Source organism: Lewinella sp. 4G2, from assembly GCF_001625015.1.
In the GTDB taxonomy this organism is placed as follows: domain Bacteria; phylum Bacteroidota; class Bacteroidia; order Chitinophagales; family Saprospiraceae; genus Neolewinella.
Genome location: NZ_LVWJ02000014.1, coordinates 2,652,887 through 2,768,229 on the forward strand (window position 1 = coordinate 2,652,887; position 115,343 = coordinate 2,768,229).

Below are 115,343 nucleotides of genomic sequence, written 5' to 3' on the forward strand. Positions count from 1 at the left end.
CATTGGGCAGTTTTGGAAGGACGCTTCAATTGGTAGGGAAATCGATAAACTGAGCCCGGAAACTCGACTCAATAAGGGTGAGCGCTATCAATTGGATAACGTCAAAGCAGAGCGCGACCGCTGGCAAAATAAATTACGAGAAGAAGGCTATTACTTTTTACGTGCTTCTGATTTTGTGTTTTTAGCGGATACCGTTGCCGGCACCCACGAGGTCGATATGTTGGTAAAATTGAAGGACGACGTGCCGCCAGAACACTTGGTTCGCCAAAGGATAAGCCAAATAAATGTATTTCCAAACGCAGAAAGCCAGGATAGTGCCTCGGTGTATGGGCCCGGTGATACTACGCGCACCGGAGGTTTACACATCATCTGCGAAAAGTGCCCGCTCCGACCGGAAATTATGGACGAAGCCTTCCAGCAAAAGGAAGGCGATTATTACAGCCCCATTGCGCATTCAGTAACGTTACAAAGGCTCGCTGCCTATAAGACGTTTCGGTACATTGCCATGGAATATAATAAAGTGCCCGGCTCGGATAGTTTGCTCGTGCTGAATGCCTACATGGAACCTCGTCTACGGCGGAGATTTGAAGGTGAAGTTGGCTTAAGCTATAACAGCGCCGATTATTTCGGGCCTAGTCTGAAAGCAGCCTACGTAAATCGGAATCTACTTCGGGGGGCGGAGTTATTTAGGTTGGAAGGCGACTATACCCTGGCGCAATTCCTCGGCAATGCCACGGAAACGAGAGTCCCGCGATCGAGCATATTCGGTCTCTCGGCGAGCTTAAACGTACCCCGACTATGGCTTCCCAAACGGCGAAAATTAATTCCGCGCGTCACTACGAGTAGCTCAGTGATTGAAATTGGTGGTAAAGTAGAAAGTCTCAATATGACGCTGGCTCGCTTCAGCGATGAAATTATAGCGAACGACCTCAGCGAACTTTCCGAAATTCTTGAGGATGATGAGGACGCCACCGAACGGCTATCTCTGGCTCAAATCCGTCTACAGTTCGGTTATACGTGGAGTCGGCGGACGAATAAAAGCCACGCATTAAATCCTTTGAGTGTCCGCTTCCAAAATCCAGTGGTAAGTACTGAGCAAGTGCTGGACCTCGCTCGCCTAAGTAACCTTTCCCCGGATTTATCCGGAACAAATGGTAACAGCCGCTTTGACCGGATGCTGGTATATTCACCGAATTATACGTTGACGCTAGATACCCGCAAGGATGGGAGCGGTATGCACGAAATATATCTGAATCAATTCGTGTCTATGAACGTGAATAATGTCTTCCCCGTCGGGGCGGGAGCGAATTTGCGCGAGCGGGAAACGAGTTATTATCCGCTTTTACAGAGCGACTTCAGGTATTACTTGACCTTAACCGAGCAATTACAAATAGCCACGCGGCTCCATGGCGGTATTGCTTTTCCTTTATTTAGCGAACGGGTAATTGTGCCTTATTTCGATTTATTCAGCATCGGTGGGCCCAATAGTCTGCGGGGCTTTGCGCCGCGGCAAATAGGGCCTGGAAATACAATTCCACAGCGAAATAATTTACTCACATTTGGTGGCTTCGGTAATCTCTTAGCGGAGGCTAGCCTTGAATTTCGTTATAAAGTCAATAATGTCGTAGAACTCGCATTATTCACCGACGTCGGTAATGTTTGGACCTACAAGTCAGAATTAGAACCACTACCTACTGACTTCGATCCTCGCGCATTTTCTGGCCAATTGGCGGCGGATGCAGGAATCGGTTTTCGATTTGACCTTCAGTTCCTGATCATGCGGATCGATCTCGCTCAGCCCTTCCAGACACCTTACGGTGAGGAAGAATTGAAATTACTGGATATTCCAAACGAGACGGCGCGGCCCGCGCCCGAAAACAATCTGCGGTTGGTAATTGCCTTTGGCTACCCTTTTTAGCCTACCCCAACAGCCGTTCCTTCTGCAACTGATACTCTCTCGGCGTCAGAATCCCCGCATCGTGCAATTCGCGCAACCGGCTGATCTGATCCAGTAGGTCGCCATTTACGTCAATCCCATTCCTATCCTTTTTCGGCGCTGCCGCAGGTGCCGGGGGGATGGGATTTGAATTAGCCTCATGGGGTGGGGGAGGCGTCGGCGCCGTAGTGCTACTTTGTACGGAAGGGCCAGTCGCAGAGGATGCGGATGGGTTTGCGCTCACGCCACGCGCAGCAGTACTGGTGGTGTTCCCGGTGACGAGCCGTTGCTGCCGGTAGTTGTTCTGCCGGAATTCCTGGAATGCCGGTAAGCGCCGCATCGCACCTAGTGCAGGGTGTTTCTCGATTCGTTCCGGTTTGGGCAACCCAAGCGTCACGCTGATCTCCAGGTGGCGCATCGCATCCGGGTAGCGACCAAGCTGAGCGTAGGAACAAGCCAGGTTGAAGTGACTGCCCGGATCAGCGTAGTCGGCACCAATGGCTTCCGCAAATGCTTCTAGCGCCAGATCGTAATCCGCGCTCTTGTAGTAGCGGATCCCTTCTGCTTTGAGTTCCGTTCCGCTGGCTCGGCCGGTATAACCGCCACCGGATTTCGAAGAATAGTCGTCACCGACGTATTCCTTGTTGAATTTAGCGTCCCACTTAGCCTGGGGCATGGCCATCCAGACTACGCCCGTGATTACGGGAATGATGGCTGCGACTGGCCATACGAAACCTAGCAACTCTTCAGGGGCGCCACTGACAGAAGCGAACAGGGCAAAGAAGAATAAGGCACACTGCAACACCCCTAGCTTTTTGTTACCCACGTAGAAGTGGTGGGTCCCAAAAATGCCTAGTAAAATGGCTAGAATGCCCGCAACGTGTTTTTTAAGCATGGAAGAACGTGTGGAAGGGTAACGGATGAAGCACCTAAAGTAATGCTAACGCGCCACGAAAATAGTCGTTCAACCACTGTATCCATGATTGATTAACTAAAGATTGAGGAGTCCTCGCCCTGGGTAGGCAATCCGGCAGAGGGCACTACTGAGGCCAGACTTCACTCACCCAATGAGTTAACCGGAAGTAAGGTCAGCAGCACTAAATTCAGTAGGCCGGAATCCGGACAGTGTAGGATGGGATTCGGACTGCCACTGGCGAAATTGGGTTCTTTATCGAGTAAGCCAAAACATCATGCAAACACTTTTACCCAGTAGCAGGCAAGCGGGTACCCCGAACCTTGCTTTCCTGTTTTTATTGGTCTTCTCCCTGCTGTCAGTAGGTCTGCAAGCCCAAACACTAGTGACGGGCTCAGTAGCTGATGAGGACGGGTTTTCCCTCATTGGCGTGAGTGTATATCCCGAAGGTACCGTCTCCAGTGGCACCGTGACTGACCTCGACGGCAAGTTTAGCCTCACAGTCCCAGCCGGGGAAGAATACCTGATCTTCAGCTATACGGGCTACTCCAAGCAACGGGTAGCCATTAACAACCGGACGAAGCTCAAGATCCTCATGAAGGAGAACGCCGCCCAGCTCCAGGAGGTAGTCGTTATTGCCTACGGAGAAGCCAAAGCCGAAGACGTGATCGGTGCCGTTGACCAAGTCACGGCTAAAGAAATTGAAAATCTCCAGGTCAACAGCTTCGACCAGGCACTGGCCGGGCAGACCGCTGGACTGCAAGTGCGGACTGGCTCCGGACGGCCTGACGGCGGTGCCGAGATCCTGCTGCGTGGCGTCAGTTCTACGGGAGATAACGCTCCACTCCTGGTACTCGATGGCGTCCCCTTCGGCAATTACAACGTGCAGCAGAACAACCTGCTCAGCCTCATCAATCCCAACGACATTGAAAGTATCTCGGTCATTCGCGATGCTTCGGGTAAGGCTCTCTACGGAAGCCGGGCGGCGAACGGACTCATCCTCATCACCACCAAGCGTGGCCGGACTGGTAAGCCGACGATCAACTTCAACCTGACGAGCGCTTACCAGACCATCCCCGAATACGAAAAGCCGAACAACCTCAACGCTACCGAACTCGCCCAATTCCTGGGTGATCGCCAGCGCGATATCGGCGTCGCTGAAGAGGACATCGACGAGCGCTTTCTCAACCCCGAGCGCTACGGGGAGGGCACCGATTGGTACGATCTGCTCACTAGGACTGGCCAACGGCAGAATGCGGACATCTCCATCCGTGGGGGCACCGATAAGGCGCGCTATTCCCTCGCCTTTGGCTACGTAAGGAACCAGGGCGTCATTAAGGAAACGGACTTCAACCGCTATACCATGCGAGCCACCATTGATGCGGACATCACTGATTGGCTAAGCATCGGCGGCATTTTCGCCCCGAGCCAGACCATCAGTAACGTGGCGGGGACGGACCCCGGCACCGGGCAGTTTCAGGCCTACCACGCCATGCAAATCGCGCGTTGGGCGGACCCGACGGCGCCGGCATACGACGACAACGGAGAGTTGACCCGGAGTACGCTCGGTAGTCTGCTGCCCTTCTACCAATCTAATCCACTTTTCCTGCTGGAAAACCAGCAGCGGACAGAAAACAACCGCCGGGTACAGACCCAGTTTACGGTGAAGGCCGACATTATTCCTGGGCTCAGCATCAAGAATACGACCGCGGCAAACGTAATCATGCAGCGCGGCCGCCGCTTCCGTTCCAGCGATATCCTGCAGGGAGCTACTTTGACGCCCAACCTAACACCTAACGATCCGCAAGCGCTGTCCTCCGCTTCGGTTGGCCGCAGTGAGAACTTGCGATTGTACAACGAAACGATGCTGAACTTCAATAAGAAGTTTGGCGACCACAGCGTGGATGCCCTCGCCGGTTACATTACGGAATACACCCAGGAGATCTTCCTGAACGCTGGCGGTAGCCGGGTGGTCAATGAGGATTTTGACATCTTTAATAGTGGTAACATCGCCCGCTTTAATCCGAATGATCCAACTGAAACGCGGATATTCTTCAGTGCTGGCGAGAGTGAGTCGGAACAAGCACTGATCAGCCACGTAAGCCGCGTCCAGTACAACTATAAATCCAAGTATTACGCTACGGCCAACTTACGCCGTGATGCGAGTAGCCGTTTTGGCCCGGGCCTTAGGGCAGCATACTTTCCCGCCGGTGCCCTTGCCTGGCGGGCATCCAACGAGCCCTGGTTCCCTAAGGGTATCTTCTCCAACCTGCGCTTTGAGCTATCCGTTGGTGAAACGGGGAATAACCGGATTGGTAACTACCAGTTCCAAGGTAACGTCGGCCGCGCCAACTACGTGCTAGGCAACGTGCAAGCGGATGGCTTCACCATCACCTCACTACCTAACCCCCTGCTGAAATGGGAAACCCAACGGCAAATTGACTTAGGTGTAGAAATGGGTTTTTTGCAGGACCGGTACAAGCTGGAAGTCACTTTCTACGAGGGTAACACCATCGATCTGCTGTTCTCCCAACGCCTGCCGATCTACTCCGGCTTTGGGAATATCATCTCCAACAACGGCGACATCCTTAATCGGGGTGTTGAGTTTCAGCTGAGTGCAAAACCGGTGGTGAAGGACGACTTCGTTTGGACGGTCAACGCTAATTTGAGTGTTAACCGCACTACCGTTGGTCGCCTCGGGGAGGACAATACTCCCATCATTCTGACAACGGCAGGTAACGGTACGCAAGTAAGCCGCACCTTCGGCAATGGCCCGGTGGGTAATTACTACGGTCTCAATCTGCTTGGCCTGTATACCCAGGAGATGCTGGACGATCCCAGCGTACCCCGCTACAACAACGCAGTGGTCGGTTCACCATTTTATGAAGACGGTGATGGGGACGGGCGCTTAGAAATTGCCGAAGATTACGTTGACCTCGGTAATCCCTTTCCCGACTTCAACTACGGCTTCAACTCTTTCATCACCTACAAAGACCTGGGCGTTCGCATCGTCGGTTACGGCGAGCAGGGTAGTTTGATCTACGATCTCAGCCGCGAGATTGAACTGAATACGGACGGGGTATTCAACGTTCGCGACGAGGTGTTCGACCGCTTCCGCCCGGGCGATACGGACTTCAGCGTGCGTGCACCCATCATCACCCAGAACGGGGAACCTTCCCGTCGTTACCGGACGCCAACGAGTGCCGGGGTGTACAATGGCTCCTTCTTCCGGATCAGCAACATCACGCTTTCCTACAAGCTCAATCGCCTGTTCAATAACATCGATGCTATTCGAGGCGCCACGGCGAGTTTTGCCATTCAAAACGTATTCGTGATCAGCCCCTTCTACGGTAACCCTGAGGCGGGCCGTAACTCCGGTGCTTTCGAGCGCAACATCAATTACAATACCTACCCATCCGTACGGTCCTTCACCTTCGGCCTAAACGTCAACCTCTAATGAGTAAGCAACCTATCCTACGTATCGGTGCCGTACTCTTACTGGCACTCTCCCTTTTTACTTGTAACGAAGAGGAGTTCCTGGACCGCGTCCCCAATGGCCGTTTTACTCCGGAAAGCTTCTACCTGAACGGGGAGCAGATCAATGACGCTACTACTACGCTCTATCCGTTGATGCGAAGCATGGCGAGTGGAGCTTTGAATGACTACGGTGACTATCGCTCAGATAACACCACCTTCGAGTTTAATTCTAATGACCGAGGCCGCGAGGGTTTTGAGCGAGTGGACTACTTCTTATTGCAGTCCGGCGACGGTTACCACAATCAATTTTACAATCCTCCCTACACCGGTATTGGCCGAGCCAACTACATCCTGGAAGCCGTTGATGACGTACCGTTTATTGACGAGAGCCGCCGGGCAACGGCAAAAGCCGAAGCCCTCTTCTTCCGGGGTTACTTTCACTTCTTGTTGATCCAGCATTTTGGCGACGTGATCTCTAGCACCGAGGTTGTGGACGGAGACGGTAGCGGCCTCGCCGCAGCGCGCCGGGAACCACTCGAGGACGTTTACCAGAATGTAGTATTGCCCGACCTACGGGCAGCCATCGAAGGCCTCCCGGAGAGGTGGGATAATAACAACCTCGGCCGGGTCGATAAGGCCACCGCGCAAATGGCGCTGGCTACTACCCACTTTCACTTCCGGGATTACGCCTCCGCCCTTCCCCTGCTGGATAGCATTGTGGAGAGTGGCAATTACCAGTTGATGGATAATTTCCGGGATGTGTTCTTTACCGAGCAGATCGAGAACACGGAAGTGATCTGGGCCGCGCAACACAGCGCCGCGGTAGATCAGGGCTCCACCTGGATGTTTGACTGGGTCGCTCAGTCCGGTACCGACATCTCAATGGGCCGGCAGCGCGCCGGAGCTGGCTTCAATATTCCCACTTGCTCCTTACTGGATGCTTTCGAGGAAGGTGACCTGCGCCGTGATGCCACCCTGGGGATTTACGATTCAGACCCGGACGACCCCGAAAACGAAACCGTACCCTACAGCACCAAATTTCTCACGATCCCCTTCCCCGAGCAGGGGGGTACGGACGTTGATTACCCCATCTTCCGTTACGCCGACGTACTGCTCATGCAGGCCGAAGCACTGGTGGAAACCCAGGGCGGTTTACCCAATCAGGCATTGACCAACGTTAACCTGATTCGCGCCCGCGCTGGTCTGGATCTATTCTTCCCGGGCAATCCCAATCCGGATCTGGACATCAGGACGCCCGAACAACTGCGCGCCGCCATCCGGCAGGAACGCCGGGTAGAGTTGGCCTACGAAGGAAAACGATCCTACGACCTGCGCCGCTACGGCACCTTCGTGGAAACGATGCGGGCCCACGGGGAAATCCAAAAAATGAAGCAACCCTTCGTGGCTGACGTGAACGGCGCCTACGAAAATATTCGGGAGCTGCTCGCCATTCCCAACGGACAAATTCTCCTTTACGGTTACCGCCAGAACGAAGGCTGGTAATTTCCGTTAGGCTCAACGACACAAACCCTTTAGCACATTCGCTCAATAACTCAATTACAAGTTTATATCATGCAAAGACTATTACCAGTATTATTACTCGCCCTCTGCTCCTGGCAATACGCAGGTGCGCAGTCGATCGAAAACTTTGATTACCCCGCGGGCAGTATGCTCGAGAACCTTGATGGAGGTACCAACTGGTCCAGTGATTGGCTGGTCCGCAAGGGAAACGATCAATCGGCTACCTCGGCGGACCCCATCGCGGTAGGTAGTTTAACTACCTCCTCCGCCGGGCGCCTGGACATCACTCACGCCGGTGCCGGCGGTATTCGCGCCGTCCGCCAACTACCCAACGCCATCACCGACGATGGCAGCACCTACTACATGTCCTGGTACATGAATACCAGCTACGAGGATCCCGAAATGAATGGCTCCGTAGCGCAGGTGATGATCACCAATACCGTTGCGCTGGGCGCCGGAGGACCAGCCGGCCAACGCGTCCGGATGGGTAAGATCTTCGGTACGGAGCGATTTGGCATTGACGGCATCAACGCCGGTGGGAACACTTTCATTGATGGCACCGACACTCGCGAACCCATGTTCGTGGTCGCTAAGATCTCTTTCTCCGGAGACGCGGAGGTGGACCCCGTCCGCATCTACATCAACCCCAGCCCCGACGCAGTAGCGCTGGACGACGATGATGCCAACGCCGTTATTAACGCTAACCTGAATGCTGGCTTTGACGGGTTCGGGTTTAAGGTAGAAGGTGGCGCCGCTCTCGAGGCTAGCTTCGACGACTTCCGTTTCGGCCGCTTCCTCAATGGTGACGATCCCTCCATGGCAGTATTTCCGCTGGAAACTTTCAACGACTACGACAACGGTGCTTCCCTTGATGGCGGCACTGGCGGTGAGGGCTGGGATGGCCCGTGGCAAGTGTTCGGCGAGCAGGGTAACACCATCATTCGTGATGCCGGCCTCCTAAACAATGAGCTCGCCGCTGGTACATCCGGGAACAGCGCCCGCACCGTCGGTACGGGAATGACGCAGCAGGTGATTCGTTACCTCGAGTCTCCGCTGGATACGACGGATAACGCCAGCTTCTGGTTCTCCACCCACCTTTCTCTTTCCGGTAACATTGCCGGAAGTGTTGGCAACATCATCTTGATCGACTCGACCTTCGGCGATAATCAGAACCGAGTGATCCTCGGTAAGCAGTTCGGTAGCCGTAACTTCTTCGCTACCGGCGTCGGTGCGGGTAATACCCAGACCGGCGTTCAGTTTGAAGACGGCTCCGCCCGCTTTGCCGTCGGCCACATGACCCGTGAAAATGGGCAGTGGCTACTCGACCTCTTCGTCGATCCCAACCCCGCTGACGGAGAACCCGCCGAGGAAACGGCCAACATTCAGAACAAAGCGTACAACGCAGGTAACTTCAATGCCGTATCCATCCGCGTTGCTGGTGGTGGCAGTGACCTCAACTGGGACGTAGACGATATCTACTTCGGAGAAACCTTCGAGGACGTCATTCCCGGTGATTTGGTACCCATTACCGAAGCGCCTCCCGGAGCAACGGAATCCTTTGATTACACCATCGGTGGCAGCCTCGAAGGTGGCGCTGGCGGTGAAGGCTTCACCGGCCCCTGGGTCACGGTAACTGCCGATGGCGACGCAACAGAAATCGTAGCGGAAGGCATCCAGAGCCTGCCCCGCCTCAAAGAAACGGTCGGCCCATCCGTTAAGATGAATGCCTACCAACGCCTCATGCGCCCACTTGAAGGCACCTACGGCGATACCGGCCGAGAATTTTGGCTTGGCTGGTGGATGGACGTCGACATGCCTGGCGCCAACGTCGTGCAGTTTGTCCTTGCGGACACCACCGTATTTGCTACGGGCACTGGTGGCGAGGTCGTACAGATCGGTAACAAGTTTGGTGGCGGCACCCTCGGTATCGTACCCGGTGGCAACATCGCCGACGCTACGGCTGAGGACGGTCACTTCTTCGTCGCCCACGTCATCACCAACGGTACGGCGGATCCCGATCAGGTGATCGTTTGGGTAGACCCCGACCTTGAAACGATCCCTAGCGCCGACACGGCTGACGTCATGACCATGACTGACCTGAGCAATTGGAACGGCATTGGCCTCAAGTTTGGCGGTAACCCAGATCAGCCGACGACGGCTCGCTTTGACGAGATCCGCGTTGCATCCTCCTTCGCTGAGGTGGTACCTACTACTACCGACATTGCTCCCCCGAGCCGGGTACTAGCCGCAGTAGACGTATTCGACTACGACGCTGGCATCGAACTCAACGGCGCTGAAGGCGGTGACGGCTGGGGAGGTCCCTGGATGGCTCAATCCGGCGTAACGCTCGTCGCCGCTGGAAATACCCTCAGTGACCGGACTTGCCCCGAAGGCAACCAAGCCAGCATCACCCAGATGGGAGCTGGTGCGGAAAATCCAACCGTCATCACCCGCGAGCTCTTCAACCCTTACGGTGTGACCGGCGAAGGCAGCACATTCTACGCCAGCGCGGTTATTGATATTACGCAGAAGGACATCGGTAACAACGCTCTCTTCAACGTGATCAACACTTCCGGAACGCCAATCATTAGCGTTGGTGGAACGCGCGGCCTCGATGCCCTCGCTGCCATCCGCAACAATGATGCAGCCAACGGCCGCCAGACTACTAACAGTATCGATGCTGCTGGTGCGAAGTGGATCGTAATTCGCATGGACGTGGACGTACCCGCTGGTACTTCCGACATTTTGGTCTGGGTGGATCCCCCGGCGGATGCCCTGCCGAACGATGACAATGCAGTCTTTTCATTCGATGCAGTGGATATCGGCGGCGGCATTGACGGTATCTCCCTCAGCGCCCTTGGTTTTCAGAACAGCACCTTCACGGCGGATGACATCCGCGTAGGTAGCAGCTACCGCGACGTTAGCTGTCAGTTCGGCTCTGACGATCCGAATCTCATCGCCTACGAACCCTTCAATTACGATGTTGGCACCGCACTGGAAGGTGCGGGCGGTATCAACGCATTCTGGGACGGTACCTGGGAGCCCATCATGGCTCAGCCCAATAACACCGCCAACATTATCGCTGGTAGCGTAGCTTACGAAGGCATCGAAACCAACGGTAATCAGGTTCAGTTTGACTTCAATACTGACCTTGAGCAACTCGACTACCGCCGTGAACTCGCCTTCCCGCTGGAAAGCGATTCGAGAACTTACTGGTTGACGTGGTTCCAGAACACCGTCGTACCCGACGCTACGGACAACATCGGTAACATCGCCCTCGTCAACACCGAAGAAGCTGCCCGCAACGGCCGCCGCCTGGCCTTCGGCCGGATGTTCGGTGAAGGCACGTTGGGCTCAGTCGCTATCCCAAACAACAACGTTCGCAGAACAGAGACACCTGATGCTGGCCTGAACTGGATCGTCGTCAAGATCGTCACCACCGGTGATGAGTCTCCCGTCGATACCGTAACGATGTGGATCAACCCACCGGTAGGCCCCGAGCCCGATACCTTCTCCACCGGCTTCGCCCAGTTCTACGGCACGCCGTTGCTGAAGACTGGCATTGACGTGATTGAGTTACGGGCTAATGGTTCCGGTGCGAATCAGTCTCCTTACATCACTGGCTTCGATGAGTTCCGCATCGCTACCGCTTGGGGTAGTGCCCGCCTGACGAATACCGTCAACGTAGCTGCGAACGATCCCTTCCAGCTATCGGCTTACCCTAATCCGACCTCGAGCGAAATCACGATCGAGTACGAATTGGAGCGCCCCGGCCGCGTGGCCGTCGAACTGTACAGCATGACTGGCCAGCTCGTCAGCAAATTGGCGGAGGGTAATCGCTCCGGCGGCGAGCAGCGTACGACGCTCAACCTGGCGGCGAATTCCTCCATCACCAACGGTATTTATCTCCTCCGGGTCACCCACGAAGGGAAGAGTACCACCCGCAAGATCATGATTCAACGGTAACCAATCCGTCCCATCCTCTTTTGCCGTGCCGGCCGTAGCGTAATGCTGCGGCCGGCATTTTTTGTGGGTGAGCGTCAGCGAATCCTTTCTAGTTCTTTGAACTTACTCTTCGTTTTTAATGACCGTCCCAGACGTGTCCGAAATCCAATACGCTTTAACTTGCCCCCATGTCCGAACTAATTACCTGCGGCAGCGCCCGCGAGATCCTGAACGCACAACGATTTGATTACGGCGACGAAATTTTGGCGCTGACGCAGGTGCTGGGTAAAGTGTTGGCCGAGCCCATCGTTGCGGATAGGGACCAACCCCCGTTTGATCGGGTGGCGATGGACGGAATTGCCATCCACTACCCGGCTTACGCCGCCGGCCAGCGATTCTTCGGACGGGAAGGCGTACAGGCAGCCGGGCAACCCGCGAAGCCACTCTTTGGTGTGAACCGTTGCATTGAGGTCATGACCGGGGCGGCCCTGCCCGGTGGCTGTACTACGGTGATTCGTTACGAAGACCTCGAGGAAGAAGGTGGTGGGTTCCACGCGCCGGAAGGCATTAAGGATAACCAGAACATTCACCCTCGGGGTAAGGATGCTCAGGCCGGCGAAGAACTGGCCCCCGCGGGTAGATTGATTGGCGTGCCTGAGATCGGGATGCTCGCCAGTTGTGGTTACGCCAAAGTGCGCGTGCGTACCATCCCCCGAATAGCCGTGATCACGACCGGCGACGAATTGGTCCCACCCGGCGAAAAGCCCGCTGAGCACCAGATCCGGATGTCGAACCTCTACCAGCTGAATGAATTGCTGGGTAAAAATGGTTTCACTGTGGCCTCGGGCATGCACGTCATTGACGATCCTTCCGCCCTCCATGAAATCTTAGGTCAATGTATTGAAGAACATGACGTCATAATTCTGACGGGTGGCGTTAGTAAGGGCAAGTTCGACTACGTGCCGGATGTACTGAGTGAACTTGGAATTGAGCGGCTTTTCCACGGTGTGGCCCAACGACCGGGAAAACCGCTTTGGATTGGAAGAAATGCCGATACAATGGTGTTTGGACTGCCCGGGAACCCTCAGTCTAGTCTCTCCTGTTGCCTGGCTTACGTGCTGCCGTTCCTACATCGTCAGATCGGCCTTGAAGCCAATAAACAGTTCGCTAAGCTAGCCAGAGACGTTGCCTTCAAGCCTGACTTGACGCTGTTCGCTTACGTTGCGGTAAGCTCCGACGCGCAAACCGGCGAGCTACTGGCTACTCCAGTTAAGCACGCTGGTTCGGGTGATGCCAGTAGTCTGCTGCGAGGAAATGCTTTTATGGAATTGCCGCAGGGACAGTCGGTATACCGAGCCGGAGAGGTGTACGAAGTCCGCTACCTTTAAACTATGAAACACCACAAACACCCACCCATCAAGCGCCCCGTTTTGGGTAAGTACGGAAGAGTAGAATTTTCCTTAGTTGGTACTAATTGCGCTACCATTGATGGCCTAATGGAAAGGTGGCAACGGGAATACGGATCGACCATCAATACGCTGGTAGTGACCGGCGACCACGGCCAGCAGCCGGAGTACTTCACCGTACAGCCCGGCGCGAAGAAAATGATGAACGGGGTAGGGTGGAATGAGTACGATGATAAGTTGTACGGTAGCCTCCACGATCTGGTACTCGTTAATGGCAATCACTACCCGGCTGATCGGCAGATCGTCTTCATTGATCCGAAAAAAGCCGGCACATTAGCGCGGCGACGGGAACAATTGACGAACGTCGCCGCGGTAATCCTTTGTCAGGAGGCAACGGATCTCCCCCAGTGGTTGAGCGATGTCATTGTTGCCGAGACTCCCGTCTGGAATCTGGCAGACGCGGAAGGACACTTATTTAAGCTATTTGAAAGTAGCGCGCAAGCCGCTCAAGCTCCGCTAAAAGCCTTGATATTAACCGGAGGCAAGAGTACCAGAATGGGCGAGGACAAGGCTGGGCTGATCTACCGCAACGGACAATCAGAGGCGGACAGGTTAGCGCAGTTGTGTGAAGAGCGCGGTCTTGAGACTTACTTCAGCGTAAGCGAACCGAGTGGACTGGATAACGAACTGCCGGATCGCTTCGTCGGGCTGGGCCCACTTGGCGCCATTGCAACGGCCTTTCTTTATAACCCGGATGCCGCCTGGCTGGTCCTGGCCTGTGATCTTCCTTTGGTTGATGGACCGGTAATTGATCAATTGATGAATACCCGTGACTCGAGCCAATTAGCTACAGCAATCAGAGGAGGTTCAAAACCATTCCCTGAACCGCTGATCGCCATTTACGAACCACGGGCCTACGCCCGACTGCTGCAATTTCTGAGCATCGGCTACGCCTGCCCCCGCAAGGTGCTCATCAATAGTGATGTCGCCGAAGTAGTGCTGGAGGACGAGACTCCGCTTACGAACGCTAATACGCCCAATGAGCGCCGAGCGGTGCTGGAACGACTAAGTAAGTAGTGCTCTAGAGTTGTGTCCGCGAAACGATGGATCTACCCAACGTCACCTCATCAGCATACTCCAACTCCCCACCAAAGGAAACTCCACGGGCAATGCTACTCACTGCGATGTCAACCGATTCTAATTGTCGGTTGATGTAAAAGATGGTCGTATCCCCTTCAATCGTAGGGCTGATGGCCATAATGATCTCTTTAGCGTCTGGCTCCCGGGCCCGCTGAATTAACGTATCGATGTTGAGATCACTGGGCCCAACCCCTTCGATGGGCGCAATTACCCCACCGAGCACATGGTAAAGCCCCCGATACTGCTGCGTTTCTTCGATGGCCATTACGTCACGGATACTCTCCACCACGCAGATCATGGACCGGTCGCGTCGCTGATCCCGACAGATGGAGCAAACGTGCTGGTCCGAGAGGTTACCACACACCGTACAGTGCTGAATGTTGACCCGCATGGTCGCAATCGCCCGGGAGAAGTCAGTACTATCTTCCGGTGGGCGCTGCACCAGATGAAGGACCAACCGCAACGCCGTTTTCTTACCAATGCCGGGCAGGGATGCGAAAGCATTGACGGCATCTTCGATGAGTTTGGAAGAGAATTGCATGGTGGTAAGTTGGATCGTAAGAACAGGAGAAAAGTAAACAACTCAAGACTAAAAAAGTCGAGTAAATTCAAGGGTATTCTCAAATTAAATGCTGCTTTAATCTGCCGGATTTTAGTGCGTGTGGACGGGTATTTACGCCAATCATTCCACATTTCTGCCTTATCCGGGAACCACGGGCGGCAAGTTTGTTTATTACCTAAATAAAGGGCAAATTTGCCCCCCGAAACCACGAAGCAAAACCCCGCCCACCTCCGGGCCGAAAAGTACCAAACACATGGCAGAAATTATCCGCATGCCCCGCATGAGCGACACGATGGAAGAAGGCAACATTGTCGACTGGCTCGTAGAAGAAGGCGAGGCCGTAGAACCCGGACAGACCCTGGCCGAAGTCGAAACCGACAAAGCCACCATGGAATTGGATTCTTACTTTGAAGGTGTACTTCTCCACATCGCCGTGAAGGAAGGTGCCGTTCCCATCGACGGAATCATCGCCGTGATCGGTGAGGAGGGAGAAGACTGGAAAGCCGCCATCGAAAGCGCCGGCGATGCCGGTGGGTCGGGAGGCTCCGAAAAGAAAGAAGAAGCGAAGGAAGAGAAGGCGGAGACATCCGCACCCGCCGCCACGAGTGGCTCCGCTTCCGGCGGAAGCGACGACCGCGTCAAGGCCAGCCCGCTTGCTAAAGCCATGGCGAAGGACGCTGGTATCGACCTGTCCACCATCTCCGGAAGCGGAGAGAATGGTCGTATCGTAAAGCGTGACGTTGAGGAAGCCACTTCCTCCAAGCCCGCTCCAGCACCGGCTCCGGCACCCGTGCAGGCAGCCCCAACCGGTTCCGCCGCACCCGCTGCTGCGGCGCCTACACCGGCGGCTAACGTTCCTTCCTTTGCATTTAACGCTGGAGGCGACAACTTCGTGGATACGCCCGTCAGCCAGATGCGGAAGGCCGTTTCTCGTTTGGTCACGAACAGCAAATTCACCGCGCCCCACTTCTACGTAACCGTAGAGATTGCGATGGACAAAGCCTGGGAGTTCCGCAAAAAGATCAACGAAGTAGCACCGGTGAAAATTAGCTTCAACGACCTCGTCGTGAAGGCGTGTGCTACTAATCTACTTAAGCACCCCGTCATCAACTCCAGCTGGCGGGAAGATGCCATTCGGGAAAATAAGGATGTCCACATCTCCGTCGCCGTCGCCATTCCCGATGGCCTCATGATGCCAGTTGTGCGCTACGCCAATATGAAGTCCCTTAGCCAGGTGAATGTAGAGGTGAAGGAACTCGTCGGTCTCGCGAAAGCCCGAAAGCTGGGCAACGACCAGATGACTGGCTCCACCTTCTCTATCTCTAACCTGGGTATGTTCGGCATTGAAGAGTTTACCGCTATCCTCAACCCACCGAACGCCGCCATCATGGCCGTTGGTGGTATCCAGGACAAAGCCGTGGTCCGCGACGGACAGGTCGTCCCCGGTAAAGTCATGAAAGTGACCCTCAGCTGTGACCACCGCGTGGTGGACGGTGCCTCCGCCGCCGCCTTTCTGAACGACGTAAAGGCCAGCCTCGAAAACCCCATCCGCTTGATGGTCTGAGTCTACCCTCAGCTTGATTGATGGACGGGAGTAAGTCCAATCAAAAATCCCCTGACCAATGATCTGGTCAGGGGATTTTTTGTGCCCGTACGGAATGAAGCGGAAACCCGCCAGACATAGCACGCTGACGGCCCACTTCGTATCCTTACTGAATGATCACCTTTCGCACGGCGGCGCCTACGCCATCCGTCACCCGGAGGAAGTACATACCGGAGGGGACATCATTTGCCATTAGCCGGAGGGAACGTTCTCCCGCAGCAGAGCGGCCGGAGAACAGTTGCTGAATCGTCCGCCCGTTCAGGTCAACCAACTCCACGGTAAGGTGGCTCGGTTGTGCCAGGCTGAAGGATATGGCCATTTCACCGGCCGTTGGGTTCGGGCTGACCTCCAGCTTAAGGCGGGCGATCGATTGATCATTCACCGAGGTTTCCAGTTCCTGACCTCCGGGGGTAATCTCCCGATCGAGGAAAAGGTGGTACTCACCGGGAGCCAGGGTAATGCTGGTGGAGGGGCCGCTGGCCGCTACAAATGCATCCTTACCGTAGTCGTACCAATCGCCGGCACTGGGGAACACATTATTCACCGTAACCTCGGTTACGCCAAAGTTACCTAGGAGGACCACCTCGCCGTCGTTACCCCTTAGATTGGCGCTCTTCACGTCGCCGCGGAAGTTGCTGGTCACGATTTCCCCGTGGAAGAAGTCGAAATTGTTCCGCAGGTAATTGAGGTCAGCAATCCAATTGTAAACGTCCTGGCGGTCGGGCTCTTCGCGGTACTCCCATAGGATGGGTTTGTTGTCGAGTTTACAGTCTTCGCTGTCCTGGCCATTGGGGCATTCCCTGAGGCCAAAGTCGTAGCCCAGTTCGCCGAATTGCCACAGCATCTTCGGGCCGGGGAGGGTGTAGAAGAAGGTACTCGCTAGTTCGATGCGGTCGAGGCCGGTAGCCAGCTCGCGTACGTCATAGTCGCCCATCCGGTTGCCGAAGCGCTCGTTCTTGGTCTGCATCCGTTCTTCGTCGTGAGACTCCATGTAGCCCACCAGGTTGAGGCCGCTAAAACCGCGGTTACGGGCCAGGACGGAACCGAGGTCACTTTTCCCGCCTTCATTATAGCCCATTGAGCCTTCCAGGTAATTGTTGTGGGTGCCGGCGCCGGCCCAGAAGTACATGCTGTTGCCGTACTGGCCGAGTTCTTCCTCTTCGCGCTGAGCGGCGAAGTGCTCCATGATCATGATAGCCTGCGGGTCGACGTCCCAAACGTGGTCGGCGTAATCTTTAAGGATAGCGATGCGGCCGGGGTCGTAGGCTGCCCACGCGTCGAAGCTGGTTGTTTCGCGCTGAGTGAACCCTTTGGATAGATCCCACCGGAATCCGTCCAGACGAAATTCCCGCAGCCAGTACTCAGTGGTCACTTTTACGTATTCCTTCGTTAGCGGGCTTTCGTGGTTGAAGTCACTACCGAACGAGAGCGGGTCCTTTGGCGTCACGTTGAAGTAAGGGTTGTCCGCGGCGGGGCGGTTCATGCTCGGGTCCCACCACATCCGCTCGAAGGGGTTTTGGCCGAAGGCGTGGTTGTACACGATGTCGGCGACCACCGCAATGCCGCGTTGGTGGCAGGCATCCACGAAAGCTTTAAGGTCTTCAGGGCTACCGTAGTACTTATCCAGCGCACCGTGGAAACTTGGGTTGTAGCCCCAACTCAGGTTGCCTTCAAATTCATTGATGGGCATCAGTTCGATGACGTTGATACCCAGGCGCTCAAGGTAGTCCAGCGTATCCGTGAGGCTGGTATAGCTGTGGTCTTCCAGGAAATCGCGGATAAGGATCTCGTAGACCACCATGCGGTCCGGATCGGGGCGCTCATAGTCGGCGCTGCTCTGCCACTCGTAATCAGGGCGCTGCCGCCGGTGCCAGGTAAGGATCCCGGACGTCGCCGCCGTGGGGTAGGGAGGGATACCGGCAAAGGTCTCCTCACTGATGAAGGGATCATTGAATGGGTCCAGAATCAATTTACTGAAGGGGTCCGGTTGAAGGATATCGCCGTCAATCAGGAATTGGTACAACAGGTCACCTTCCTCGGGAAGATCGTCTAATTCCACCCAGAACGTGCCACCGTCAATGGACTTGGTCATCCGCGTCGTTGCCGTCGGGGCAAAATTGTTGAAGTTGTGCTGGATGAATACATCGTTCTTGCCAGGAGCGCGCAGCAGGATCATGATGCTACCGTCATCCATTGTGGTAAGACCGGGCTGGAGGCCAGCGGGTGGGTCCGCCACGGTTTGGTCACCCAGTACGAAGGTGACGTAATCGGTAGCGGTATCGCCTTGATAGGTCGTCTCCAAACGGAAAGTGTAAACGTCCAGGCCAGCGGGGATCATAGCGTTGATGTCAAAGCTTGGTTCCGTAGAGATACCCAGGGAGCTGGAGGTGCCGTCGATGAAAACCTGGTGGCGCGCTTCAATGAAGGAGGTGCCCTTAAGGTTAACGATGTCTCCACCTTGCGCACTTACGAGAGCAGAAGACGGTTCGGTAAACATCGTTTCCAAACGCGCCGTAACGGTGAATTCATCCTCCTGAACCTGCCCGTCTGAAGTCGTAGCCACAAAGCGAATGGTATGGTCTCCAGCGGAAGTGAGGATGACGTCGGTACTGAGGGAAGTTCCCGTCGTAGTCTGGACCAGCATCCCGTTATCAAAGACTTCGAGGGTTGCCGCCACGGTGGAACCTAGCTGTACGGGGAGCGGTTTGCCAAGGGCCCACAACTGCTGCTCAGGGTCACCCGTAGCCGTGATACCGAGGACATTACCTCCCTGACTGACGTCGACAAAGATGTCCTGATTGCCGGAGGCCTTCCCCTCCATGCTACCGTCCGCGTTGCGGAAGACGAGGGAGATCTGCTCGATGGCTTCACTAGACGGGACGCCGTAATACTCCCGGATGGTCGGAGAGTAGGTGTAGGTATACTTATTGGGCTCACCGGCGACGGGCGTCATCCGCCAATCTGGATTAGCGACTCCCCACTCGGTGGCCACGTAACGCCAACCTTCCCCCGCATCGGTGATGACCCCGGTATGAACGTAGACGTCACAGTTGCAGTCGGCCAGGCCACCGGTACCCTGAGTTGCATCGAAGGTGATGGTGACGGATTGGTCGTCCGTCGGCGCTGCCGGGTCAGTCGTAACAATTTGTGCCCCAAGGGGAAGGGTGCACAGGAAACAGAAGAGAAGTAAGAGTTTTTGCATGATGGGTTATTGTAATTAGGTGGATCGCCACTCAACGATTTTCAGTCCGGCAGTCATTGAGTGAGCATGAATGGTAAATATAAGGTAGGCCAATGGCTGTCCATAAGTAGGCAGGGCGATTTTCGACACTTAGAAAGCCTACTGACGTATTATGTTCCCATCCAGGTATTAGCGCAGTATGGTATAATGCAGCATCATTCAAAGTTCGAACAATAAATGATAGCAGTACGCCGTCCGGGCTTGGCGTAGTACGATTACGCAACCTACGAAAAGAGAAAGCGCCCACGGCCAGAGGCCGGGGCGCTTTCCCTGATTCAAGATGAGCTGGCGCAAAGGCCGGCTATCTTAAAAGTTGTCGTTGTTACGGCTGATGCGTGGACGACGGCTGGGGCCGTAGTTGTTGTCGTAGCTGCTGCCACCACGCTCGAAGTCGTCTCCGCTGGAACGGTCGTAGCGGTTGCCACGGTCGTAACGGCTGCCGCCTTCGTTGTCATCAAAACCGCCGCGTCCGCCGCGATCGTAACGGCTGCCGCCGCCACCGCCGCCGCCGCGGTCGTAACGTCCGCCACCACCGGAGCCGCCACGGTCGTAACCGCCGCCGCCGCCGCGTCCGCCGCGATCGTAGCCACCGCCGCCACCGGAGCCGCCACGGTCGTAACCGCCGCCGCCGCGTCCGCCGCGATCGTAGCCACCGCCACCACCGCCGCCGTAGCCGCCACCGCCGCGTCCACCGCGATCGTAGCCGCCACCGCCGCCGCCGCCACGGTAACCGCCGCCGCCACCGCCGCCGCGGTAGCCACCGCCACCACCGCCGCCGTAGCCGCCGCCGCCACCACCGTAGCCGCCACGGCCACCGCCGCCGCCACCACCGCCTTGGCGATCGTTTTCTTTTACAACAATTGTCCGACCGTCGAGGTCAGATTGGTCAAGGGCTTCAATGGCCGCTTTTGCTTCCTCGTCGTTGGGCATTTCTACGAAGCCGAAACCGCGTGAACGTCCGGTTTCCCGATCGAGGATGATTTTTACTGATTCTACCTCACCGTACGCGCTGAACGTGTTTTGCAGGGTGTCTTCATCAGTATCCCAGCTCAGCCGGGCGACAAATAAATTCATAACTAAAAATGAAAAGGGATAAGAAAAAAGGATGATGATTGTACAAAGCGGAAAAGTCAACAAAGCGACTACAGTCGGAAACCAAAAGATGAAAAATTCAATCTCAAGACGAAAACCTTCTAAACTCCGCAAATACTATTAATGTGATAACAAAATTGAACCAACAAGTTTGAAATACAACGGCGAAAATAGACTAATCCTGCTGAAATCGCCGGATTGTTTCGGATTCTCACGTTTTTCTCTTATGTCTTAGTGATTCCTTAACGCTTTATCCACCAATTTCGGATAGCAACCAATCGCTGCTTTTCCGTCCTAAGGCGGTGGATTTATCCCAACCGATCCTCCGCTGGCACCTGCGGCAGCGCCCAAATCTATTGCTGTGCTGACTACCTTGGCGACTATGCGAAATCTCCTGTACTTGCTACTAATGGTAGTTGCCACTGCCTGCGCAGAATATGTGAATACTGAACCAGCCACCCTGCCACCGGCTATCCTCCAACTGCAACAAGAATTTGCCCCGGATAAACGCACGGATCGAGTCGCCATTTCTCTTGAGAACGATACGCTCACCGGGTATACGACCAGGCGCGATGCGGCCGCTAACTTGCGAGAAGTTGCGGCCGAAAATGGCTATCACTACGCCGTAAGGACGCTGCCAGCTGAAGAACTAGCCGACACAACTTTTGGCGTGGTCCGAGTAGCCACCGCCAACCTCCGCAGCCAGCCAGGCCACAGCCAGGAACTGGCTACCCAGGCACTGTACGGTACGCCACTACAAGTGCTGGATAAACAGGATGATTGGTACCTCGTCCGCACCCCCGATCGCTACCTCGCGTGGCTGGAAGAGGGGGCCTTCCGGCGAATGACCAAACCGAAATTCAAGGACTACCTTAATACGCTAGACCTGATCTATACCGGAAAGTCAAGCGCCGCCGTAGACGCCGAAGGAAACACGCTGGCGGTAATTCGCCCGGGCGCCGTGCTGCCCAATCTCAACCGCATTCAACAGCAGCAGTATTTTGTGGATATGAATGGTCAGAAGGCTACGTTAACCGCCGAACGAGTAGCCGGAAGAAGTCTTCCTTCGGCGGAAATGCCAAACGTCGAAGACCTCCTCAAAACCGCCACCACCTTCAACGGCCAGCCCTACCTCTGGGGAGGGACGAGCGAGAGCGGCTTGGACTGCAGCGGATTCACCAAACTCACCTACCAATTGAATGGCTACGTCATACCGCGCGACGCCAGCCAACAGGTACACGCGGGAATCGCCGTGACGGAAGACGACGACGAGCTACAACGCGGCGATCTGCTCTTCTTCGGGAAACTACGCGAGGACGGCAGCGAACGCATTACCCACGTCGGTTTCTACCTGGGCGACGGACGGTTTCTCCACGCCGGCGCGGACAACGGGCAAATCCAGGAAAACAGCCTGATTGAAGGCGCACCCAATTTTAGTAGGCACCGGCTTAATTCTCTGCTGCGCGCCAGGAGGTTGACGCCAGGGTCGCCCGGTGTCGTTCCCCTACGCAAGGCTTTTGAAAATTTGTTAAACGAAGGGTAGGGCAGGTTTGGCCCGAAAGGATGCACGTGTCTTCGTGGGAGATTCCGCTAAACCAGATCCTCTTCGCTGTAGCCCCGACCAAGTGGTTCAGGGTTCCGTTGCGGGCGCCCAAATTTCCGATCGTCGTAATTATCTCTGAGGTCGGGTAGGGGCTCCAAATGATCTTCTTCGCGGGGGTGGGAATCTTCCGGGTCCGCTAGTGGCCCGTAGATGCTCAGGCCCTGCATGGCGACGCCAATGCCCCAGCCCAGTGCGGGCCAGATCCACCATCCGCCGCCGGTAAGAAAGGTGCTGATCACAAAAAACATGAAGACCATCACGAGGTAGGTCCTCAGATGGCGGCGGAATTCCAGCTTCTTTTCTGGTAAGGTCTTGTCTTCAAACTTCTTGCGGTGGTCGCGGCGGGACATAGGCTGCAGGTGTTCTGGTAGCTAGATGCAATTTAAGGGGAAACTGTTCTTGCCGCCAGCCAAAAAATTGGGTTACAACCGGGCAATGACCGTCTTGTTGCCCTTCACCTTCTGGTTGAGATCAACTTCCAACTGCGTTCCCAGTGGCAGAAAGATATCCACTCGGCTACCGAATTTGATGAAACCAAAGTCTTCTCCCTGCCGTACAGTTTGGCCAACTTCCAGGTAATTTTTAATGCGTTTGGCGAGCGCACCGGCGATCTGCCGTAGCAAAATTTGCGTCGTTCCGTTATCAATTACTACGGTCGTCCGTTCGTTTTCGGTACTACTTTTTGGGTGCCAGGCCACGAGGTATTTACCGGGGTGGTAGGCGTTGTAAACCACCTCGCCACCGATGGGATTCCGGTTAACGTGCACATTCACGGGAGACATGAAAATGCTGACCTGTAGACGCCGTTCCTTAAAGTATTCAGGTTCTTCAGCTTCCTCGATTACCACCACTTTGCCGTCGGCCGGGGCGTAAATAATATTATCATCTTCCACGGGGACGAGCCGCCGCGGGTTCCGGAAAAACTGCAGGATGATCAGGAAGAAAACGAAGAGTACGCCAGCTACAATCCAACCTACGTGCGGGATAAAGTAGAAAGCGATGGCCGTCAGTGCGGTCAGGATCGCGAGCGTCACCGTCAACATGCGGCGTCCCTCTTTGTGGATGCGGAAAGGTAGTTTCAAAATGTTTGCTGGTTAGGAAGCGCAAATATAACGCGAGAAGCAGGCGAACGTTCTAGGTAGGGGAGCTAGATTTCGTCTGGCGCATTATATGTCTGGTTATGGTCCAAGTCCAAGAGTGAAAATTCATTAGGTAGTCTGTTTTTGGCGCTGCCGCGGGTGCGGGGGAGGTGGGGCCTGCGGCGCAAAACCTGGGGGTTAAGAAGAACGCTGGTGCCTCCGGCGATTGCAGCGGAGAACTGGAGTCGGTGGAGGTCTTCAGGATATCGGTGGGCCCAATTTACCCCTACCTACATGGTAACGCTTGTTTCGCAGGAGTAAAGGAGCAAGGGAGAACCAGAGAATAGAAGGATAAACCCGTAAGAGAGATGATCTGCGAATCTGAACTTACGTATCATGATCAAGCACACGCCTTTTCTGAAAGTGACACTATTAAGATGACAAAAGACTATAATCCGCTGTAAAATGTTTTGTTATCCGCGTTCATTAGCGAAATAATGAAATATATTTTGTTTGAAACTTGATTTACGTGTTTGAAAGTGTTAGATTTGTTGTGTCAACAGCGGTAATCAAACATGGAGTTAGAAATCTTAACGAGCAAGCGGGGCACCAGAGTTATTCGAGCCACCCAACTTCACCGGGCTCTCGGTCTGAACGATAGCCATTATCAGGCCAATGTAAAGCAATGGCTGAAGGACGTCTACGAATTCACTGACGGGATCCGTCGACCCGAAGGGCTGAAGGACTACGCCCGCTCCCAGAAAACGAAGGGTCAGCTTTTTCAGGAGTACTACCTCCAGGTAGAATTGGGTAAGCTCATCGCCTTAAGTACGCGTAGCAAGGTGAAGCAAGCCCTTGCCAACAAGTTGAGTAAAGAGCAAACGGTCTACCCAGACCAGGTTACGCTTAGTACTACGGAAACCCTCGCCCTACTGGAGGAAACCAAAGCCATGGCCCGCATCAGCTGCCAACAGGCAGCCGAAAAGCGCCACGCCGCCCATTTTGCTTCCCGCCGGGGTTCGCAGGATTACTGGCAACACTTCCGCTGCGAACAAGTCGTAAAGACCACCATGGCCAGCCTACGAGATAAATTGAGTGCAAAGAAGATCAAAACCACCACGGGCCAACAACTCCGCGATCTGCTGTTGAGGCTGGACCCACTGGAAACCATCCGAATCGGTATCGTCGATCACTACGCCGCCAAGGGTAATAGCATGCCCTACGCACAGCAAATGGGCGAACTGGCCAAAAGCTTCGCCCAGGAGCTCCACCTTGAAGTAGTAGACGACCGCCGCGGTGACCTACTTTTCGCCCCCGCCGTGGATGCGCAGATCATCAGTAAAATGCAGCGGGCTTAAGCATCAAATAGGCAGCGTAGCGGCGTGGCACATCAACGTAAATCAGCGGGTAAAGACAACCTCGTCGACGGTTCAGGACTTTAGCAATCAGTTTTGCTTGCTATCACCCCCCGTCCATGAAACTCATTCTCGCTTCCAAATCTCCCCGCCGCTCCGAATTGCTTACGAAGGCGGGCATCCCTTTCACCATCCGTACGGCCGACACCGAAGAGATCTATCCCGACACGTTAGACGTGCTGGAAGTAGCCCCCTACCTCGCCAAGCTAAAGGCTGACGGCGCTAAGCACCTGCTCCAAAACGAGGACGAACTTCTGCTCACCGCCGATAGCGTCGTTATCCTCAACGGAAAGATCTACGGCAAACCTAAGGACCGCGCCGACGCCATCGCTACCCTCCACCAACTCTCGGGCCAACAACACACCGTTGTGACCGGCTGCTGCCTGATGGATGGCACCCGCCACGAAGTATTCAGTGGCGTATCCGAAGTCTACCTCAATGAAATGACCGATCGCGAAATCGAGAAATATGTCGACGTCTACGAACCTTACGACAAAGCTGGTTCCTACGCCATCCAGGAGTGGGTGGGCCTGGCCAAGATTCACCGCATTGAGGGGACCTACCCCAACATCATGGGCCTACCGGTAGACCTTGTCTACGAACGCTGGATCAACTGGGACAGATAGAGTAAAGAAGGGGATCGAATCAGCCAGCCTATCTCATCCGGACGGTTCGTTTGTCCGCTCAACGGCCGGTACCTTCTTAGGGAAACAGGAGTTTAGTCCTCCTCCGAATAAAGCTCAAGGTCGACCAGAAAGCGTTCGTCGTCGATGCGCAGCTCCTTCACCTTGTTCTTGCCAGGCAGTTTCTGCCAGTCTGGGGTCGCCTCCACGCGAAGGGAACGGTTCCCGGAAATAAGTTGGACGGGCATCGTCAGGGCCGCATCATCGGCCACCAAACGGTACTCAGCCGTATTTCCATTTTGCCGCACCTCCACGACGGGAACGTTAGGATGGCGGAGATACTGATTGAAAAATGGTCTCAGATCTCGCTTGGTGTACTGAGAGAAGTAGTCCACTACCTGTTCGGTACTGACGATACTCCGGATATTATCCTGATAGAAGCTACGGAGCATCCCGAAGAAGAGCGCATCATCGTTGATCACCCCCCGCAGTGTATGGAGCATCCAGGCACCTTTGTAGTAGTGGTCTGATCCAGCGAAATCCTGAAAGTTGACGCCGAGTGGTCCCAGCATCGGCCCTTCGTTTTTAATGAACGGGCGTTGCGTCATCAGGTAGCGGCGGGCGTCGGCTTCTCCGTAACGGTACTCCACATAAAGGGCCTCCATGTAGGTGGTGAAGCTTTCGTGGATCCACATCTCCGCGTGGTCCGCTACGCTGATGGAATTACCGAAGTACTCGTGGCCGGTTTCGTGGATGATGATATAGTCCCAGTCCATATCCCGGGGGATGAGCCCGCCGAGGTAGCCCCGCATGTACCGGTTTCCGTAGGCGATGCCGCTCTGGTGCTCCATTCCGAGGTATGGGGTCTCGATGAGGGCGTAGCCATCTTCCCAGAAGGGATACTTCCCGAAGTAGTGTTCGTAGGCAGCCAGCATCTTATCAACCTGCTTGAATTGCTCGCGGGCAATCTCTTCGTTGTAATCCAGCACGTAGTAATCCAGTGCCAACTCCTCACCATCGAAGCTTTTGTAGGTGTCCGAGAAGTGTACGTAGGAGCCGATGTTCAGGCTGATGTTGTAATTGTTGATGGGGTAGGAGACGAACCAATCGTACCGCTTCTGGTAACGGTTGTCCAACTCCACCTCTTCCCGCAGGTTCCCGTTGCTGGCCACGTACAAACGCTTGGGAACCGTAACGCTGACGAGCATCGAATCCGGTTCATCACTCAAGTGATCTTTATTAGGCCACCAGAGGCTCGCTCCGGCCCCTTCGCAGGCGACGCCGATCCAGGTGCGGTCCTTTTTATCGAGCTTCCAGACGAAGCCACCATCCCAGGGGGCGTTCTTTGCTTCCGTAGGTCGGCCACCGTAATAAATGGTCATTCTACGGAGGACGCCATCGCTTTGTTGGCGGTTAGGGAGATCAACGAAGATCGCGTCCTCCACCCGGTCGTAGGCTAACATCCTACCGCCCTGCATGATGCTGTCCACCTGCATGTTGCGGTAGAGATCCAGTTGAATCCGGCTGGTGGGTTCCAGTACGAGGTAATCCATCTCTACCCGTCCTTCGATCGAGCGTTCATTGGTGTTTACCTCCAGGTGTAGTTCGTAGTAGGTGACGTCGAAGCTCGTCCGCTCGGGGCGCAGGGCACCGCGTAGGGTATCCGCCAAACTAAAGTGGTGGTGGTTGAAATAATCCTGGTGATCTTGACCACTCAGGGTCACGGCCAGGAAAAGCAAGAGACCAGTAACGTAGAATCGCAAGTTTAGGAAGCCGGGCATATCAATCAGTTGTAGCGGTTACTGAGCGAAGGGCCGCGGGCTGGCTACCGCTCGATCGGGAGAGGGTTACGGCAAAATTTACGGGCGAATGCTCTTCGCTTGGCGGCTATCATTCAGCCAGTTCTGAACGGCCGGGCACGCCTCGTACCGTTCGTCAATACTCACGAAGGTAGAATTAATGCGTTCTTCGATCCAGTCACTCAAGTAGGATTGTTGTTTGGCCTGGATGGTCGCCTGCTGAATCTTGGAATAATCCTGCTTCAGCGTCGCCCGGTGGGGAGAGGTTTGGCTCTGTAGTTGAACGATGCGTAGCAGCTTGTCGCCGGTCGGGCTTCTGAATTCGAGTACGTCGCTCACGTCACCAATCTTCATGTCGTCAATGGCAAAGTATACATCCGGGTCGAGGTCACCAATTTCGAAGAAGGTGTTGCCACTCTTGTTGTTGGTCATCCGGCCATCGTTGTTGTAGCTCTGTACTTTGTCGAACCCGAAGCGTTTTACACCGTAACTGAAGTTGATCGTATCTACCCGAATGAGTTCGGCGATGCTATCGAGGCGGGAGCGGGCTGCTTCCACGTCGCTATCCTTCACTTCTGGTCGGATCAGGATGTGGCTTACGCGGATGGTATTACCGCGCCGTTCCTTTAGCTTAATAAGGTGGTAGCCAAATTCGGACTCCACAACCCCGCTCATTTCGCCGGGGTTCAGGTTGTAAGCAGCCGCTTCAAATTCGGGAACGAACTTGCCACGCTTCGTCCAACCCAAATCGCCACCGCCCTGGGCGGAACCGTCCTGGCTGTAGCGCTTGGCGGCATCTTCAAAAGTGGTGGCACCAGTATTGATGTCTTTGGCAATCTCTTCCAGTTTAGCGACGGTCGCCGCTCGCGTTTCCTCGTTGGCTTCCGGCTTGATGGCAATCTCGCCAACTTCCACTTCCGCGTTGAAGTAGGGCAGACTATCCTGCGGGATCTCGGCGAAGAACTTCTTCACTTCCGACGGCGTCACGGTTACCTCCCGCACTACGGAACCACGGATGCGCTCAACGGCTAGCTGTTCTCGTAAGTCTTCCCGGAATTGTTCCTTCGTCGCCGTGATGGACTGCCCGTAGTAGTCCTCAAACTGATTGATGTCACCACCCATGTAGGAAAGGATACGGTCGATACGTGCATTCAATTGGTTCTCCACCTCAGAGTCGGATACTTCGATACTGTCCAATTTGCTCTGGTTGTACAGGAGCTTGCCGACCAATATCTGATCCAGGATATTGCACCGCGCCTCGGCGGGCAAATCGTTGTTCGACTGGCTGGCGGCCAACGCAAACTGCTCTTCGACGTCAGAAAGAAGTACGTATTCACCCCCGACGCGCGCAATGACCTGATCGATCACCGTAGACTGTGCCGTCAGACCAGCGCTCATTAAGGTTGCCAGCAGGAGGGAGAGAACGAGAGAAATAGCTTTCATAAAGGCGGGTTCTAATCGGGCGCAAAGGTAGCCCGCACGAAAGTATTCGGGAGCGGGCCTACAGGGTAGACACTACCGATGGCGGTACGGTTGGTCAGTTACCCGTCCACACCTTACTTGAGGGGAAAGGTTTCAATGTTTTTCTTGCGCAATTCACGCTGGTAGATATCCTCGCGGGCGGCTTCCAGTACGTCCAGTTTACGGTTTTGCAGGATCATCGCTCTGGCCTGATCCTCTACGTAGCTGAGGGGAGCAACCTCTAGCCGGGGCTTCACCTCGAGGAGACGGAAGTAAAAGCGGAAACCGCCCTCCTGCAGAGAGAATTCCTGCTTGTTGTTGATGTTGCTCGCCGTGAGCTCCCCCGGGGGAAGTTGGGCGGCGATCTCATCCAAACTGTACCACGCATCCTGATCAAGTAAAGAAACCTCTGCGAAGCGTTCTGAGTAGTTCTTGAGCGCTAGCGTATCGGTGATTTTCCCGTTGTTCCACAGCGCCTGGAGTTCCTCTTCCTCCTGAATGGGGTAGGGTACGCGCAGCAGCAAACAGCGCACAATCGGTCGTTCCAATAGGTAGCGTTGCTTATTGGCCTCGTAGTAGTCGTTCAATTCCCCGTAGGACACGTTGCTGTCAATCCGACTCTCGATCAGGAACTCCTCGTAGTGGCTGCTCACGAGGCTGGCCCGGTAGTCGCGCACCAGACGGTCGATGTTTAGATCCGGCGGCAGGTTGCGTTCGGCTTCCCATTCCAGCGAAGCGGTCTTCGTCCAGCGGGAGGTAAACGATTGCACGATCACCATACTATCCTCGCGGGTGGCTCCGGCGGGGAACATCCCGTCCAAATCCGATAAGCGTAGCTCCTTTTGGTGTACGCGCGCCAGCAGGCGGTCGTCATTCGTTTCGTCGGCGCTGCCGCAGGATGCCAGGCAAAGGGTGGTAATCAGGACCCAACCAAGCGCTAAAGACCGGCCCATTAGCGGATGATCTTGTTCAGCACTTTCTTATTGATCTTCACCGGGTAGGCGTCCCGCAACTCGGCCACCCAGCGGCGCTCGAGTTCGTCCTGGTAATCGGCGATCACGTAGCCACGGGCTTCGTCCAATTTCTTTGGAGCAGTCGGCAGAAGCTTTTCTACCTTATAGAAAGTGGCTACGCCTTCGCGCAGGTCGTTCTTCATGACGCTCACGCTGCCGACCTCCGGCTTGAGGTTTTCCATTTGGTCGAGGCGGTCGTATTCGTACCGGTCCGTTTCAGTGGTCACCTTGTCCTTACCGAAGCGGTACTGCACCTTGGCCGGTGCACTGTTCTTGGCCATCGTCATTACTTCGTTGACGTCCACCCCTGATTTGGTGTCGACCGTATAGCGAGTGACTTCCGCGCGCGGCTTCCAGTTGTAGTCACCACGGTTCGCTTCGTAGAAGGCCAGCAGGCCGACGGTGTCTTCACTAGCCTTGTCCCAAACTTCCATTTTGGTAGCTTCGAAGAGCAGTATGCCTTCCCGGTACTCCCGCATGAGGGCAGCAAACTCCGGGTAATCCAATTCCAGTCGGCTTTCGGCGTAGCGGACGAGTTCTTCGTCGATCCAGTCGTTGTACAGTTTTGTCGCTACGGTGGTCGGCGTAGCTCCCTGATTCCGTGCCAGGCTGATGCGTTGGCGGTTGTTGCGGAGCAGGTACTGCTGGAAGTCCGCTACGGTTGCCGTTTGGCCACCCTGCATCTTGTAGAGTACGGCGTTGTTCGTCACCTCCTCCGGCTGCCAACGGGCGCTGGCAAATTTGACAGGGTCAAGCGAAGTCGTGAATGCCCGGAAGGCGGCGGCGTCTTCCTCCAATTTAGCTTCGGCGCGGGTACGTTTCAGTAATGTGCGTTTGGCCTGGGTGAAACGTGGGTCAGCTTTGACCTTGGCTTCCAGCGTGGGGCGCACCTCATCGAGGCTGAGTTGTGGCTTCCGGCTGATCCGGCGAATGAGGTGGTAGCCGGCCTTGGTTTCCACGACGTCGCTTACCTGTCCGTCACGGCTCAGGGAGAAGGCGGCGGCTTCGAAAGCAGGGTCGTAAAAGTTGATGCCGAAGTACCCGAGGTAGCCGGCGTTGTCCTTGCTCTGGCTGTCTTCGGAGTAGTCCTTGGCCACCTTGCCAAAATCCTCGCCGGCTTTCAGTTTAGCCTGGGCTTCGGTGATCTTCGCCGGAACACCAGTGTTCGTTGCTCCTTCCTGTTTGCGGACGAGGATGTGGCCAACTTCCATTTCCCCGTAGGCCTTACGCTCGGAGTGTTTGATGGCCAGGTGGTAGCCACCCTGAGTTTGAACTGGGCCTATTACCTGACCGGTCTTCGCACCGTATAGGGCCCGCTCCAGTGCGTAGAGCCCCCGGGGGAGGGGAGCGCTTACGAAACCGATGCGGCCGCCCTTGTCTTTACTGTACTTATCGTCGCTGTATTCCTTGGCCATGACGCCAAAGTTGCCGGCGGTGACGGAAGGTTTCAGGTCCGCCACTTTCCGGTACAGGGCCAGAGTATCCTCCGGGGTAGGATTTCCTTTGAAGGCGAAGAAGATGTGGGAGAATTCCACGTCCTTCTTTTGGTGCTCGTAGAGCTCCTCAACGAGCTTGTCGGTTACCTGACGGTCCACGATGTAGTTGTCGGCCAGTTGGCGGCGGTAGCCTTCGAGCTCGCGTTGGAGGTCAGCGACCGTATCAAGGCCCATGTCGTGGGCGCGGGCCACCTTGAGCTTGAAGCGCTCGTAGAGGTCCAGGTATTCCATGACGCTGGCCTTGCTGAAATCAGCCTCTTCTTGGTTGCTCTTAGCGTAGATGTACTTGAACTCGCCGGCCGTAACTTCCTTTCCGTCAACGGTAAAGAGAATGTCAGTGTCGGCTTGGGCAAATAGGGGAGTGGCCACCGCTGCGACGAGCAGGGTGAAAAGTAATTGAGTAAGGGGCTTCATACGGAGCGAAAAGTTCATTCAGGGGGCTAGTCCGGCAGCGTAGCCGGGCGATAGTCAATTATGCGCAAAACTAACACTTTCGGGGGGCTTGATATTGTTTTCGGGCAGCACTGGTTTGGCTGTTACCCCACGGTAGAGTGGGAGATGGGCCATCTATTGATGGGGTATCGTCGTCCTAGCGTTCCATCTTTTATTTGGCGCGATCCATGGGGCTAGATGTATCCTCCGTGCTGCACACTGTCCTTTCCCTGGCACCCGCGGCAGCGCCCCGTAAAAAGTCTCGCACGTAAGGAAGATTGCCAAGATTTCTTAAGGATCTCAAAAAGGCCACGTGGGGGAGGTTAAACTGATTTTAAACGGCGGCTAATGCTGGGTGGCCCGCGGTAAAGGACGGAAATTAGGGAGACTTAAATACCTAGCCATGCAACGATTACCCCTATTTCTCCTGCCCCTCATTTTACTGCTTACGGGATGTTCCATTCAGGACCAGGTCGCCAACCGCGAAGAGCGACTCGTCGGTACCTGGATTATCGACAAAGCTGTATTCGATGAGGACGGCGCCCTTTTTAACGACAACATCACGGACGAATTCATTGGCGACGAGATGACCTTTTACCCCGATGGCACCGTCGAATACGTGACCAACAGCGGCCGCTATTTCTCCGGCCCCTGGTTCATCGACGCGGCCCGCGATCTGGACGATGACCTGGAATTCTGGATCGATATCGATTTCTTCCTCGACAGCGGCGTGCTCGCCTTCCGCTGGTCCGGCACCATCGCGCGGCTGAACAACAACAATTTCAACCTGAACGTCTCGGAAGTGGATGGAACGCTGCGGATGAAGTGGGATAAGATTTAGTCGGGTAGTCGGGTAGTACGCACTACCCGACTACCCGACTACGCTACTACAATACTATCCGTACCTTCGCGCCATGAGTAAAAACAACACGATTCTTTCCGGTATCCAGCCCACGGGCAAGCTTCATTTTGGTCGCTATTTTGGAGCCGTTGAGAATTGGAAGCGCCTGCAGGAAGACTACGATTGCCTCTACATGGTCGTGAACTACCACGCCATGACGATGCCCTTTACCGGTAAGAAATTGGCCGAGGAGAGCTGGAATCTTTGTTTCAACCTGATGGCCTGCGGCATCAAGCCGGAGAACATATTTATTCAGAGCCTCGTGCCCGAGCACACCGAACTGAACTGGATCCTGAACTGCTTCACGAGTTACGGGCAACTCACCCGCATGACCCAGTTCAAGGACAAGAGCTCGCGGAACGAGGAGCTAGGCGACCAGGGATTTATTTCCGGCGGGCTATTCACTTATCCCGTATTGCAAGCTGCGGATATTCTTATTTACAAGGCGGGGATCGTGCCGGTTGGAAAGGACCAGGAGCAGCACCTGGAGCTGAGCCGTAACATCGCCCAACGCTTCAATAATTTTGCTGGCAAGGAATTCTTCCCCATCCCCGAGGGGCTCTACACCAAGGTCAAAAAGGTCATGAGCACCGCGGACCCCAACCGCAAAATGAGCGCCAGCCTTGGCGACAAGCACAACATCGACGTGTTTGCCGACGAGAAGCGCATTCGCAAGCAGATCGGTTCCGCCGTCACGGATAGTGGTACGGGCGCTGACGCGGGTGCGATGTCCGTAGGGGTAGCCAACCTGTTCAGCCTCCTCGAAGCCAGTGGCCGGGCGGATGCCCACGCTTCCCTCCTGCTCGACTACGAAGCGGGTAGCCTGAAGTACGCCGACCTCAAGCACGAGGTTGCCAACGGACTGGTAGCGATTTCCAGCGAGATCCGCGAAAACCTGGAGGAACTGAAGAAGGACCGCAAAGCCGTCAAGAACCAGATCAAGCAATCCTCGTTTGAGATCCGCAAGCGGGCCCAGGCCACGCTCAAGGAAGTGAAGGACATTTGTGGTTTGATGAACGTCCGTATGTAGGAAGGCCAATCCTAAGCTCCCGAAAACCCAGTACAAATGACCTACCAGGAAGCCGTCACCGAACTCGAGCAGATACTGGCTCAACTGCAAGAGGTGCCCTCCGACATTGACCAACTCCACGCGCGCATTGCCCGGGCGGAATCCCTCCTTGCCGCCTGCCGCGGAAAACTACGCGGAGTCGAGGAACAACTCTCCGACCTCCAGCGTACCGCCGAAGAGTAGTTAAGGCTGACAGCTTTTGCCAATCTATCTACGTCCCAGAACGTATAACACATGAAGATCGTCCTCGTCACCGGTGCCACCGCCGGAATTGGTTTTGCGACTGCTGCCAACCTGGCGGGGCGGGGCTACACCGTGATCCTTCACGGTCGGACGGTGGCGAAAGTGAACGCCGCCTGCCAACGACTGCTAGAGGAGCAACCCACCGCCAAGTTGGGAAGCGTCTACGGTGACCTGGCGGTACTGGCGGACATCGACCGGATGGCCCGGGAAGTCATAGCCGAGTACCCCCGCCTGGATGTCCTCATCAATAATGCCGGAGTCTGGAACTCCGCTTTTGAGCTCAATAAGGAAGGGCACGAAGTCACCTTTGCCGTGAACCACCTCGCCCACGTTTACCTCAGCCATAAACTGATGCCCCTGCTTTTAGCCTCCGCCGAACCCCGCATCATTTGTGTAGGGTCGGATAGCCACAAGCAGGTGAAGGGAATGGCCTTCGACGACCTGAACCTGACGGGGAATTACCACGGTCTGCGGTCCTACGCCCAGAGTAAGTTGGCCAACGTGCTGTTCTGCTACGAATACGAACGGCGGCGGCCCGACCCGACTTACCCGGCCATCTTCAACGTCCAGCCCGGACTGGTGCAGACGGATATTGGTTTGAAGGGAAATACTTGGCTCCACCGCCTCGCCTGGCGCGTCCGCCGGCAAATGAGTGGCCACAAGACGCCGGAGGAAGGGGCGGCCACCAGTATCTACCTCGCCACCGAACCGGGCGTACAGGAGCAGTCCGGCCTTTACTGGGACGATTGTTCGCCAAAGAAATCCTACAGCAGTTCTTACAGCCGGGATGAGGCGCGCATCCTCTGGCAGGTGACGGAGGAAATGCTGGGGATTGACTTCTTTTCGGTGCCTCCAGCAAATTAGCCTCCGAGTTCCAACGTTAGTGTTCCCTGACTAAACTGATCGCCATGAAATCCCTTTCCCCATTCTTATTTCTCTTCGGTTTTGTCCTCCTGCTTTCCGCCTGCGGTGGGAATGAAGAGGTGGCTACGGTCGATCCGGCCCCGGTTCAACCTACGGACTCGGCACCCGCGGCGGCGCCCGCATCCAAAGGAAGGATCGTTTGGGTAGACGGACTCAGCCTGCGCGAATCCCCCTCACTGACGGCCAAGCGCGTCGCCAAAATGAAGAACGGCGAAGTAGTAAAACTGACCGGACAGAAAAGTGACGAAAACGAAAATGCCGTCCTCCGCGGCGTACTTTACAGCGAACCCTGGTACGAACTGACAACCGAGGACGGCAAACAGGGCTGGGCCCACGGCGGCGGCCTTAAAGGAAACCGCGAGGTAAAGGGCAACCGGCCGCTGACGGACACTAAATTCAACTTCCCCTACTTCGGAGAATTTGACCTGAGCGGCTGGAAAAAGACCGGCCCCACGTCGACCTCGGCGGGTGACTTCGATTATACCACGACTACCTACGTCGGTGACGGGCAACGACTTAGCATCACTACCACGGGAACCGAGAGCGGGAGCGAGTACGGGTACAATTTTGACTACCTTCTGCAGAATTCCCGGGGTGACACCCTGAAAACCCGCTACTTCAGCTACAATAATGACATCCGCGAAATTGAAGAAGTGGTGGTGGATTACATGGGCGCCGAACCCACCCAACACCGCCGGACGCAGTCGGTATCGACGGCGTACCAGCAACTGAAAGGCTACCCGCTGATGGCCCGTGGGGAATGGAAAAGCCAGCCCCTCAGCGAAGTCGGAAAGGAAGACTTTGAGATTTAAGGTTCAACCTTTTACGGCGGCCAACCGTAATTGCTGGCATGTCTGATTACTCCAATTACCAACTGCTGACCGCGGTGAAAAACCGTGATGCACGGCTCGTTGCCACCATTTTGCAGCAGACCCCCAGCCTCGCCGACCAACCGGATGAACGAGGTTTTCTCCCGATTGTCCTGGCGAGTTATGCGGGGGATTTACCCACCACCAAAGCACTGATAGATGGCGGGGCGGACGTCAACGCCAACCTTGGGACGGGCACCGCGCTCATGGGTGTAGCCTTCAAAGGGAACGAAGAGCTCGTCCGGTTTTTGCTGGAAAATGGAGCGGATAAAACGGCTACTAATCAGGCCGGGCAAACGGCGGCTGCGTTTGCGGCGATGGGCGGTCACCATGCTCTGGCGGATTTGCTGAGTTGAGCGTAGAAACGTTTACTAAAAAAAATAGCCCGCGATCTGCCCTAATCTAAGACTAGGATTGATCACGGGCTATTACGTTTGTACACTGCGCGTTGCGGCTACAATGCTTGATTAGGACGGTAGCTTATTGAGGCTTAAAGTAAGGGTCTACTTCATCCCCTTCGCCGCCCAGAAGATGCCGCCGTAGAGGTGCTCCAGGAAGTCGGTGTCCTCAAATACCGCGGGGACGTGGCCGAGGTTGGTATACCAGCTGCGGCCGCCGTCGTATTCGCGGTACCAGCTGATGGGGTGGAAGTCGCCGTGGCCCTTGGCTACTTTGCCGGGGCCCCAATTGGCGTTGATGTCGTAGGTCGATTCATCCACCGTGAGCAGGTAGTTGAAGCCTGGCTTCTTGCTGCCGTCGAGGTATTCGTAGTATTCATCCGTCCACATTTTGCGTTCGGGCCAGCCGGAAAGGCCGGGGAAGTCGTTGTCGTGCACGTCGAGCATGGCCGTTTGTACGTGGGGGTGGATGTAAAACATGTGGCCCACCATATCGGTGTACCATTTCCAGTCGTACTCCGTATCTGCCGCGGCGTGAACGCCCACCCAACCCTTGCCGGACTGAATGAATTTTTCGATGGCCGCTTGCTCGGAATCCTCGAACACGTCGCCGGTCGTATTGACCATGATGAGCACGTCGAAGCCGGAGAGTTGGTCCTCGGTGATCGGCATCGCCTTTTGCTTCAGGGTGAGCTGGAAGTCGTGACGAGTCGCCAATTTTTCGAGGGCCGGGACGGCGTTGAAGGTGGACTCGTGTTGCCAACCGTTGGTCTGTACGACGAGGAGGGCCTTAAACTGTTGGGCGCTCAGGGAGCCGGACAGGAGCATTACGCTCAGGCAAGTGAGGAAGGGAAGGGTAAGAAAACGCATGATCGATTTTTGTGGGGTAGGATAGGAGGCGGGCTTTCATTGCCCGTAAAATAAAGCGGAGCACCCGACGCCAGGCCGGATGCTCCGCCATAGAAGTGCTTTAGAGCTTCGTCCACTTCTCGTTACCGCGGGAGTTTTCGACGACCTTTTCGACGAAGATCATTCCACGGAGGCCATCCTCGATGGATGGGAAGTCTTTGCTCAGTTCGTCGGGCTCGGTGCCTTCGAGGCGGGCGCGGACGCAGGTGGCGAAGTTCTTGTAGATATTGGCGAAGGCTTCCAGGTAGCCTTCCGGGTGGCCGGCGGGTACGCGTTGGGCGGCCGTGGCGGCGTCGGAGAGGGAGCCCACACCGGTTCGGTAGTGAACGGTGGGCCCTTCCAGTGATTTTACCTGGAGGGTATTGGGCTCCTGCTGGTGCCATTCCAACCCGCCGGTCTCTCCCCAGATGCGGATGTTGAGGCCATTTTCTTCACCGACAGCAATCTGGGAGCAGTGGAGAACGCCCTTTGCGCCACCTTCCAAGCGGAGGAGGATGTTGGCGTCGTCGTCCAAACGCCGACCTTCCACGAAGGAAGTGAGTTCGGCGCAGACCTCGGTGATCTTGAGGCCGGTGATGTATTCGGCCAGGTTTTCGGCGTGGGTACCGATGTCTCCCATGGCGCCGCCCATGCCAGATTTGGCGGGGTCCACGCGCCAGGAGGCTTGTTTTTGGTCGGTGTCCTCCACCTTCGTGGCGAGCCAACCCTGGGGGTATTCAACGACGACCTTACGGACCTTGCCGATATCACCGTTCTCTACCATCACCCGGGCCTGTTTTACCATTGGGTAGCCCGTGTAGTTGTGGGTGAGGGCAAAGATGAGGCCGGTCTCTTCCACCAATTTCTTCAGGATCTGGGCCTCCTCCACGTTGAAGGTGACGGGCTTGTCGCAAACCACGTGGAAGCCGTTCTCAAGGGCCATCTTGGCGGGGCCGAAGTGGACGTGGTTGGGGGTGACGATGGAAACGAAATCCATCCGTTCGCCTTCAGGAAGTTCTTTTTCTTTCGTGATCATTTCCTCGTAGCTGCCGTACACACGGTCGGCTGGGAGGAAAAAATCTTCGCCGGAAAGCCGGCTCTTTTCGGGATTGGAGCTGAAGGCGCCACAGACTAATTCGATCTGCTGGTCAATGGCTGCAGCAATGCGATGGACACCACCGATAAAGGCACCGCGGCCGCCTCCGACCATGCCCATTCTTATCTTACGAGACATATAATTTGGGTTGAACTTTAAGTCCGCTATGATACGAATACTTGGTCAGTATCGCCCATTTTAAGTGTCAGGATGTGAGGTGGCAGAATCAAACACCGGCCAACACAACGGCGCGAGCAGCACAACGAATCTCGCTGCATAACGAACATCTACTTAACCTTTTACGCTCTATTAGTACAGGTTGAATGATTAAAACCTGCCGGTTGCACTCGTTTGCAGCCTATTCCGAATTATTTAAATTTCAAGATAAAATGAGTAACCAAAGTAACCAAGTAAGTCTCCTTAACAAACTGATCACCACCCTCTACGACGGAGAAAACGGCTACAAGGAAGCCGCCGAAGAAGTAAGCAATACCGCACTTAAGACGCGCTTCCTGAATCTATCCCAGCAGCGTTATGATTTCGGTCACGATATCAAGCCTTTCATCAAGTCGCTCGGCGGTGAAGTCGATAAAGGTGGCAGTGTCGCCGCCAGCCTCCACCGCGTGTGGATGGACCTGAAAACAGCCGTATCCAGCCAGGATGAAGAATCGATCCTCAACGAAATTATCCGTGGCGAAGAGAGCGCCGTGGATACTTACCGTGAAGTACTCGCAGACGCCGATTTCCCGGTAACGGCACGTACTACGGTAAGCACGCAGCTCTCGAAAATTGAAAGCGTGCTCGCTGACATGCGAAAGCTCGAGTCCGTAGCCTAAGGCCAATTATCCCACGATACGGAAAGCCATTCACCCCCCAGTGAATGGCTTTCTTAGTTTATGGAGCCACCGGATAACTTGAATTCGTAGAGATCAAATTATCAAATTGCCCACGTTATCTTCGTGGCCCACCAGTCATCTTTCCCGTGTCCGACCGCGCCATATTGTTAATCCACTGCCCCGACCGGCCAGGTCTGGTGGCACTCGTCACTGAGTTCGTCCATCAAAACCAGGGGAATATCCTGAATCTGGACCAGCACGTGGACCGCGATCTGGCCCATTTCTTCATGCGGATCGAATGGGAATTGGAAGGCTTCACCATCCCCCGCGATAAGATCGATGAGTTCTTCGCTACCCTGATCGGAACCCAGCACGGCATGACCTGGCAATTGCACTTTACGGATCGAAAACCACGCATGGCGCTGTTCGTCAGTAAGGCCAGCCACTGCCTCTACGATATCCTACAACGCTACGCCATCGGCGAATTCGAGTGCGAAATTCCGGTTATCGTCAGCAACCACACGAGTTTAAAGGAAATTTCGGATCGCTTCGATATCCCCTTCGTGCACCTCCCCATCACTAAGGATACCAAGGCGGCGCAGGAAGCCACCACGAAGGAGCTGATGACGGAGCACGGCGTCGACTTCATCGTGCTGGCCCGTTACATGCAAATTCTCTCCGACGACTTCTGCCGCACCTACGAACATCGGATCATCAACATCCACCACTCTTTTCTCCCCGCTTTCAAGGGCGCGCGCCCTTACCACAATGCTTTTAGCCGCGGCGTAAAGTTGATCGGCGCCACCTCCCACTACGTGACGGCGGACCTCGACGAAGGCCCCATCATCGCCCAGGACGTAGCGCGGGTGAGCCACCGCGATGGTATCAACGACCTCAAGCGCATGGGTAGGGACGTGGAAAAGCGGGTGCTGTCCACGGCTATTTACCTGCAACTGCAGCACCGTATTTTACCTTTTGGAAATCGGACGGTGGTTTTCAACTAACCACTGCTACCTTGCGCCCTCGCTACCTTCAAGATCCACTGTATGTTACAAGCCGCCGCGATTTCAAAAGCCTACGGAAAACTTCAGGTCCTGAAAGGAGTGGATCTATCCGTCGGGAAGGGCGAGATTGTCAGCATCGTAGGTAAATCAGGCGCGGGGAAATCTACCCTGCTTCATATTTTAGGTACGCTCGATCGCCCCGATAGTGGTACCCTTACCATTGGTGATCAGGAAGTATTCGGATTATCCGAAAAGGACCTGGCAACCTTTCGCAATCGGCAAATTGGCTTCGTTTTTCAGTTTCACCACTTATTGCCGGAATTCACGGCCCTGGAAAACGTCTGCCTACCCGCCTACATCGCAAAGACGGACGAAGCCGCTGCCCGCAAAAAAGGGCTAGAATTGCTCGACTACCTCGGCCTGAGTGATCGCGCGGACCACAAGCCCAACCAAATGAGCGGAGGTGAGCAACAGCGCGTAGCAGTCGCCCGCGCCCTCATCAATTCTCCCGCCATCGTGTACGCGGACGAGCCCAGCGGTAATCTCGATTCCGAATCATCGCAGGAACTACACGCCCTACTCTTCAAATTGCGCGACGACTTCGGTCAGTCTTTCATCATCGTTACCCACAACGAAGAACTGGCCGGCATCAGCGACCGCCGCCTCGAAATGAAGGATGGTTTGCTCGTGGGATAACTCCGCATTGCATTTCGCTCGACAGCATCTACTAGGTGGCGCTGCCGCAGGTGCCCAAAAATAGGAAACGCACAATGGACCACACTTGAGTCTAGGACAGGATCTCCCGTGCTAAAGCCTTCGCGCTACGTGCCGCCCCGTCCATATAGCCCGGATATTGATTAGCCGTTTCACTACCGCCGATCAGCAGCCGACCATCCCACTGCGGTTGGCGAAAAATGGCCACACCATTATTCTGGTGGGGAGCTACGTAGTCGGAGTAGAGGAGGAAAGTGAAGGGCTCCTCCCGCCACACGGTATCGTGGTATTCGGTATAGGTATCCACTACCGGCCCGTAGTAAGACCGAAGTTGGTCCAGGACTAAACTTTTTCGTTCAGCCTGAGGGAGCGCGTGGTAGCGCCCGTCAATGAAACCCTTCAGCGCGTACCCCGACTGTGGGTGGGCGGAGTGATCGTAAAGTTCCGTCACCGGTCCTGCGTTACTGAAAACAGTACCGCCGGGCTGGCCTTCCGCCAACCAAAAGGGAGTAGCGTACCGAATACCTACTTTGATGGACTCCCCCATCCAGGTGTGCGTCCGGTTGGCTGTTGTGAGGAGATCATCACTTAGCGCGGGATTGAATTTAATGCTGTTGATCAGCAGGTAGGGTGGGAGGGTGGTCACTACCCATTGGGCGAGGTACGTCCCTTGGTTGGTAACTACACTCACACCGTTTGCTTGCTTCTCAATACTCCTGACGGGTTCGCCGTAGCGCACACTGGAACTCACCCGTTTTGCAAGGGTATCAATTAGGTGCCCCGAACCGCCTCCGATGCGGTAGCTGGGATCATCGTTTGCGGGTAGCCTTACGATTTGCGCCGGTGCCTGAGCATCGAGTTGGTAGATGGCGGTGGGGCCGGTACGTTGTTCAAAGCTTTGGATGTCTAGCTCCTGTAGTAGCTGAACCAGCCCACTGTGTTTCTTTCCAAACCAGGTGGCGCCCATTTCCAAGCCAGCTCCGTTCTCGTCCCGGAGGGTGCGGATCCGGCCACCGGGCGCGGGCCTTGCTTCGAGGGTTAGTACGGATTTTCCTGCCTCAATCAATAGTTTGGTCAGGTAGAGGCCGGTCAGTCCAGCACCGACGACGATCACGTCAAAACTTGGTTGCTTCATTAGCGTGAGGACAAGTCGACCGGGCGTAAAGATTTGTTAGAAGCGGACGCTTCGTCCCCTTTATTCCCAATTTATTCGCACCTGCGGCAGCGCCACCTAGTAAGGATAACAATGAGTTAGAGTGTACTGGTTAGATTCAATCTGCACGCAGCATCTCTACGACCTCTTCCGCGAGGCCCGCGCGGGTGCTGCGGCTGATTTGGACGCGTTTAACCGGCGCATCGGCGGCCTTGGCGAAAGCGGCCCACACGTGGTAGTTGCCGAGTTGGTCTTGCTCGCAATAGACGCCGAGTGGGAGGGAGCAGCCACCCTCCAACATGTTGAGGACGGAGCGCTCAACGTTGGTACATTCTCCAACCGTGACGTGGTGGAGCGGGGCCAGGAGTTTTCTGGTTTTCAGGTCTTCCTTGCGGGTCTGGATGGCCATGACACCCTGCCCGGGGGCAGGGACGAACTCCCGCGGATTTGGGCGGATGACGACCATATCGGAAAGGTCCAATTCGAGGCGTTCCAGACCCGCAGCGGCGAGCATGACGGCGTCGAGTTCGCCGGTGCGCGCCTTCTCGAGACGGGTGGGTACGTTGCCCCGAATATCAACCGGAACGAGACCGGGGTGGAGATCAATCAACTGGGCTTTGCGACGATTGGAACTGGTACCGATTGTAGCGCCATCGGCAAGTTGAAAGGGTTTGCCCGGCACGGCCTTGGCCTTGTTGACGATGATGACGTCATTAACGCTGGCCCGGTAGGAAAGGGCCGCAAAAGTGAGGCCTTCCACATGGTCCGTCGGCATATCCTTCAGGCTGTGGACAGCCAGGTCCACGGTTCCGTCGAGTAACTTGTCTTCGATCTCTTTGGTGAAAAAGCCTTTGCCCTCCAACTTGTCGAAACCGAGGTGTTGGACCCGATCTCCCTGAGTTTTGATGATGTTCAACTCGGATTCAATGCCCAATTCCTTGAGTTGGTCCTGGACGAAATGGGCCTGCCAGAGGGCAAGGCGGGAGCCGCGGGTTCCGATGATCATAGTATGCACTGCTGTAAGGGTAAAGAATGGGAGGGCCGCCCGGGTAGGGCCGGGTAAGAACGGCTAAAATTCGGCCGTCTTCGGGGCGCGTGGGAAAGGAATCACGTCGCGAATGTTGCCCATACCCGTGATGTACAGAACCATTCGTTCGAAGCCGAGGCCGAAACCGGCGTGGGGGCAACCGCCGAAGGTGCGCAATTGCAGGTACCAGCTTAACTCATCTTCGTGGACGTCCATTTCCTTCATCCGGCGGCGGAGCACGTCTTCGCGCTCTTCCCGCTGGGAGCCACCGACGACCTCGCCGATGTAGGGGAAGAGAATGTCCATGGCGGCGACGGTTTTCTCGTCGTCGTTGAGGCGCATGTAGAAAGCCTTGAAGCCCTTCGGGTAATCGCGGACGATGACCGGCTTTTTGAAGTGCTTTTCCACGAGCCAGCGTTCGTGTTCGGCCTGGAGATCGGTACCCCATTCGACGGGGAACTCAAACTTCTTTTTCTTGTACGGCTTACTGCGCTGGATGAGGTTGATCGCCTCCGTGTAGGTGATGCGAGCGAAGTCGTCCTTGACGGTGAACTCCAGCATTTCGATGAGGCCCATTGGGCGGCGGAGCTCGGCCTTCATGTTCTTCTCGGCCTGCTTGATGCGGGCGTCAAGGAATTCAAGGTCGGCCCGGTAGTGCTCCAGGCAGTAGTTGATGAGGTACTTAAGGAAGTCCTCGGCCAGGTCCATGTCGTTATCGATATCGGCGAAGGCGATCTCTGGCTCGATCATCCAAAATTCCGAGAGGTGGCGCGTGGTGTGGCTATTCTCCGCCCGGAAGGTGGGGCCGAAGGTGTAGACTTTACCCATGGCCAGTGCACCGATCTCCGCCTGAAGCTGGCCGGAAACGGTGAGGTGGGTACCCTTGCCGAAGAAGTCCTGGCTGTAGTCCACGGCGCCTTCTTCCGTCCGTGGAGGATCGTTCGGGTCCAGGGTGGTTACGCGAAACATTTCTCCCGCTCCTTCGGCGTCGTTGCCTGTAATAATGGGAGTGTGGAGGTAGTAAAAGTTCCGGTCGTTGAAGTACTTGTTGACGGCAAATGCGACGGCGTGGCGCAGCCGAAAGACGGCACTCATCGTGTTCGTCCGCATCCGGAACTGGGCGTTCTCCCGGAGGAATTCCATCGTCTGGCTCTTCGCCTGGAGGGGGTAGGTGCTGAGGTCGGTCTTGCCGAAGATCTCAATCTTTTCCGCGGACACCTCTACGGATTGGCCGCTGCCCTGGCTCTCCACCAAGGTGCCGGTGACGCCCACGCAGGCGTGAAAACCGATGGCGCGTACCGTCTCTTCGTCAAACTTTTCACCGTCCACAACGACCTGCAAGGTCTCCGGCCCGGACCCGTCGCCGAGGACCATAAACCGGTTCCCCCGCCACGCCCGTACCCACCCCATTACGGTGACGGTTTCTCCAATCGTAGGGGCTGCGAGCAAGGTTTTGATTTCTTGGCGGTGGATCATTTTGGGGGAGATTAACGATTAGTTTGGGTCGTTAGGCGTCTCGCGAGATATAACGGATTTCTAGGGTAATTCGCCGATCGATGAGGTGAACGAATAGGTAGGGTCGTTCGGCGTGCGGCAAGATTAACGAATAGTTAGGGTCGTTCGGCGTCTCGCGAGATATAACGGATTTCTAGGGTAATTCGCCGATCGATGAGTTGAACGAATAGGTAGGGTCGTTCGGCGTGCGGCAAGATTAACGAATAGTTAGGGTCGTTCGACGTGTGGAAAGATTAACGAAAACCTAGGGTCGTTCGGCCTGCGGCCTCCTTGACCCTAGGCTAACTTGCTTCTCCCTCCGGGAGAATGAGGCTTTGAAAAGTTGTAATTTTGTAAAATGTCATACTTTTTGTTTATTTTTGTGGTGATACAGCAGCATAGAGATTTTATAACATACTTTCAATGGCCCAGTCATTTGCACGCGTAGTGCTACACACGACCTTTTCAACTAAGTACCGAGAGAAATCAATTTCACCACTCGTGGAAGAGAGACTTTTAAAATACATGCGTAAAACGTTGATGAATCTGGGATCCGACGTCATCGAAATCAATTCGGCGTTAGACCACGTGCATATTGTTCATACGTTGCCTCGGACAATTTCAATCTCGGATCTTCTTAGACAATTGAAAGGGCATTCGAGCGCCTTTCTCTCTAAAGAATTTCCGGATACACACGAAGAGTTTGCTTGGCAAACGGGCTTTGCTACCTTTTCGGCGGATTACCGTTTCTTGGACGATTTGATTGCCTACGTACGCAATCAAAAAAGCCATCATCGGGTACGAACTTTCATCGAAGAGTACGGTAAACTGCTAACTAATTGGGGGTTCACTTTTAATCCTAAGTATGTTTTTCCATCCCGTCGAACTGACCACCGCGCCTGATCTGTCAGAATAACTGTCCCGGAGGGACAGGCAGGTTAGCCCGGGGTCAAGGAGACCGAAGGTCGAACGACCCCGGGTTTTCGTTGATTACCCCGGGAATTTGATCCATTCATCAAATTCCAAACGACCCCGGGTTTTCGTTAATTACCCCGAGAATTTGATCCATTCACCAAATTCCAAACGACCCCGGGTTTTCGTTAATTACCACGGGAATTTGATCCATTCACCAAATTCCAAACGACCCCGGGTTTTCGTTAATTACCCCGGGAATTTGATCCATTCACCAAATTTGTAAACGCCCCCGAGTTTTCGTTGATTACCCCGAATGCTCATTAACTACCTCAAAGAATTACCTAAACCAACCCCTTCCGCCGCCCCGAAGCCAAATCCACCATCCGGCCACCATTACGCGAAACGTGGTATTGAATGATCCGCGCCGTATCCGGGTGGGTGGGGAAGCACTTCACACTATCCACGATGGAGTCGATGTTGTGGGCCTCGTCCTTGCTCACGTAGGTGAAGCCCTGGTATTTACCATCCTTCACCAGGATGGCGGCCTCTTCGTCGTGGGTACGGCCGCGGTCGAACAATAGGAAGTCGTAGTCAAATACGTTGCGGAGGTGAAGGCGGGCGGCTTCGGCCCGTTCGTTGTAGGCCGCTGAATCTTCCTGGCCGACGCAGGCACCTTTACACTGCTTGAGGTGGAAGTAAAAACAGGCGGATGTCCCCGTACTCAGTTTGGTGTGGATGCCGCAGAGGTCCAAATGTTTGCGGACAAAGTTCAGCCGGCCTTTCGCGCGGGAGAGGGTGGGGAACTCACTGATGACGTCTTCCTCTTTACGGACCTGAGCGGTATTCTTCACGATGTCGAAACAGCGGTATCCATCCTTACTCACTTTGGAGATGATGGCGTAAGGGAATTTCGTCCGCCGGGCAGCCCTATTGATGGTAGGCTGGAGCCGTTTGATCTCCTCGCTTTCGTGGAGGAGGGCCACGAGTTCGGAGCCCGTCAGTTCGTAGGTGATGTCCGCCACCTGCTTGGCGATCATCTTGCCTTTCGCCGTCCGGTCGTTGAAGTGCTGGGCGGCCCGGCTACGGATATTTTTACTTTTACCCACGTAGATCACCCGCCCCGTCGTGTCGTGGAAGTAGTAGACGCCACACTGGTCCGGCAGCTCGGTGATCTGCTCCAGTTTGATGTTGTCGGGCAGCTTCGTCGCGCTGATGCCGTGGTTGACGATCGACTTGATCTCCGCATCGGAGTTTGGCCCGATCAAGTTCATTTTCAGCAACTCCGTCGTGGCCATCGCGTCGGCGAAGGCCCGGTGGTGATTGTCGAGGCGGATGCCGAAGTGTTTGGTCAGATTACCCAGGCTGTAGCTGCGGAGGCCTGGGTAGGTCTTCCGCGTCAGCCGCACGGTGCAGAGTTGCTTGCGCATGTAGGTGAAGCCCAGCCGCCGGAACTCCTCCCGGATGAAGTCGTAATCAAACCGGCTATTATGGGCCACGAAGATTCGGCCCTCGGTAATTTCGACGATCTTTTTAGCGACCTCACAAAATTTTGGGGCACTGGCTACCATTTCCATGGTGATGCCCGTTAGCTCAGTAATGCCCGCCGGAATACGCCGCTCCGGGTTCACCAGCGTTTGGTAGGTATCAATTACCTTTTCACCGTCAAATATGACGATGCCTACCTCGGTCACGCGGTCGCGGCTGGCACGGCCGCCCGTCGTTTCCACGTCGATAATGGCGTATTCCTTCTTTTTCATACCTCTTTGAGCGAAAGCACTGAGCGGGGACAAAACTACCTTCCCGACGGCGCTGAATAATGCACTAATCTATATCCATGGGCAAAGTAACAATAATTTTGTGTCTATTCTTATCGTTTGCCGCAAATTGTAGCAATACCGTGCCGGCGTCAAAAGATACCGGGGCGCTGCCGCAGGTGCAAGGTAATGGACCGAGTACGCAAATTGGTAACAATGAGCTTCCGGACCCAACTCCCGTCGCCCACCCGTCAGCATTAGACTTTGATCGCTATCTGCCCCTCCTGACGGGTAAGCGCGTCGGCCTCGTCGTCAACCAAACCTCGACGGTGGGCAACGACCACCTCGTCGACGCCCTCCTGGCCCGGGAAGTGGACGTCAACATCATCTTCGCCCCCGAACACGGATTCCGGGGCGAAGCGGATGCCGGGGCCACCATCAAGGACGGGCTGGACGTGGCCACCAACCTACCCATCCGCTCTCTCTACGGCAAAAACAAGAAACCCTCCGCCGCGGACCTGGCAAACGTGGACGTGATCGTCTTTGATATTCAGGACGTCGGCGCCCGCTTCTATACCTATATATCTACGTTACTCTACGTGATGGAATCGGCCGCCCGCTACGGGAAGGAGGTGATCGTACTCGACCGGCCCAATCCCAATGGTCTACTGGTGGACGGGCCCATCCTCGATCCCGAATTTTCTTCCTTCGTTGGCGTGGCACCCATCCCCGTAGCCCACGGGCTGACGGTGGGGGAGTTCGCGCTGATGGCTAACGGCGAAGGCTGGATGGGGGAGGGCCTGCGGGCATCTCTGACGGTTATTCCCATGCTGAATTACGACCACGCCCAGACCTACGAACTCCCCATTGCGCCCAGCCCCAATCTGCCGAATCAGCGTAGCATTTACCTCTATCCCCACCTCTGCTTTTTTGAGGGGACGGCCCTCAGCGTTGGCCGGGGAACGTTGAAGCAATTCCAGGTCTACGGCCACCCCAACCTGACTTACGGAGACATCCGCTTCACGCCGACGCCAGGACCGGGCAGCAGCAATCCTAAATTGAAGGGTCAACTCAGCCGGGGGGAGGACCTGAGCACAATCCCTACCGAGCAACTGGCGGGGCTGACCCAGCTTAACCTTAATTACCTCATCCGCGCCCACGCCGACCTGGAATCCCAGGGTATCACCTTTTTCACCCGTCCGGATTTCTTTGATTTACTGGCCGGTACGGATCAATTGAGGTTGGCGATCAGCAACGGACAGACGGAACAACAAATCCGCTCGGCTTGGTCCGATGATTTGAGGGCGTTCCGGGAGCTGCGGAGCCGGTACCTTTTGTACCCTTAATATGGCACCTGCGGCAGCGCCGAATTGGGAGCGTTGATACCACTATGTTGGCTAATCACCGAAGTTGTTTTCGGGAAGAAGGCAAGGAAGGCAAAGAGGAATAGGAAGCGCGGCTGCTACGCGTCTTTCTATGTGACACTTATTTGTTTCGCAAAGAAGTTTAGGACGGAAGAGAAGGATAAGAAGGACGCCGCTTATCTGTCTACCTCCACCCTGTATATTTCATGTTTTTACGCTTTCGCATCACAGCTAGAGTAATGCTTCACTTGAAGCGGATGGCTTTTACCGGGTCGACCTTTGTTACTAAGTAGGAGGGAATGACGAGGAAGAGCAGGGTGATGACGAAAGTGCCCACATTTAGGCCGATGATCATCAGCCAATCGATTTTGATGGGGGCGATGGAGAGGTAGTAGCTCTCTTCGTCGAGGTGGACGATGCCGAACGTGTCCTGCAACCAGCACAGTAGCAGGCCGAAGCCGTTGCCGAACAGCAGCCCAGCGCCGATGATGAAGCCGGCGTAATAGAGGAAGATCTGGCGGATACTCCAGTTGGTCTGGCCGAGCGCCTTGAGGGTGCCAATCATGTTGGTGCGCTCGAGAATCAGAATGAGCAGGGCCGTGACCATGTTGATGATCGCTACGAAAACCATCAGGATGAGGATCATCGCCATGGTGTAATCCTGTACCTCCAGCCAATTGAAAAGCTCACTTAGTTTGTTGCGAATATTGTCCGCGTATAGCTCCTGCGGGAGGATGTTGTAGTGGATGTAATCGTTAAAAATATCCATGTCCTCGATGTTGTCGAGGATGACTTCGAAGCCACCGATCTCTCCCTCCTTCCAACCGAGGAGGGCGCGGGGGTGGCGGATATCCACGAGGGCAAACTGGCGGTCAAATTCCTCGAGGCCCGTTTTGTAGATGCCCGTAACCTTGAAGGCGCGGGGGCGCTCTTCCCCTCCGCTGCCGATGAAGGCGAAATCCATCCGGTCACCCAGGCCTACCCGCAGGCGCTCGGCCGTGATGCTGCTGATGACGATGCCCCGGTTGATGGAGTCCGGCTCCGCGATGAGGGGTTCCCCCTCCACGAGGTACTGGCCGAAGGTGGGCCAATCGTAATCGCCGGCGATACCCTTCAGCACAAGGGCCTCCTGCGTGGCGTACCGCTCCCCTTCGGGGTAGACGGACACGATGCCGGGCAGGACGATGAATTGCTGAATGTGCTTTACGCCCCCCTGTGAAACCTGGGGCTCACTGTCGTTCAGGCCCAGGCCGGTGCCAAATCCAGCGAGGGTGACCTGTCCGATCGTATCCAGCGAAGGGTAGAAATCCTGGTCCGCCGAAATGGGGTAGTTATAGCTGTCGAAAATACCGTAGCTGGCCATGTCGTCCGTAATGTGGACGTGGCCCCAGAAGCCGAAGATCTTGTCGGAGATCTCGTACTTGAACCCCGCGATGAGTGCGCTGGCGATCACCATGGTGGCCATCGAAATGGCAACGGCCGCCACCGCAATCCCGATGATGGTTCGGCTGACGGATTTGGTGCCACCTTTCGCGACTCCGCGGGCGAGGTAGAGGGGTAAATTCATTGGGGTAAAGGTAACGCGATCACCCGGCAACTAATTACGCCAGCAAGCGCGTTCCCAGGCATATATTTGCGCCCCCCCCTCACAAACCAAAAGCGGCACTGACATGGATTTTATCGAAGAACTCGAATGGCGCGGCATGCTGCACCAACTTACCCCCGGCATCCGTGAGCACCTCGCCGAAGCCCCACGCAAAGCCTACATCGGTTTCGACCCAACGGCCCCTTCGCTCACGATCGGTAACTACGTGCAGATCATGATCCTGACGCTCTGGGCCCGCTCCGGCCACCACCCGGTCATCCTCTTCGGCGGGGCAACCGGCCGCATCGGCGACCCTTCCGGTAAGGACAAGGAGCGCCAACTCAAATCCTACGAAGAGCTCGACGCGAACCTGGAAAGCCAGAAAGCACAGATGCTGGAACTCATCGCCGCCGGTCTCCGGGGCGCTGCCGCAGGTGCCAAGGAAGTTGGGGAGGAACACGCCTTTAGCGTGGTGAACAACTACGAGTTCTACGAAAACATGAACGTGCTGGACTTCCTCCGCAACGTAGGAAAGACGCTTACGATCAGCTACATGATGACGAAGGACTCCGTCCAGAACCGCCTGGAATCTGGGATGTCCTTCACCGAATTCTCCTATCAATTGCTGCAGGGCTACGACTTCCAGAAGTTGTACCAGGACCACGGCGTGACCGTCCAGATGGGCGGCTCCGACCAGTGGGGGAACATTACGGCGGGTACCGAATTCGTCCGCCGCAACGCGGAAGGCAAAGCCTACGCCGTCACCACTCCCTTACTAACGAAGGCCGACGGCTCGAAATTCGGTAAGTCAGAAAAAGGCAACCTCTGGTTGGATGCCGAACTCACCGGCCCCTACGATTTCTACCAATTCTGGGTCCGCTCCAACGATGCGGATATCCCTACCTACCTAAAGACCTTCTCCCTGCGTAGCAAAGAAGAGATCCTGGCCGACGTCGCCACCGTCGAAGCCCACGGGCCGGACAACAACCTCTTCCGCGAGGTAAACGCCATCAAGCACGCGCTGGCCACGGAGCTAACGGAACGCGTCCACGGAGCCGAAGGCGTCGCCACCGCCAAGCGGGTAACGGATATCTTCTACGGCCGCGGCACCACCCCGGAAGACCTGGCCGGCCTCAACGCGAAAACCATCGAAGGGCTGCGCGGTGAGATCGCGGATTTTGTCGTCCCCGCCTCCGCCCTGGCGGCTTCCCCCAGCTTAATCGACGTACTGGCTGACTTGACCTCCATTCTTTCCAGCAAATCGGAGGCACGGCGGGCCATCCAGGCGAATGCCATCGCCATCAACAAGGTAAAAGTCAGCGACGTAGATGCCGAGCTCAATTCGGGAGATTTATTGCACGACCGCTTCATCCTGATTGAGAACGGGAAGAAGAAGCGGTACTTGCTCGTGGTCGAGTAGGGGAGCCTGTTGGATCGTTTTCCGAGAGAAGGAAAGGGAGATAAAGGGGGAAAAGGAGGTGCGGCTGCGCCGTGGAGCGCCTCCTTTTCCTCTTATCCTTCTTTTACGTCTTGTAGAAAATTACCCACGACTAATTGCTTCAGAAATTCTGTTTCGCAAAGAAGAATAAGCTGTCAGAGAAGATAGAGAAGTGTGTCACCCTGCTGCGCGCAGCGCCCCCTTAACCCTCCTTTCCTCCCTTTACCTCTTGTCGAAAACGACCCACTAGCTCCTAGTGCCCGCCACCACCACCAGCCACCACCTCACCCTCCGAAACCGGCTCCTTCACCAGCAACCACAGTACCGCCGAAGCCGCCAACATCCCCCCGGCAATGTAGAAGATCGCCGCTTTATCATCCGCCGCATTGATCGTTCCCCCAAGTAAGGAGGCCACGATTTGCGGCAGCACTACGGACAGGTTAAACAGCCCCATCATCAAACCCATCTTGCGGGAATCGACCACTTCGGACATGATCGCAAAGGGCAAACTCACCACGGCCGCCCACCCGACGCCAACGATGGCCATCAGTAGAAAGAAGGCCGTCATTGAAGTGCCGAACACGACGATCAAACCGTAGCCCACCGCACTGATGGCGATGGCCGCTGCGTGTGTTTTGACGCGGCCGATCTTCGTGGCAATCGGAGCAAGCACGAAGGCGGGCAAAAGGAATCCGACGGTATTCAAAATGGCAAAGGCAATCCCGATGGCGAAGCCGATGTCATTGTTCTGTGGATCCGTTAGTACCTGCTCCACCTCAAATCCCATGATGTTGCTCTTGATGTAGCCAAAGGTGTAGATGAACATCGTCTGTACACCCACCCAGGTGAAAGCGTGGGCGACGCAGATCTTGAGGAACTCCGTCCAATCAGTCGTGTTCCCAACGGCTGTGGTTGCCGTTTGGCGCGGGCCATCGGCATCCAGGATGTCTTCGACCAAACCGTCGTGGACCTCCACTACGCCGTCAGTTTCGACGTCCTCTAGATTCCGCGGTTCCTTGATGAGGAAGGCGGGGAAAACGCTGAAAAGAAATACAATGATCGCCCCCGCGTAGATCAGAAAGTAATTACTGATGAATGCCCCGATCAGGTAGGCGAGCACGCCAAAGAAGCCGGAGACCGTCTGCATGAAGGTGAACCCGTCCGTGCGCATCTTCCCCTTCGGGGTGACGTCCGCAATAATGGAACGGGCCGGATTAAAACTCACGTTGATGGCTAAGTCCAAGGTAAGCGCCACGGTGAGCGCAATACCGATCAGACTCTCCACGCCGAGGGCCGACTGGATCAGTCCGAGGTTAGGCAGGGCGAGGATCATCAGGGCGGCGAGGGTGCCACCAATCACGATGAAGGGCCGCCGCCGGCCTCCCCAGAACCAAACGTTGTCACTCAGCGCTCCAATCAGCACCTGACCCAGGATGCCTGCCACCGGACCGGCCAACCATACCAGGCCAATCTCCTCCAGGTTGAGGCCGTACTGGGTATTCAGGATCCAACTCAGTGCGGCAATCTGTACGCAAAGGGCAAAACCCATGGCCGTAGCGGGGAGAGATAAGAGACCGTAGTTGGCTTTGGTCGGCTGAAAACTGGGCATGTCACTTTATTTGAGCCAACAAGATGCAGTATTTGTCCTAATTCCCGATAACTACCTTCAAGCTTTCGGACCCCTGACGTAGGAAATAGACGCCCGCCGGTAAATCAGCCACTTGAAGGCTAGCGCTACCTCCCTTAATGATTGTTTTGCTAATCAGACGCCCGTCACTTCCCAGTAGATAAACAGGTAAGCCATCCGCGGCTTTGATCGTCAACCGGTCGGTCGCGGGGTTCGGGAAGGCGGCAATGCCCTCAACTTTCCCGGAGAGCACAGCCGAAACCAGTGGGGAGTAACTGATGGATCCATCGAAGTCACGCTGGGCGATCCGGTAAGTGTAGTTCGTTCCCGGTACCAGCGCTTCGTCGACGAAGCCGTACTCACCGGTGGTCTCAGTTGTCGGGGCTACGGTCCCAATGGCGGTGAACGGTTTACCATTATCCGTACGCTCGACCGTGAAGCCGACGTTGTCTGTTTCCTCCGTCGTTGTCCATTTTACCAGGATGTCGTCCTTCTTCGCCTCGGCCGAAACTTCACTCCAGATAACGGGTAAGGCAGCGGCGACGCAAGAGCTTACGGTGACTTCGTCCAAATACCAACCCAGGGTGCCGTTGCAACCGTCAAAAGTCATCGTCCACCGGAGGCGGAGGTCGTCGCCGGGGTTGGCGAAGTAGTCCAGGTCCACCACCGAAGTACCCCAGGTGCCGGTATTGCGCCCGCTATCCGAGCCGTGGAAGGCCTGGCGCCCAGCAAAAGGGTTGTCGTTACTTCCCGGCCCAATCAGTGCGCCGTCGTAACCATTATAGATGAAGGCTTGGATGGGGACCAATTGGAAGGAACTGTTGTTGCGGGAATACTGTAGCACGCCGCCGTCATAGTTCCGCTCCGTAGCATAGTAGTGGTTGAAGCGAAGTTCCATCAGCGCAGCGTCCGCCGGTAGCTCAATGATGGGGCTGGTGATTGCGGTGGAGCCGTTCTCGAGGTCGTCAACGCAGTCGCCAATGGCGGGGTCGGCGGCGTAAACTCCGGTACCGGCGCGACCGTCGGGGAGGTTGTCCAGGATCACCCAGGGTTGGTCCGTCCACGTGGCGGGATTACTTGGGTTTTGGTTCAGCGTCCAGGGGCCGAGCCCATTTTCCCAGTCTTCGTTGAGGTGGATGCGTTCCTGGTTTTCCGGATTGCTACCGCAACTGGCGGGAGGGTTCTGGGCGAGGGTAGGGGTGGAGGGGCAGGCGTTGGGCGTCAGCATCCCGGTAGCCGTGAGGGCGTTCTCCACTTCGGCCCGGTCAGCTGCGGTGAGGATCAGTCCGGAGGGCGCGGCGGGCAGATCAATCAACGTAAGGCTTGGCAGATCCGTACCGTAGAGGTCTTCGGTACTCTGCAGCAGCATATCCGCGAAGGCGCGAAAGTCGGTCACTCGGCCAAGGTAGTTTTCGTTGGCATGGAAGTAGATGTGCAGGGCCTTGGTCAGGCCGATTCCATTCACCGTCGTGCCATTCAAAGTGCCGCCATCCACCAATAGGGAGAAAGACCGGTTCACGACACCGCTGTTGATATGGACGCCACCATTGTCGATAAAGGGGTCACAGGAAAAGCTGCTGCTACTCCGGCTGCTCGGGTCGCCTTCACACTCGGGGTTGTACATGTCGCGGAGGGCACCGCCGAATACGGCCGCGTCTTCCCCCAGCCGCCAGCGTTGGCTGTTATTGTCGCAGCGGGTCCGCATCCGGTCATCGTTGAAGTCGTTGCCGCGGTCATTTAGGAGGTCAATGGCTTCACCGAAGATGTCGGCAAGTCCCTCGTCGATCGCCCCAGTTTCGTACTGATAGATGGGATTGCCCATGGCACCGGTGTAGTTATGCGTCCACTCGTGGGCTACGATGTCATCGGTCACTGTTCCGGGGCAGTGGCGGATCAGGTCGCCGCTCGCAGAAGCATTCGGGCAGGCGTCCTGGCGGTCGGTGAGGGTGCGCATCACGCCGTCCGCGTCGTCGTAACTATTGCGGCCGAAGGTGCGGTGGTAGAGGTGGTAGACTTCGCCGGTGGCGGTCAGCATTTCCTGGCCTTCAGCATTGAGGTTGCCGGGAAAGGCCTGGCCCTCTTCCCAGATTAAATTAGTCGGGTCGGTGGTCGTTGAGTACAATTGCCGGTCCAGGTCGCAGTGCAGTTGGTGGTCGAAAATGGGTTTGCCCGTGAGCACGTCAACGTACACCATCGTGCCACGGAAACCTCCGGGCTCGGTAAATTCGATGGCCTGCGTCCGGTGCCTTTTTTCTGTCTTTGACCAAGGGTTGGCGGAGATCCAAACCACGTCTTTGGGTTCAACCTGCCAATCAGCGATGGTGGGGTACTGCGTGGTTAAGTGTGCTCGTCCAGCATCAATTAATGCAGCTTCGGAGAATACGGGCGCTGCCGCGGGTGCAGAGAAAAGGGCAAGTGAGGAAAAGGCGTCCGCCGGTGCGAGGTACCCGCTGATTGTTCTGGGGAATCCCCGACCGTCCAGCCGCAGGCTCACCTCCCCGCCAATGACATCCGCATTGTTGAGGCGCTGTCCGAAACGGATGTACCGGGCCCCATCCACGGCGCGCGTTCCCGTTCCCGGTACAAACTTTGTACCTGCGGCAGCGCCCAAAATGGTGACGTGCGTACGCAGAAACTCAGCGGGGGGGACCGCAATGGCGGCTAATTCTAAAGTAAAGTAACGCTCCGTATTCACCTTGACGGTGTAGCCACGAGCCTGTAGCTCAGCCACACTTTCGGGCGTCAGGGCGGACGTTTGAGCCACGGCTGCGAAGCTCAGCAGCAGGCAGAGCGCGGAAAGGCCTAATTTCATGGAAAGACACATTTGGAAAAATCAACACATAAAGGTACTGTTATTAGGTTTATTTATAATGTGATGGGTTGAATGACAGTAGCTTAGGGAAGGTGGCGGACGCAGTGGCGGGCAATAGATCGTGTTGCATATACACTGGTCAGCACGGAGGGAGTGACTACGTTCGTTTTTCACCCGCCCTTACTTACCTTTGGCAGACTTAGAGAGTCGCTGCGCCCACCCGACATACGAAAGACGGCGCACCGACGTTTTGCTGATGCTAAATACACACCCCAATGTTTTCCAACCTTCGCTATCTCCTGCTGCAGGCAGAACCCACCCTGACCAGCACGGAAGAACCAATCGTCGAAAGCCAGAATCTGTTTTCCGTATTGCTGGACTCCGGCATCCTGACGATGATCATCGTTGGTATTCTGCTGTTGTTGTTCGTGATAGCCTGTTACATCTTTCTGGAACGCGTTGCGGTGATTAAATCCGCCGGTGCTGAAGACGAAGGATTCATGGAGCGCATCCGCCTGGAAATGTCGGCCGGAAACATGGCCAACGCCCGCGCCCTTTGCGCCACGACGGACAGCCCCGTTGCGCGGATGGTGGACAAAGGCCTGAGCCGCGTCGGCCGCCCACTACGGGATATCGATGCTTCCATTGAGAACGTTGGTAACCTGGAGATCTTCCGCCTTGAAAAAGGACTGAGCACGCTGGCCAGTATCGCCGGTGCCGCCCCCATGATTGGCTTCTTTGGTACCGTGACCGGTATGATTGCGGCATTCTACGAAATGAGTACGGCGGAGAACATTACGCCGGACGTCCTCGCCGGTGGCATCTATTCCGCCCTGCTGACGACGGCTGCGGGCCTCTTCATCGGTATCCTCGCTTTCGTTGGCTATAACTACCTCGTCGCCTCCGTGGAGCGAGTCGTTTACAAGATGGAGCGGAGTACTACGGAGTTTATGGATCTATTGCAGGAACCGGGGTAAGTAGTCTACAGTCTGTAGTCAATAGTCTATAGTGTCACCACGTAGCTATTGGGTTACGGACAGCGGACTACAGACTACAGACTATAGACTAAATATGCCCTTAAAACGCTCCAATAAGCCCAACGCGGAATTCAACATGTCCTCCCTCACGGACATCATTTTTCTGTTGTTGATCTTCTTCATGCTGACGTCCAACTTCGTGCAGATCAAGCCCTTTGAACTGCCGCGCTCGGATAGCCAGACGGTGGCCCCGACGAACATCGTCGTCCAGTTAGAGAAGGACGGCAAGGTGAGCGTCAACAGCCAGGAAGTGCGGGGAGCCGCCATCGCCGCCGCGGTAAACGACGCCATCGCCCAATCCGACGACGAAGAAAACACCACCGTGACCATCGTAGCCGAAACCGGCGTACCCTTCAAAAACATCACTCCCATCATGACCCTCGCCGCGCAGAACCGCGCCCGGGCGATCATCGCTACTCAACCTAAGTAGTAGGGTAGTCGAGTAGTGCTAGCACTATAGACTACAGACTAAAGACTACAGACTAAAAAATGGCTTTACGCAAACGCAGCAAGGTTACCGCCGAATTCAGCATGTCCTCCCTGACGGATATCATCTTCCTATTGCTGATCTTCTTCATGCTGACGTCCACCGTAGTAGCCCCCCACGCGCTGAATCTGAAGATGCCCGGCCGTTCGGACACCCCCACGAGCCCCAGCACCCGGAACATTGACGACGTGACCATCAACAACCAGGGCACCTTCCTGCTAAACGGTAACAGCATCAGCCCCGAAGCTTTGGAAACTTACCTGACGGGTAAAGCAGATCGCGACCAGTCCATCCTCATCAGCCCCACTCGCAACGCACCGGTGGAAGGCGTCGTCACCGTGATGGATATGGCAATGCGGCTGAATATTAATGGGGTATTGGCGGCGGAGGAGTGATTAGTATGTAGTCTATAGTCTGTAGTCTATAGTTGGGGCCACTGTAGACTCTAGACTACAGACTACAGACTATTATTCTATCTCCCGAATAGAAGTCTCCCCCCGGCTGGTCATATCCGTCTCAAACATCCTGGTTTCCAGGTACTGGCGGTTTTTGGCGATTTCGCCGTTGAGGTACTTCTCGATCATCAGGCTGGCGATGGGTGCGGCGATGGTGCCGCCGTAGCCCCCGTTTTCGATGTAGACCAGGATGGCGATTTGCGGATCGTTCCGTGGCGCAAAGGCGGTGAAAACGCTGTGGTCACCGAAGCGATTTTGTACGGTACCGGTCTTGCCACATACGTCCAGGCCGGGGACGTCAGCGCGGCGGGCGGTACCACTCAGGACGGTCTGGCGCATGCCTTCCACGACGGTTTCGAAGTGGCGTTCGTCAATGTCAATATTGTGGCGTTCCACCCGGAGTGGGCGGGTCACGGATTCGTTGCCTTCCTGTAACTGTTTGACGAGGTGAGGCGTGTACCAGAAACCCCGGTTGGCGATGGCCGCCGTGAAGTTGGCGATCTGGAGGCTGGTCATTTCGTATTCTCCCTGTCCGATGGCCAGTGATCTATACCAAATAGCGCGCCAGAAATCATCGCCTTTTCTTTCGGAGTTAGCCATCATCCAATCACTCGTAGGTAGGAAGCCATTGATCTCGCCGGGGAAATCTATTCCTAGCTTTTTACCCAGACCGAACTGCCCTAGGTAGTCATTGAACTCATCCATTTTTTCCTTGGGGGAAACCGACCCATCCCGATTAATGGTTTCCAGCCAGGCGGTGACGAAGTAATTATTACAACTCTGGGCAATCGCCTGTGGAACGTTGTTGATGAAGGGGTGGGCGTGGCAACCCAACAGTAACCGGCCACCGCTTCGGAAACCTCCGTTGCAGGACATACTGCGGTTGGCCTCCAGCGTCCCGGTCTGCATTCCGATGAGGGCGACGAGGGATTTGAAGGGTGACCCCGGCGCGTACTTCCCGTTGACGGCCCGGTTGAGAAGTGGCTTCAACGTATCCTGTTGCAGCATCGTGAAAGCCCGGCCACGTTGCCGACCGATCCTGAGTAAGTTGGGGTTGTAGGTAGGCGCGGAGATCATGGAGAGGATCTCCCCGGTAGCCGGCTCGATGGCGATGACCGCCCCTACCTTATTGACCATCAGACTCTCCCCGTATCGTTGCAATTTGAGGTCCAAGGTGGTGATGAGGTTGGAACCGACTACGGCATCCTCCTCTGCCTTAACGTTGCCGACATCACGGCCGAGGCGGTCCAGGTACTGCCAGCGCTTGCCCTTCTTACCGCGGAGGTGGCTTTCGTATTCGTACTCAATACCGGAAATCCCGTGGTAATCTCCCCGGTTATAGGCCCCGTCGCCGCGGTCAATGGCTTTTTGGTTGACCTCACCCATGTAACCCAGTAAGTGAGCCGCAACCCCCGGCGGGTAGTTGCGGGAACTCCGCAGGCTCGCCGAAATGCCAGGAAAGCGGAACAGATTTTCCTGCAGCGTAGCGTACTTAGTAGGCGAGACGTTGGGCAGGAAAATGAAAGGCTTGCTCTTGCTGTACTTCGGTGCCCACTGTTTGGGAATTGCGTTCTCAAAATAGTCTCGGCTGATGTTAAGCAGGCGGCAGAACTCCAGTGTATCGAACGCAGCGGCGTGCTTGGCGAACTTGTTGTACGTCATCTCGATCTGGTAGACCGGGGCATTATTAGTGAGTAAGTAGCCGTTCCGATCCGTGACCAATCCTCGTGCTGGATAGAGCTGCTCCTTGCTGAACCCCACCCGGTCCGCCCGCTGCTGCCAGTAGGAACTGGCCACCTGCAAATGGATGGCCTTCCCCACCAGGAACAGGGTGATCAACACGAAGATGATCCTGATCGTGATGGCGCGTGGATGTTGAGCCGCTGGGGCGCTCCCCTGCATAGATTATTGATTTGAGATGGTGAAGATCGGTTACTCGTGATTGGTAAACGCTAAAACAATACCGTCCATTTTGCTGGATGCGCGACACCACGTTGGTCCAGAAGTACTCTTGGACAAGAGCTTAAATCTTTGGCCGAATGAAGATGACGAGCACCAGTGAAACCAACCAGGATACCGGAAGGGAACAAGCCACCTTCAGCGTAATATCCTTCCAAAATACGGGAGAGAAAGCTTCCATGCTGAAGTACCAAACCAGGTAGGCGGTCAGCATAAGGGCCAGGTATTTCATCCACCAGCTGAAACCTAAATCCCGTCCTTCGGGGCTCGCCTTTACTTTAAAACCATCCTTCGGCTCGAGGGAGCGCAAGATGAATTGGCGCATGTAACCGGTGAAGCAGGCCGCCGCCATGTGCACCCCCAGTGATTCGTAGAAGAGGTCCGTACCAAAGCCCAGTAGGAAGGCAAAAAGCACCACGAGCGGCCGTGGCGTCCGGAGCGGGAGTAAAGCGATGAAGAGCGGACTGACGATGATGGACAGGTAGGCCGTCCCCCCAAACGAAATACTCACCTGCCTGAACAGGAAAACCTGCAGGAAGAGAAAAACGACAAACCGTATTCCATTACTGATGGGGTCGGAACCGCGCATATTAGGTTAGTCGTTAGCGTTGATTAGTTAGTCTCTCCCTCGTCGGCAAGGCCAGACAATTCATCTTTGAATAGGTCTTGCACGACGAATACGTCAGTCTCAATCAAGGGGTCATTGGATAGCGCTACGCGCAGGTTCTGGCTTCCCGTGCCCGGCTGTACCTCCGCCGACTCAACCGTCCCAATCACCTGGTTGGTTGGATAGACGTTGGAGTAACCCGTACTGAAGATCGTATCCCCGGGAGCGACTTTGATGTAATCCGCCAAATCGGTTACGGTGACGTAACGCGGATCCTGGCCATCCCAACGCAGGGTGCCAAAATCGCCGGAGCGCAAACCCGCACTGATGCGAATACTCTGGTGCAGGACGGAGAGCACCCGCGCGTGGTTCTCCGTAACCCGGTCTACGATACCCACCAACCCGGTGGCTCCCACTACGCCCTGGCCGGGCCGGACGCCAAGAGTACGTCCACGGTCGATGATCAGCGTATTGTTGGGCCGGTACGGCGAGCGGTTGACGACGTGGGCAGTCAGGTAGTTGTAACGCTGGATGAGTTGGCGGTCTTCCATCGAATCCACCACCACCTTGGCGTCATAACTGCTTTCGGGGAGGAGCTGTCGCAGCCGGGCCGTTTCCTGGCGTAAAGCTTCGTTCTCCGCCTCCAGGTCCAGGTAATCCCGCGCGCTCTCCGTCACGCTACGGACGGCCCCCGCCCGGATGCTCCAGGTTTCGGCGGCGATGGAAGCCTGGGGGCTGTTGAAGCTGATGATGCAGTACATACTTACCAGCTGCAGCGCCACGAAGGTGAAGAAGCTGCCGTTGCTGAAAAATATGCGGAGTAGTTGCTGCACGGGGTAGTCTGTAGTCTATAGTCTGTAGTCTTTAGTCTTGAGTAGATGCACTATAGACTAAAGACTACAGACTATAGACTGATAATTAACTTACGCTGGAGCTCGGTACCAAAATACTCTTGTACCGCCGCGTATCCGCCAAAGCCTTGCTGGTGCCACGGACAACCGCAGTCAGGGGGTCTTCGGCAACGTGGACGGGTAGTTGGGTTTTGGCACTGAGACGCTTGTCCAAACCACGGAGGAGGGCACCACCTCCGGTGAGGTATAGGCCGGTCTTGTATATGTCGCTGGCGAGTTCCGGAGGCGTCGTCTCCAGGGCACGGATGACGGCTTCTTCGATAGCCTGAATGGATTCATCGAGCGCCGCGGCAATCTCCTGGTAATTGACCGTGATCTGGCGGGGGATACCGTTGAGCAAGTCCCGGCCATTGACGGCGTAATCTTCCGGTGGGTTATCCAGTTGGCCGAGGGCGGAACCTACGTGGAATTTGATCTGCTCTGCCGTCCGCTCCCCAATCAGGATGTTGTGGCTTCGGCGCATGTAGTTGACGATGTTCTCGGTGAACTCATCCCCCGCCGTGCGGATGGACTGGTCGCAAACAATTCCCGACAGGGCGATGACGGCAATTTCCGTCGTGCCACCCCCAATGTCGATGATCATGTTGCCAATGGGTTCCTCTACGTCGAGGCCGATACCGAGGGCGGCGGCCATGGGTTCGTAGATGAGGTAGGTCTCTTTGGAGTCTACCCGGGCGGCGCTTTCAAATACGGCGCGCTTTTCTACTTCGGTGATGCCGGAAGGGATGCAGATCACCATTTTGAGGTGGGTGAGGAATGACTTGCGGGTCCCGATCATTTCGATCATCCCCTTGATCATGTGTTCGGCGGCGCGGAAGTCGGCAATCACCCCGTCCTTCAGTGGGCGGACAGTCTGAATGTTTTCGTGAGTCTTCTCGTGCATTTGCATGGCGCGGTAACCGACGGCGATGGTCTCCTCCGTTTTACGGTTGATGGCTACGATGGAAGGCTCGTCAATCACCACCTCTCCATTCTGAATGATCAGGGTATTGGCGGTCCCCAAATCAATGGCCAGGTTTTGCTGAAAAAGACTGAATAACCTCATGTATTCCGGTGGTTAGCGTAGCGCGATGCTGTTTCGGCCGTGGGTCGGTTTGAAGTAGGTTCTTGACCGCAGAGTCAAAGTGTTTACCCCGGCACTTAGTATTGAGTTGGTGTAAAGTAAGGGCAACAATTAGTCGCCCTACTTACAAAGTGCAAAAGTCGCAAAAATTGCCCGTAAGTGATTGATGTTTACGGGATTTATTAGTGCAAGCAGTAGTTAAAAAGAGAAAGCCCGTACATCCATCCGCTCACTCTAGTAAGCGGATGGAATGCACGAGCCTCAGGAATTGATTTCGGGACGGAACTACTTCACTTCGAAGGAATGCTCGACCACGTTGCTGCCGGCCGCCACCGTCAGGGTATAATTGCCTTTGCGGAGGTAGAAATTACCGTCCTTAGCAGCTTCCACTTTAGCGGCGGGGCGGCTGCTGTCTTCCTGTATATTGGTCAAGGCAACGCTGACCATTTCGGCAAAACGCCCATCGAAGGTCTGGTCGTAGGTGAACTGGTTGATGCCCGGCATCAATTTCAGATCCCGCTGGTAGAGGGTTGTTCCGTCGTCGCTCTTGATCCTTAACTCCGCACCCGCGGCAGCGCCCGGATTATAAACGGCGAACTTCATTTCTGGCTTACGGGTCTGAAGGTCAAAATCCAGGGTGCCGTAGCGGCTGGAGTAACGGACAACCTCGGGAGCATCAATGGCCATGGCACCGGATTCCCGCGCGGCGGCCTGCAGGAGTTTGACGTTGGCCTTGTAAAGTGACCGCCCGTGGGTGCCGACGATCAGGTCGCCGCTGGGCTCGTGAATGACAAGATCGTGGACCGCCACGGCCGGCAAGCCATTGTTTACGGTATTGAACTTCTTACCGCCATCGATACTCACGTAGAGGGCGTGGTCGGAACCGACGAAGAGTAGGTTGGGGGAGGAATAGTCTTCCAGGATCACGTTAGCGGGCTCCGTGGGTAGGAACTGACCGATTCGGTCCCAGCTGGCCCCTTGGTCGGTACTCCTGTAAACGTGGCTCGTGAAATCATCATTTCGGTAACCATTGAGGGTGAGGTAGACGGTGGAAGCATCGTGCTTGCCCGCGGCGATTCGGCTGACCCACAGATTCCGCGGCAGCCCGTTGTTGATGTTCGTCCAGGTCTCGCCACCATCATCGCTGCGGTGGATCAAGCCATCGTCGCTACCAACGTAAAGCAGCCCTTTGGTGATGGGACTTTCGGAGATGGAGGTAAGTGTCGCGTAGGCAACGTCGCCCGGCTTGCCACCCTGCGTCAGATCCTCACTCGTAATGGCCCAGTTGGCACCCCGGTCGCTGCTGCGGTGGAAGCGGTTGGACCCCATGTAGACTACGTCGGGATCGTGGGGGCTGAGCAGGATCGGGCTCTGCCAGTTCCAGCGGTAGGGGCGCTCACCGAGCTTGTGTTTCGGGGTGATGTAGGTGGAGGTGTCAGCGGCCATGTCCATCCGGTAGTAGTTGCCGTACTGGTAGCCGAGGTAGGCGGTATTGTTATCCCGGGGGTCAACCTCCACCTGCATTCCGTCACCGCCGAAGAGCATTTTGTAGGGATACTCACCGCGTTGCATCCAGCCGGGGCTGGCGGAGTAATTATTGGGCCCGCGCCAGGTACCGTTGTCCTGCAAACCACCGTAAACGCGGTAGCCATCGGGGTGGTCATCGACCGCAATGGAGTAAAATTGGCCGAGGGGCGGGTTATTGGCCTTGCGCCAATTTTTGCCGCCGTCGTAGCTGATGTTGATGCCGCCGTCGTTGCCGTTAATCAGGTGGTCGGGGCGCTCAGGATTGATCCACAATGCGTGGTGATCGGCGTGAACGTTGTCGCCGTTGATGCCGGCCCAGGTCGCACCACCGTCGGTTGATTTGATGATCGGTACGCCGAGCGCGTAGACCGTCATCGGGTCGTCCGGCAGGGTGCGAATGACGCCGAAATAGTACCCATAGCTGTTGTAAAGCCCGTCAATGAACTCAGCGTGGGTACGCTCCCACTTCTCGCCGTTGGTCTTGGATACGTACAGTTCAAAGCCTTTCACTGGCGTGTCGAAGAGCAGGGAGTTGGCGTCTTCGAGGTATTCCACGAGGTCGAGGGGGGAGATCGCTTCGTCGGTTGTATCCGCCAAAAGCGTCGCCGCGTCGAGATCGGCGGGGAAGCCGTTGCCCTTCAGGAAATCGTCAAGCTGGTAGGTCTGGAGGCGGCGGAAGTCGGCCTGCGGCATGCTCCGCAGTAGATCTTTGGTAAGGGTTTTATCGAGCGTATCCCGGGGTTCCGCGTCGCGGCGGAAGTAGTTGTCGATGCTTGCGTAAAGGTAGCGATCACCGTTCGTATCGTAGCTGATGCTCAAGCCAATACGCCCCGCGCCTTCACCGAGTGGAAAACCACCCGAGCGATTACTGATCTGCGACCAGTTTGTGCCGCCGTCGGTGCTGTGGTAAACGCCACTGCCCTTGCCGGACTCCTTGAAATTCCAGGCTTTGCGGCTGCGTTCCCAGCTGGCGGCGTACAATTCCTGGGGGTTGCGTGGGTCGCGGATGAGGTCCACTACACCGGTGCTGTCGTTAACGAATAGCGTCTTCGTCCAGGTGCCACCGCCGTTGGTGGTCTTAAACACACCGCGTTCTGGGTTATCGCTGTAGAGGTGGCCCATGGCGGCGACCCAGACGGTGCTGACGTCGCGCTGGTCCACGATCACCCGGCCGATGTGGTGGGATTCGGGGAGGCCTACGTGCGTCCAACTATTCCCGCCGTCGGTGCTTCGGTACACGCCATTGCCGGCGTAGGAGGAGCGGCTGGAGTTCACTTCGCCGGTGCCCACGTAGATCGTTTTGGTGATCCAGTGCACGTCGATGGCGCCGATCGTCATTACGGGCAGGTCGTCAAAAAGAGGCTCAAAAGTGATGCCGTCATCCTTCGTCTCCCAGAGGCCACCGCTGGCGTAGGCAACGTAGAAATGCCGGGGGTCGGCGGGGTCCACGGCGACGTCCGTCACCCGCCCGCTCATGATACTCGGGCCGATGTTTTCAAATTTCAGTCCCGCCGCCGGGCTGTTCTGCTGCAGGAAAAGGCGTTGTTGGTAACCCTGGTCCCGCACCGCCGCCACCGTAGGGCTCTGGGCGCTGACGCAGGTGCAGTGCAATAGGACGAGGAGCAGTGAAAAAAAGAAAGTACGCATTGGCGGTTGATTAGCTCGGAAGTGAAGGGGCGCAAGGTACGAAGCCAAAAAAGACCGGACGGTGAATACGGCGTATTGACCGAAGGGGTGGGGTGGAAGTGTCCGGTATAGCCTACCTTGGCCTCCGCATTTAAACCCCATAACATGTTCAAATATCTATTCAGCCTGGCGCTCTGCCTGGGCTGCTGCTGGTCGCTGACCGCGCAGAATGCCGTCACCTTCAACGTCCTGCCGGGCAATGCCTTCATCCGGGTGGACGGGCAGGTGCTCGACCTCTCGGAAACGAAACTGTACGAGTTCTCTCCCGGCGTCTATTCCGCCAAGATTTGGGCGCCGCAGTTCGAGATCATCACCAAAGAATTCACCGTGGAGGCGGGCAAGCCACTGGTCGTCAACGCTGCCCTGAAAACGGTTTCGGCGGAGTACGAATCCTTCCGCGAGGCTTCCTTCGAGCGGGACCTCGAACGCTTCAAACGCACCTTTGTGGACGTGACCGCCCTGGCCATGGCCGGCGCCGGAACTTACGCTGCCCTCACGGGTGGGGGAGCGGACGTGGACGGTGCGGAGTCCTTCGTCACCAATTCCCGGCTGGCCTACCGCGCCGCCGTGACGCCCAGTGAGATCGTAGATACGCGAGATGATTTTGACGCTGCCTTGGCGGACTTTGAAGACGAACAGGACAGCTATAATCGTAACGTCGTCATCGGCTCGGTCGTCGCCGCTGCCGGCGTGGGCCTCGTTGTCTACCGATTTCTGATTCGCAAAAGGGATCCACAACCCCGGCTGAAGTACGCGCCGGCAAATCCTTTCCTGGAGCAACGGCAAACCTTGCGTGATGCCGTACGTCTCCGCCCCGGAACTACCCAAACACCTTTTGGCCTCACCCTCAACTTTTAAGTGATGAAAACCCTACAACTACTCCTCCTTCCCTTGCTGCTACTCACCATCACGGCTTGCGAAGACGAAGTCCTGGCTGGCCTGGATGAAACGGAGAACAATATCCTGGAGGAGGGTGGCCCCGACCTCTTTTCTCTCGTCAGCGTCAGCGCACCCAGCCCAAGGGGATTTGATACCCGGGCCGTGCGGGTGACCATTGACGCGGACCGATCCAGCCTCTCCGACCTGCAATTGGACCGCATCATCGGCGTGAAGGTTAACCTCGGCCCGGAGATCGAATTTGACCGTCTGAGTTTTGTCGTGGAGTACGCCGTTGGCGTCCAACAGATTTGCTTCAATGCGGCTTTCTTACTGGACAATGGCCTCACCAGCCGGGGGAACGAGATCTGTTTCATGCCGTAAGTGTGGCCTAGCTCCGCAACCTGCTGAGGATGGAAACTTTTCCGTGCAACCTTCGTGCTCGGCTTGCATTAGGGAGAGCAAACACCAAGCCTCGACAATATGAAGATCTTCCTATTCGGTGGCACCGGATTCATCGGCAGCAGTTTCGCGGACCATTTGGCGGAGCGGGGTCACCTACCCGTCCAGATTGCGCGGAACCGACCCACGCAGTCCCGCCACCAATTTCTGGAGTGGGACGGGCGGACGTTAGGCCCCTGGGCGGAAGAATTAGTCACCGCCGATGCCATCGTTAACCTGGCGGGGAGGTCCGTGGACTGCATCAAAACGCCGGACAATATCGACGTCATCCTACGCAGCCGGGTAGACTCCTGCCGCGTGATTGGGGAGGCACTGGCACGGCTGGAAACCAAGCCACCGGTGTGGGTGCAAATGTCGACGGGGCACATTTACGGAGACTCGGAACTACTCCTCACGGAGGATGACCATTTCGGCCACGGCCTCGCGCCCTTCGTAGGGCGAGCCTGGGAGAAATCACTTTTGGACCACCTCCCAAATGGTATGCGCGAGGTCCGCCTACGTACCAGTTTCGTCGTCGGAAAGGGTGGGGGAGCCCTCGCCAGTTTATCCCAAATCGTGAAGCTGGGCCTGGGCGGTACCGTCGGGAACGGTCGGCAGGGAATGAGCTGGATCCACGAGGACGATATGAACGAGTTGATGCTGCGCAGCATCACCGACGAAACGATGGAGGGGGCGTACATCGCTACGGCACCCAATCCAGTTACCAATAAGGAATTTATGGGACTGCTGCGCCGGGCACTAAAGGTTCCCATCGGTTTGCCGGCACCGGCGTTTGCGGTCCGGATTGGCGCCAAATTGCTCTTCCGGACGGATCCGGATTTGGCTCTTTACGGTCGCTACCTCCGTAGCCGGCGTTTAGCGGAGGAGGGTTTTGAGTTTAAGTTTCCCCAATTGCGGGAGGCGTTAGCGGACCTTTGCGATTAGTCCTATTTACTTGCCCACTTACGTTGCACCTGCGGCAGCGCCCGCATTGCATTATTCAGGGCGTTTACCATGTAGATCGAAGTTTCGCAGGTAGCGGACAGAAGTTGGATAGCTAAGAATACAGTTGGAGTTTGATTTGTTCCTCATTGCAATTATGTAAAACAAATCGTATTTTTACCGAATGCCTCAACCTCCAATTCGCGCGGGCCGCGGTGCGCAGATCAATACCGCTAATCCGTACCACAATCTGCGTTACGATGAGTTGCCGGACCCGGAGGATGAGCTGCGTACCCAGCTGATCCCGACCCACCCCAAGACGATCTTGAATAAGATCACCAGCCCGGATCTGGGGAATGGCTACGGGCTGAATTGCTACCAGGGTTGTGAGCACGGCTGTGTCTACTGTTTTGCGCGGACGACTCACCAGTACTGGGGCTACTCTGCGGGGATCGACTTCGAGCAGAAGATCCTTTATAAGGCCGAGGCACCGGCATTACTGCGTTCGACCCTGTTGAAGAAGAATTATCAGCCTATGCCGGTAATGATGTCCGGCAACACGGATAGCTACCAGCCTGCGGAGAAGAAGTTGCGGCTTACGCGGCAGTGCCTCGAAGTCCTAAGCGAATTGCAACATCCCTTCGGACTGATCACGAAAAACTCGTTGATTTTGCGCGATCTCGATCTGATCGCCGCAGCCGCGCAGGATGACCTGGTACACGTAGCGCTGAGCATCACTACCCTCAATGAAGACGTGCGTCGCATGCTGGAACCCCGCACGTCCAGCATCGCCCAACGCTTCCGCGCGGTAGAAGAACTGAGCAAGGCCGGCGTGCCGGTCACTGTCAATATCGCGCCCATCATTCCCGGCCTCACCGAACACGAAGTCCTCGGCATCGCCAAACGTGCCGCTGACGCAGGTGCCCGGCGGATTGGGTACGCGATCGTCCGCCTCAACGATGAGATCGGCACCATTTTTACGGACTGGGCCCACAAGATGATTCCCGACCGGGCGGAAAAGGTGCTGAGCAAGATCCGGGAGTGCCGTGGCGGGAATTTGGAAGAACGGCGCTTCGGTTTCCGCCACCGCGGGGAAGGCGAAGTAGCCCGGATGATCGGCCAGCACTACCAATTGGCGAAGCGGAAGTACTTCCCCGGAGAGCCGGATTGGCCGGCCTATAACTTTGATCTGTTTGAGGCGCGGCGGCGGCCGCAATTGTCGCTGTTTTAGGGCAGATCCTAGCATAAATTGATTGGGTTCCTACTATGTTAACAGGAAAGGCTAACAATATTTTTCCACGAAACGCCGAACACGGTCCCGCATCAGGTTTTATAGGGTAGTTTATTGATTTCTCTTTACCACAGAACTAAACCCTATCTGAATGTATCGCCTATTAACCGCCTTGCTGCTATTGGTAGTTTGTGCATCCGCACTACGTGGGCAAGAGAACGTTACCTTTTACGTACAACCAGCCGAAAGCTTCCTAAGGGTGGATGGGCGCGTATTTGAGCTTAAAAAAAGCAATACAATTCGACTGGCGCCCGGAACTTACAACGTCGAATTATGGGCACCAAAATTTGACGTACGGGAGGTTCCAATAACCGTGGAAGCCGGCAAACCTACGGTCGTTCGGGAAGGACTGAGAACGGTCACCGCGGAATACAACTCCTATCGCGCTGAGCTATCAACCTACAACACCAATCGGCTTAAGCGAGTGCTTGGGGAGGGCTCAATCGCGGCCCTTTCAGTGGGCCTGGCCGCAGTAGCTGCGACCGGAAGGAACAATAAGTTGGATGAGCTTAGGGATTATACCGAACGCCAACGGACGCTTTACGACGATGGCGTATTTGACGGCGCGGAGCAGTTCCTTAAAAATTATAACGATGGCAGAGCCGAGTTTGATGACGTGCGGCGGGAACACAACACCATCGTTGTTGGCACCTCCATTCTCGCCGCGCTTGGTGTTGCGGTCCTGGTTAAACGGTTTATGAGTAAAAACCGCAAACGCTACGTACGTCCGACGTATAATCCGGTGAATCCATTTCAGTCGGGGACTACGCATTTCGAACGCCCACGAGTAAAGTTGGGAGGTTCCACAAATCCAATAGGCCTAACCCTACAATTCTGATCGATGAAAATCTTTTGTGCCCTGGCCTGTTGTCTGCTTCTATTTTCTTGCAATGATGAAATATTCGAACCCATCGAACCGGTGCCGCAGGACATTTTCGACCCTGAGTTAAAACCGCTTTTCATTTTCAACCGGGCAACCCACCCCAACCGAGCCGGTGGGTTCAAAGTCGTAATCCTGGACTTCAGTGTTTACGAGCTACGCATCCCCGTTGAACAGGAAGACCTACTCCGGCGCATCCAGGTCATGGACGGCGAGCGAGAAATTGGCAACTATAATTTGTCCACCCGGAGCTTTATCGACGAAACCAGGCGGAGGTCCGGAAGTAACGTCTGCTACACTATGAGCTTTCTGACTACCGACGGCAGAGAATCACGGGCCTCCGAACTCTGTCTTACGATCAATTAAGCTCAGTCAGGAATCAATCCGGATAAGATCAAACACCAGTGACGAAAGAGACGTAGTAGAAGCGAGACAAATTTTAATACTACCCCAACATGAAACGCACCGCAATCGCCGAATGGAACGGCACCGTAAAAGAAGGCAAAGGCACCCTGACCACGAAGTCCAAAACGCTTGACAAACAGAACTACAGTTTCCACAGCCGTTTTGAGGACGGCGCGGGCACCAACCCGGAAGAACTGATCGCCGCGGCCCATGCCGGTTGCTTTACGATGGCGCTGAGCCACGGATTAACCGAAGCCGGCTACACCCCGGGCGATCTCAAGACGGACTGCGCTGTTGACTTTCAGGACCAAAAAGTCGTCGGTTCGCACCTGACGACTACTGCTTCCGTGCCGGGCATCGACAAGGATGAATTCGATAAGATCATTCAAGACGCTAAGGTGAACTGCCCAATTTCCAAAGTGCTGGATACGGAGATCACTTTGGAGTATACGCTCAAGTAATTTTGTTCCGCTGGGGTAGGGCGGTCGCTAGTCCATATCCACGAGACTCTCCGTACCCCGGCGGCGGCGGTCCAGCTCCTGTTGGATGATGTGGCGCAACCGCTTCTGCTGCCGCACGCAGGCGTAGTTCCTACTGACGTGTACCTGCGTCAACGCTAATACGAGCACGCAGACCGGCATGGCGATCAGGCAGGTGCCGACCATCGAGCGCAAACCGATCAATGACAGCGCCGTGGCCGCGAACATCAAAAATGGGATGGCCAAGCCGACTCGGAACATGAAGTCGCGCAGTTTATCTAATCGGGTACTATTCACCTTGAGTCGCCGCAGCAATTGATGCAGCTCGTGGGTAGCAAAAGCCTCCGCCCCACCCGTCAGGATGAGGGTGAAGTCATCGTTAGCAGCCCGTTCGAGCCGCTTGATCTGCCTTTTGATTTTGCCACGCAAAGCCATATCCCAAAACTACGGGAAGTTTACGAACGGTGAAATCTGATCCTTGGCTAAATGCGTCTGCAGCTGACTTTTAACTTGGAATAGTAGAGTGATCCGAAGGCACCGCGTTGGAAATTTGAAAAACGTAAAACATTCCGTAGTTTTTTGCGCTAATTTTAGCATATTTGTGCTTTAGCAGCAGAACTACGTTTTATGACACCCGAACTCGCCAGAACCGCCCTCAAGAAATATTTTGGATACGATGGTTTCCGGCCCTTGCAGTTGGACATCATCAACAAGGTGTACCAAGGTGAGGACGGGATCGTCCTCATGCCAACGGGTGGAGGGAAGTCGATCTGCTTCCAGATCCCCGCCGTTACGATGAACGGTACGGTAGTGGTCGTCAGTCCGCTCATCTCCTTGATGAAGGACCAGGTGGATGGCCTTACGGCCGTTGGCATTCGCGCCGCTTACCTCAACTCCAGCCAATCGAGCGCCGACGCCCACGGGGTGGAAGTCGCCTACGAAAACGGGGAATTGCACCTGCTTTACGTCAGCCCGGAGAAATTGCTGTCCCCCGGCTTTTTCCAGTTCCTCAAGCGGCGCAAGGTTTGTCTGTTTGCCATTGACGAAGCCCACTGTATTTCCGCCTGGGGCCACGATTTTCGGCCAGAGTACACCCAACTGAAAAGTATCAAGGCCTCCTTCCCCGAAGTGCCGATCCTGGCCCTTACGGCGACAGCGGATCGCCTAACGCGACGGGACATGGCCGAGCAATTAGGCATCCCTAACGCTGAGCAGCACATCGCCAGCTTTAACCGGCCTAACCTCTCGCTGGCCGTCCGACCGGGGAAGCAGCGGCGGCAACAGATCGTTCAATTTCTTCGCCACCGCCCGGATACGGCGGGAATCGTCTACTGCCTCAGCCGCAAACAAACGGAGAATCTCGCCGAGAAGCTACGGGAAGCCGGCTACAACGCAGAAGCCTACCACGCCGGGCTGAGCCCCCAAAAGCGGGCGGACGTACAGTCGGATTTTATCAACGACCGCACCCTCATAATCTGTGCCACCGTTGCCTTTGGAATGGGGATCGATAAGTCGAACGTCCGGTGGGTAATCCACTATTCGCTGCCCAAGAATTTGGAAAATTACTACCAGGAAATCGGCCGCGCGGGCCGCGACGGAGCTCCGGCCGATACGCTACTATTCTATTCCTACAACGACTACATGACGCTGAAGGACATGCTGGGCGGCAACCAGAATAGTGAACTCCAGTTGGCCAAACTGGACCGCATGAAGGAGTACGCCGACAGCCTCGCCTGCCGCCGGCGGATCCTGCTGAACTATTTCAGCGAAGACCACTCCGAAGACTGTGGCAACTGTGACATCTGTGCCAACCCACCCGAGCGATTCGACGGAACGGTCCTCGCCCAAAAGGCGCTCTCCGCAGTGACGCGCCTGCGGGAGAACGTGGGGATCAATATGACCATCGACGTCCTTCGTGGCTCCAACCGGTCCGACCTGAAGCACAATGGCTACGACCGGATCAAGACTTACGGCGCCGGTCGGGACGTCACCTCCTTCGACTGGGCGCAGTATTTCAACCAACTCATTAGCCTGGGTTACCTGTACGTTGCCCACGAGGATTACAATAAGGTGAAACTGGCCCCCGGCGCCAAGCGCGTCCTCTACGAAGGGGAGGCGGTGGAACTCGTCAAGATGACAACCATTAAGGAACGGCGGGCCAAGGAGGCTGCCAACGCACCCAAACGCCAGCGCGGAGGTGTCATCACCGCCGAGAACGCTGATCTCTTCGAAAGGCTCCGCACCTTGCGCAAGGAGATTGCTCGCGAAAAAGGATTGCCACCGTACGTCATCTTCCACGATTCCACGCTGCAGGAAATGGCTACTTTCCTCCCGGCCAGCCGTATGGAGATGAGCCGCATCAGTGGGGTAGGGGAAGCTAAGATGACCAACTACGGACAGGCATTTATCGACGCCATCGCCGGCTCTCCCGAATACGCGAAGGCCAAAGCGGAGGGTACCCTCCGGCCGCAGTCTCAGGCAACGATGGATTTTTCGGGAAAGTCCGCTTCCACTTCAAGCAGTTCTACAAAACCAACGGACGACACCCCCGAAGACCCCGCCAAAGCCGCGAAGCGCGCCGCTCGTTTGCGGGATAAGGAGCGTATCGGTAGCACGCCTTCCCACATCTACAGCCTTCAAGCTTTTCGTAGCGGGGAGACGCCCGCGGACATCGCCGCCCGCCGGGAAATGACGAAGGGTACGATCGTGACCCACCTGGTCCGTTGTTACCTGGCCGGGGAGGAAGTGGACATCGAATCCTTGCTGCCCCCCTTCGCCGAAGACCGTATCCGCGAGGCGCGCACCGCCAATCCTGAAGCCGAAGGAACCGGTCCTATCGTGGCGTGGCTGAATGATAAATACGGCAACGGAACGATCGGTTACGACGCCGTACGCATTGTAGATGCACTGGCCGAGCGGGCCACCCAAAATTGACCATCATGTACCTCTTCGTTTACGGCACCCTGCTGTCTTCCGTCCCCTCTTCCATGAGTAAATTCTTGCGCCGGCGGGCGACGTTGGTTGGTGAGGCCACCGTCAGTGGCCGCCTGTACGATTTGGGGAGGTACCCTGGCTTTCAAATTGGGGGAGGCAAGGTTACCGGAGAACTATACCTGCTGGAAGAAAAACGCCAGCAACAGACCATCGAAATGCTCGATGCCTACGAAGGAGTAGCCGGAGAGGCGGAGGATGAATACGTTCGGACCGGAGTGAAGTGCACCTTGGCCAACGGAACAACTGTTGAAGCGGACACCTACGTTTCACGATCTCTTCCTTCCCAGGCAGCAAGGATCGTGTCGGGCGATTACGCTAAATTTTACGTTAGCAGTATAGCCCACCAAGAGTTCGTGAACGGGGTTTAACTACCAAATTTAACTTTTAACAAGCATTAGACGTAGGAACATACATTTCCAGGCCCGCGTTGCTTGAGTATGTTTGAGTTCCTGCGTCCTGATATCCAAAATATGGTTCAGGTACTGATTACCGTACCAATTTTATACACCGTCGTTGTTGCCGCTATCCGTTTCACGGGTAACCGGTCGACATCTTCGATGAATAATTTTGACTGGATAATCACGGTAGCTATCGGTAGTGTTTTTGCTTCCACCGTAGTTTTGAACCGGACGAATTTTCTGGAGGGCGCATTTGCAATTGTCCTGCTCCTACTCTTGCAGTACCTGATTACGCTGGCAATTCAACGGTCTAAGGCCGTCAAAAAAGTGCTAAAAGCATCCCCGCAACTATTACTTTTCGAAGGAGAATTTTTGAACGACGTTATGCGGGAGCAACGCATCGTTCGGGGCGAAGTCTACGCAGCCGTACGTGACAAAGGCTATAAAAGTGTTAAGTCAATCTACGCCGTCGTCCTAGAGACCAATGCTAAGATGAGCATCATTCCCATGTCTAAAGGTGATGACTACGAAGGTTTTTCTTTGTCTGACGTAGACGGATTACCCGAGGGGCTGAGGGAGGACCTTGAGCAGCGAGGTGAGGAAGATGATATGTCGTCCAAAGAAGAGGAAGAAAAAAGGACGCAATTTGCAGATTAGTCTTGGTGGACGCTAGTGTTTTTCGCATCTTGCTAACGCATTAGTAGCCACCAATCAATCCTCCCCTTTGCGCATTTTACACACCGCCGACTGGCACCTCGGCCACCGGCTGTACAACCACGACCGGACGCCCGAGCACGCCGCCGCTCTTCAGTGGTTGGAAGGCCTCATCGAACGGGAAGCAATCGACGTCGTGATTGTTGCGGGAGATGTCTTCGACGTCTCCAACCCTTCCAACCAAGCCCGCCAACTTTATTACCAGTTTCTTTCGCGCCTGCTCGCTACCGACGTAGCCGCGGCCATCGTCGTTGGCGGAAACCACGACTCTCCCAGTATGCTGGATGCTCCCCGCGAAGTATTGCAGGAGCTCAATCTTCACGTGGTCGGTGCGGCGCGGTCGCAGGTGCAAAGTCAGGTGGTAACCATCAGGACCAACCGCGAGGGTGAGGAGGAAGAGCTCATCGTGGCCGCCGTCCCCTTCCTCCGGGAACGCGACGTCCGGTCCGCCAAATTCGGGGAATCCCCCGACGAGCGGATGACCGGCATCAAACAGGGAATTCAGGACCACTTTACGGAAATTGGGGCTGCCGCCGTCGCCACCCGTTCAGCCAATACGGTACCCATCCTGGCTACCGGCCACCTGTTCGTCGGGGGGGCGACGGATTCCGAAGACAAGAAAAGCCACATCTATCAGGCCGATGAGAACAACATCGACGCGGGTAATTTTCCGAACTGTTTTGACTACGTCGCCCTAGGCCACGTCCACCGTGCTCAGAGCGTGAACGGGCAGGATAACATCCGGTACTGCGGCAGCCTCGTCCCCCTCACTTTCGTGGAGGGAATGAGCGACCGTAGCGTCCGCATCGTTGATATAGGGAAGGCCGGCGAGCCGGTGTCCAGCCGCAAGATCCCCGTCCCCACCGCCAGAAAGTTGTACCGGCTCCACGGTACGCTCGACGTTGTGAAGGCCAAACTGCGCGCTGCGGTAGCGGAACACCTCAATCGGGAGGGAGAGGATATCCTGACACCCTGGGCGGAGGTTCGCGTCCTGACCGATGACCGGATCCACGACCTCCCCGAGCAGTTAGCGGCTACCGTTCTGGAGGTAGCCGCTCCGGAACCCGTACGGGAACCGATCAAGTTTTTACGCCGGTCCCAGGAACGTCTTTCCCCCGCACCCGCGGCAGCGCCCCAACAAACCAAGCAATTGGACGAGCTTTCACCGGTGGACGTATTCCAACTCCTCTGCGCCGCCGAAGAACTCAGCGAAGAAGTGGCGACGGAGGTCCTTACGGACTTCCGTGACCTCATCAACTGGAAACAGGACCAAGACAACGATTAAGTATGAGAATCCTCCGCGTCCGCATCCTGAACCTGAACTCGCTCATTGGCGAGCACGTGATTGATTTCACGAAGGCCCCGCTAGCGAACCACCAACTGTACGCCATCGTCGGTCCCACTGGCGCTGGCAAGACAACCATTCTGGATGCCATCACGCTGGCGCTGTACGGACAGACCGAACGCAACTTAAAGGACCGTGATACCAACCCGGAAAACACCACGGTGATGAGTTACGGGACGGCCGAATGCGAAGCCTCCATCGAATACGAAACCGCCACCGGCCGCTACCGCAGTACTTGGACGCAGGCGCGCGCCCACAAAAAACCGACCGGTAAACTGCAGGGCAACAAACGACGAATTGACCAACTATCACCCGACGGGGTGGGGGAGGACAAGATCATCGCCGAAGGCATCAGGGCCGTTAAGGACAAGACCGAAGAAATTGTGGGCCTGGACTACGACCGCTTCGTCCGCTCGGCCATGCTGACACAGGGAGAATTCGCTCGATTCCTGAAGTCTTCCGCCACGGAAAAGGGAGAGATCCTGGAAAAAATCACCGGGACGGATATCTACAAAGAACTCAGTATTGCGGCCTTCGAACGCCACAAACAGGCCCGACTGGCTTACGAAGACCAGGAGAAAAGCCTAAGTGCCAACCCACCTCTGCCGGCCGAGGAAAGAAAGGCCCTCGAGAGCCACCACGAAGAATTGCAACTCGAGCTCGGCCGCTTGAGTAAGCAGGTGGCAGACCTGGATGCTCAGCTGTTGCTCTACCGAGAATTGGAACGCCTCCAGCGAGAAGCCAACGACCAAAAGGCCCAACAGGCGGCCATGGAAGATGAGTGGATTGACCGGGCACCCCAACGGAATCGCTTAGCCCAGGCCGTGGCTGTAGCCCACCTCCGCCAGGACCTGACGGATGTAACGAGACTGAGACGAGCGATAGCTGATGGATTAGCGAAACTGAAGGCTGCGCAGGCGAGCGAGAAAGAACTGGCGCAAGTACTCGAGCAGCGCACTAAGCAGCAGCAGACCTCCAGGGAGGCGATGACCAAATTTACCGCGGCCTTACCCGCCCGCAACCAGGCCTGTGACAATGCCGCCGCGCTCGAAAAGAAAGTAGCTGAGCTTGAAGTCCGAGATGGTCTGCTCGTCAAATCAGCCAAAGAAATTGCCGAAAATAGTTCCAAAGCCAATCAAGATAAGTTATCGTATGAGAAGGAGTTAGCTATTCTCACCGAACAACTTGGTGGAAAGACGGCTACCCAAATCGAAATACAGATTAGCGAGTTGGAGATTGCTATCCAGCAAGCGCGCAAGGAAGCGACCACCCTACAGCAATGGTTAGAAATCGGCCGATTGGAAGACGACCTGCGGACGCGGGGCCAACGGGCTGAGGTTCTCACTGGCCAGGCGGAGCAGTTGCGGCAAAAGCTAGCCAGCAGCCAGGAAAAGCTTAGTCAGTCGCGAAAGGAATTGGAAGAGCGGATTATGGTAGCCAAAGCTTTCCGTTTACAGTTTAGTCTGCGCGATCACCGTGCTGCCTTGATGGACGGTGCCCCTTGCCCCGTTTGCGGAGCCACCGACCACGCCATGCTGAGTAACCTGGAGGAGGTGAACGAGAACCAACTTCGGGAAGTGGAACGGTCCGAAGCTGCCACGCGCAGCACCATTAGCGAACTGGAGAAGGAAGAAGCCAAGCTGACCACACAACTTAACCACACCACGACCAGCCTCACGACCGAGCGGGATAAGATGGCAGCCAAGAAGGTGGAACTGAAAAAGCTATCCCGACCTGAGGGGAAGGAGTACCTCGATGTGGCTGCTACCGTCGCTGCACTTAACGCTGCGAATGGGCGAGTACAAGAACACGAACGAGCACAGGTGAAGGCCCAACGCTTACGGAAAAGCCTTCCCCAGTTGCGGGAGCTTGAATCGCGACTGAAAATCCTGAAGGCTCAGCTGCCAGAATTGGAAAAACGCGCTACTGCCCTACAGACGGGGCGGCAAGAAATTGCTCAGGAAAAAGATTCCCTGCAACGGTCAATCCACGAACTGCTGGGGGGGGAGTTTACCTCGAACCACTGCCGCCAACTCACGGCCAATCGGGAGCGCGAACTAACCGCGGCCGCTAACAAAGCGGAATCCGAAACCATCAAGGCAGCGGCGGCGCTTCAGTCTGCGAAAGACCAGCTAGGTGAATTACAATCCCTGCAACAAGATCGATCTTCCCAGCTCGCAGCTACGGAAAGCCAGCTACAACTAGCGTTGACTAAAGCAGAGGTAACCGAAGACCAAGCGCGCGGTCAGCTCATGGACTACCAGGAAGAGCAGCGCTTACGGGAGGAGATGCTTCAACTTGAGCGTAAGCGCGAACTCGTCATCAACGAGAGGAAGAAAACGCAGGAGCAAATCAGCGCGCAGCACGCATTGGTGGAAGATTTGCCGGAACAACACCTACTGCAGGCAAGGAAGGAGGAATTGGTCGCATCCATCTCCACGGCCAACCAGACGAGTGGCGCCCTTAATGAGCAACTAAGACAGGACGATAAGCGGATCGAAGCCATCGCCGCCGGCCGCGAAGTACTCGAAAAGCTCCTGGCCGAAAAGTCGCGGTGGGGCCGGCTAGACGAACTCATTGGGTCCGCCAGCGGTAAACGCTTTCGGGGTTTTGCCCAGGCCATTACCCTGCAGCGGCTTATCGAAATCGGGAACCGCCACCTGGAGCAGATCAATCCTCGCTACCGGATGGAGTACGAAGCCCCCGGCCGGGGTAAGGACGAGAATCTGAACATGATCATCGTCGATCAGTACCAGGATGATAATGCCCGCTCGATGGCCACATTATCCGGAGGGGAGAGCTTTCTCATCAGCCTTGCTCTGGCGCTGGGGCTTTCCGATCTGGCGAGTGGAAAATCCCTCATTCAATCATTGTTCATCGACGAAGGCTTCGGCACGCTAGATGGTACTTCCCTCGACCAGGCCATGACAACACTGGAAGGGTTGCAGGCACAGGGCAAGACGATCGGCCTCATTTCCCACGTCCAGTCGCTTAAGGAACGTATCCCCTGCCGCATCGTGGTGGACCCGATCGGGGAGGGTTTCAGTACCGTGAATTTTGTCGGGTAGTCCAAAAAGAAGGCCGAACGCACAATATCCGCACGCCTAAAAATAAGCTGCCCCGCCGAACGATAAGAGCGCCCGGCTGGTTCCAGTGATAGACCTTATATTGTCTATGCTCCGGGGCGATAACCCCAAACTGTGAGCAGTAAACCCAGCGGTAATGGCAGCGCGCCTACCCCGCGACCATTGCCTTATTTTTCATCATTAAACGTGCACGTTACATGCAAATTACCATTCATCAGTCTTCTGATCTTCTTGACAGCACCGTTGAGGTCATCAACGAAAAACTCAATAAACTCGAAACCTACTACGACCGCATCGAGCGCGCCGACGTCCACATCAAGGATGACGACGGCAACACCGCCAATGGCTACAAAGTGACCGTCCGCCTCGCCATCCCCGGTAACGACCTCGTGGCGGAACACACCGACCAGAGCATCAAACGCGCCATCGCTGATGTAGCCGAAGCGCTGCGCCGCCAGATCAAAAAGCACAAGGAGAAGGAGCAGGACCACCACGTCACTACCCCCATAACCCAGGAAGACGCCGTGATGCCCGTCCAGAATGAGACGGATGAGAATATTGCGGTCTCCGAAGAGCAGCTTTAGTAGTCTTCAGTCTATAGTCTGTAGTCTGTAGTGCGCAACGCCCTACTACAGACTATAGACTACAGACTAAAAACTTATCCGGAGGAGCACCTACCTATCCCAACGTAGCAAAGTTTATTTTTGCCACAAACCTCAATTGCCATGCCCCAGGCCCTCCGCGAAACCAACTTCACCTTCGACCCATCCGCTGAATTTTACCGGGGAAAAGTCCGGGATGTATATCGCCGCGGCGGAGAATTATTAATGGTGGCTAGCGATCGCATTTCTGCGTTCGACCACGTGCTACCCCGCGCCATTCCCCACAAGGGCCAGATCCTTAACCAGACGGCCATCCACTTTTTGGAAGCTACGCGTGACATCTGTCCCAATTGGCTAGAGCTTTCCCCCGATCCTAACGTTGCCATTGGTAAAGCGTGCGATGCCATTCCCGTAGAGATGGTCATCCGCGGCTACCTCGTTGGCCACGCCTGGCGTACTTACAAAAAAGCCGAGCAGGAGGCGCTGCCGCGGGTGCTGTGTGGATTGGAAATGCCCGCCGGAATGCGGGAAAACGATCAATTCGCCGAACCCATCCTGACGCCGGCGACGAAAGCGGAAGAAGGGCACGATGAGGACATCAGCCGGGAAGAACTCCTCGAACGTGGTATCCTCACCAAAGAACTCTGGGACAAACTGGCCGACTACACCCGCCGCCTTTTCGCCCGGGGCACTGCCATGGCCGCCGAACGGGGCCTCATTCTGGTAGATACCAAATACGAATTCGGTATCCTCGACGGCGAAGTCTACCTCATCGACGAGATCCACACCCCCGACTCCAGCCGCTACTTCTATGCAGAAGGTTACGCCGAGCGCCAGGCCAAGGGTGAACGCCAGAAGCAACTTTCAAAAGAATTCGTCCGCGAGTGGCTAATGGAAAATGGCTTCCAGGGATTGGAGGGCCAAGCCATGCCGGAAATGCCGGACGATTTCTTGTCCCTTGTCACGCAGCGATACACCGAGCTCTACGAGAAGATCACCGGAAAGCAATTCGAGCCGGCACCGACGGACGATATCACCGGGCGGATACGCGAAAATTTGGTCAACACGGCTTGGAAAGTAGCGGAGGGCAAATAATTTTCCGTTACAACACTTTTGCCCTTACCTAATTTGGATTTAATGACGTTGTTTTAGTGCGGCTATCCGAAAGGGTTTGCCATCCCAATTACTGTTCTGACACCCCGCGTTCCGAGTCTGGCTATTGAGGCCATCCGGGACCTACTGATACTCAAAATGAATACCGATTTTATTCCCCTGTCCGCTCGCCCGGACGGAAGCATCCCACCCCGGGAACTGCGCAAGCTTGGTGGTGCCCTCTCCTTCACCCAATCCCTCCGGAACGGCGGGGCGGGATCTCCACGCGTGATCTACAACTCGGGCTTACAGGCCTTTACTTCTCTATCCCGAAACCTCGTTAGTGAGTCCGCCTTCCTTAGTTTGGAGGAGGTCAACGATGGCTTAGTCCTGCGCTGCAATTGTGGTAATCGGCTCGCCGCCCGGGGCCTGGCTTTTGAGCGGATCGAAAGAATTGAACTGCTCGCTCACCGCATCTACACCATTTACCGGAGTGGGACCAATCAGCGGTACGGGCACCTGCAGAAAACGGTTTACCACGGAGAGCTGGCCATTCTGACGGTGTCGGGAGATATCATCCGTGCCACGGTGCCTACGCGGGAGTTTCGCTCGGTCAGTAAGTTTCTGCGAAGGGATAGTTTTAGTCCCTACTTTTTGGAAACCATTAGCCAAAGGACGCCGGAGATTGAGTTTACGCGGGTGTTTAGTCACTTGGGGCCGGAGGTGGAGCTGACCTGACCGTCGCGGCATAGTATCATTTCCGATTTTGGCCATCTTCGCAGCCTCTGTTGTTCTAGAGGCCCGACCTCCGGTCGGGTAATGTCATGAAGATTAATTATGCCAGTTCCCGACAACAAATTTTACATTGTAGTCTTGATCTACGGTTCATAAGTCTGCAGTTGTCACCTTCAATTACAGAAACCCCGACCGGAGGTCGGGGCTCCATACCCGTGCAACCCCGAACGGAAATCGTACCTCCATACCCTTTACTGATCACCCAGATAACCCCTCCCCATGAAAATATTCTGCATCGGAAGAAACTACGCCGCCCACGCTGCGGAGTTAGGCAACAAGGCCCCCTCCAAACCAATGGTGTTCATGAAGCCACCGACGGCTATTCTGCCCAATAACAAACCGTTCTACTACCCGGAATACTCCCAGGACATCCACTTCGAAACGGAACTGGTCATCAAAATCGCGAAGAATGGCCGCCACGTACAGCCTCAATTCGCCAAGGACTACGTCGGTGGTATCGGCCTCGGTTTGGATCTGACGGCACGGGATCTCCAGAACGAGCTCAAGGCCAAAGGCCACCCCTGGGAAATTGCCAAGGGCTTCGACAATTCCGCACCCCTTGGCGCCGAGTTTTATGCCCCCGACCAGTTCGCGGACATCGACGATATTGAATTCCGCCTCGAAAAAAATGGTGAGGAGGTCCAACACGGGCATTCCCGTAACATGATCTTCGACGTCACAAAACTCATCTGCTACGTCAGCCAATTCTTCCGCTTGCAGAAGGGCGACTTACTCTTCACCGGTACACCCGAGGGGGTAGGGCCGATTGCTACGGGCGATGAGCTGGTCGGTTACCTATCGCTAGCGAATGGGGAGGTGGAGATGTTTAGGACGCGGGTTAAGTAGTTGGTAATACCAGTCCCTGAGGGGCGTCTATTGTAGCGTGGGACCGCGCCAGCAGCAGCGAAGCTCATGCTTCCCCACGTTTCCGTTCCCCACGTTTTCGTTTACGCACGTTTTCGTTTTTCCACGTATCCGTTTTCCACGTTTTCGTTTTCCACGAATGCGTTTCCCACGAATGCGTTTCCCACGTATCCGTTCCCCACGTATTCGTTCCCCACGTATTCGTTTACTCACTTTCTGAAGTCCCCACATTTTAGGTTCCCCCCATATTGAGCGTTGCTCAGTTCCTAAACGTCAAATGGCACCTAACCTTTAATTTTCCAGGAGGAGCGTGAAGGACTTAAGCAACGACTTCTACAACCTTATATCGCAAGTACAACCACCGATAACGGTTGACAAAAAAATCAGGGAAGCGCCGGAAATACCGGGCCTCCCTGAAAAAATGACGGTGTGCTTATTCTATCAATTACGCTTTACAGATTAAACCGAAGCGTATTGCTACAGCCGGATACGTAATTCTTCCAATCGCCCTGTCCATCGCTGGCATCCGCACTGAGGCACCAGCCTCCGCCGCCATCGCGGCCTTCGTGTTTTACGAGATCTCCACCTTTAAAGATTTGGACCTGATCGATGAAATAGCCATCCCCTCCGTTCGTCTTCATGATGATGTGGGTGATGTTTTTCGTGGACTGCACCGACCAGCTGTTGTCCTTCAGGAAGGGGCCGCACTGGCTTCCGGGGCCGGTGATGCTTTTGGTCATTACGTGTTCGGAGCCCGCATAGAAAGCGACGGTGATCGTATTTCCCGATCCCGTTCCCGTGAGGTCGCCGTGGCAAGCATCCACTTCTACGCGGTATTCATTGGCGGAGGTAGTGAAGAGCTGGCCGGCGCCTAACTTCCATTTGCCCCAGGTGGATTTTTCCCGGTCGACTTTTGAAACGCCCTGCGGGGCCGCGGTCACCACGCCGTTCATTTGCTTACAGAGCGCTATGAGACCAGACTGGTTGTAGAAATCGACCTGGACGATGTTGTGGCGGACCCCTTTCCACTCATTGGCCAGGTAGCTTAAGACTACCGGGTTGGTCTCCTTCGCCAGTGCTTCGAGGCCAAAGGGGAAGTTGCCGGTAAAGTCGTAAGCGTTTTTGTAAAGCTCTTCACTCGGGGTGATCTGCGCTTCTAAGCTGATGAAGTTTTTGGTGCCCTGCAGTTCGTTGATGCGGCCTACCATGTAATTGTATTTCTCGCCGCGAATTTCACCGGATTTGTAAATGCTTTCCATCCGGGAGCGGGGCCATAGGTAGATGCTTTGGAAATTCCCTACTGGCGGCATATTCCACAGGACGATGATGGGGCGCTTCGATTTAATCAGATCGTTCAGAGTTGACTCTGGAGTAAGCGTATTCGGTGCCATTCGGGGTGCAATGGTCTTTTGGAGCAACCCGGCAATCTCGTCGAGTTTGCTCTGGCGTATTCCCTGGTAGGCAGCGTCATTTTCTTTGCCATTCCGGGTTTTCTCCTTCCAATCGTAAAACCGTTTGAAGTCAATAATTACGGGTTCATTGGGGTTCTGGTTGGAGAACTTCACAACGTCGTTGATGACTTCGTTCAATGAAGCACCATACAGCCCGTGGCAGGTTTTGATCCTGTCGCTCTTGTCGATACAGATCCGTAAGTCGATGTAGCGAATACCATCATTCAGTTGTTGATAGATGCTGCGCTCCTGAGCTTTTGCCCATTTATCGTAGCCTTCGCCAAGAAATGAAAGACCGCGTTTTCGATCGTCCGTATCCGGGGCAAAGGCATCGTCCGTATTACGGTTCCAGGTGCTACTCAGGTTATGGGTGCCTGAATCGTGGGTGCCGGGTAGGACGATCCGGTTCAGCTTTTTGTTGCCCAGCAGGCCCCGGTTGGCGTAGAGCCAAGAGGCAGCGGGGGCTGCGGCGTCAACGGTGGGTTCGTCTGGCTTAATGCTGGGTTTTGGCCCAGCGGGTTGGTAACCATTTACCTTCCACATAGCGCTAAACCAGCCTTTCTCGACCGGGCCGGTTTCGAGGCCGGCATTCTGGATGTGGAGATAGGTATTGCGCCACCGATTTTTGATGCGGTAGTAACCACCTCCGGCGGGTTCCAATTTCCACTGGGCGGACCACTCGCCCGGGCTGGCAGCTTGTAATGCGACCGGCCCGACGTCCTGGCGCTGATCCAGGTAAGTTCCCCGCCAGCGGTTTTTGAAGCGGACGTAGCCGTCTCCGGTGTCTTCCACGATCCAGTCTTTGGACCACCAACCGGCTTCAACGTGGCCGGCTGCGGGCGTTGGCTCCTGGACGTGGATGACGTAGGTTGTTTTGCCGTCTTTCTGCCACCGGTTCTCAATGCTGGCGTATTGCTGGGCGCTCAACTGGCCACAAAGGGCAAAGAGCAGGGTGATGATAAAATACCTCATGATTCGTACGGTTTTGTTTGTTGTGTGTGCGGAAGACGACCATCGTCTCCCCTTTTCTTGAATGCAAGGTATCGGCGTAAGCAAGGGGTAAAAGGGCCCGTGTGCATGAGCGGGAACTACAACGTCACGAACGGGCGGATGAGGGCGCTGACGCGGGTGCGGGGTAGGGGATGAAAGGGGAAAGTTTGGAACCCCGACCACTATCTTTGGTGACCAACCATAGCCATGAACATCCTGATAGTAGAAGACGAAGCGCTGTACGCCAGCCACCTGGAGATCCTCATCGAGGACCTGGGGCATACCGTCGGGGGATGCGTAGACAATGCTCCCGCGGCGCTTCAAATGGTGAGCAACTCCCCTCCAGATCTGGTACTGATGGACATTAATATTGCCGGAGACTATGATGGCGTGGAAACGGCCGAGCTCATTCAAAAGGCTCACCCCTGCCCGGTCATCTTCATTACTGCAAGGCAGGACGAACAGACTTTCCGGCGGGCGAGCCGGATCGGCCCGGCCAACTTCCTGCTTAAACCTTTTGACGAGCTCCAGGTGAAGCGGGCCATCCAACTGGCCGTAGCCAGCGTTTCCACTAATGCAACCGGTAGAGATGCTCGGCCAGCTGATGGTTCGATAGGAAATACAATGGAAGGGCAATCCCTCTACGTAAAGTCAGGGGACAAACTTCGTAAAATTGACATTGGGGACATCACCTCCGCATCCGCCGACGGGCGTTACTGTGAGATCCATACCGCCGCTGGCCGCTACCTGATGCGCATCACCTTTCGGGAACTAATGGATCGACTACCTGCTGACCAGTTCCTCAAAACTCACCGTGGTCACCTCGTCAATGAGGGCTACATCGACTCCGTCGATCTGCGGGACAGTGAAATCGTTCTACGGGGCGGCCGACGCATCCCCCTCGCCAAGCGGGAACGGGAAGAGTTTTTGAGGCGCGTCAGTAAGTAAATGAGGTATCCAATACGTTGGCAAATCCAACTTCCACTGCACCTGCGGCAGCGCCCTTTTGGCCTAGATTTTGGGTAATACTACGCTGAATTGAGCACCCACTCCTGGTTCGCTGGCTACCTCGATGCGCCCGCCGTGAAGCTCCGCCAGCTCCTTGCAGAGGATCAGGCCGAGACCCGTACCCGCGTTACGGCGGCCGGCTGGCCCGTCGCCTCGGTGAAGTTTGAATAGTTGGGTGCGTTGCTCAGCAGTCAGTCCCGGGCCACTGTCGGTAACGGTAATCACGTTTTCGTGGCTGGTAGTGGCTAAATTGACCTTGATCTCGGCACCATCCCCACCGGGGGTGAACTTGATGGCATTACCGATCAGGTTTCGCAGAATGGTCTGCAGGGCTTCGCGGTCGGCGAGTAAAAAGGCATCTCCGGGGGTGTTGTTGATGAGATCGATCCCCTTAGCTTCGGCGGCCGCCGCGTAAAGGTCAAAATTCTCCTCGATAACCTCCGTCAGAGAAAGCGAGGTACGCTTTAACTGGATGCCGCCGGAAGAACTGATTGCCCACTGCAAGAGGTTATTGAGTAGCCCGTTGAGCTGACGCGTGGTTTGGCTAATCTGACCCACCACCGCCTTGACGCGCTCGGTCTGGCCCCGCTCGTACAGTCTATTTACCTGAAAATTAGCGCTGGACAGGGCGACGATCGGGTTGCGCAAATCGTGGGCAATAATGCCAAAAAACCGATCTTTCGTGGCGTTTAACTGATTCAGCTCCAAGTTTTGACCAGCCAGCTTGCGCCTTGCGGACCTCAGCTTAAAGAAAAAGAAGCCGCCCGTCAGTAAAAGTAGCGTGAGAAAACCCGCGGCGGTCTGAAAGAGCCGCCGACTCGCCGTTGCCCGTTCACGTTCGGCGCCCAGGCGGATGATCTCTTTCTCCTTTTCGGCCGTCTCGAACTGGTTGTAATACAACAGCAAGGCGTTGCTACGGTTGGCGGATTGGATGCTGTCCTTCCGGACCATTAGATCCCGGGTGTACCTTTCTGCCTCCCGGTACTTGCCCTGGATACGGTAAAGCGTGGCGAAGAACTCCGTGTACTGAAGTTGTTCGGCCGGGTCCCGTTTTTCGATGGCGCCGCGGTAAAGTTCTTGCCCCAGGGTTTCCGCTTCGGGGAAACGACCATTATTCAGCAAGTGTAGAAACCGCGACTGTTGGAATAGAAAGCCGGACGTTTGCTCCAGGTCCGGATTTTCGGACATCAATCCGCTATACACCTCAAAGTAGTGGTTAAGGGAATCCGGCTGCTCCAGGTGGTGGTAAACCTCCACCAGCCCATTGTAGGCGTAACAGTAATAGTACCCACGCTGGCTATCTAAAAATGGAAGCGAAAATATACGCTGGTACCGATCACGGGCTGCTTCGTACTGCCCGGCCAAAATGAGGTTTCGGGCGATGTTAATATGGTTGCCACCCACGTCTGCAGCGGAAGCGTTTGGGCCGGTGGAGCGGTTGAAATAATCAACTGCACGGTCGTACAGACCAATCTGGCTATACACGATCCCCAGTTCAGTATACATTTCCAGGAGTAATGGCGCTGCCGGCCGGGAGGAGGAAAGAAGATCGATGCCCCGCGCCAGGGTGGTGGCGGCCGGCACAAATTCTCCGGTAGCGTTATAGGATTTACCCAGGTAATTCAGCACTGCGATTGTCAGTGAATCCTGTATCGATGGATCTCTTATTTTTTCAATGGCGTCCAGCGCCGTCGTGTCGAAGTGAATTCCCCGGTCGTAAAGCTGGTTGAAAAAAGCAGCTTTGCCTGCCTCGTGGTATAGTCGCACGCGAAGGATGGGGTCAGTGGTTTCTTTCGCCCGGTCGGCGTAGGCAAAGGAAAGAGAATCGGCCAGGGCAAACTGCCCGGTGCCATTGGCGGCATTAATGAGGTCGATGGTGGCCTCTGCATCCTGGCTAAAGTTGCCGGAGGCTACGGCAATATTGCGCCTGGCAGCGTACAGCGGGACGGCGTTATCAAAGGCAGTGTAAGCCTCTCCTAGCAACCAAGTATTGAGTTGGGCAGCTTTATCGCGATCATCTACGATTCCATTGAGGATGGCGAGTAGGGAGTCGGAACTCATTTGCCCCGTAAGTGCGTAGGGAACGACGAACAGAGCCAGGACTAAACCCGGGAGGTGTGGTTTCAACAAGTGCGTTTTCATACCTCTACAAGATACCGCATCCTGAAATGAATCAGTGATAACACGTAAAAACATATGGTCACCGGGCAAAAAAACGCCCCGGACCGTAGGCGGGTTGGTCCGAGGCTAGGCCGGGGATCCGAAGATCGCCGGCCGTGGGGTTTCGGCCGAAGCCGAAGAAGATGATCACTCGCGTGGAGTGCATGAAGTGGAGGCGGCGAGATTCGAACTCGCGTCCAGCGAAAGCGCAAGGCAGCTTTCTACACGCTTAGTGGCCAGTTAGATTTTCGAGCCCGGGGAAAGATTGGTCACCCTCTGATCCCAGGCCTTAAGTCCTTTATTTAACCTACCGCTCAGACTAGGGCGGCGGGCGATCTCCAAGAGGTGAAGGCGGCGTGATGTGTATGGAGCCTCAACCATGCGGCCTATGGAAGCTAGGAAACTTTATCCCGAAGGATTAGGCTGCCATAGCGTAGCTGGGAGTGCCAACTAGAGTTCAATCGTTATTTTTTACGGAGTAACCAATCATGCTCCGGCGTGCTTACTACAAAGCTTACTTCCCTGTCGATTCCGGTACGCCCCCGTTAGGGCTCCGCGGTGGGTAAATTGCGGACCTTCGGGAGGTAAACGTTTTCACTTGAGGGGAGGTTTCATAGTTAAGAAATTATCTGGCACGAATGGAAGGGAAGAGTCTGTAGTCTATAGTCTATAGTGGCACGTACTACAGACTACAGACTGTAGACTACAGACTAACTGCTACACCGCACACAAAACGGGCTCTCCGGCATCGCCAGCACCCGCCCCATCGGGATCGGCCGGCCGCAACGTTTGAACAAGCCCAGGTTCGGATCATCCAGATTGGCTTCCATGGCCTTCAGGCGCTGCAACTTGCGTTTTGCCGTCCGCAAGGCTGCTTCTACGACGGCTTTATTATTGATCGCGTCCATCCGCGAAACCCGGCCAATGCTGTCATCCGGAGTGACGGGCGCCGCTGCCGCTTCGTACCCCGCGATCTTCTGTTCGGTGGCGGCAATGATCTCCCGTAACTGCTCGCCAAATTGTGTCCTGTCAATCATAACTCCGAAGATAAACCACCGAACCCGAGGACTGAAGACTACAGACTACAGACTGAAGACTACAGACTGCAGACTGAAGACTACAGACTATCTACTCCCCAACTCCACCACCTCCAGATCAAACACCCTTCCCTCCTCAATCGAGAAACGAACAACCGTCCGCACCCGATGGAAACCATGTTTGCCGCACGCTCCCGGATTGATGTGCAGGCACTGCCTTTTCTTATCCATCATCACTTTAAGGATGTGGCTGTGGCCGCAGATGTAGAGGCCCGGTTGTTGCTCGTCCAGCAGCTTCCGGACGCGCGGGGTGTACCGGCCGGGATAACCGCCGATGTGGGTCATCAATACCGAAAGCCCCTCGATCTCGAAGGAGAGATTGAGGGGCAAGCGGCCGCGCACGGTCTGGTCGTCAATGTTGCCGTAGACGCCGCGCAGGGGTCTGAAGGCCTCCAACTCGTCGAGCAGGGAGGCATCGCCGACGTCCCCACCGTGCCAGATCTCATCGCAGTCTTCGAAATATTCAAAAACCTTGGGGTCGAGGTAGGAGTGGGTGTCGGAGAGTAATCCGATTCGCTTCAATTAAAGCGACAGTTGGAGGTCCGGCCCGGAAGCGTAGTTCCTCAGCGCCCGCATCAGCCGCCGGGGCGCGCTGAAGGCTACTTTGGGTAAGGATGCCTGCGCTTCGACGAGTTCCGTCAGTTCTCTGCGGACGACCGGGTCGGCGGCGATGGCATTTTCGGTGGCCCGGACCTGGGCGGGGGTAGCTTCGCCGTACAAATAGGCGATCATGTCAAATTGAGTAGAGGTTTGCTGCATGTCGATGATTTAGACTATAGTATATGGTTGATACCCCGAAGGGCGGTTTCGTTTTTATAGTGTTGAGAAAAACTAATCTCAGGTAAAATTTTCAATTTTCGCAACTCGCAACTCGCAACTCGCAACTCGCAACTCGCAACTCGCAACTCGCGACTCGCGACTCGCGACTCGCTAAGACTTCTGCCGCCGCCAAGTCTGTGTCCGGTAAAGCCCCGTCCAGTGCTTGCCGCGCACGTAGAGCACGTCCGGGTCACCGTCGTACCAAACCACGAGTCGGTATTCGGCACCTTTCTGGGGGTCGAGGATGGTGCCGCCGTTCCACTCTTCGCCATCCTTTGCAATCCCGCTGATGATCTGGAGCCCGAGGATGGGTTTACCCTTCAGTTTGCCGGTGCATTCCGTACACACGGCGTCGTCGTTTCCAGTCAGGATTTTGGCCACTTTGCCATCGAATTTGTTTCCGTTCGCGTAGATCTGGATGACGGATTTTGCCTCGCCGGTATCCTCATCCACCGTTTCCCACATCCCCTCCGGGCTATTCATTTGGGCGCTGACGCAGGTGCTAAATAAGGACAGGAACAGGGTAAAGAGTAACGATGATCTCATGAGGATAGCTTTGCGGTTGGATAACGAATCATGAATGTGAATTGGTACGTGCCGGTTTAGAAATTGGTCTGAATGATATTTTGGTAGGGACTTTAGAAGCTAGATTTTAGATATTAGAGTGGATGTCATTCTAACATCTTAGCTGGATTCTGTGGTCCGAAGACTGTAAACTACAGACTACAGACTGTAGACTACAGACTGTAGACTACAGTACGTCTAACCCAATAGCGACTCACCAATAACTTAGTGTAAACTCCACACGAAGAACCTAACCTAGAATTAACAGTAAGCTAAAAATGCCCTAACCAGTCGTGCTGACCTTTGCGGTAGAAATCAGCCAACGCTACCCATGCAGCCAAAACTTACCTTTTTCGTATTCCTCCTTCTTCTGGGCACGGCCCTCTCCGCTCAAACGGTTCGCGTCACGGATGCGGACCTCGTCGGCGGCCAAACCTATAACTGGGATGCCAACACAACCTACATTCTGGATGGCCTCGTCTTTCTGGAAGCTGGTGGTGTCCTTAACATTCCCGCCGGTACGGTGATTAAAGGATCTCGCCAATCGCAAATCACTACTGGGGACAACACCTCCGCTCTTATCATTGCCCGCGGCGCGCAAATCTTCGCTGAGGGCACCGCCGAAGCGCCTATCGTATTCACCGCTGAGCGTGATGACTTGTCAGATGACTTCGATATGGACATCGAATTCGACCGCGGACAGTGGGGTGGCCTCATCATCCTTGGCAACGCGACCATCGCTCGCCCCGGTGGCGAAGACGGCATCGAAGGCATCGACGCCGGTAACGACTCAGCCAAGTTCGGCGGAGACAACGATAACGACAATTCCGGTACCCTTACCTACGTATCCATCCGCTACGGTGGTTCCGCACTGAGCCCGAACAACGAGATTAACGGCCTCACCCTCGGTGGTGTTGGTTCCGGCACGACCATCGACTACGTGGAGGTGTACGGTAACCTCGACGACGGCATCGAATTCTTCGGTGGTACGGTAAAGGTTGACCACGCTGCCGTCGCCTTCTGCGGTGACGACGCTTACGACTACGATTTCGGCTGGCGCGGTGGTGGCCAGTACTGGTTCAGCCTCCAGGAAAACAACTTCAGCACCGGCCGCGCCGGTGAGCACGATGGCGCCAGCCCTGACGGCCAGGCTCCTTTCTCTAAGCCAACCATTTACAATGCCACTTACATTGGGGTAGGGGAGAGCACCTCCGCTTCCGAAGGTGACGCCGCTGACGCACTGGCTTTCGGTATTCTCTTCCGCGATAACGCAGCCGGCCTTTACGCTAATTCCATCTTTGCCAACTTCAACGGCGCCGCCGTAGCCATCGAAGACCGGGCCGACGAAACGGCTAACGATAGCTACCAGCGCATGCTTGCCGGTGACCTAAAATTCGTGAATAACCAGTTCTTCAACTTTGGCCGCGGCACCGGCTTCTCTTCCATTTTCCTAGTAGTTAACGAGAACGAAGAGATCAACTCGGACAACACACCCAACTTCGTGACGAAAATGATGACCGATGGCAACCAAGTCGTCGACCCACGCTTCAACGGAGATGACCGCGACAACGATATGTACGACTACCGCCCCGGATTCGGTAGCCCCGCCGCCGACGCTGGAGAAGGTACGACTGTTCCCGCTGGCTTTGAAGCCCAGGATTACATCGGTGCTTTCGCTCCTGGCAACGGCGATGACAACGCCAGCTGGCTCACGGATTGGACCGAGATCTCCGCTACCCAGGGTATGCTCAACGTAACCGGCGTCGGCCAGGTAGAAAGCCAGGGTTTCATCCTCGATGCCCCCGTGCCTAACCCCGCTAGCGGTATTACCGCTATCAACTTCGAGCTGCCTCGCGCCGCTACCGTAACTACCACCATTGTCGACATCCTCGGCCGCCCGGTAGCCCAGTACCGTGATGAGTTCGCAGCTGGTGCAAATTCCCGGATCGTCTCCGTCGCTAACCTGCCCGCTGGTAACTACGTCGTTGTCGTCAACGCCGGTAACTCCCGCCTCATGCAGAAACTGGTGGTTCGCCACTAATTGACCCGCCCGGACCGGGCCGCCACCGCAAAGCCATTTAGAGAATTGCTTTCGGTGGCGGCCTTTTCCAAAACGCTACCGGCCCCGCCGCGGGCCACCTACCTGAACTTTTATTTTCTAGTGCAAATCAATTTTCTAATGTTAAGATCTTTCCTCCTCCTGGTGGTCATGCTGACCGTCGGAACCCTGGCTTACGGCCAGCAGGGTGCCATCTCCGGTACCGTCCTCGATGAAGATGGCTTCCCCGTTCTCGGTGCCAACGTTGTTATTCAGGGCACCACCATCGGTGCGCAGACGGACTTCATCGAAGGTAAATTTCAGTTCCAGGTTGATCCCGGAACCTACACCATCGTCGCTACCTACGTAGGTTACGCCGACCTCGTCACTGAGGGCGTCGTCGTAGCGGCTAACGAAACCACGGTCCTGGACCTCTCTTTTAACGGTGATACGGGCGTCGATCTGGACCTCGACGTAACGGTCAGCGCCAAAGCCCTCGAGCGGGGTGACGTTGCCGTTCTCCGCCTCCGCCAGAATAGCGATAAGGTGCAGGACGTCATCTCCAGCCAGGAGATGAGCCGCCTCGGTGCCGGCAACGCCGCCGCCGCCATGTCCAAAGTAACCGGTACGACCATCGTCGACGGTAAGTACGTTTACGTACGCGGCCTCGGTGATCGTTACTCGGCCACTACCGTAAATGGCCTCCGCTTGCCTTCCGTCGATCCTTACCGTAACGCGGCTCAACTCGACCTCATCCCTACCAACCTGCTGGACAACATCGTAGCCAGCAAAACTTTTACGCCCGATCTGCCCGGTGACTTCACCGGCGGTAGCGTCAACATCAAGCTCAAGGCACTGCCCGAGCGTTTCACTTGGGGCGTCTCCGCTTCCACGAGCTACAATACGTTGAGCAACTTCCAGAGCGACTTCCTCACCTACGATGCTGGTGATAAGTCCTGGCTCGGATTCAACGACGGTACGCTGGACCGCCCAGCGATCTTGGATGACCCTCGCCGCGAGGAACTGTTCATCACCGGTCAGTCCGCCGTAAGTGAAGCTCGGAGAAACGATGATGCAGCTGCGCTGCTTGACGAAACCACTCGTGCCTTCGCGCCGAACGGTTTTACCCAGACCAACAATACTTCACCGCTGGATTACAGCTTCAGCGCCAACATTGGCAATCAGTTCCAGATCGGTACCATGCCGGTAGGTGTGTTTGCTACGGCCAGCTACTCTCGCGACTACAGCTTTCAGGATGGTACCCGCGCCAACTTCTTCGCCAGCCCCGGTAACGATCAGCTGATCCGCAACTTTGATCTTCGCGACCAGAAGAGCGTTGAGAGCCCCAAAATCGGTGGCATGCTCGGCGTAAGCTTGCGCCCCAGCAATGCATCCACCATCAACCTTTACAGCATTTACTCTCACCAGGCTTTCATCGAAGGCCGTAGCCTCCGTGGTGCCAACGATGATTTCGGTGTGGCCGGCAACCAAGAGAACTTCTTCCAGAGTAATACTTCCTCCTTTACTGAGCGGGCACTCACCTCCTACGTTGCCGAAGGTAGCCACGTACTTAAAGGCCTCGGTAACACCAAGATTGAGTGGGCCGGTAATGTGGTCAACTCCGTACAGAACGAACCGGACATCCGCTTCCTCGCCTACGTAACTCAGGGGGGATCTTCTCAGATCAACCAATCCGAGATCACGCTTCCCAGCCGCTTCTTCCGTGACCTGACGGACGATAGCTACCAGGGTAAGCTGGACATTACGATTCCTTTCCTGCAATCCAAAAGCCGTGGCAATGCCATCAAGTTTGGTGGCCTGTATAACACGAAGGACAGAGACTTCAACGAGACTTCTTACCAGTATGCCCGTAGCCGGGGTATCGACTTCAACGAAGCAAATTCCGACCCTGCTGTCTACTTTGGTTCCGACAATCTTGGCCTGCTGAATACGGACGATCGCGGCAACAATTTCTTCGGCCTCTACGCCATCGATGCGACCAACCAGGCGAACAGCTACGTGGGCTCATCCGACATCTACGCTGGCTACCTGATGGGTACCTACGAAGTAACGAAGCGCCTGAAAGTAATTGCCGGCCTCCGCATGGAAGGAACGGCCATCGACGTCATCTCCGACAAAGCAGAAGTTTCCACTAACCCCGAGGACTTCATCGCTAACATTGATACGACCTCTTTCCTCCCCGCCCTGAACTTGGTGTACAAGATTGGTGATGGTGAGAACGGTGGCCTCTCCAGCAACCTGCGCGCCAGTTTCACCCAGACGATTGCCCGCCCTAACATGCGGGAGATTGCACCCTTTGGTAGCTTCGGCTTCATCGGTGAGCCACCCGTTTTCGGTAACCCCGATCTGCAGTTGACGAGCATCGATAACTACGATATCCGCTACGAACTCTTCCCCAAGGCCGGTGAGGTGATTGCCATCTCCGCCTTCTACAAGAAGTTCCGTAATCCAATCGTTGTGACTTTCCGCCAGGCGGGTGAGCAACAGTTTACCTGGACGAACAGCGAGACGGCAGACCTTTACGGTATCGAGTTGGAGCTGCGGAAGAACCTTGGTTCCTTTACGTCCGCGCTGGAAAATCTCACTTTCAGTTCTAACTTCTCCTTCATCCAATCTCAGCAGTCCATCGACGCCCGGGAGGTGGAGATTGGCCAGACGGTTGATCCTGATTTCGAAGCGGAGCGCCAGTTCAACGGCCAGTCACCCTTCATCGCTAACGTGAACCTGAGCTACCAGAGCCAGGACGAATCCCCCTGGGATGCCGTCATCGCCTTCAACTACTTCGGCGACCGCTTGGCTTCTATCGGTGCTGTCGGTTCTCCCGACATCTTCGAGCGCGGCCGCGGTACGCTCGACTTCAGCGTCGGTAAGAAATTGGGCAACTTCAAGCTTACGCTCCGGGGCCGCAACCTGCTGAACCCCGCTTACGAGCGCTTCTCTGAGTTCAACAACAGCGAGTACATCTTCAGCCGCTACGACCGCGGCCGCGAAGTAAGCCTCGGGGTCAGCTACGGACTCTAAGTCCTTCCACGAATAGGAAGATCTCCTCTTTCACGGAAGGGGAGATCTCTAATCACCTAAAACGTTTTGCACTAGATTACTTTGTAATCCTTTCGGCGCCACTCACGGTTTGTGGGTGGCGCTTTTTCTTGTTGGTGACCGCACGCTCGCAGGAGAAATCTATTTCCGCTGAGCTACAATAGATTCCACGCTACGAGGAGCTGAGGGTTACAATTTTAGTAGGTCCTTGTAGCGTCCGACGCAGGAGGTCCTGCAAGCGTCCGGCCGTGTTTTTGACCGCACGCTCGCAGGACGATTCTATCTCCGCTGCGCTACACCAGAATCGACGCTACGAGGAGCTGAGGGTTACTACTCAGTAGGTCCTTGTAGCGTCCGACGCAGGAGGTCCTGCAAGCGTCCGGCCGTGTTTTTGACCGCACGCTCGCAGGACGATTTTGTTTCCGCTGCGCTACAACATAATCGACGCTACGAGGAGCTGAGGCTTACAGCTATAATAGGTCCTTGTAGCGTCCGACGCAGGAGGTCCTGCAAGCGTCCGGCCCTTCTAAAACTCAAACAAAGTCCCCACCGTACCCGGCGGCGTGGCACCAATGTGGTTATAAGCCTTTTCAGTAGCAATCCGACCTCGTGGTGTCCGTTGTAAGTATCCTTCCATGATGAGGAAGGGCTCGTGGACTTCTTCGATCGTTCCGGAGTCTTCACCCACCGCCGTGGCGATGGTGGATACGCCAACCGGGCCACCCTTGAATTTATTGATGATGGCATCGAGGATTTTGTTATCCATTTCATCGAGGCCGCCTTCGTCTACGTTCAAAGCCGTTAGCCCGTAGTCCGCGATGGCTTTATCGATGGTGCCGTTGCCTTTGATCTGGGCAAAATCCCGAATCCGGCGGAGGAGGGCGTTGGCGATTCGCGGCGTACCCCTGCTCCGGCGGGCGATCTCCTGTGCACCGTCCGGGGTGACCGGTACATTCATGATTTTACAGCTTCGCTTAATGATCTTTACGAGGGTGGGGATGTCGTAGTAATCCAGTAAACAATTGATGCCGAAACGGGCCCGCATTGGAGCTGTCAGTAGTCCCATTCTGGTCGTGGCACCCACCAATGTGAAGGGTTCGAGGCCGATCTGTACGGAGCGAGCGTTAGGGCCGCTGTCGATCATGATATCGATCCGGTAATCCTCCATGGCGGAGTAGAGGTATTCCTCCACGACATTGTTCAGGCGGTGAATCTCATCAATGAAAAGCACGTCACCCTCGTTGAGGTTAGTGAGGAGGCCCGCCAAGTCACCGGCTTTTTCCAGTACGGGGCCACTCGTCATTTTCAACTCCGCACCCAACTCGTTGGCTACTATGTGGGAGAGCGTCGTCTTTCCCAATCCGGGAGGCCCGTGCAGCAGTACGTGGTCGAGGCTATCTCCCCGTTCCACAGCGGCCTGAATAAAGATCTTGAGATTTTCTACGATCTTGGGTTGCCCACTGAAGTCATCGAGTGAATCCGGCCGTAGGGCCTTCTCCATGCTATTATCCTCCGGTTGCAGATTATCTGCCGTAGGGTCAAGGTGTTCGTTCATACGCGGCCAAGATACACTTGTTATTTATATTTTTATAGATAACACTTTTTGTGGTTTATCGGTCGGTCCTGGGCCCGACGGATCGTCCCTTTGCATTAGGCCGGTCTCGTCTTCTTGCCCATCTCCCGGCACCTGCGGCAGCGCCAAACACGCGGTAATACTTGTAGCTATCTTATAATTTAGGTAGCGTAGCGGAATCACAATAGACTTTGGTACGAAATTATTTATCCCTTTTCAACCTATGTAACGTCCCCCCTCTCCTTTGGAGAGGGGCCGGGGGAGAGGACTACAAAGATCCAATAACGAGTAAAATATCGAGGGTCGCGTACTTCGTGCTCAAACCTGCGAGCCCAAATGGTAGGAAATACAAAGCCCTGTTTGCGAGAGCAGACAGGGCTGAGATGGTTGGGATAACAGGATGGCTCCTAAAGTCGCATACTTCGTGCTCAAACCTGCGAGCCAAAATGGTAGAAAATACAAAGCCCTGTTTGCGAGAGCAGACAGGGCTGAGATGGTTGGGATGACAGGATGGCTCCTAAAGTCGCGTACTTCGTGCTCAAACCTGCGAGCCCAAATGGTAGGAAATACAAAGCCCTGTTTGCGAGAGCAGACAGGGCTGAGATGGTTGGGATAACAGGATGGCTCCTAAAGTCGCGTACTTCGTGCTCAAACCTGCGAGCCAAAATGGTAGGAAATACAAAGCCCTGTTTGCGAGAGCAAACAGGGCTGAAGTAGTCGGGATGACAGGATTCAACCCCTAAGAACCTGCGGCGGGCCGTTCAAAATAATTTACCCGCTCAACCCCTTATGAAATAACGGTTTACGGGTTTGGCCGCGTTGGTGCCTAAAAATTGATAGCCCGAAAACCGCCCCCAATTGCGCCCCCGCCTATCTTTGTGGTGCAATACTTACAAAACCATGCCTTACTACCGCCATACGGCGCGCGTACGTTTTCAGCTCAAAGAAGCGAAAGCCAAAAGCGCCACCCCCATAGTTTTAGTTACCTACGTAAACCGCCGCCGCGTAAAGTGGCAAACCGGCGAACGCATCCACCCGGCCGACTGGAATACTACTACCCGCCGCCCTATCATTGGTAGCCGCAGTAAAGGCACCGCCTACCAGCTGCAACTACTCAAAGAACGGTTAGACGGTTTTGAGCGCCAATACCTAGAATTATATAGAGAATGGCAACTGGATACCGCCGCCGGACTGGAAAACTACAACCCGGACAAACTGCGGTTGGAGCTATCGTACCGCGTTGGCCACCTAGCCCGCCCCGGTGCCGCAGCTGACCAGTTAGACGCATCCGGCTTTGTCCGGTTTGCCGAAAGCGTAAGGGACCACCGCAAGCAAAGTACCAGCATTAAACGCGGCACGTGGAAAGTCTTAAACAATCACGTCAACCTACTACGCGAGTACGCCGACCTGCGGCACGGTGGCGCGGTGGCGTTTGACGAAGTGGACGAACTATTTATAGATGGGTTAAAGCGTTGGTTATACCGTTCTAAGGACCATAGCCGCCGCACCGTTCATAAGGTAATGATTACCCTACGTTCAATTGCTACCCGTGCGGATGACCGGGGATTGATGACCTACGGCAACCGGTTCAAACGTTGGACGAAAGTTAGTTTTCGCAAGCTACCCCAACCGTCATTGAACCGCGCGGAATTTGACGCCCTGCGGTTGTATGACTTCACCGATGAACCCCGATTAGATCGGGTGCGGGATTTGTTTCTAATTGGAATAGCCACCGCCCAACGTTGGAGCGATTACAGCAAATTGACCCCGGCCAACTTCACGGCCTTACCCGGTGGGGGCTACCGTTATTTCATCCAAAGCCAGCGCAAGACCGGTAAACCCGCCGCCGGTGCCGTTATGAGTTGGGCCGTGCCGGTGCTGGAAAAGTACGGGTACGTTGGTGGTGGTGAGTTCAACCCGCCGACCATTAGCCCCGCCAAGTTTAACGACTATCTAAAGGAGGTTGGGCAAATGGCTATACCCGAAGCTACGTTCACCGTTTACCGTGACGGGGAGCATCAAGATGACGCGGGCGAAGTTGTCCCCCTTTGGCAAATGATGAGCAGCCACGCCGCCCGCCGTACCGCCGTTGGTATGCTTCGTACCCTACGGATGCCGGACAACGAAATACAGAAGATGACCGGCCACAAGACCCTAACCGAGCTAGACGGGTACGACGTGCGCGGGGCGGAAGAACTAGCCTTAGAACAACGGCGCGCACTAGACGCCGCATTTGCTAAAGCTGAAATGCGGATAGCTTAGACCAACAAAAAAGCGGCGCGCTACCGGATAGGTGCCGCCGCTCAAAATTGCAATACTTAAAGCGCCAAGGTACGGCCTTTGAGTAGTTAACCCGGCCGCACGGCCACAAACTTTACCCAAATGGCTACTACCCAAACCATTACCGCCACCGCGTATACCCCGTGGCAACTTGCAGCGCACCGGCTGCGGAATTATGAAAATGCCTACTATCGGCATTACACCCTACCAACGGAACCAAACGGGGAATACCCCTATGCCGACCTACTAGCGATTGAGCGCGAAGATGCCGCCGCCAATGTCCGTTACCAACTGGAATACTACCTACTAAGCGCCAACGCCGCCGTAATGCATTCAGTAAGCAAGATTATGGCGAACCCGGAGCGTGGCCGTACGTCGCACGTCCTCGATTGTGTGAGTACCCTAAGAGACGTTTTAGAGGTGCTACAAAGCGGACGCCCGGACCTAGTGGAAAAGCTAGCCGAAAGCGCCGAAGAACTAGCGTGCCAAGTAAGCGAAGCCAGCCCGCAAACCGCCGCAGCTGACCAGTAACGACCAAAAACAAAAACGCCCCGCACCTTTAGCGTCAAGCCGTCGGAAGCTGACTAAAGGGCGGGGCTATTACTCAAAAAGTAACGCCCCAAAGATGAAGGTTTTTTATAACGTCCCCAAACCCGGACAACCGCAGGAATTTTACACCCGGTACGCTAGCTTAGTACCGACCCTAAGCAAGCTAGGTTACTTAGCGCAAGTAGTAAGCGCCCTAACCGAAATAGGTATTTTGTACGCTGTTATTTACGGCTCAATCTACCCCCTTTGGCCGGATGCCGCCACCCCCGCCGCAATGTTTGGCGCGGCCGTTGGTACTTTGTTCTTGGAGCTAGGTTTGCGCAAGTTTGCCCCCTTCGCCGCCCGTGCCGTTATCCTGCGGCGGTTCACCGGTTGGGATGGAATTATAACCGCGTTTGTGCTGACCGTAGCCGTAGGACTGTTAGCCGCATCCGCCGCCCTAAGTTTCAAAGGGTCCGGTTTACTAGTGGAAAGCGTAGCCCCGACCCCCGTGGTGCTGACCAGTACGGCAACCGATGACGAAGCCGCCGCCGCATCCACCGCCGCCGCCGCCGCCCTGACTGATGACGTAGCCGCCACCCGCGCCCGCTATGCTGACTTAATGGAGGCCACCACAACCGCCGCCGCCGCCGACCTGCGGCAACTGGATACCCAACTACGGGGCTTAATCGATAAGGAAGACCGGACCGGCCGCAGCTATCGCACCGCTAAGGGCCGCGTACGCATCCAAATAAGCGATGTAAGCACGGCAAAGGACCGCAAGCTAGCCGAACTACAAACGGCCCGCGCCGAAGCCATAGCCGCCCTAAGAGCTGACCACCGCGCCACCGCCGCCCGCATCGATGCCGACCGCCGCCGCGCCCGTGCCGGAGTGGACGAAGCCAACGCCGCCGCCCGGACTGATGCCGCCGCCCGCGTTACTGGATACGGTGGCGGGCTTGCGTATTTCACCCTACTATGCCTAACGGTTTTTGTGCTTTGCGTCTCAATCCGTGAACTACACTTCGCCGGGGCCGGAATTAGTGAGCAAGTAGAACCGGGTGCGTACGATTTTGAACCCGCCCCCGCCGCCGCCCTGCTAGGTGCCGTAAGCGCCGCCACCGCCCGCGTTTGGTACGGTATGGTACACCGGTTGGAGCGCGCCACCGTAGACGCCCCCGAACCCGTAGCCGCCCCGGTTGTGTGGAGCCGCCCGGCCGCATCGATGACGGCGCAAACAAGTAAAGGGACGCGGCGCAAAATAAAGCCCGCCAAGACCGCCAAAGCCCCGGCCGCTAGTGCTGACCATGCCCGCCGCGTCATTGGCTTCACGCCGCCCCCTAAGCCCGCCCCGGACGCATCCGACGAAGGTCCAACGGCGCAAGCGTTAACGCAATCCGTTACCGACCCCGCCCCGGCCGTTACTGATGACGCAAAGCCCGCAGGAAAAACCGCCGTTTGCAATCATTGCGCCGCCACCTATGAACCGCGTACGACGTGGCAAAAGTATTGTAGTGAGGGATGCCGCAAAGCCTACCACGCCGCCCGCCATAATGGAATAGAGTACAACCCAAACCACAAAAACCGCAGCCGTGGAAAGTAGAACAACAAAGCCAGTAACGCCGCGTACCTACGCCGCCGGAATTACTCGACGCCACCACCGTACCGCCCGGTTTTGGGATGCCTACGCCCGCGCCACCGCCGCCCGGACCAGTACCCCCGAAATGCTGCAATACGCCGAACGTCTGCAAGCCCGCAGCGCCGCCGCCATACGGATGTTTACCAAAGCCATGAAGCAATGACCGCCCCCCATATTTGCAGCCGTTACCGTGCCGCCTACGCCGCCGCCGTAGTAGGTATTTTTGTAGCCGACGCCGCCACCCGTGCGGCCCGTTTGAAAACTGCAATACTTACACGAATGATTGAGGAGACAAACGCTAGCGATGACGCCAAAGAACCCATTTGGGTAGCTAGCCTAATTGATAAGCTAGACTTAATTGATGAAGCTAAAGTGTATATCTACGCTATTGTGGGGCTATACCGTACAAATTTTTTGCGACGTTGGCGGGGCTCAATGGAGCGGCAAATGTTATTAGATAGGGAGCGCACAACCTACTACAAGGCGTCGTTTGATAAGTCTTTCACGGACTTTGCTTGTATGCAGTGCGGCGGAAGTCTAGACTACATAGATAACGGCCCCCGCTACTTTCAATGGGTTGAAGGATTGCCATGGGAACCAAAAGAGATGCCGGAACCAAAAGCAACGCCCGGCCACAATCGCTTTGCAAGTATAGTTATTGACGCGATTGTTGAAGGGGAAGGTTCTGATTACCTACCGTACGAAGTAGACATAGAAGACCATACTTACGACCCTGAACCGGGGGAAACTAGACGTATCTGTATAACCTTAGATTGTTGGGTTGAGGGTGATGCATTAGCCGTCTACTTTTACTACAAATGGCTAGAAAAGCTAACCGCAGATAGCCCGGAGCTAGCCACCGCCGCCGCCGTTGAAGATGATCCGCCGCCGCGCCCGCTTTACCTGCAACTACTCAAAGAATTACTAGCAATACCGGAGGGCGGAAAGCGTAAGCCGCACTACGCCGCCGCCGCTAAAGTTGTCCCCCTGCAAGATGGAACCCCCCGAACGTCTGAAAATGTACGCCGCAGGTATTCAGATTGGAAAGCGCGCCCCCACGAGTTTAGCGCCGCAGATATAACGCTAGTTGTCAACGAATTACGCGACGAAGGCCGACCGATTAACAAAGCCTATTTAGCGGCCGTCCGGCGAAATGTTGCCACCGTCTAAAAATGTCCCCCGAAAATGTCCCCCCGTCCCCCGATTGAGGGACAAAAACTAGCCCGCACCTTTACGGTACAAAATTGCAAGACTACCCCAATTATGAACAAGCCATTTACCCCCGTACCCGTCCGCATCGATGTTGTCACTATGCCGGTTAATGAGCTGCGGCAACTGATTACAGATACCGTTACCGACGCCATGAACCGCGCCACCGCCGCAGCTGCCAAGGGCGCTAAGACCGCCCCTAACGGTGCCGCAGTATTACCGGAGCTGTTGACCCGCAAAGAAGCCGCCGCCCTGCTACGGGTAGGCGTGGCGACGTTGGACGGCTACGTACGGGACGGTATGCTAACAAAGTACAAAGTAGGCCGCAGCCAAACGCGGTTGAAGCGTGACGAAGTAAGAGAACTAGCCCGGCTAGCTCAATAAAAAAGGCCCCGTAATAGTGCGGGGCCGTTCATCTGTCTAGCTTGTAAAGCGGGGCCGGGTTAAGCGTCCAAACTTAATCACCCGACCCCATCAAACGCAAGTAGGGCGAACCCTAACGCATGGCAAATTTATGCTATGACGGCCACCCGTACAATCTGCGGGGGCCGTCTACCTTAGAATATCTAACGGATCCGCCGCCGGACCATTACCAGCAACCGCCGCCGCAGCCGTCCCCATCCACCGCCGCAACTGATGATGAAGCCGCAGTAGATGACGCCCCCGAAAGTCTACCCCCCTTTAGTATTGGTAAGTTTGGTCAACCGGTTATAAACCGGCTATCCGTTCACGATGACCGGTTAAAGGTTTGGGCCGACCTGCAAGCCGAAGTAGACGCCCCCGGAGGCCGTACGGTGCCGCATCCGCTACTATCCGCCGACTACGCCGAAGCATTGACGTTAGGGCCGTTCACGTTGGTACCTGCGGGCTACGGTGCCGGGATTTGTCGGAGGTTGTACGACGTACACCACAAGAACCAAAGCGACCCCGTAGCGACGCTAATGAGCCACCCCCGCAAAGGGACCGGCCGCCGCGTTTGGTACACTATGGCAAACCGGTTGAACTACACCGGCAAAGCCGTACCGTTAGGCGTGGAATTATTGGACGCCCTGCAAGCCACCGCCGACGGGTTGAGCCATTACGAAATAGCCGCCGACGCCGTAGCCCTTAGCGGTGCCGTTGGGTTCATCCATACCGCCGGACTAGTGCGTAAGAACGGCCGCACGTGGGGGATTAAAGGAAACGACCGGAACCAAATAAGCATTGGTAGTTCAACGTCTGCCAAGTACGCCACCGTTTACGGTAAGGGCAAACGCTTAAACCGTGAAAACAAGCAATACCAAGGACGCGCCGCAGTAGCTGCCAACGTAGTAGCCCCGGAGGACGTAAGCGAGCTAATGCGATTAGAATGGAACCTAAAGGCCAAAGCCGCCAAAGCATTACGCTACCAAGGAAAGCCCGTTACCCTGCGGACGCTGTTAGACCCGCTAGCCCGTCTATCTATCCTTCGCCAACAAACCGAAGCCGGGTTTACGTTTAAGTACCCCGGCCGCGCCGGTGCCGTGGTGCCGTTCTTTAATTGGCCCGCCATAGATGCCGCCTACCGTGCGCAAAATGGATTAAGCGCCACGGACCCCCCAACGCCGGTTACTACCAAAGCGCCGCGCCCCCGCGCCCGTAAGAGTACCGCCACCTATGGAGCTAAACAAGCAATCCGCAAGCTAACCGCAGATAGCCGCCCCGGTGACTACTTAGCCGCCGCCACCCGGCCGGAGCTGCAAACGATGACCACCGCCGCCCTAACGGATCCGCGCCGCATCCGCAGGCTAGCCCGCAAGCTATCCGCCGCCGGTTGTGGGGTAAATGATGACGAAGTAACCGCAATCCTTACGGAGTGGATGACCGCCACCGCAGCGCCTGCAGTAGCCGCAGCAATAGCCCCCGCAGCGCCCATCCTGCTAGCACGTGCCATTACCGCCGAACATGACTTAGACCACTATTTAGGCCGTCAATACGTAGCCCGCCGGAGGTTGCCCGCCGTTCACCGCCCGCCGGATAGTCTAGCAGTATTACCCCCCGCACCTAGACTATGAGCGCGCCCAACCAACGGCCCCGGTTTATTGAGCTACCGACCACCCAAAAAGGGACGGCCGGGGAAAGGATAGCCGCCCGTTGGTTTATTGATCGGGGATACCTACCGTACGGCCCTGCATTTACCGGAGCGCACCCCGTCGATAACGTACTACTAAGTCCGTTCACCGGCAGAGTAACAGCGGTTGAGGTCAAGACATACCCCCGCCGGTACGCATCCGCCGAAAATGGAATAGACGCCGCCGACCTGACCAGCTACACCGAATTTGCAGAATGGTATAAACTGCCCGTCTATATCGTTTGGATTGACCAGTACGAACGCCGCGCCTACGGTGCGCTACTAAGAGACCTAGCCCCCCACGCCCGCCCGGACGGGGATAAGGTTTACTTTAGCTTGCAGCTAATGCAAGTAATTTTCAAACTGACCCTACAACAAGTTAGCCAGTTGCCCCCGTTACCGCACCCCAACGCCTACGCCCGCGCCCGTAGGTTCTTTACTGATGACGAAGGCCACCCCGCGCCGACCACCTAGTCCCATATGTAGCCCCCTGCGGCCCTTATCCACCTTCACCCGTGCAACCGTGCCGGGTGCGGGCTTAAAGTCGTTTGAGCGTAGCCGTAGGGGTTTGATTATTCAAAGTTTATCAAAGCGCCGCCGCCGTCTATTACTACAAGTTCACCCCTTACCAGTATGCAGGGTCAGTTTGCACGTTCACCCGTAAAGCGATGACCAGCGCCGCCGCAGATCCTGACGCACCCGGACTTTGGTTAAGCCTCAAAACCTAAGAAAACCTAAGGTAGCCAGCCCGCCCCCAACGCCCGCGCGCGCCGTATCTTACAGTATGCCTAACCTACCCAAACCCAAACGCCCCGCCTACCTACCCGCCCCCGCCCCCCGCAAGCGTAGCCCGGCGCAAATGGAGGCCGCCAAGTTCTACAACTGCCAACGGTGGCGAAGTACTACAAAGCGATACCGCGCCGCCAATCCTTTGTGTGAGGCTTGCGCGCACGTTGACGAACTGGAACCGGCCGCAGTAACGGACCACGTGGTACCTATAAGCGCCGGAGGCAGTCCGTACGAAGTGGACAACTTTATGCCCCTTTGCCACCGTCACCACAACCGTAAGCGAGCGTACGAACTACGGGGCTACGTAACGTCAACCGTGCAAGGTTTGGACGGCCTACTACCTGCGGACCGCGCCGCCGTGCTGGATAAGTTGGAGCCGCGCCGCAGCTGACCGCCCGCCAAACTTCATTTGGAAATCAAATGATTCTAGCCCCGCCGCAGCCGTAACCGCTAAGGAGTGAAAGCCCGGCGAATAGTCTTTTTCTGCAAGATGACCCCGCGCCGGGTACCTCCCCCATGCCCCCTTTGGTTCTTTGCCGAAGTACGTTTCAAACTTCGCAGCCCTAACCGCGTGAATAACAACGGAAATTTTGAAGCGAAAAAAGTTGGAGCTACTCTTGGGAAAAGATTACAGAAATTACAGCAGCCTTTAAAAGCAAGTTGACGAAATCGACCACGCTTTAAAAAGGAAAGTTGGGGCGCTGTTAAGACCTGCGGACAAAGCAAGTTTGTATTACTAACTGCTATTGTTTCCACAGCCATAAAAGGACCGGAGGCTATCCCCGATGTTAAGAAATGTTAATGTATGGCGGGGCCGCGTTTGGTTGTTTTGGGAGCAATGAAAGGACCGGAGGCCACCCGTGGCGGTGGTTGTTTTCAAACCTTTGGGGCGAACAATGAACTACAGAAAACTACATATAAAAAAGGCACCGGCTAAAGCTCGATTTGCCACCGCCGCCGCAGCCGGTTAAGTAGTACGCTATCCTGCGGGGGGTAGCTGCGGGGCTAGTTCATCCATTAGCGCGCGCAAGCTGTCTAAGGTCCGTTCACGTTCGGTTAGGTTCATCCGCCCCGTTTGCCAATCGTCCACCGTGGCTTTGGCTAGGTAGTCTAACCGGATGACCGCAGCGCGCACCGTATCGGTTGAGGGGTCATAATAGGGCGAAGGTTCAAAGCCGCCCGCCGTAGCGTTTGGTGCCAAGTTTTGACCACTACCGGAGCAACTGACCAGCGCCGCCGCAATCGATGCCATTAGTATTAGTCTAGTAGCCATAGTTGGGAATGATGACAAAGCCCGTGCCGGGGCCGGTTTTACGCTCAAAATGCAGAGTTCGCCCCCAATTACGCCCCCAATCTGAAAAGCGAAGCCCCTAACTAGTTGATAGTTAAGGGCTTACGCTAAACAAGTGGTCGGGATGACAGGATTCGAACCTGCGGCCCCACGCCCCCCAGGCGTGTGCGCTACCGGGCTGCGCCACATCCCGATTGGATGTAATTTGATCTACGCCGAAGCACAGATCGTGGGGGAGGGGAGGTGGTCGATACTGGGCTCGAACCAGTGACCTCTGCAATGTCAATGCAACGCTCTAAACCAACTGAGCTAATCGACCAAAAGGCGCTTTTTGTACCCTGAAATGTCCCCCGCATTCGGGAAAGTTGCTTCGGGGGGAAAGAAGGTTTCATCATCATCCTTCCTAAGCGGCTGCAAATATACACCGGGGCCGTAAACTGAAAAACAATCCGGTAGATTTTCCGGAAAGATTTGCTACGGCCAGTCGTAGGCCTCATGTACTTGATCAGTGTAGGCTACTCGCTTAGGATGAACTTAATTTTAGGCTTGTGCCGTTGGCGTAAAACTCATGGGCGGGAACTGAGGGCCGTTATCGTTGCCACCCTTTTTGGAGGATATGCTTCCGAACTGCGCTTCGTACTTCTTGATGTTGTCCGCAAGCGCGGAGACTAAGCGTTTAGCGTGTTCCGGCGTCAAGATCACCCGGCTCTTCACCTTGGCCTTGGGGGCGTTGGGTACGATGCGGACGAAGTCGACCACGAATTCACTGTTACTGTGCGCAATGATGGCCAGGTTGCTGTACACGCCTTCGGCAATGTCCTCGGGCAGTTCAATGTTGAGTTGGTTCTGGGGCTGAGCTGGTTTCTTCTCGTCGGCCATGTTGGCTATATTTTATTGATGGTAGATGTTAAAGCAGAACGCTACTTTTTTGGTGCGGCTTTCTTCTTTGCGGGGGCCTTCTTTTTGGGAGCCGCCTTCTTCTTGGTCTTGAAAGCCGTTGGCATTTCCGCAGTGATCAATTTCTTGATCTTCTCCAGCGGCAGCTCAGCGGCTTCTTCGCGCGTCATCCGTTCCCCTTTCTTATTCTTGGGAATCTTGATGCTCTTCTTTTTAAAGCGGATGAATGGCCCCCAGCGCCCTTGCTCCACGTCGATTTTCTCTTCGGGGAAGCGCTGGATGTAGCGGTTGGCCTCCTTCTCAATCTTGGCCTGGATCAGTTCGACCATGTCGTCCTTACTCAGGTTGTCCGGATTGTAACGTTTGGGGATGTTGATGAACATGCCATTCCACTTCAGGAAGGGGCCGAAACGGCCGGAACCCCGCTGTACGGGAAGTTCCTGGAAGGTCATCACCGGAGCGTCCGCTTTCTTTTTAGCTGCGACCAATTCCTTGGCGCGGTTAAGGTCGACGCTATGCGGGTCTTCCCCTTTTTCGAGGCTGACGAAGGTCTCGCCCCAACGGACGTACGGTCCGTAACGGCCAATCCCAACGGCGGTTTCCTGGCCGTCGATCTCACCCAGCACTTTGGGCAGGGTGAAGAGCGGCAGCGCCGTTTCCAGGTCGATCTGCTCCATGCTCATTCCCAGGGGGAGGTTGGCGTAGCGCGGCTTTTCGTCGGGCAATAACTCATCGGGTGAACCCAGTTGGATAACGGGGCCATTTCGGCTGAGACGTACTAATACGGTCCGGCCCGTTTCGGGGTGCTGGCCCAATATGCGTTCTCCGGATACGCGTTCGGCGTTCTCCGTCGTGTCCTCCACCTTTTCGTGGAAGGGGTGGTAGAAATCGGAGAGCATCTGCGTCCAGGTCACGCGGCCTTCGGCGATGCGGTCAAACTTCTCCTCCACCTCGGCGGTAAAGTCGTAGTTCATCACTTCCTCGAAGTTTTGGTCGAGGAAATCCGAGATGGCCATCCCCATGTCGGAGGCGAAGAGGCGGTTCTTGACCGCGCCCGTCATTTCCGTCTTGGTCTCGGAGCTGACGGTACCATTCTTCAGGGTCATCACCTCGTACTTGCGCTCGGTACCCTCCCGGGTTTCGCTGGTGACGTACCCGCGCTTGGGGTCCATGATCTTACTTACCGTCGGAGCGTAGGTGGAAGGGCGGCCAATGCCTAACTCCTCCAACTTCTTGATGAGGCTAGCCTGGGTGTAACGGCTCGGCGGGCGCGTAAAGCGCTGGGTCGCCGTCATCTCCGCCAACGGTAGTGGTTGGCCGACGGAAAGGGGAGGGAGGATGCCGGAGTCGTCCTTATCATCATCGTCGTCGTCCTGCCCCTCCAGGTAAACCTTGAGGAAGCCGTCAAACTTGAGGACTTCACCCTGCGCCTTCAGCTTGGCGTCGGGAACGGTGGAAACGCCAATCTCAACGGTAGTTTTCTCCAACTGCGCGTCCGACATCTGGCTGGCGATGGTGCGCTTCCAGATGAGTTCATAGAGGCGTTGTTCGTAACGGTCGCCCACGTTCACGGTGTGGCGATCGATGTAAGTGGGGCGAATGGCTTCGTGGGCCTCTTGCGCGTCCTTCTTTTTACTCTTGTGGCGTCGCGGCTGGCTGTAGTTATTGCCGAAGGCGGACTTGATCTCCTTTTCAATGGCGGTCATTGCCGTTTCTGAAAGGCTGATACTATCGGTACGCATGTAGGTAATGAGACCGGCTTCGTACAGGCGCTGAGCGGCCCGCATCGTGTTCTCCGGGTTCATGTAGAGCTTCCGGCTGGCCTCCTGTTGGAGGGTGGACGTCGTAAACGGCGCGGCGGGGCGACGTTTGGTGGGCTTGACGTCAATGTTCTTGATGGAAAAGTCCGCTCCGGCGCACTGGCTGAGGAATTTCTCGGCTCCCTCCCGGTCATTGTAACGGGTAGGGCTTTCGGCCTTGAGTTTTACCGTGCGGCCCTGCTCGTTGCGGACGTCGAAGATGGCGTTGACGCGGAAGAAAGGTTCGGCCGTGAAGTCCATGATCTCCCGCTCCCGCTCGACGACGAGTTTTACGGTGACGGACTGCACGCGGCCGGCGCTCAGACCAAATTTTACCTTCTTCCAGAGTACGCCCGAGAGTTCGTAACCCACGAGGCGGTCCAGAATTCGCCGCGCCTGCTGGGCGTTGACGAGGTTGATGTCCACCAATCGGGGATTACTGATCGCGGCCTTGATGGCGGGAGGGGTGATCTCCCGGAATACGATTCGTTTCGTGGTGTCCACCGGTAGTTTTAGGACTTCGCAAAGGTGCCAGGAAATGGCTTCCCCTTCGCGGTCTTCATCCGTCGCGAGCCAAACGGTATCAGCCTTGTTCATGGCTGTTTTAAGCTTCTGGACTTGCTTGCGCTTATCCGGGGAGACGACGTATTTAGGCTTGAATCCGCGGGCAATGTCCACGGCGCCATCTCCCTTATCCAGATCGCGAATGTGGCCGAAGGAACTCTGTACGGTGAAGTCCTTACCCAGTATTTTTTCAATCGTTTTTGCTTTCGCCGGGGACTCGACGATCAGTAAGTTTTTTGCCATGAGATGATGTGTGGGATCTAGAAATAAGGTCGGTAAATGGGGGCGTTTTTGTTGCCGTGCTGTTCCGTTAGGGGCGGTAAGAGTACGGAATTACGCGGTAATAAGTTGTTGGATTTGTTTTTTTAGCTCCTCAACGGTGGGGGCATCGGTGAGGATTCGGTCCTCCAAATGCTGGTCCGCCAGGCTGACCGGCGTTCGGTTCGGAAGCACCCAGGCACCCATGTGGGCGAGGCAGTCGCCGAGGTGGTCCATCCCCCGTAAATTACCCGCCCGGCCGGAGGAAATGCCCACCAACGCGACGATCTTACCACTGAAGTTTTGCTTGTAATTATTCACGCTAATGCCGTCAATAAAAAGCTTTAGTACGCCGGGGTAGCTTCCATTGTATTCCGGAGAAATAAAGACCATCTTTTGAGCACCTAATATATAGGTCTCTTGTAGCGTACGCCATGCAGCGTCCATGGTGTCAGGCGAGTACATTTCCCGTTGCAAGCCAGCGAGGGATACTTCACTGAGGTCCAACAATTGTGCTCCTTCACCCGCAGCGCGCAGCGCCTCCACGTAATGCTGAGCGTACGCCAGGGTCACACTATCCTTACGGTTGGTTCCGGAAATTACGGTGATCATAGGGGGTGGTGGGTTTTGGGTGGGCAAAGGTATACCATCCTTAATTAGCGGTGAACGGTGGTGGGCCAAGTCTTTCTATAGTGATACCCTGAGTTCCCGCTAGTTGGTGGGGTCCGCCAGCAGTAATGGAGAACCACCGTGTGCGGTTGTGGGCTTTTGGCTTTTCGCTACCTTCGCACGCCAAAGTTCTACCACCAATGCTCACCACGCTTCGCTTCACTCTGTTGGCCATCCTCCTCTGCCTGGTTTCCTGCAAATCCGACCGGAAGCCTGCTAGTAAGACGACTCCCGGTGAGCGGCCCGTAGGCCTGACGGTCGTTACCTGGCGCCACCTGGCCCAGGATGCAGCCATCATCAAAGCCTTTGAAGACCGGATGCGAATCGACGTAAAAGTCGTCATCAAACCCATGCGCGAGATCATGGCGGGCGCTGCCGCAGGTGCCGGGTTGGAGGGGGACGTGGTACTGGTCCCAACGCTGGAAGACGCCGCCCGTTTGCGTGGGTTCGACGTCCTTCAACCTTTCTTCGTAAACGCCTTCACCCAGGGGGAGGTCTCCGACGCTTACGTGGATAACGAAGGCTACTATTCCGGCCTGACGCGCTGGACGATGGCCACCGTCTACAACCCGAACGCCGTCACCGCCGAGGAAGCTTCTACCTACCGGGGCGTCCTGGAAGCTCCCTTGCGGGGGATCCGCCTCGGCGCCGCCCACCCCGACTCTTCCGGATTGGCGGGCGTGATCGCGGGGCTCAACGCTACTCTGAACCAACAGGCCGCGGATTTCTGGGCCCAAGGCATTTACAATAAGGCTGCCGGTGGATTGCAGGGGAACGATTACGACGTCCTCGAACGGATGCTCGCCGGAGAGTTAGACATGGCCTTCGTCTCCTCAGGCGCCGTAATGCGGTGGTTCCTCAATGGCAACCAAACCCATTACGCCGCGGGAGATGCCTGGCGCGTAAAGCTCCCCCGCACCCAGGCGACGGACGACAACTTCATGAACATGACCTGCATCACGGTACCGGCCACCGCGCCCAACCGCGTCATGGCCCTCAACTTCATCGACTACCTCTACGAAAAGAACGTCCAGACCCAACTCACGGACGCCTACTTCGAATACCCCACCCAGTCCTTCACCGAGTCCAACGAATATTTATACGGTATCCGGGATGTCATCGGCCGCAAGCCCGTCGTTGAAGTGCTGGAAAACAACCTTCCCCTGGCGTGGAGCCTTATTAATCGAGAAGCAGGTGTCAGTAGCGAGTAGGAAAGTTGCGAGTTGCAAGTAGAATAGTTGCAAGTTGCAAGTGTTTCCACTCGATACTCGCCACTCGATACTCGCCACTTGATACTCGCAACTCGCCACTCCCAACTCGCAATTCAACCCCAACCAAATGCATAAGTCACTTTGTCTTTTACTGCTGACCTTATTTACCGTTCAAGTAGCCCAGGCTCAACCCGACCGATGGCAGCAAGCGGTAGATTACAACATGAGCGTGTTTCTCGACGTCAAGACCAACCAGTATACTGGCGACCAGACCTTGATCTACACCAATAACTCTCCCGATACGCTGCACCGGGTTTTCTACCACCTATACTACAATGCCTTCCAACCCGGTAGCATGATGGACGTGCGCAACCTGACCCTGGCGGACGCCGATAAGCGGGTGGGGGAGCGCATCAGCAAATTGACACCGGAGGAGATCGGCTACATGAAAATTGGCAACCTCACCCAGGACGGCCAAACCGTGAAGCACGAAACCGTCGGTACCATCCTGGAAGTGGACCTGGCCCAGCCCATCATGCCCGGAGCCAAGACCACCTTTAAGCTGAACTGGGAAGCGCAGGTACCTCTGCAGGTTCGCCGGGCCGGCCGCGATAATGCGGAAGGTATCGAATACAGCATGTCCCAGTGGTACCCCAAAATGGCGGAATACGACTACCAGGGCTGGCACGCCAACCCCTACGTCGGGCGCGAGTTCTACAGCGTTTGGGGCGACTTCAACGTGTCCATCACCGTAAATAAGGACTACACCGTAGCGGCCACCGGCTACTTGCAAAACCCCGACCTGATTGGAAAAGGTTACGCCCCTGAGCCCCGCCGGACCCCGCGCCGCATTACCTACAACTTCATCGCCCCGAACGTAGGTGACTTCGTCTGGGCCGCCGACCCAGATTACCAGCACGACGTCGTAACCCGTGCCGATGGCATGGACATGCACTTCTTCTACCAGCCCGGCGAAAAGACCACCGAAAACTGGACGAACCTGCCCCGCGTAATGGACGAAGCTTTCGCCTACATCAACGAGCATTACGGTGATTACCCCTACGAACAGTACAGCTTCATCCAGGGCGGAGACGGTGGTATGGAATACTCCATGGCCACCCTCATCACCGGTGAACGGTCCTTCCCGAGCCTGGTCGGCGTTTCCGTCCACGAACTCATGCACAGCTACTACCAAGCGATGATGGGCACCAACGAAACCCTCTACGCATGGATGGACGAGGGCTTCACCAGCTGGGCCAGCGCCGAAGTCATGAATCATCTTAAAAGCAATGGTCTACTGGGCAGTGCCGAACCGGTGGACAACCCCCACGAGCGGACCTACGCCAGTCTCCGTGGATTCCGGACCTCCGGCCTGCAGGAACCCCTCAGCACCCACGCGGATCACTTCGCAACCAACGCCGCCTACGGAGTTGGCTCTTACACCAACGGCTCTGTGTTTCTGGAGCAACTCCGTTACATCATCGGGGAAGAAGACTTCGAGTGTACGCTCGCCCGCTACTACCACGACTGGCGCTTCAAGCACCCGAACCCGAACGATTTCATCCGCGTCGCCGAAAAGTGTAGCGGCCTGGAATTGGATTGGTACAAGGAATACTGGGTCAACTCCGTCCACTACGCCGACTACAAAATGAAGGACGTCGATGGTGAGGGCAACACGGCCATCATCCAACTCGAAAAGGTGGGCCGGATGCCGATGCCCCTCGAGATCAAGGTGACGAAGAAGGACGGCTCCACCCACTGGTACTACACCGCCCCCCAAATTATGCGTGGTGAAAAGGCCCAGCCGGCCTACGCCAACGACTGGACCATCCTGAAGGACTGGCCCTGGACCCATCCTACCTACGAGTTCACCGTCGACTACCCGAAGGGCGACATCGAGCGGGTGGAGATCAACCCCACTGGCCGCCTCTACGAGGACAACATTGAGGATAACGTTTGGGAAGACTAGTTACCACTTTGTTTCGGTTGCCCCTCCGGCCCGCTAAATCCAGCCGCGGAGGGGCAACCGAACAAAAAAAGCTGAAAAGAAGTGTCTAGCGGGGCCACGCTCCGTCCAATAGCGGTGTCTCCTCAACGAACGAGCCACCGCCAGCAGCCTTACATGAAGATTTTACTACTCACTAAGAAGTTTCCCTATCCACTGAAAGACGGCGAAAGCCAGGCCATCCACGGTCTGAGCAAAAGCCTCGCCGAGATCGGGTGCCAAGTGAGTTTGCTGGCCATGAATACGACGAAGCATTTCTTCGGCGATTCGGAACTGCCGGCAGCCATGTCTCATTACCAGGAAGTACGTACAGTATCCGTTGACAACGAGGTAAATCCATTTGCCGCCCTGAGCACACTTATTAAGGGGAAGTCCTACCACATCAGCCGTTTTGATCTGCCGACCTACCACGAGGCACTGGCCAATTGGTTGAACGAGGAGTCCTTCGACGTGGTGCAGCTCGAAACCCTTTACCTCGCGCCGTACATGGCGACCATCCGTTCCCACAGCAACGCTCAGGTCGTCATGCGTTCCCACAACGTGGAGCACGA

The 115,343-nt window shown here is 55.7% G+C and carries 92 protein-coding genes, 2 tRNA genes and 1 other RNA gene (2 of these 95 running past the window's edge); 56 read left to right on the plus strand and 39 right to left on the minus strand.

Annotated elements, in window-relative coordinates; genetic code table 11:
* On the plus strand, nt 1-1,918 hold the 3' portion of the coding sequence (locus A3850_RS11120; protein WP_197494038.1) for a BamA/TamA family outer membrane protein. 308 nt of this gene lie to the left of the window's left edge; only the last 1,918 of its 2,226 coding nucleotides appear in the window; its start codon lies beyond the left edge, outside the window; its stop codon occupies nt 1,916-1,918.
* Between the two features lies 1 nt (nt 1,919).
* Here the strand turns inward: A3850_RS11120 and A3850_RS11125 are convergent, their stop codons facing one another.
* Nucleotides 1,920-2,831, minus strand: a complete 912-nt coding sequence (locus A3850_RS11125) for an NINE protein (protein ID WP_068216516.1) — start codon at nt 2,829-2,831, stop codon at nt 1,920-1,922.
* A gap of 295 nt (nt 2,832-3,126) precedes the next feature.
* On the opposite strand from A3850_RS11125, the gene A3850_RS11130 reads away from it, so the two are divergent.
* From A3850_RS11130 to A3850_RS20010, 5 genes are all read left to right on the plus strand, one after another.
* Complete coding sequence (locus tag A3850_RS11130) at nt 3,127-6,306, plus strand: SusC/RagA family TonB-linked outer membrane protein (protein ID WP_068216518.1); 3,180 nt, start codon at nt 3,127-3,129, stop codon at nt 6,304-6,306.
* Complete coding sequence (locus tag A3850_RS11135; protein ID WP_068216520.1) at nt 6,306-7,829, plus strand: RagB/SusD family nutrient uptake outer membrane protein; 1,524 nt, start codon at nt 6,306-6,308, stop codon at nt 7,827-7,829. Before A3850_RS11130 ends, A3850_RS11135 begins: the two co-directional genes overlap by 1 nt.
* Before the next feature lie 69 nt (nt 7,830-7,898).
* The gene (locus A3850_RS11140) at nt 7,899-11,813 is read left to right on the plus strand and encodes a T9SS type A sorting domain-containing protein (RefSeq protein WP_082921760.1); all 3,915 of its coding nucleotides are present in this window, start codon (nt 7,899-7,901) and stop codon (nt 11,811-11,813) included.
* 167 nt (nt 11,814-11,980) lie between these two features.
* The gene (locus A3850_RS11145) at nt 11,981-13,180 is read left to right on the plus strand and encodes a molybdopterin molybdotransferase MoeA (RefSeq protein WP_068216524.1); all 1,200 of its coding nucleotides are present in this window, start codon (nt 11,981-11,983) and stop codon (nt 13,178-13,180) included.
* 3 nt (nt 13,181-13,183) lie between these two features.
* Nucleotides 13,184-14,275, plus strand: a complete 1,092-nt coding sequence (locus A3850_RS20010) for an NTP transferase domain-containing protein (protein WP_082921761.1) — start codon at nt 13,184-13,186, stop codon at nt 14,273-14,275.
* A 4-nt stretch (nt 14,276-14,279) separates the two neighbouring features.
* Here A3850_RS20010 and recR read toward each other — a convergent pair whose 3' ends face one another.
* Nucleotides 14,280-14,879, minus strand: coding sequence for a recombination mediator RecR (recR, locus tag A3850_RS11155; protein WP_068216526.1), 600 nt, complete (start codon nt 14,877-14,879; stop codon nt 14,280-14,282).
* 274 nt (nt 14,880-15,153) lie between these two features.
* On the opposite strand from recR, the gene A3850_RS11160 reads away from it, so the two are divergent.
* Nucleotides 15,154-16,464 (plus strand): dihydrolipoamide acetyltransferase family protein, encoded by a 1,311-nt coding sequence (locus A3850_RS11160; protein ID WP_068216528.1) that lies wholly within the window; start codon nt 15,154-15,156, stop codon nt 16,462-16,464.
* Between the two features lie 145 nt (nt 16,465-16,609).
* Here A3850_RS11160 and A3850_RS11165 read toward each other — a convergent pair whose 3' ends face one another.
* Both A3850_RS11165 and A3850_RS11170 read right to left on the minus strand, forming a co-directional pair.
* The gene (locus tag A3850_RS11165; protein ID WP_068216530.1) at nt 16,610-19,705 is read right to left on the minus strand and encodes an alpha-amylase family glycosyl hydrolase; all 3,096 of its coding nucleotides are present in this window, start codon (nt 19,703-19,705) and stop codon (nt 16,610-16,612) included.
* Nucleotides 19,706-20,050: 345 nt separating this feature from the next.
* Entirely contained in the window at nt 20,051-20,818 is a 768-nt protein-coding gene (locus A3850_RS11170) for an RNA-binding protein (RefSeq protein WP_076639942.1), read from the minus strand.
* Nucleotides 20,819-21,218: 400 nt separating this feature from the next.
* Between A3850_RS11170 and A3850_RS11175 the strand changes: the two genes are divergently transcribed.
* The gene (locus tag A3850_RS11175) at nt 21,219-22,379 is read left to right on the plus strand and encodes a C40 family peptidase (protein ID WP_082921762.1); all 1,161 of its coding nucleotides are present in this window, start codon (nt 21,219-21,221) and stop codon (nt 22,377-22,379) included.
* A 47-nt stretch (nt 22,380-22,426) separates the two neighbouring features.
* Here A3850_RS11175 and A3850_RS11180 read toward each other — a convergent pair whose 3' ends face one another.
* A complete protein-coding gene (locus A3850_RS11180; protein ID WP_068216534.1) occupies nt 22,427-22,789 on the minus strand; it encodes a 2TM domain-containing protein in 363 nt (120 codons plus the stop codon).
* Nucleotides 22,790-22,861: 72 nt separating this feature from the next.
* A complete protein-coding gene (locus A3850_RS11185) occupies nt 22,862-23,521 on the minus strand; it encodes a phosphatidylserine decarboxylase family protein (protein WP_157501069.1) in 660 nt (219 codons plus the stop codon).
* Between the two features lie 572 nt (nt 23,522-24,093).
* Here A3850_RS11185 and A3850_RS11190 point away from each other — a divergent pair.
* On the plus strand, nt 24,094-24,876 hold the full coding sequence (locus A3850_RS11190) for a hypothetical protein (protein ID WP_068216537.1): 783 nt from the start codon (nt 24,094-24,096) through the stop codon (nt 24,874-24,876).
* Between the two features lie 116 nt (nt 24,877-24,992).
* The gene (locus tag A3850_RS11195; protein ID WP_068216539.1) at nt 24,993-25,559 is read left to right on the plus strand and encodes a Maf family nucleotide pyrophosphatase; all 567 of its coding nucleotides are present in this window, start codon (nt 24,993-24,995) and stop codon (nt 25,557-25,559) included.
* Between the two features lie 92 nt (nt 25,560-25,651).
* Here A3850_RS11195 and A3850_RS11200 read toward each other — a convergent pair whose 3' ends face one another.
* From A3850_RS11200 to A3850_RS11215, 4 genes are all read right to left on the minus strand, one after another.
* On the minus strand, nt 25,652-27,337 hold the full coding sequence (locus A3850_RS11200; RefSeq protein WP_068216541.1) for a M1 family metallopeptidase: 1,686 nt from the start codon (nt 27,335-27,337) through the stop codon (nt 25,652-25,654).
* A gap of 78 nt (nt 27,338-27,415) precedes the next feature.
* Complete coding sequence (locus tag A3850_RS11205) at nt 27,416-28,798, minus strand: peptidylprolyl isomerase (protein ID WP_068216544.1); 1,383 nt, start codon at nt 28,796-28,798, stop codon at nt 27,416-27,418.
* A gap of 113 nt (nt 28,799-28,911) precedes the next feature.
* A complete protein-coding gene (locus A3850_RS11210) occupies nt 28,912-29,769 on the minus strand; it encodes a peptidylprolyl isomerase (RefSeq protein WP_068216546.1) in 858 nt (285 codons plus the stop codon).
* Entirely contained in the window at nt 29,769-31,739 is a 1,971-nt protein-coding gene (locus A3850_RS11215) for a peptidylprolyl isomerase (RefSeq protein ID WP_068216548.1), read from the minus strand. Before A3850_RS11215 ends, A3850_RS11210 begins: the two co-directional genes overlap by 1 nt.
* A gap of 421 nt (nt 31,740-32,160) precedes the next feature.
* On the opposite strand from A3850_RS11215, the gene A3850_RS11220 reads away from it, so the two are divergent.
* From A3850_RS11220 to A3850_RS11245, 6 genes are all read left to right on the plus strand, one after another.
* A complete protein-coding gene (locus tag A3850_RS11220) occupies nt 32,161-32,598 on the plus strand; it encodes a hypothetical protein (protein WP_068216550.1) in 438 nt (145 codons plus the stop codon).
* A gap of 73 nt (nt 32,599-32,671) precedes the next feature.
* Complete coding sequence (gene trpS / locus A3850_RS11225; protein ID WP_068216552.1) at nt 32,672-33,688, plus strand: tryptophan--tRNA ligase; 1,017 nt, start codon at nt 32,672-32,674, stop codon at nt 33,686-33,688.
* Nucleotides 33,689-33,724: 36 nt separating this feature from the next.
* Nucleotides 33,725-33,910, plus strand: a complete 186-nt coding sequence (gene xseB / locus A3850_RS11230; RefSeq protein WP_068216554.1) for an exodeoxyribonuclease VII small subunit — start codon at nt 33,725-33,727, stop codon at nt 33,908-33,910.
* Between the two features lie 51 nt (nt 33,911-33,961).
* Nucleotides 33,962-34,834: an SDR family NAD(P)-dependent oxidoreductase gene (locus A3850_RS11235; RefSeq protein WP_068216556.1), complete on the plus strand. Its 873-nt coding sequence runs from the start codon at nt 33,962-33,964 to the stop codon at nt 34,832-34,834.
* A 44-nt stretch (nt 34,835-34,878) separates the two neighbouring features.
* Entirely contained in the window at nt 34,879-35,706 is an 828-nt protein-coding gene (locus tag A3850_RS11240; RefSeq protein ID WP_068216558.1) for an SH3 domain-containing protein, read from the plus strand.
* Nucleotides 35,707-35,744: 38 nt separating this feature from the next.
* On the plus strand, nt 35,745-36,119 hold the full coding sequence (locus A3850_RS11245) for an ankyrin repeat domain-containing protein (protein ID WP_068216560.1): 375 nt from the start codon (nt 35,745-35,747) through the stop codon (nt 36,117-36,119).
* Nucleotides 36,120-36,266: 147 nt separating this feature from the next.
* On the opposite strand, the gene A3850_RS11250 is transcribed toward A3850_RS11245, so the two are convergent.
* Nucleotides 36,267-37,031: a ThuA domain-containing protein gene (locus A3850_RS11250; protein WP_068216561.1), complete on the minus strand. Its 765-nt coding sequence runs from the start codon at nt 37,029-37,031 to the stop codon at nt 36,267-36,269.
* 100 nt (nt 37,032-37,131) lie between these two features.
* The gene (locus tag A3850_RS11255) at nt 37,132-38,283 is read right to left on the minus strand and encodes a Gfo/Idh/MocA family protein (RefSeq protein ID WP_076639943.1); all 1,152 of its coding nucleotides are present in this window, start codon (nt 38,281-38,283) and stop codon (nt 37,132-37,134) included.
* Between the two features lie 251 nt (nt 38,284-38,534).
* Here A3850_RS11255 and A3850_RS11260 point away from each other — a divergent pair, with 251 nt between their 5' ends.
* The 3 genes from A3850_RS11260 to A3850_RS11270 all read left to right on the plus strand — a co-directional run bounded on the left by A3850_RS11260 (nt 38,535) and on the right by A3850_RS11270 (nt 40,681).
* Nucleotides 38,535-38,981: a PA2169 family four-helix-bundle protein gene (locus tag A3850_RS11260; RefSeq protein ID WP_068219702.1), complete on the plus strand. Its 447-nt coding sequence runs from the start codon at nt 38,535-38,537 to the stop codon at nt 38,979-38,981.
* 146 nt (nt 38,982-39,127) lie between these two features.
* The gene (gene purU, locus A3850_RS11265; RefSeq protein WP_068216564.1) at nt 39,128-39,985 is read left to right on the plus strand and encodes a formyltetrahydrofolate deformylase; all 858 of its coding nucleotides are present in this window, start codon (nt 39,128-39,130) and stop codon (nt 39,983-39,985) included.
* A 42-nt stretch (nt 39,986-40,027) separates the two neighbouring features.
* Entirely contained in the window at nt 40,028-40,681 is a 654-nt protein-coding gene (locus A3850_RS11270; protein ID WP_068216565.1) for an ABC transporter ATP-binding protein, read from the plus strand.
* Nucleotides 40,682-40,772: 91 nt separating this feature from the next.
* Here the strand turns inward: A3850_RS11270 and A3850_RS11275 are convergent, their stop codons facing one another.
* The 3 genes from A3850_RS11275 to asnS all read right to left on the minus strand — a co-directional run bounded on the left by A3850_RS11275 (nt 40,773) and on the right by asnS (nt 44,355).
* On the minus strand, nt 40,773-41,834 hold the full coding sequence (locus A3850_RS11275) for an FAD-dependent oxidoreductase (RefSeq protein ID WP_068216566.1): 1,062 nt from the start codon (nt 41,832-41,834) through the stop codon (nt 40,773-40,775).
* A gap of 136 nt (nt 41,835-41,970) precedes the next feature.
* Nucleotides 41,971-42,858, minus strand: coding sequence for a hydroxymethylbilane synthase (gene hemC, locus A3850_RS11280; RefSeq protein ID WP_068216567.1), 888 nt, complete (start codon nt 42,856-42,858; stop codon nt 41,971-41,973).
* A 63-nt stretch (nt 42,859-42,921) separates the two neighbouring features.
* Nucleotides 42,922-44,355 carry an asparagine--tRNA ligase gene (gene asnS, locus A3850_RS11285; protein WP_197494039.1) on the minus strand — a complete coding sequence of 478 codons (1,434 nt, stop codon included), beginning with the start codon at nt 44,353-44,355 and terminating at the stop codon, nt 42,922-42,924.
* A gap of 441 nt (nt 44,356-44,796) precedes the next feature.
* Between asnS and tnpA the strand changes: the two genes are divergently transcribed.
* Nucleotides 44,797-45,276: an IS200/IS605 family transposase gene (tnpA, locus tag A3850_RS11290; RefSeq protein WP_068216568.1), complete on the plus strand. Its 480-nt coding sequence runs from the start codon at nt 44,797-44,799 to the stop codon at nt 45,274-45,276.
* Between the two features lie 353 nt (nt 45,277-45,629).
* On the opposite strand, the gene A3850_RS11295 is transcribed toward tnpA, so the two are convergent.
* Nucleotides 45,630-47,045 (minus strand): exonuclease domain-containing protein, encoded by a 1,416-nt coding sequence (locus A3850_RS11295; RefSeq protein ID WP_068216569.1) that lies wholly within the window; start codon nt 47,043-47,045, stop codon nt 45,630-45,632.
* Nucleotides 47,046-47,185: 140 nt separating this feature from the next.
* Here A3850_RS11295 and A3850_RS11300 point away from each other — a divergent pair, with 140 nt between their 5' ends.
* Complete coding sequence (locus tag A3850_RS11300) at nt 47,186-48,388, plus strand: exo-beta-N-acetylmuramidase NamZ domain-containing protein (RefSeq protein ID WP_231915311.1); 1,203 nt, start codon at nt 47,186-47,188, stop codon at nt 48,386-48,388.
* A gap of 262 nt (nt 48,389-48,650) precedes the next feature.
* Here the strand turns inward: A3850_RS11300 and A3850_RS11310 are convergent, their stop codons facing one another.
* Nucleotides 48,651-49,973, minus strand: coding sequence for an ABC transporter permease (locus A3850_RS11310; RefSeq protein WP_076639944.1), 1,323 nt, complete (start codon nt 49,971-49,973; stop codon nt 48,651-48,653).
* Between the two features lie 103 nt (nt 49,974-50,076).
* On the opposite strand from A3850_RS11310, the gene tyrS reads away from it, so the two are divergent.
* Nucleotides 50,077-51,411: a tyrosine--tRNA ligase gene (tyrS, locus tag A3850_RS11315; protein ID WP_068216574.1), complete on the plus strand. Its 1,335-nt coding sequence runs from the start codon at nt 50,077-50,079 to the stop codon at nt 51,409-51,411.
* A 271-nt stretch (nt 51,412-51,682) separates the two neighbouring features.
* Here tyrS and A3850_RS11320 read toward each other — a convergent pair whose 3' ends face one another.
* Together A3850_RS11320 and A3850_RS11325 are read right to left on the minus strand one after the other, a co-directional pair.
* Nucleotides 51,683-53,038 carry an MFS transporter gene (locus tag A3850_RS11320; protein WP_068216576.1) on the minus strand — a complete coding sequence of 452 codons (1,356 nt, stop codon included), beginning with the start codon at nt 53,036-53,038 and terminating at the stop codon, nt 51,683-51,685.
* 37 nt (nt 53,039-53,075) lie between these two features.
* Entirely contained in the window at nt 53,076-55,868 is a 2,793-nt protein-coding gene (locus A3850_RS11325) for a M4 family metallopeptidase (protein ID WP_068216578.1), read from the minus strand.
* Nucleotides 55,869-56,143: 275 nt separating this feature from the next.
* On the opposite strand from A3850_RS11325, the gene A3850_RS11330 reads away from it, so the two are divergent.
* The 3 genes from A3850_RS11330 (at nt 56,144) to A3850_RS11340 (ending at nt 57,787) form a co-directional block, all read left to right on the plus strand.
* Nucleotides 56,144-56,845, plus strand: coding sequence for a MotA/TolQ/ExbB proton channel family protein (locus A3850_RS11330; RefSeq protein ID WP_068216580.1), 702 nt, complete (start codon nt 56,144-56,146; stop codon nt 56,843-56,845).
* A 94-nt stretch (nt 56,846-56,939) separates the two neighbouring features.
* Complete coding sequence (locus tag A3850_RS11335; RefSeq protein ID WP_068216582.1) at nt 56,940-57,335, plus strand: biopolymer transporter ExbD; 396 nt, start codon at nt 56,940-56,942, stop codon at nt 57,333-57,335.
* 59 nt (nt 57,336-57,394) lie between these two features.
* On the plus strand, nt 57,395-57,787 hold the full coding sequence (locus tag A3850_RS11340; protein WP_068216584.1) for a biopolymer transporter ExbD: 393 nt from the start codon (nt 57,395-57,397) through the stop codon (nt 57,785-57,787).
* A 72-nt stretch (nt 57,788-57,859) separates the two neighbouring features.
* Here the strand turns inward: A3850_RS11340 and A3850_RS11345 are convergent, their stop codons facing one another.
* The 5 genes from A3850_RS11345 to A3850_RS11365 form a co-directional block, all read right to left on the minus strand.
* A complete protein-coding gene (locus tag A3850_RS11345) occupies nt 57,860-59,749 on the minus strand; it encodes a penicillin-binding protein 2 (protein ID WP_068216586.1) in 1,890 nt (629 codons plus the stop codon).
* 121 nt (nt 59,750-59,870) lie between these two features.
* A complete protein-coding gene (locus A3850_RS11350) occupies nt 59,871-60,395 on the minus strand; it encodes a hypothetical protein (RefSeq protein ID WP_068216588.1) in 525 nt (174 codons plus the stop codon).
* A 23-nt stretch (nt 60,396-60,418) separates the two neighbouring features.
* A complete protein-coding gene (gene mreC, locus A3850_RS11355; RefSeq protein WP_068216590.1) occupies nt 60,419-61,246 on the minus strand; it encodes a rod shape-determining protein MreC in 828 nt (275 codons plus the stop codon).
* A gap of 85 nt (nt 61,247-61,331) precedes the next feature.
* On the minus strand, nt 61,332-62,369 hold the full coding sequence (locus A3850_RS11360) for a rod shape-determining protein (RefSeq protein ID WP_068216592.1): 1,038 nt from the start codon (nt 62,367-62,369) through the stop codon (nt 61,332-61,334).
* Between the two features lie 303 nt (nt 62,370-62,672).
* Nucleotides 62,673-65,561, minus strand: a complete 2,889-nt coding sequence (locus A3850_RS11365; RefSeq protein WP_068216594.1) for a glycosyl hydrolase — start codon at nt 65,559-65,561, stop codon at nt 62,673-62,675.
* A gap of 144 nt (nt 65,562-65,705) precedes the next feature.
* Between A3850_RS11365 and A3850_RS11370 the strand changes: the two genes are divergently transcribed.
* The 7 genes from A3850_RS11370 to A3850_RS11400 all read left to right on the plus strand — a co-directional run bounded on the left by A3850_RS11370 (nt 65,706) and on the right by A3850_RS11400 (nt 70,896).
* The gene (locus A3850_RS11370; protein WP_068216596.1) at nt 65,706-66,458 is read left to right on the plus strand and encodes a hypothetical protein; all 753 of its coding nucleotides are present in this window, start codon (nt 65,706-65,708) and stop codon (nt 66,456-66,458) included.
* A gap of 3 nt (nt 66,459-66,461) precedes the next feature.
* The gene (locus A3850_RS11375) at nt 66,462-66,860 is read left to right on the plus strand and encodes a hypothetical protein (protein ID WP_068216598.1); all 399 of its coding nucleotides are present in this window, start codon (nt 66,462-66,464) and stop codon (nt 66,858-66,860) included.
* A gap of 99 nt (nt 66,861-66,959) precedes the next feature.
* Nucleotides 66,960-67,862: an epimerase gene (locus A3850_RS11380; protein WP_068216600.1), complete on the plus strand. Its 903-nt coding sequence runs from the start codon at nt 66,960-66,962 to the stop codon at nt 67,860-67,862.
* A gap of 181 nt (nt 67,863-68,043) precedes the next feature.
* On the plus strand, nt 68,044-69,090 hold the full coding sequence (locus A3850_RS11385; RefSeq protein WP_068216602.1) for a PA0069 family radical SAM protein: 1,047 nt from the start codon (nt 68,044-68,046) through the stop codon (nt 69,088-69,090).
* 151 nt (nt 69,091-69,241) lie between these two features.
* Nucleotides 69,242-69,988, plus strand: coding sequence for a hypothetical protein (locus tag A3850_RS11390; protein WP_068216604.1), 747 nt, complete (start codon nt 69,242-69,244; stop codon nt 69,986-69,988).
* Between the two features lie 3 nt (nt 69,989-69,991).
* The gene (locus A3850_RS11395) at nt 69,992-70,396 is read left to right on the plus strand and encodes a hypothetical protein (protein WP_068216606.1); all 405 of its coding nucleotides are present in this window, start codon (nt 69,992-69,994) and stop codon (nt 70,394-70,396) included.
* Nucleotides 70,397-70,485: 89 nt separating this feature from the next.
* Entirely contained in the window at nt 70,486-70,896 is a 411-nt protein-coding gene (locus A3850_RS11400; protein WP_068216607.1) for an OsmC family protein, read from the plus strand.
* Between the two features lie 27 nt (nt 70,897-70,923).
* Here the strand turns inward: A3850_RS11400 and A3850_RS11405 are convergent, their stop codons facing one another.
* A complete protein-coding gene (locus A3850_RS11405; protein ID WP_068216609.1) occupies nt 70,924-71,349 on the minus strand; it encodes a hypothetical protein in 426 nt (141 codons plus the stop codon).
* Between the two features lie 192 nt (nt 71,350-71,541).
* Here A3850_RS11405 and recQ point away from each other — a divergent pair, with 192 nt between their 5' ends.
* The 9 genes from recQ (at nt 71,542) to A3850_RS11450 (ending at nt 82,786) form a co-directional block, all read left to right on the plus strand.
* Entirely contained in the window at nt 71,542-73,848 is a 2,307-nt protein-coding gene (gene recQ, locus A3850_RS11410; protein ID WP_197494040.1) for a DNA helicase RecQ, read from the plus strand.
* A gap of 5 nt (nt 73,849-73,853) precedes the next feature.
* Nucleotides 73,854-74,276: a gamma-glutamylcyclotransferase gene (locus A3850_RS11415; RefSeq protein ID WP_068216611.1), complete on the plus strand. Its 423-nt coding sequence runs from the start codon at nt 73,854-73,856 to the stop codon at nt 74,274-74,276.
* Between the two features lie 69 nt (nt 74,277-74,345).
* Entirely contained in the window at nt 74,346-74,963 is a 618-nt protein-coding gene (locus A3850_RS11420; protein WP_068216613.1) for a DUF421 domain-containing protein, read from the plus strand.
* 67 nt (nt 74,964-75,030) lie between these two features.
* Nucleotides 75,031-76,305: an exonuclease SbcCD subunit D C-terminal domain-containing protein gene (locus A3850_RS11425; protein ID WP_068216615.1), complete on the plus strand. Its 1,275-nt coding sequence runs from the start codon at nt 75,031-75,033 to the stop codon at nt 76,303-76,305.
* 2 nt (nt 76,306-76,307) lie between these two features.
* Entirely contained in the window at nt 76,308-79,433 is a 3,126-nt protein-coding gene (locus A3850_RS11430; RefSeq protein WP_068216617.1) for an AAA family ATPase, read from the plus strand.
* Between the two features lie 215 nt (nt 79,434-79,648).
* Complete coding sequence (hpf, locus tag A3850_RS11435; RefSeq protein ID WP_068216619.1) at nt 79,649-80,035, plus strand: ribosome hibernation-promoting factor, HPF/YfiA family; 387 nt, start codon at nt 79,649-79,651, stop codon at nt 80,033-80,035.
* A 141-nt stretch (nt 80,036-80,176) separates the two neighbouring features.
* On the plus strand, nt 80,177-81,148 hold the full coding sequence (locus A3850_RS11440) for a phosphoribosylaminoimidazolesuccinocarboxamide synthase (RefSeq protein ID WP_068216621.1): 972 nt from the start codon (nt 80,177-80,179) through the stop codon (nt 81,146-81,148).
* Nucleotides 81,149-81,304: 156 nt separating this feature from the next.
* Complete coding sequence (locus A3850_RS11445) at nt 81,305-81,883, plus strand: hypothetical protein (protein WP_068216623.1); 579 nt, start codon at nt 81,305-81,307, stop codon at nt 81,881-81,883.
* 276 nt (nt 81,884-82,159) lie between these two features.
* Nucleotides 82,160-82,786: a fumarylacetoacetate hydrolase family protein gene (locus tag A3850_RS11450; protein ID WP_068216625.1), complete on the plus strand. Its 627-nt coding sequence runs from the start codon at nt 82,160-82,162 to the stop codon at nt 82,784-82,786.
* A 470-nt stretch (nt 82,787-83,256) separates the two neighbouring features.
* Here the strand turns inward: A3850_RS11450 and A3850_RS11455 are convergent, their stop codons facing one another.
* Nucleotides 83,257-85,227, minus strand: coding sequence for a phosphatidylinositol-specific phospholipase C domain-containing protein (locus A3850_RS11455; protein WP_068216627.1), 1,971 nt, complete (start codon nt 85,225-85,227; stop codon nt 83,257-83,259).
* Nucleotides 85,228-85,452: 225 nt separating this feature from the next.
* Between A3850_RS11455 and A3850_RS20195 the strand changes: the two genes are divergently transcribed.
* Nucleotides 85,453-86,193 (plus strand): LytTR family DNA-binding domain-containing protein, encoded by a 741-nt coding sequence (locus A3850_RS20195; protein ID WP_068216629.1) that lies wholly within the window; start codon nt 85,453-85,455, stop codon nt 86,191-86,193.
* Nucleotides 86,194-86,256: 63 nt separating this feature from the next.
* Here the strand turns inward: A3850_RS20195 and A3850_RS11465 are convergent, their stop codons facing one another.
* The 6 genes from A3850_RS11465 to A3850_RS11490 form a co-directional block, all read right to left on the minus strand.
* A complete protein-coding gene (locus A3850_RS11465; protein ID WP_231915312.1) occupies nt 86,257-88,380 on the minus strand; it encodes a HAMP domain-containing sensor histidine kinase in 2,124 nt (707 codons plus the stop codon).
* A gap of 200 nt (nt 88,381-88,580) precedes the next feature.
* Nucleotides 88,581-88,957, minus strand: a transfer-messenger RNA (tmRNA) gene (gene ssrA, locus A3850_RS11470).
* 166 nt (nt 88,958-89,123) lie between these two features.
* Nucleotides 89,124-89,450, minus strand: coding sequence for a TraR/DksA family transcriptional regulator (locus A3850_RS11475; protein ID WP_068216634.1), 327 nt, complete (start codon nt 89,448-89,450; stop codon nt 89,124-89,126).
* An 87-nt stretch (nt 89,451-89,537) separates the two neighbouring features.
* On the minus strand, nt 89,538-90,032 hold the full coding sequence (locus A3850_RS19545) for a metallophosphoesterase (RefSeq protein ID WP_076639945.1): 495 nt from the start codon (nt 90,030-90,032) through the stop codon (nt 89,538-89,540).
* A complete protein-coding gene (locus A3850_RS11485) occupies nt 90,033-90,269 on the minus strand; it encodes a hypothetical protein (protein WP_068216638.1) in 237 nt (78 codons plus the stop codon).
* A gap of 171 nt (nt 90,270-90,440) precedes the next feature.
* On the minus strand, nt 90,441-90,875 hold the full coding sequence (locus A3850_RS11490) for a DUF2147 domain-containing protein (protein WP_068216640.1): 435 nt from the start codon (nt 90,873-90,875) through the stop codon (nt 90,441-90,443).
* A gap of 349 nt (nt 90,876-91,224) precedes the next feature.
* Here A3850_RS11490 and A3850_RS11495 point away from each other — a divergent pair, with 349 nt between their 5' ends.
* Both A3850_RS11495 and A3850_RS11500 read left to right on the plus strand, forming a co-directional pair.
* Nucleotides 91,225-92,934: a T9SS type A sorting domain-containing protein gene (locus tag A3850_RS11495; protein WP_068216642.1), complete on the plus strand. Its 1,710-nt coding sequence runs from the start codon at nt 91,225-91,227 to the stop codon at nt 92,932-92,934.
* Nucleotides 92,935-93,072: 138 nt separating this feature from the next.
* Entirely contained in the window at nt 93,073-95,973 is a 2,901-nt protein-coding gene (locus A3850_RS11500) for a TonB-dependent receptor (RefSeq protein ID WP_068219710.1), read from the plus strand.
* 544 nt (nt 95,974-96,517) lie between these two features.
* Here the strand turns inward: A3850_RS11500 and ruvB are convergent.
* Nucleotides 96,518-97,546, minus strand: a complete 1,029-nt coding sequence (gene ruvB, locus A3850_RS11505; RefSeq protein ID WP_068216644.1) for a Holliday junction branch migration DNA helicase RuvB — start codon at nt 97,544-97,546, stop codon at nt 96,518-96,520.
* Between the two features lie 918 nt (nt 97,547-98,464).
* On the opposite strand from ruvB, the gene A3850_RS11510 reads away from it, so the two are divergent.
* The 9 genes from A3850_RS11510 (at nt 98,465) to A3850_RS11550 (ending at nt 106,489) form a co-directional block, all read left to right on the plus strand.
* Complete coding sequence (locus A3850_RS11510; RefSeq protein WP_068216646.1) at nt 98,465-99,826, plus strand: site-specific integrase; 1,362 nt, start codon at nt 98,465-98,467, stop codon at nt 99,824-99,826.
* A 120-nt stretch (nt 99,827-99,946) separates the two neighbouring features.
* On the plus strand, nt 99,947-100,375 hold the full coding sequence (locus tag A3850_RS11515; RefSeq protein WP_068216648.1) for a hypothetical protein: 429 nt from the start codon (nt 99,947-99,949) through the stop codon (nt 100,373-100,375).
* A gap of 229 nt (nt 100,376-100,604) precedes the next feature.
* A complete protein-coding gene (locus A3850_RS11520; protein ID WP_157501075.1) occupies nt 100,605-101,975 on the plus strand; it encodes a hypothetical protein in 1,371 nt (456 codons plus the stop codon).
* The gene (locus A3850_RS11525) at nt 101,965-102,174 is read left to right on the plus strand and encodes a hypothetical protein (protein WP_068216652.1); all 210 of its coding nucleotides are present in this window, start codon (nt 101,965-101,967) and stop codon (nt 102,172-102,174) included. The genes A3850_RS11520 and A3850_RS11525 overlap by 11 nt, the downstream gene beginning before the upstream one ends.
* Nucleotides 102,171-103,181, plus strand: coding sequence for a hypothetical protein (locus tag A3850_RS11530; protein WP_068216653.1), 1,011 nt, complete (start codon nt 102,171-102,173; stop codon nt 103,179-103,181). Before A3850_RS11525 ends, A3850_RS11530 begins: the two co-directional genes overlap by 4 nt.
* A 93-nt stretch (nt 103,182-103,274) precedes the next feature.
* Complete coding sequence (locus tag A3850_RS11535) at nt 103,275-103,604, plus strand: helix-turn-helix domain-containing protein (RefSeq protein ID WP_068216655.1); 330 nt, start codon at nt 103,275-103,277, stop codon at nt 103,602-103,604.
* Nucleotides 103,605-103,723: 119 nt separating this feature from the next.
* On the plus strand, nt 103,724-105,253 hold the full coding sequence (locus tag A3850_RS11540) for a hypothetical protein (protein WP_068216657.1): 1,530 nt from the start codon (nt 103,724-103,726) through the stop codon (nt 105,251-105,253).
* Nucleotides 105,250-105,783, plus strand: a complete 534-nt coding sequence (locus A3850_RS11545) for a hypothetical protein (protein ID WP_068216659.1) — start codon at nt 105,250-105,252, stop codon at nt 105,781-105,783. The genes A3850_RS11540 and A3850_RS11545 overlap by 4 nt, the downstream gene beginning before the upstream one ends.
* Before the next feature lie 310 nt (nt 105,784-106,093).
* Nucleotides 106,094-106,489, plus strand: a complete 396-nt coding sequence (locus A3850_RS11550) for an HNH endonuclease (RefSeq protein ID WP_068216661.1) — start codon at nt 106,094-106,096, stop codon at nt 106,487-106,489.
* 588 nt (nt 106,490-107,077) lie between these two features.
* Here the strand turns inward: A3850_RS11550 and A3850_RS11555 are convergent.
* The 6 genes from A3850_RS11555 to A3850_RS11580 all read right to left on the minus strand — a co-directional run bounded on the left by A3850_RS11555 (nt 107,078) and on the right by A3850_RS11580 (nt 111,519).
* Nucleotides 107,078-107,371, minus strand: coding sequence for a hypothetical protein (locus A3850_RS11555; protein ID WP_157501079.1), 294 nt, complete (start codon nt 107,369-107,371; stop codon nt 107,078-107,080).
* A gap of 134 nt (nt 107,372-107,505) precedes the next feature.
* Nucleotides 107,506-107,582, minus strand: a tRNA-Pro gene (locus A3850_RS11560).
* A gap of 51 nt (nt 107,583-107,633) precedes the next feature.
* Nucleotides 107,634-107,708, minus strand: a tRNA-Val gene (locus A3850_RS11565).
* 221 nt (nt 107,709-107,929) lie between these two features.
* Nucleotides 107,930-108,268, minus strand: coding sequence for a DUF3467 domain-containing protein (locus tag A3850_RS11570; protein WP_068216664.1), 339 nt, complete (start codon nt 108,266-108,268; stop codon nt 107,930-107,932).
* Nucleotides 108,269-108,309: 41 nt separating this feature from the next.
* Entirely contained in the window at nt 108,310-110,892 is a 2,583-nt protein-coding gene (topA, locus tag A3850_RS11575; RefSeq protein ID WP_068216666.1) for a type I DNA topoisomerase, read from the minus strand.
* A 90-nt stretch (nt 110,893-110,982) separates the two neighbouring features.
* Entirely contained in the window at nt 110,983-111,519 is a 537-nt protein-coding gene (locus A3850_RS11580) for an NADPH-dependent FMN reductase (protein WP_068216667.1), read from the minus strand.
* A gap of 197 nt (nt 111,520-111,716) precedes the next feature.
* Here A3850_RS11580 and A3850_RS11585 point away from each other — a divergent pair, with 197 nt between their 5' ends.
* The 3 genes from A3850_RS11585 to A3850_RS11595 all read left to right on the plus strand — a co-directional run.
* Entirely contained in the window at nt 111,717-112,787 is a 1,071-nt protein-coding gene (locus A3850_RS11585; protein ID WP_068216668.1) for an ABC transporter substrate-binding protein, read from the plus strand.
* Nucleotides 112,788-112,914: 127 nt separating this feature from the next.
* Nucleotides 112,915-114,756, plus strand: a complete 1,842-nt coding sequence (locus tag A3850_RS11590) for a M1 family metallopeptidase (RefSeq protein ID WP_068216669.1) — start codon at nt 112,915-112,917, stop codon at nt 114,754-114,756.
* Between the two features lie 153 nt (nt 114,757-114,909).
* Nucleotides 114,910-115,343: the 5' end (the start) of a glycosyltransferase family 4 protein gene (locus A3850_RS11595; RefSeq protein WP_068216670.1), read on the plus strand. The gene runs 784 nt beyond the window's last position; the window shows 434 of its 1,218 coding nt (coding positions 1-434); the start codon lies at nt 114,910-114,912; the stop codon falls past the right edge of the window.

Excerpts from the sequence above, each read along its gene's own strand:
- A3850_RS11125 (WP_068216516.1), bottom strand. The coding sequence starts at position 2,831 with ATGCTTAAAAAACACGTTGCGGGCATTCTAGCCATTTTACTAGGCATT.
- A3850_RS11130 (WP_068216518.1), top strand. The coding sequence starts at position 3,127 with ATGCAAACACTTTTACCCAGTAGCAGGCAAGCGGGTACCCCGAACCTT.
- A3850_RS11135 (WP_068216520.1), top strand. The coding sequence starts at position 6,306 with ATGAGTAAGCAACCTATCCTACGTATCGGTGCCGTACTCTTACTGGCA.
- A3850_RS11140 (WP_082921760.1), top strand. The coding sequence starts at position 7,899 with ATGCAAAGACTATTACCAGTATTATTACTCGCCCTCTGCTCCTGGCAA.
- A3850_RS11145 (WP_068216524.1), top strand. The coding sequence starts at position 11,981 with ATGTCCGAACTAATTACCTGCGGCAGCGCCCGCGAGATCCTGAACGCA.
- A3850_RS20010 (WP_082921761.1), top strand. The coding sequence starts at position 13,184 with ATGAAACACCACAAACACCCACCCATCAAGCGCCCCGTTTTGGGTAAG.
- recR (WP_068216526.1), bottom strand. The coding sequence starts at position 14,879 with ATGCAATTCTCTTCCAAACTCATCGAAGATGCCGTCAATGCTTTCGCA.
- A3850_RS11160 (WP_068216528.1), top strand. The coding sequence starts at position 15,154 with ATGGCAGAAATTATCCGCATGCCCCGCATGAGCGACACGATGGAAGAA.
- A3850_RS11165 (WP_068216530.1), bottom strand. The coding sequence starts at position 19,705 with ATGCAAAAACTCTTACTTCTCTTCTGTTTCCTGTGCACCCTTCCCCTT.
- A3850_RS11170 (WP_076639942.1), bottom strand. The coding sequence starts at position 20,818 with ATGAATTTATTTGTCGCCCGGCTGAGCTGGGATACTGATGAAGACACC.
- A3850_RS11175 (WP_082921762.1), top strand. The coding sequence starts at position 21,219 with ATGCGAAATCTCCTGTACTTGCTACTAATGGTAGTTGCCACTGCCTGC.
- A3850_RS11180 (WP_068216534.1), bottom strand. The coding sequence starts at position 22,789 with ATGTCCCGCCGCGACCACCGCAAGAAGTTTGAAGACAAGACCTTACCA.
- A3850_RS11190 (WP_068216537.1), top strand. The coding sequence starts at position 24,094 with ATGGAGTTAGAAATCTTAACGAGCAAGCGGGGCACCAGAGTTATTCGA.
- A3850_RS11195 (WP_068216539.1), top strand. The coding sequence starts at position 24,993 with ATGAAACTCATTCTCGCTTCCAAATCTCCCCGCCGCTCCGAATTGCTT.
- A3850_RS11200 (WP_068216541.1), bottom strand. The coding sequence starts at position 27,337 with ATGCCCGGCTTCCTAAACTTGCGATTCTACGTTACTGGTCTCTTGCTT.
- A3850_RS11205 (WP_068216544.1), bottom strand. The coding sequence starts at position 28,798 with ATGAAAGCTATTTCTCTCGTTCTCTCCCTCCTGCTGGCAACCTTAATG.
- A3850_RS11210 (WP_068216546.1), bottom strand. The coding sequence starts at position 29,769 with ATGGGCCGGTCTTTAGCGCTTGGTTGGGTCCTGATTACCACCCTTTGC.
- A3850_RS11215 (WP_068216548.1), bottom strand. The coding sequence starts at position 31,739 with ATGAAGCCCCTTACTCAATTACTTTTCACCCTGCTCGTCGCAGCGGTG.
- A3850_RS11220 (WP_068216550.1), top strand. The coding sequence starts at position 32,161 with ATGCAACGATTACCCCTATTTCTCCTGCCCCTCATTTTACTGCTTACG.
- trpS (WP_068216552.1), top strand. The coding sequence starts at position 32,672 with ATGAGTAAAAACAACACGATTCTTTCCGGTATCCAGCCCACGGGCAAG.
- xseB (WP_068216554.1), top strand. The coding sequence starts at position 33,725 with ATGACCTACCAGGAAGCCGTCACCGAACTCGAGCAGATACTGGCTCAA.
- A3850_RS11235 (WP_068216556.1), top strand. The coding sequence starts at position 33,962 with ATGAAGATCGTCCTCGTCACCGGTGCCACCGCCGGAATTGGTTTTGCG.
- A3850_RS11240 (WP_068216558.1), top strand. The coding sequence starts at position 34,879 with ATGAAATCCCTTTCCCCATTCTTATTTCTCTTCGGTTTTGTCCTCCTG.
- A3850_RS11245 (WP_068216560.1), top strand. The coding sequence starts at position 35,745 with ATGTCTGATTACTCCAATTACCAACTGCTGACCGCGGTGAAAAACCGT.
- A3850_RS11250 (WP_068216561.1), bottom strand. The coding sequence starts at position 37,031 with ATGCGTTTTCTTACCCTTCCCTTCCTCACTTGCCTGAGCGTAATGCTC.
- A3850_RS11255 (WP_076639943.1), bottom strand. The coding sequence starts at position 38,283 with ATGTCTCGTAAGATAAGAATGGGCATGGTCGGAGGCGGCCGCGGTGCC.
- A3850_RS11260 (WP_068219702.1), top strand. The coding sequence starts at position 38,535 with ATGAGTAACCAAAGTAACCAAGTAAGTCTCCTTAACAAACTGATCACC.
- A3850_RS11270 (WP_068216565.1), top strand. The coding sequence starts at position 40,028 with ATGTTACAAGCCGCCGCGATTTCAAAAGCCTACGGAAAACTTCAGGTC.
- A3850_RS11275 (WP_068216566.1), bottom strand. The coding sequence starts at position 41,834 with ATGAAGCAACCAAGTTTTGACGTGATCGTCGTCGGTGCTGGACTGACC.
- hemC (WP_068216567.1), bottom strand. The coding sequence starts at position 42,858 with ATGATCATCGGAACCCGCGGCTCCCGCCTTGCCCTCTGGCAGGCCCAT.
- asnS (WP_197494039.1), bottom strand. The coding sequence starts at position 44,355 with ATGATCCACCGCCAAGAAATCAAAACCTTGCTCGCAGCCCCTACGATT.
- tnpA (WP_068216568.1), top strand. The coding sequence starts at position 44,797 with ATGGCCCAGTCATTTGCACGCGTAGTGCTACACACGACCTTTTCAACT.
- A3850_RS11295 (WP_068216569.1), bottom strand. The coding sequence starts at position 47,045 with ATGAAAAAGAAGGAATACGCCATTATCGACGTGGAAACGACGGGCGGC.
- A3850_RS11310 (WP_076639944.1), bottom strand. The coding sequence starts at position 49,973 with ATGAATTTACCCCTCTACCTCGCCCGCGGAGTCGCGAAAGGTGGCACC.
- tyrS (WP_068216574.1), top strand. The coding sequence starts at position 50,077 with ATGGATTTTATCGAAGAACTCGAATGGCGCGGCATGCTGCACCAACTT.
- A3850_RS11320 (WP_068216576.1), bottom strand. The coding sequence starts at position 53,038 with ATGCCCAGTTTTCAGCCGACCAAAGCCAACTACGGTCTCTTATCTCTC.
- A3850_RS11325 (WP_068216578.1), bottom strand. The coding sequence starts at position 55,868 with ATGAAATTAGGCCTTTCCGCGCTCTGCCTGCTGCTGAGCTTCGCAGCC.
- A3850_RS11330 (WP_068216580.1), top strand. The coding sequence starts at position 56,144 with ATGTTTTCCAACCTTCGCTATCTCCTGCTGCAGGCAGAACCCACCCTG.
- A3850_RS11335 (WP_068216582.1), top strand. The coding sequence starts at position 56,940 with ATGCCCTTAAAACGCTCCAATAAGCCCAACGCGGAATTCAACATGTCC.
- A3850_RS11340 (WP_068216584.1), top strand. The coding sequence starts at position 57,395 with ATGGCTTTACGCAAACGCAGCAAGGTTACCGCCGAATTCAGCATGTCC.
- A3850_RS11345 (WP_068216586.1), bottom strand. The coding sequence starts at position 59,749 with ATGCAGGGGAGCGCCCCAGCGGCTCAACATCCACGCGCCATCACGATC.
- A3850_RS11350 (WP_068216588.1), bottom strand. The coding sequence starts at position 60,395 with ATGCGCGGTTCCGACCCCATCAGTAATGGAATACGGTTTGTCGTTTTT.
- A3850_RS11360 (WP_068216592.1), bottom strand. The coding sequence starts at position 62,369 with ATGAGGTTATTCAGTCTTTTTCAGCAAAACCTGGCCATTGATTTGGGG.
- A3850_RS11365 (WP_068216594.1), bottom strand. The coding sequence starts at position 65,561 with ATGCGTACTTTCTTTTTTTCACTGCTCCTCGTCCTATTGCACTGCACC.
- A3850_RS11370 (WP_068216596.1), top strand. The coding sequence starts at position 65,706 with ATGTTCAAATATCTATTCAGCCTGGCGCTCTGCCTGGGCTGCTGCTGG.
- A3850_RS11375 (WP_068216598.1), top strand. The coding sequence starts at position 66,462 with ATGAAAACCCTACAACTACTCCTCCTTCCCTTGCTGCTACTCACCATC.
- A3850_RS11380 (WP_068216600.1), top strand. The coding sequence starts at position 66,960 with ATGAAGATCTTCCTATTCGGTGGCACCGGATTCATCGGCAGCAGTTTC.
- A3850_RS11385 (WP_068216602.1), top strand. The coding sequence starts at position 68,044 with ATGCCTCAACCTCCAATTCGCGCGGGCCGCGGTGCGCAGATCAATACC.
- A3850_RS11390 (WP_068216604.1), top strand. The coding sequence starts at position 69,242 with ATGTATCGCCTATTAACCGCCTTGCTGCTATTGGTAGTTTGTGCATCC.
- A3850_RS11395 (WP_068216606.1), top strand. The coding sequence starts at position 69,992 with ATGAAAATCTTTTGTGCCCTGGCCTGTTGTCTGCTTCTATTTTCTTGC.
- A3850_RS11400 (WP_068216607.1), top strand. The coding sequence starts at position 70,486 with ATGAAACGCACCGCAATCGCCGAATGGAACGGCACCGTAAAAGAAGGC.
- A3850_RS11405 (WP_068216609.1), bottom strand. The coding sequence starts at position 71,349 with ATGGCTTTGCGTGGCAAAATCAAAAGGCAGATCAAGCGGCTCGAACGG.
- recQ (WP_197494040.1), top strand. The coding sequence starts at position 71,542 with ATGACACCCGAACTCGCCAGAACCGCCCTCAAGAAATATTTTGGATAC.
- A3850_RS11415 (WP_068216611.1), top strand. The coding sequence starts at position 73,854 with ATGTACCTCTTCGTTTACGGCACCCTGCTGTCTTCCGTCCCCTCTTCC.
- A3850_RS11420 (WP_068216613.1), top strand. The coding sequence starts at position 74,346 with ATGTTTGAGTTCCTGCGTCCTGATATCCAAAATATGGTTCAGGTACTG.
- A3850_RS11430 (WP_068216617.1), top strand. The coding sequence starts at position 76,308 with ATGAGAATCCTCCGCGTCCGCATCCTGAACCTGAACTCGCTCATTGGC.
- hpf (WP_068216619.1), top strand. The coding sequence starts at position 79,649 with ATGCAAATTACCATTCATCAGTCTTCTGATCTTCTTGACAGCACCGTT.
- A3850_RS11440 (WP_068216621.1), top strand. The coding sequence starts at position 80,177 with ATGCCCCAGGCCCTCCGCGAAACCAACTTCACCTTCGACCCATCCGCT.
- A3850_RS11445 (WP_068216623.1), top strand. The coding sequence starts at position 81,305 with ATGAATACCGATTTTATTCCCCTGTCCGCTCGCCCGGACGGAAGCATC.
- A3850_RS11450 (WP_068216625.1), top strand. The coding sequence starts at position 82,160 with ATGAAAATATTCTGCATCGGAAGAAACTACGCCGCCCACGCTGCGGAG.
- A3850_RS11455 (WP_068216627.1), bottom strand. The coding sequence starts at position 85,227 with ATGAGGTATTTTATCATCACCCTGCTCTTTGCCCTTTGTGGCCAGTTG.
- A3850_RS20195 (WP_068216629.1), top strand. The coding sequence starts at position 85,453 with ATGAACATCCTGATAGTAGAAGACGAAGCGCTGTACGCCAGCCACCTG.
- A3850_RS11475 (WP_068216634.1), bottom strand. The coding sequence starts at position 89,450 with ATGATTGACAGGACACAATTTGGCGAGCAGTTACGGGAGATCATTGCC.
- A3850_RS11485 (WP_068216638.1), bottom strand. The coding sequence starts at position 90,269 with ATGCAGCAAACCTCTACTCAATTTGACATGATCGCCTATTTGTACGGC.
- A3850_RS11490 (WP_068216640.1), bottom strand. The coding sequence starts at position 90,875 with ATGAGATCATCGTTACTCTTTACCCTGTTCCTGTCCTTATTTAGCACC.
- A3850_RS11495 (WP_068216642.1), top strand. The coding sequence starts at position 91,225 with ATGCAGCCAAAACTTACCTTTTTCGTATTCCTCCTTCTTCTGGGCACG.
- A3850_RS11500 (WP_068219710.1), top strand. The coding sequence starts at position 93,073 with ATGTTAAGATCTTTCCTCCTCCTGGTGGTCATGCTGACCGTCGGAACC.
- ruvB (WP_068216644.1), bottom strand. The coding sequence starts at position 97,546 with ATGAACGAACACCTTGACCCTACGGCAGATAATCTGCAACCGGAGGAT.
- A3850_RS11510 (WP_068216646.1), top strand. The coding sequence starts at position 98,465 with ATGCCTTACTACCGCCATACGGCGCGCGTACGTTTTCAGCTCAAAGAA.
- A3850_RS11515 (WP_068216648.1), top strand. The coding sequence starts at position 99,947 with ATGGCTACTACCCAAACCATTACCGCCACCGCGTATACCCCGTGGCAA.
- A3850_RS11530 (WP_068216653.1), top strand. The coding sequence starts at position 102,171 with ATGACCGCCCCCCATATTTGCAGCCGTTACCGTGCCGCCTACGCCGCC.
- A3850_RS11535 (WP_068216655.1), top strand. The coding sequence starts at position 103,275 with ATGAACAAGCCATTTACCCCCGTACCCGTCCGCATCGATGTTGTCACT.
- A3850_RS11540 (WP_068216657.1), top strand. The coding sequence starts at position 103,724 with ATGGCAAATTTATGCTATGACGGCCACCCGTACAATCTGCGGGGGCCG.
- A3850_RS11545 (WP_068216659.1), top strand. The coding sequence starts at position 105,250 with ATGAGCGCGCCCAACCAACGGCCCCGGTTTATTGAGCTACCGACCACC.
- A3850_RS11550 (WP_068216661.1), top strand. The coding sequence starts at position 106,094 with ATGCCTAACCTACCCAAACCCAAACGCCCCGCCTACCTACCCGCCCCC.
- A3850_RS11555 (WP_157501079.1), bottom strand. The coding sequence starts at position 107,371 with ATGGCTACTAGACTAATACTAATGGCATCGATTGCGGCGGCGCTGGTC.
- A3850_RS11570 (WP_068216664.1), bottom strand. The coding sequence starts at position 108,268 with ATGGCCGACGAGAAGAAACCAGCTCAGCCCCAGAACCAACTCAACATT.
- topA (WP_068216666.1), bottom strand. The coding sequence starts at position 110,892 with ATGGCAAAAAACTTACTGATCGTCGAGTCCCCGGCGAAAGCAAAAACG.
- A3850_RS11580 (WP_068216667.1), bottom strand. The coding sequence starts at position 111,519 with ATGATCACCGTAATTTCCGGAACCAACCGTAAGGATAGTGTGACCCTG.
- A3850_RS11585 (WP_068216668.1), top strand. The coding sequence starts at position 111,717 with ATGCTCACCACGCTTCGCTTCACTCTGTTGGCCATCCTCCTCTGCCTG.
- A3850_RS11590 (WP_068216669.1), top strand. The coding sequence starts at position 112,915 with ATGCATAAGTCACTTTGTCTTTTACTGCTGACCTTATTTACCGTTCAA.